The sequence below is a fragment of the Flavobacterium anseongense genome, from assembly GCF_021608185.1.
Taxonomy (GTDB): domain Bacteria; phylum Bacteroidota; class Bacteroidia; order Flavobacteriales; family Flavobacteriaceae; genus Flavobacterium; species Flavobacterium anseongense.
In genome coordinates this window covers 288,357-403,699 of sequence record NZ_JAKIHN010000002.1, presented here as the reverse complement: position 1 = coordinate 403,699, position 115,343 = coordinate 288,357, and the positions used below count along the sequence as shown (strand labels likewise).

The 115,343-nt window shown below is 35.0% G+C and carries 115 protein-coding genes (1 of these 115 only partly in view); 51 read left to right on the top strand and 64 right to left on the bottom strand.

The features are described 5' to 3' along the window. Positions 1-651 carry the 5' portion of an efflux RND transporter periplasmic adaptor subunit gene (locus tag L1S35_RS04920; RefSeq protein WP_236397218.1) on the bottom strand. 408 nt of this gene lie to the left of the window's left edge, so the window shows 651 of its 1,059 coding nt (coding positions 1-651); its start codon is at positions 649-651; the stop codon falls past the left edge of the window. 99 nt (positions 652-750) lie between these two features. Continuing rightward, positions 751-3,294: a DUF559 domain-containing protein gene (locus L1S35_RS04915; RefSeq protein ID WP_236397216.1), complete on the bottom strand. Its 2,544-nt coding sequence runs from the start codon at positions 3,292-3,294 to the stop codon at positions 751-753. A gap of 207 nt (positions 3,295-3,501) precedes the next feature. Here L1S35_RS04915 and L1S35_RS04910 point away from each other — a divergent pair, with 207 nt between their 5' ends. Then, a complete protein-coding gene (locus tag L1S35_RS04910; RefSeq protein WP_370641054.1) occupies positions 3,502-5,535 on the top strand; it encodes a M1 family metallopeptidase in 2,034 nt (677 codons plus the stop codon). Then, positions 5,532-6,434 carry a patatin-like phospholipase family protein gene (locus L1S35_RS04905; RefSeq protein WP_236397209.1) on the top strand — a complete coding sequence of 301 codons (903 nt, stop codon included), beginning with the start codon at positions 5,532-5,534 and terminating at the stop codon, positions 6,432-6,434. The genes L1S35_RS04910 and L1S35_RS04905 overlap by 4 nt, the downstream gene beginning before the upstream one ends. Here the strand turns inward: L1S35_RS04905 and L1S35_RS04900 are convergent, their stop codons facing one another. Together L1S35_RS04900 and L1S35_RS04895 are read right to left on the bottom strand one after the other, a co-directional pair. Further along, positions 6,435-6,635, bottom strand: coding sequence for a helix-turn-helix transcriptional regulator (locus tag L1S35_RS04900; RefSeq protein WP_236397205.1), 201 nt, complete (start codon positions 6,633-6,635; stop codon positions 6,435-6,437). Beyond that, complete coding sequence (locus L1S35_RS04895; RefSeq protein ID WP_236397203.1) at positions 6,625-7,104, bottom strand: hypothetical protein; 480 nt, start codon at positions 7,102-7,104, stop codon at positions 6,625-6,627. Before L1S35_RS04895 ends, L1S35_RS04900 begins: the two co-directional genes overlap by 11 nt. A 165-nt stretch (positions 7,105-7,269) precedes the next feature. Here L1S35_RS04895 and L1S35_RS04890 point away from each other — a divergent pair, with 165 nt between their 5' ends. Then, the gene (locus L1S35_RS04890; RefSeq protein WP_236397199.1) at positions 7,270-8,805 is read left to right on the top strand and encodes a YifB family Mg chelatase-like AAA ATPase; all 1,536 of its coding nucleotides are present in this window, start codon (positions 7,270-7,272) and stop codon (positions 8,803-8,805) included. 60 nt (positions 8,806-8,865) lie between these two features. Here the strand turns inward: L1S35_RS04890 and L1S35_RS04885 are convergent, their stop codons facing one another. The 7 genes from L1S35_RS04885 to panB form a co-directional block, all read right to left on the bottom strand. After that, positions 8,866-10,218: a hydroxymethylglutaryl-CoA synthase family protein gene (locus tag L1S35_RS04885; protein WP_236397196.1), complete on the bottom strand. Its 1,353-nt coding sequence runs from the start codon at positions 10,216-10,218 to the stop codon at positions 8,866-8,868. A gap of 156 nt (positions 10,219-10,374) precedes the next feature. Next, positions 10,375-11,232, bottom strand: coding sequence for a KPN_02809 family neutral zinc metallopeptidase (gene ypfJ / locus L1S35_RS04880; protein ID WP_236397193.1), 858 nt, complete (start codon positions 11,230-11,232; stop codon positions 10,375-10,377). An 11-nt stretch (positions 11,233-11,243) separates the two neighbouring features. Next, positions 11,244-15,197: a PAS domain S-box protein gene (locus L1S35_RS04875; RefSeq protein WP_236397190.1), complete on the bottom strand. Its 3,954-nt coding sequence runs from the start codon at positions 15,195-15,197 to the stop codon at positions 11,244-11,246. A gap of 53 nt (positions 15,198-15,250) precedes the next feature. Next, the gene (locus tag L1S35_RS04870; RefSeq protein ID WP_236397187.1) at positions 15,251-16,582 is read right to left on the bottom strand and encodes an aldehyde dehydrogenase; all 1,332 of its coding nucleotides are present in this window, start codon (positions 16,580-16,582) and stop codon (positions 15,251-15,253) included. 62 nt (positions 16,583-16,644) lie between these two features. Beyond that, positions 16,645-17,982: a hypothetical protein gene (locus tag L1S35_RS04865; protein ID WP_236397184.1), complete on the bottom strand. Its 1,338-nt coding sequence runs from the start codon at positions 17,980-17,982 to the stop codon at positions 16,645-16,647. Positions 17,983-18,048: 66 nt separating this feature from the next. Beyond that, entirely contained in the window at positions 18,049-18,744 is a 696-nt protein-coding gene (locus tag L1S35_RS04860; RefSeq protein ID WP_236397181.1) for an RluA family pseudouridine synthase, read from the bottom strand. Between the two features lie 5 nt (positions 18,745-18,749). Then, the gene (gene panB, locus L1S35_RS04855) at positions 18,750-19,568 is read right to left on the bottom strand and encodes a 3-methyl-2-oxobutanoate hydroxymethyltransferase (RefSeq protein ID WP_236397178.1); all 819 of its coding nucleotides are present in this window, start codon (positions 19,566-19,568) and stop codon (positions 18,750-18,752) included. 270 nt (positions 19,569-19,838) lie between these two features. On the opposite strand from panB, the gene L1S35_RS04850 reads away from it, so the two are divergent. From L1S35_RS04850 to L1S35_RS04835, 4 genes are all read left to right on the top strand, one after another. Further along, on the top strand, positions 19,839-21,002 hold the full coding sequence (locus tag L1S35_RS04850) for a sigma-54-dependent transcriptional regulator (protein WP_236397176.1): 1,164 nt from the start codon (positions 19,839-19,841) through the stop codon (positions 21,000-21,002). A 68-nt stretch (positions 21,003-21,070) separates the two neighbouring features. Continuing rightward, on the top strand, positions 21,071-21,685 hold the full coding sequence (locus L1S35_RS04845) for a DEAD/DEAH box helicase (RefSeq protein WP_236397173.1): 615 nt from the start codon (positions 21,071-21,073) through the stop codon (positions 21,683-21,685). Between the two features lie 41 nt (positions 21,686-21,726). Continuing rightward, positions 21,727-21,942, top strand: a complete 216-nt coding sequence (locus tag L1S35_RS04840; protein WP_236397170.1) for a putative signal transducing protein — start codon at positions 21,727-21,729, stop codon at positions 21,940-21,942. 1 nt (position 21,943) lies between these two features. Next, complete coding sequence (locus L1S35_RS04835; protein WP_236397166.1) at positions 21,944-22,246, top strand: hypothetical protein; 303 nt, start codon at positions 21,944-21,946, stop codon at positions 22,244-22,246. Here L1S35_RS04835 and L1S35_RS04830 read toward each other — a convergent pair. Beyond that, positions 22,243-23,469 (bottom strand): MFS transporter, encoded by a 1,227-nt coding sequence (locus L1S35_RS04830; protein WP_236397163.1) that lies wholly within the window; start codon positions 23,467-23,469, stop codon positions 22,243-22,245. The genes L1S35_RS04835 and L1S35_RS04830 overlap by 4 nt on opposite strands. A 223-nt stretch (positions 23,470-23,692) precedes the next feature. Between L1S35_RS04830 and L1S35_RS04825 the strand changes: the two genes are divergently transcribed. Then, on the top strand, positions 23,693-25,327 hold the full coding sequence (locus L1S35_RS04825; RefSeq protein WP_236397160.1) for an ABC-F family ATP-binding cassette domain-containing protein: 1,635 nt from the start codon (positions 23,693-23,695) through the stop codon (positions 25,325-25,327). Here L1S35_RS04825 and L1S35_RS04820 read toward each other — a convergent pair whose 3' ends face one another. Beyond that, positions 25,328-26,152, bottom strand: a complete 825-nt coding sequence (locus tag L1S35_RS04820; RefSeq protein WP_236397157.1) for a DUF6929 family protein — start codon at positions 26,150-26,152, stop codon at positions 25,328-25,330. Between the two features lie 27 nt (positions 26,153-26,179). On the opposite strand from L1S35_RS04820, the gene L1S35_RS04815 reads away from it, so the two are divergent. Continuing rightward, positions 26,180-27,055: a PPK2 family polyphosphate kinase gene (locus L1S35_RS04815; protein WP_236397154.1), complete on the top strand. Its 876-nt coding sequence runs from the start codon at positions 26,180-26,182 to the stop codon at positions 27,053-27,055. Between the two features lie 47 nt (positions 27,056-27,102). On the opposite strand, the gene L1S35_RS04810 is transcribed toward L1S35_RS04815, so the two are convergent. After that, positions 27,103-28,137: a T9SS type A sorting domain-containing protein gene (locus L1S35_RS04810; protein WP_236397151.1), complete on the bottom strand. Its 1,035-nt coding sequence runs from the start codon at positions 28,135-28,137 to the stop codon at positions 27,103-27,105. A gap of 116 nt (positions 28,138-28,253) precedes the next feature. On the opposite strand from L1S35_RS04810, the gene L1S35_RS04805 reads away from it, so the two are divergent. The 4 genes from L1S35_RS04805 (at position 28,254) to L1S35_RS04790 (ending at position 32,467) form a co-directional block, all read left to right on the top strand. Further along, complete coding sequence (locus L1S35_RS04805; RefSeq protein WP_236397147.1) at positions 28,254-29,636, top strand: MATE family efflux transporter; 1,383 nt, start codon at positions 28,254-28,256, stop codon at positions 29,634-29,636. Positions 29,637-29,694: 58 nt separating this feature from the next. Then, entirely contained in the window at positions 29,695-30,600 is a 906-nt protein-coding gene (locus tag L1S35_RS04800; RefSeq protein WP_236397144.1) for a prohibitin family protein, read from the top strand. Between the two features lie 90 nt (positions 30,601-30,690). Further along, positions 30,691-30,921 (top strand): DUF8828 family protein, encoded by a 231-nt coding sequence (locus tag L1S35_RS04795; RefSeq protein WP_236397142.1) that lies wholly within the window; start codon positions 30,691-30,693, stop codon positions 30,919-30,921. A 160-nt stretch (positions 30,922-31,081) separates the two neighbouring features. Further along, the gene (locus L1S35_RS04790) at positions 31,082-32,467 is read left to right on the top strand and encodes a hypothetical protein (RefSeq protein WP_236397140.1); all 1,386 of its coding nucleotides are present in this window, start codon (positions 31,082-31,084) and stop codon (positions 32,465-32,467) included. A 4-nt stretch (positions 32,468-32,471) separates the two neighbouring features. Here the strand turns inward: L1S35_RS04790 and meaB are convergent, their stop codons facing one another. Then, complete coding sequence (gene meaB, locus L1S35_RS04785) at positions 32,472-33,557, bottom strand: methylmalonyl Co-A mutase-associated GTPase MeaB (RefSeq protein ID WP_236397137.1); 1,086 nt, start codon at positions 33,555-33,557, stop codon at positions 32,472-32,474. A 97-nt stretch (positions 33,558-33,654) separates the two neighbouring features. Here meaB and L1S35_RS04780 point away from each other — a divergent pair, with 97 nt between their 5' ends. After that, positions 33,655-34,566, top strand: a complete 912-nt coding sequence (locus L1S35_RS04780; protein WP_236397134.1) for an AEC family transporter — start codon at positions 33,655-33,657, stop codon at positions 34,564-34,566. A 72-nt stretch (positions 34,567-34,638) separates the two neighbouring features. Next, positions 34,639-36,042 carry an FAD-binding oxidoreductase gene (locus tag L1S35_RS04775; RefSeq protein WP_236397131.1) on the top strand — a complete coding sequence of 468 codons (1,404 nt, stop codon included), beginning with the start codon at positions 34,639-34,641 and terminating at the stop codon, positions 36,040-36,042. Between the two features lie 204 nt (positions 36,043-36,246). On the opposite strand, the gene L1S35_RS04770 is transcribed toward L1S35_RS04775, so the two are convergent. From L1S35_RS04770 to L1S35_RS13310, 7 genes are all read right to left on the bottom strand, one after another. Continuing rightward, positions 36,247-36,825: a hypothetical protein gene (locus L1S35_RS04770; RefSeq protein WP_236397129.1), complete on the bottom strand. Its 579-nt coding sequence runs from the start codon at positions 36,823-36,825 to the stop codon at positions 36,247-36,249. A gap of 84 nt (positions 36,826-36,909) precedes the next feature. Beyond that, positions 36,910-37,473, bottom strand: coding sequence for a helix-turn-helix domain-containing protein (locus tag L1S35_RS04765; protein ID WP_236397127.1), 564 nt, complete (start codon positions 37,471-37,473; stop codon positions 36,910-36,912). A gap of 231 nt (positions 37,474-37,704) precedes the next feature. After that, positions 37,705-41,052 (bottom strand): preprotein translocase subunit SecA, encoded by a 3,348-nt coding sequence (gene secA, locus L1S35_RS04760; RefSeq protein WP_236397125.1) that lies wholly within the window; start codon positions 41,050-41,052, stop codon positions 37,705-37,707. A 117-nt stretch (positions 41,053-41,169) separates the two neighbouring features. Continuing rightward, complete coding sequence (locus L1S35_RS04755) at positions 41,170-41,391, bottom strand: DUF2795 domain-containing protein (RefSeq protein ID WP_002986941.1); 222 nt, start codon at positions 41,389-41,391, stop codon at positions 41,170-41,172. Positions 41,392-41,579: 188 nt separating this feature from the next. Next, positions 41,580-42,149: a cob(I)yrinic acid a,c-diamide adenosyltransferase gene (locus L1S35_RS04750; RefSeq protein ID WP_236397123.1), complete on the bottom strand. Its 570-nt coding sequence runs from the start codon at positions 42,147-42,149 to the stop codon at positions 41,580-41,582. 185 nt (positions 42,150-42,334) lie between these two features. After that, positions 42,335-43,033, bottom strand: a complete 699-nt coding sequence (locus tag L1S35_RS04745) for an ABC transporter ATP-binding protein (RefSeq protein WP_236397121.1) — start codon at positions 43,031-43,033, stop codon at positions 42,335-42,337. Positions 43,034-43,072: 39 nt separating this feature from the next. Next, a complete protein-coding gene (locus L1S35_RS13310) occupies positions 43,073-43,204 on the bottom strand; it encodes a hypothetical protein (protein WP_255700828.1) in 132 nt (43 codons plus the stop codon). Between the two features lie 191 nt (positions 43,205-43,395). Between L1S35_RS13310 and L1S35_RS04740 the strand changes: the two genes are divergently transcribed. Then, positions 43,396-44,064, top strand: coding sequence for a hypothetical protein (locus L1S35_RS04740; RefSeq protein ID WP_236397119.1), 669 nt, complete (start codon positions 43,396-43,398; stop codon positions 44,062-44,064). Positions 44,065-44,121: 57 nt separating this feature from the next. Here the strand turns inward: L1S35_RS04740 and L1S35_RS04735 are convergent, their stop codons facing one another. Both L1S35_RS04735 and L1S35_RS04730 read right to left on the bottom strand, forming a co-directional pair. Next, a complete protein-coding gene (locus L1S35_RS04735; RefSeq protein WP_236397117.1) occupies positions 44,122-44,925 on the bottom strand; it encodes an O-methyltransferase in 804 nt (267 codons plus the stop codon). A gap of 28 nt (positions 44,926-44,953) precedes the next feature. Further along, positions 44,954-46,816 carry an ABC-F family ATP-binding cassette domain-containing protein gene (locus L1S35_RS04730; protein WP_236397115.1) on the bottom strand — a complete coding sequence of 621 codons (1,863 nt, stop codon included), beginning with the start codon at positions 46,814-46,816 and terminating at the stop codon, positions 44,954-44,956. 156 nt (positions 46,817-46,972) lie between these two features. Between L1S35_RS04730 and L1S35_RS04725 the strand changes: the two genes are divergently transcribed. Together L1S35_RS04725 and L1S35_RS04720 are read left to right on the top strand one after the other, a co-directional pair. Then, positions 46,973-48,148: a glycosyltransferase family 2 protein gene (locus L1S35_RS04725; RefSeq protein ID WP_236397113.1), complete on the top strand. Its 1,176-nt coding sequence runs from the start codon at positions 46,973-46,975 to the stop codon at positions 48,146-48,148. A 99-nt stretch (positions 48,149-48,247) separates the two neighbouring features. Continuing rightward, positions 48,248-49,573 carry a dihydrolipoamide acetyltransferase family protein gene (locus L1S35_RS04720; RefSeq protein ID WP_236397111.1) on the top strand — a complete coding sequence of 442 codons (1,326 nt, stop codon included), beginning with the start codon at positions 48,248-48,250 and terminating at the stop codon, positions 49,571-49,573. 15 nt (positions 49,574-49,588) lie between these two features. Here the strand turns inward: L1S35_RS04720 and L1S35_RS04715 are convergent, their stop codons facing one another. Next, the gene (locus tag L1S35_RS04715) at positions 49,589-50,035 is read right to left on the bottom strand and encodes a hypothetical protein (RefSeq protein ID WP_236397109.1); all 447 of its coding nucleotides are present in this window, start codon (positions 50,033-50,035) and stop codon (positions 49,589-49,591) included. A gap of 259 nt (positions 50,036-50,294) precedes the next feature. Between L1S35_RS04715 and L1S35_RS04710 the strand changes: the two genes are divergently transcribed. From L1S35_RS04710 to ftsY, 10 genes are all read left to right on the top strand, one after another. Next, on the top strand, positions 50,295-50,630 hold the full coding sequence (locus L1S35_RS04710) for a helix-turn-helix domain-containing protein (protein WP_236397107.1): 336 nt from the start codon (positions 50,295-50,297) through the stop codon (positions 50,628-50,630). Between the two features lie 204 nt (positions 50,631-50,834). Beyond that, positions 50,835-51,359: a hypothetical protein gene (locus L1S35_RS04705; RefSeq protein ID WP_236397105.1), complete on the top strand. Its 525-nt coding sequence runs from the start codon at positions 50,835-50,837 to the stop codon at positions 51,357-51,359. Positions 51,360-51,619: 260 nt separating this feature from the next. Then, the gene (locus L1S35_RS04700) at positions 51,620-52,393 is read left to right on the top strand and encodes a 3'-5' exonuclease (protein ID WP_236397104.1); all 774 of its coding nucleotides are present in this window, start codon (positions 51,620-51,622) and stop codon (positions 52,391-52,393) included. Positions 52,394-52,461: 68 nt separating this feature from the next. Then, positions 52,462-53,073 (top strand): fumarylacetoacetate hydrolase family protein, encoded by a 612-nt coding sequence (locus tag L1S35_RS04695; RefSeq protein WP_236397103.1) that lies wholly within the window; start codon positions 52,462-52,464, stop codon positions 53,071-53,073. Further along, a complete protein-coding gene (locus L1S35_RS04690) occupies positions 53,073-53,417 on the top strand; it encodes an Hpt domain-containing protein (RefSeq protein ID WP_236397102.1) in 345 nt (114 codons plus the stop codon). The genes L1S35_RS04695 and L1S35_RS04690 overlap by 1 nt, the downstream gene beginning before the upstream one ends. Before the next feature lie 178 nt (positions 53,418-53,595). Next, positions 53,596-54,852: a CinA family nicotinamide mononucleotide deamidase-related protein gene (locus L1S35_RS04685; RefSeq protein WP_236397101.1), complete on the top strand. Its 1,257-nt coding sequence runs from the start codon at positions 53,596-53,598 to the stop codon at positions 54,850-54,852. Positions 54,853-55,011: 159 nt separating this feature from the next. Further along, positions 55,012-55,248 (top strand): 50S ribosomal protein L28, encoded by a 237-nt coding sequence (gene rpmB / locus L1S35_RS04680; RefSeq protein WP_121313180.1) that lies wholly within the window; start codon positions 55,012-55,014, stop codon positions 55,246-55,248. Positions 55,249-55,275: 27 nt separating this feature from the next. Beyond that, on the top strand, positions 55,276-55,458 hold the full coding sequence (gene rpmG / locus L1S35_RS04675) for a 50S ribosomal protein L33 (protein WP_035126304.1): 183 nt from the start codon (positions 55,276-55,278) through the stop codon (positions 55,456-55,458). Positions 55,459-55,473: 15 nt separating this feature from the next. Further along, positions 55,474-55,626, top strand: a complete 153-nt coding sequence (locus tag L1S35_RS04670) for a DUF4295 domain-containing protein (RefSeq protein ID WP_136152050.1) — start codon at positions 55,474-55,476, stop codon at positions 55,624-55,626. A gap of 87 nt (positions 55,627-55,713) precedes the next feature. Then, a complete protein-coding gene (ftsY, locus tag L1S35_RS04665; RefSeq protein ID WP_236397100.1) occupies positions 55,714-56,667 on the top strand; it encodes a signal recognition particle-docking protein FtsY in 954 nt (317 codons plus the stop codon). Positions 56,668-56,852: 185 nt separating this feature from the next. Here the strand turns inward: ftsY and L1S35_RS04660 are convergent, their stop codons facing one another. Then, positions 56,853-57,926 (bottom strand): serine hydrolase domain-containing protein, encoded by a 1,074-nt coding sequence (locus tag L1S35_RS04660; protein WP_236397099.1) that lies wholly within the window; start codon positions 57,924-57,926, stop codon positions 56,853-56,855. Between the two features lie 128 nt (positions 57,927-58,054). On the opposite strand from L1S35_RS04660, the gene L1S35_RS04655 reads away from it, so the two are divergent. Both L1S35_RS04655 and L1S35_RS04650 read left to right on the top strand, forming a co-directional pair. Beyond that, positions 58,055-58,471, top strand: coding sequence for a hypothetical protein (locus L1S35_RS04655; RefSeq protein ID WP_236397098.1), 417 nt, complete (start codon positions 58,055-58,057; stop codon positions 58,469-58,471). Between the two features lie 22 nt (positions 58,472-58,493). Next, a complete protein-coding gene (locus tag L1S35_RS04650) occupies positions 58,494-58,790 on the top strand; it encodes a DciA family protein (protein WP_236397097.1) in 297 nt (98 codons plus the stop codon). On the opposite strand, the gene L1S35_RS04645 is transcribed toward L1S35_RS04650, so the two are convergent. Further along, positions 58,787-59,230, bottom strand: coding sequence for a DUF4268 domain-containing protein (locus L1S35_RS04645; protein WP_236397096.1), 444 nt, complete (start codon positions 59,228-59,230; stop codon positions 58,787-58,789). The genes L1S35_RS04650 and L1S35_RS04645 overlap by 4 nt on opposite strands. A 67-nt stretch (positions 59,231-59,297) precedes the next feature. Between L1S35_RS04645 and L1S35_RS04640 the strand changes: the two genes are divergently transcribed. From L1S35_RS04640 to L1S35_RS04630, 3 genes are all read left to right on the top strand, one after another. Next, positions 59,298-59,936, top strand: a complete 639-nt coding sequence (locus L1S35_RS04640) for an NUDIX hydrolase (RefSeq protein WP_236397094.1) — start codon at positions 59,298-59,300, stop codon at positions 59,934-59,936. A gap of 43 nt (positions 59,937-59,979) precedes the next feature. Further along, positions 59,980-60,810, top strand: coding sequence for a lysophospholipid acyltransferase family protein (locus tag L1S35_RS04635; RefSeq protein WP_236397092.1), 831 nt, complete (start codon positions 59,980-59,982; stop codon positions 60,808-60,810). Between the two features lie 78 nt (positions 60,811-60,888). Further along, on the top strand, positions 60,889-61,908 hold the full coding sequence (locus L1S35_RS04630) for a fibrobacter succinogenes major paralogous domain-containing protein (protein ID WP_236397090.1): 1,020 nt from the start codon (positions 60,889-60,891) through the stop codon (positions 61,906-61,908). A gap of 54 nt (positions 61,909-61,962) precedes the next feature. Here L1S35_RS04630 and L1S35_RS04625 read toward each other — a convergent pair whose 3' ends face one another. Further along, the gene (locus tag L1S35_RS04625) at positions 61,963-62,601 is read right to left on the bottom strand and encodes a DUF8845 family protein (protein WP_236397088.1); all 639 of its coding nucleotides are present in this window, start codon (positions 62,599-62,601) and stop codon (positions 61,963-61,965) included. Between the two features lie 5 nt (positions 62,602-62,606). Next, positions 62,607-63,101 (bottom strand): RNA polymerase sigma factor, encoded by a 495-nt coding sequence (locus L1S35_RS04620; protein WP_136152061.1) that lies wholly within the window; start codon positions 63,099-63,101, stop codon positions 62,607-62,609. 119 nt (positions 63,102-63,220) lie between these two features. Here L1S35_RS04620 and L1S35_RS04615 point away from each other — a divergent pair, with 119 nt between their 5' ends. Beyond that, positions 63,221-64,051 (top strand): CvfB family protein, encoded by an 831-nt coding sequence (locus tag L1S35_RS04615; RefSeq protein ID WP_236397086.1) that lies wholly within the window; start codon positions 63,221-63,223, stop codon positions 64,049-64,051. Here the strand turns inward: L1S35_RS04615 and L1S35_RS04610 are convergent, their stop codons facing one another. From L1S35_RS04610 to recF, 11 genes are all read right to left on the bottom strand, one after another. Continuing rightward, positions 64,052-65,275, bottom strand: a complete 1,224-nt coding sequence (locus L1S35_RS04610) for a serine hydrolase domain-containing protein (RefSeq protein ID WP_236397084.1) — start codon at positions 65,273-65,275, stop codon at positions 64,052-64,054. A 144-nt stretch (positions 65,276-65,419) separates the two neighbouring features. Next, entirely contained in the window at positions 65,420-66,223 is an 804-nt protein-coding gene (locus L1S35_RS04605; RefSeq protein ID WP_236397082.1) for an energy transducer TonB, read from the bottom strand. A gap of 169 nt (positions 66,224-66,392) precedes the next feature. Beyond that, positions 66,393-66,944 carry an RNA polymerase sigma factor gene (locus tag L1S35_RS04600; RefSeq protein ID WP_236397080.1) on the bottom strand — a complete coding sequence of 184 codons (552 nt, stop codon included), beginning with the start codon at positions 66,942-66,944 and terminating at the stop codon, positions 66,393-66,395. Beyond that, a complete protein-coding gene (locus L1S35_RS04595; protein WP_236397077.1) occupies positions 66,935-68,041 on the bottom strand; it encodes a glycosyltransferase in 1,107 nt (368 codons plus the stop codon). Before L1S35_RS04595 ends, L1S35_RS04600 begins: the two co-directional genes overlap by 10 nt. A gap of 76 nt (positions 68,042-68,117) precedes the next feature. Further along, complete coding sequence (locus L1S35_RS04590; RefSeq protein ID WP_236397075.1) at positions 68,118-68,738, bottom strand: FMN-binding negative transcriptional regulator; 621 nt, start codon at positions 68,736-68,738, stop codon at positions 68,118-68,120. A 120-nt stretch (positions 68,739-68,858) separates the two neighbouring features. Next, positions 68,859-69,872 (bottom strand): UDP-N-acetylmuramate dehydrogenase, encoded by a 1,014-nt coding sequence (gene murB / locus L1S35_RS04585; protein ID WP_236397073.1) that lies wholly within the window; start codon positions 69,870-69,872, stop codon positions 68,859-68,861. 27 nt (positions 69,873-69,899) lie between these two features. Beyond that, positions 69,900-71,747, bottom strand: coding sequence for an asparagine synthase (glutamine-hydrolyzing) (gene asnB, locus L1S35_RS04580; protein WP_236397071.1), 1,848 nt, complete (start codon positions 71,745-71,747; stop codon positions 69,900-69,902). 4 nt (positions 71,748-71,751) lie between these two features. After that, positions 71,752-72,819: a glycosyltransferase gene (locus L1S35_RS04575; protein WP_236397069.1), complete on the bottom strand. Its 1,068-nt coding sequence runs from the start codon at positions 72,817-72,819 to the stop codon at positions 71,752-71,754. A gap of 7 nt (positions 72,820-72,826) precedes the next feature. Then, positions 72,827-73,501 (bottom strand): DUF2461 domain-containing protein, encoded by a 675-nt coding sequence (locus L1S35_RS04570; RefSeq protein WP_236397067.1) that lies wholly within the window; start codon positions 73,499-73,501, stop codon positions 72,827-72,829. Position 73,502: 1 nt separating this feature from the next. Then, positions 73,503-74,204, bottom strand: a complete 702-nt coding sequence (locus tag L1S35_RS04565; protein ID WP_236397066.1) for a rhodanese-like domain-containing protein — start codon at positions 74,202-74,204, stop codon at positions 73,503-73,505. A 40-nt stretch (positions 74,205-74,244) separates the two neighbouring features. Next, on the bottom strand, positions 74,245-75,324 hold the full coding sequence (gene recF / locus L1S35_RS04560) for a DNA replication/repair protein RecF (RefSeq protein WP_236397063.1): 1,080 nt from the start codon (positions 75,322-75,324) through the stop codon (positions 74,245-74,247). Between the two features lie 123 nt (positions 75,325-75,447). On the opposite strand from recF, the gene L1S35_RS04555 reads away from it, so the two are divergent. From L1S35_RS04555 to L1S35_RS04530, 6 genes are all read left to right on the top strand, one after another. Beyond that, positions 75,448-76,236 (top strand): tetratricopeptide repeat protein, encoded by a 789-nt coding sequence (locus L1S35_RS04555; protein ID WP_236397061.1) that lies wholly within the window; start codon positions 75,448-75,450, stop codon positions 76,234-76,236. A 73-nt stretch (positions 76,237-76,309) separates the two neighbouring features. Continuing rightward, the gene (ribH, locus tag L1S35_RS04550; RefSeq protein WP_236397059.1) at positions 76,310-76,804 is read left to right on the top strand and encodes a 6,7-dimethyl-8-ribityllumazine synthase; all 495 of its coding nucleotides are present in this window, start codon (positions 76,310-76,312) and stop codon (positions 76,802-76,804) included. 159 nt (positions 76,805-76,963) lie between these two features. Continuing rightward, positions 76,964-78,814: a DNA mismatch repair endonuclease MutL gene (mutL, locus tag L1S35_RS04545; RefSeq protein WP_236397057.1), complete on the top strand. Its 1,851-nt coding sequence runs from the start codon at positions 76,964-76,966 to the stop codon at positions 78,812-78,814. Beyond that, on the top strand, positions 78,811-79,623 hold the full coding sequence (locus L1S35_RS04540) for a rhomboid family intramembrane serine protease (protein ID WP_236397055.1): 813 nt from the start codon (positions 78,811-78,813) through the stop codon (positions 79,621-79,623). The genes mutL and L1S35_RS04540 overlap by 4 nt, the downstream gene beginning before the upstream one ends. A gap of 3 nt (positions 79,624-79,626) precedes the next feature. Then, the gene (locus L1S35_RS04535) at positions 79,627-80,493 is read left to right on the top strand and encodes a rhomboid family protein (RefSeq protein WP_236397052.1); all 867 of its coding nucleotides are present in this window, start codon (positions 79,627-79,629) and stop codon (positions 80,491-80,493) included. 95 nt (positions 80,494-80,588) lie between these two features. After that, on the top strand, positions 80,589-81,638 hold the full coding sequence (locus tag L1S35_RS04530; RefSeq protein WP_236397050.1) for an endonuclease/exonuclease/phosphatase family protein: 1,050 nt from the start codon (positions 80,589-80,591) through the stop codon (positions 81,636-81,638). On the opposite strand, the gene L1S35_RS04525 is transcribed toward L1S35_RS04530, so the two are convergent. The 13 genes from L1S35_RS04525 to L1S35_RS04465 all read right to left on the bottom strand — a co-directional run bounded on the left by L1S35_RS04525 (position 81,639) and on the right by L1S35_RS04465 (position 93,702). After that, the gene (locus tag L1S35_RS04525; protein ID WP_236397048.1) at positions 81,639-82,253 is read right to left on the bottom strand and encodes a WbqC family protein; all 615 of its coding nucleotides are present in this window, start codon (positions 82,251-82,253) and stop codon (positions 81,639-81,641) included. A gap of 53 nt (positions 82,254-82,306) precedes the next feature. After that, the gene (lepB, locus tag L1S35_RS04520; RefSeq protein WP_236397046.1) at positions 82,307-83,860 is read right to left on the bottom strand and encodes a signal peptidase I; all 1,554 of its coding nucleotides are present in this window, start codon (positions 83,858-83,860) and stop codon (positions 82,307-82,309) included. Between the two features lie 76 nt (positions 83,861-83,936). Next, positions 83,937-84,644 (bottom strand): 4-hydroxy-tetrahydrodipicolinate reductase, encoded by a 708-nt coding sequence (dapB, locus tag L1S35_RS04515; RefSeq protein ID WP_236397044.1) that lies wholly within the window; start codon positions 84,642-84,644, stop codon positions 83,937-83,939. After that, complete coding sequence (locus L1S35_RS04510) at positions 84,645-85,202, bottom strand: DUF5683 domain-containing protein (RefSeq protein WP_236397042.1); 558 nt, start codon at positions 85,200-85,202, stop codon at positions 84,645-84,647. Continuing rightward, positions 85,202-86,101 (bottom strand): ParB/RepB/Spo0J family partition protein, encoded by a 900-nt coding sequence (locus L1S35_RS04505; RefSeq protein ID WP_236397040.1) that lies wholly within the window; start codon positions 86,099-86,101, stop codon positions 85,202-85,204. The genes L1S35_RS04510 and L1S35_RS04505 overlap by 1 nt, the downstream gene beginning before the upstream one ends. A gap of 3 nt (positions 86,102-86,104) precedes the next feature. Then, a complete protein-coding gene (locus tag L1S35_RS04500; protein WP_236397038.1) occupies positions 86,105-86,872 on the bottom strand; it encodes a ParA family protein in 768 nt (255 codons plus the stop codon). Between the two features lie 180 nt (positions 86,873-87,052). Further along, positions 87,053-87,934 carry an SDR family oxidoreductase gene (locus L1S35_RS04495; RefSeq protein ID WP_236397037.1) on the bottom strand — a complete coding sequence of 294 codons (882 nt, stop codon included), beginning with the start codon at positions 87,932-87,934 and terminating at the stop codon, positions 87,053-87,055. Positions 87,935-88,044: 110 nt separating this feature from the next. After that, complete coding sequence (locus L1S35_RS04490) at positions 88,045-88,968, bottom strand: T9SS type A sorting domain-containing protein (RefSeq protein ID WP_236397034.1); 924 nt, start codon at positions 88,966-88,968, stop codon at positions 88,045-88,047. A 155-nt stretch (positions 88,969-89,123) separates the two neighbouring features. Further along, positions 89,124-90,734 (bottom strand): tetratricopeptide repeat protein, encoded by a 1,611-nt coding sequence (locus tag L1S35_RS04485; RefSeq protein WP_236397033.1) that lies wholly within the window; start codon positions 90,732-90,734, stop codon positions 89,124-89,126. 70 nt (positions 90,735-90,804) lie between these two features. Next, positions 90,805-91,932, bottom strand: a complete 1,128-nt coding sequence (locus tag L1S35_RS04480) for a methionine aminotransferase (protein ID WP_236397031.1) — start codon at positions 91,930-91,932, stop codon at positions 90,805-90,807. A 78-nt stretch (positions 91,933-92,010) separates the two neighbouring features. Further along, positions 92,011-92,514, bottom strand: a complete 504-nt coding sequence (locus L1S35_RS04475) for a YybH family protein (RefSeq protein WP_236397029.1) — start codon at positions 92,512-92,514, stop codon at positions 92,011-92,013. Positions 92,515-92,614: 100 nt separating this feature from the next. Beyond that, entirely contained in the window at positions 92,615-93,121 is a 507-nt protein-coding gene (locus L1S35_RS04470) for a YybH family protein (RefSeq protein WP_236397027.1), read from the bottom strand. Positions 93,122-93,243: 122 nt separating this feature from the next. After that, positions 93,244-93,702 carry an SRPBCC family protein gene (locus L1S35_RS04465; RefSeq protein WP_236397025.1) on the bottom strand — a complete coding sequence of 153 codons (459 nt, stop codon included), beginning with the start codon at positions 93,700-93,702 and terminating at the stop codon, positions 93,244-93,246. A gap of 143 nt (positions 93,703-93,845) precedes the next feature. On the opposite strand from L1S35_RS04465, the gene pyrR reads away from it, so the two are divergent. Further along, entirely contained in the window at positions 93,846-94,379 is a 534-nt protein-coding gene (gene pyrR / locus L1S35_RS04460) for a bifunctional pyr operon transcriptional regulator/uracil phosphoribosyltransferase PyrR (protein ID WP_236397023.1), read from the top strand. Positions 94,380-94,488: 109 nt separating this feature from the next. Next, positions 94,489-95,418: an aspartate carbamoyltransferase catalytic subunit gene (locus L1S35_RS04455; RefSeq protein WP_236397022.1), complete on the top strand. Its 930-nt coding sequence runs from the start codon at positions 94,489-94,491 to the stop codon at positions 95,416-95,418. A 31-nt stretch (positions 95,419-95,449) separates the two neighbouring features. Here the strand turns inward: L1S35_RS04455 and L1S35_RS04450 are convergent, their stop codons facing one another. The 3 genes from L1S35_RS04450 to L1S35_RS04440 all read right to left on the bottom strand — a co-directional run bounded on the left by L1S35_RS04450 (position 95,450) and on the right by L1S35_RS04440 (position 100,158). Next, positions 95,450-97,657 (bottom strand): DUF349 domain-containing protein, encoded by a 2,208-nt coding sequence (locus tag L1S35_RS04450; protein WP_236397019.1) that lies wholly within the window; start codon positions 97,655-97,657, stop codon positions 95,450-95,452. 172 nt (positions 97,658-97,829) lie between these two features. Beyond that, positions 97,830-98,930, bottom strand: a complete 1,101-nt coding sequence (locus tag L1S35_RS04445; protein ID WP_236397017.1) for an endonuclease — start codon at positions 98,928-98,930, stop codon at positions 97,830-97,832. 7 nt (positions 98,931-98,937) lie between these two features. Continuing rightward, the gene (locus tag L1S35_RS04440; RefSeq protein WP_236397016.1) at positions 98,938-100,158 is read right to left on the bottom strand and encodes an RsmB/NOP family class I SAM-dependent RNA methyltransferase; all 1,221 of its coding nucleotides are present in this window, start codon (positions 100,156-100,158) and stop codon (positions 98,938-98,940) included. Positions 100,159-100,280: 122 nt separating this feature from the next. Here L1S35_RS04440 and L1S35_RS04435 point away from each other — a divergent pair, with 122 nt between their 5' ends. Further along, positions 100,281-101,456, top strand: a complete 1,176-nt coding sequence (locus tag L1S35_RS04435) for a poly(ethylene terephthalate) hydrolase family protein (protein ID WP_236397015.1) — start codon at positions 100,281-100,283, stop codon at positions 101,454-101,456. A gap of 120 nt (positions 101,457-101,576) precedes the next feature. Here L1S35_RS04435 and L1S35_RS04430 read toward each other — a convergent pair whose 3' ends face one another. The 6 genes from L1S35_RS04430 to L1S35_RS04405 all read right to left on the bottom strand — a co-directional run bounded on the left by L1S35_RS04430 (position 101,577) and on the right by L1S35_RS04405 (position 107,793). Then, positions 101,577-103,556 carry a KUP/HAK/KT family potassium transporter gene (locus L1S35_RS04430; RefSeq protein ID WP_236397014.1) on the bottom strand — a complete coding sequence of 660 codons (1,980 nt, stop codon included), beginning with the start codon at positions 103,554-103,556 and terminating at the stop codon, positions 101,577-101,579. A gap of 132 nt (positions 103,557-103,688) precedes the next feature. Next, on the bottom strand, positions 103,689-105,029 hold the full coding sequence (locus L1S35_RS04425) for a hypothetical protein (RefSeq protein ID WP_236397012.1): 1,341 nt from the start codon (positions 105,027-105,029) through the stop codon (positions 103,689-103,691). Positions 105,030-105,175: 146 nt separating this feature from the next. Further along, positions 105,176-105,637 (bottom strand): sensor of ECF-type sigma factor, encoded by a 462-nt coding sequence (locus tag L1S35_RS04420; RefSeq protein WP_236397010.1) that lies wholly within the window; start codon positions 105,635-105,637, stop codon positions 105,176-105,178. Between the two features lie 4 nt (positions 105,638-105,641). Next, the gene (locus L1S35_RS04415; RefSeq protein ID WP_236397008.1) at positions 105,642-106,055 is read right to left on the bottom strand and encodes a hypothetical protein; all 414 of its coding nucleotides are present in this window, start codon (positions 106,053-106,055) and stop codon (positions 105,642-105,644) included. 30 nt (positions 106,056-106,085) lie between these two features. After that, positions 106,086-106,628 carry an RNA polymerase sigma factor gene (locus tag L1S35_RS04410; protein ID WP_236397006.1) on the bottom strand — a complete coding sequence of 181 codons (543 nt, stop codon included), beginning with the start codon at positions 106,626-106,628 and terminating at the stop codon, positions 106,086-106,088. A gap of 58 nt (positions 106,629-106,686) precedes the next feature. Next, entirely contained in the window at positions 106,687-107,793 is a 1,107-nt protein-coding gene (locus tag L1S35_RS04405; RefSeq protein ID WP_236397004.1) for a GyrI-like domain-containing protein, read from the bottom strand. Positions 107,794-107,878: 85 nt separating this feature from the next. Between L1S35_RS04405 and L1S35_RS04400 the strand changes: the two genes are divergently transcribed. Beyond that, complete coding sequence (locus L1S35_RS04400; RefSeq protein WP_236397001.1) at positions 107,879-109,486, top strand: class I SAM-dependent methyltransferase; 1,608 nt, start codon at positions 107,879-107,881, stop codon at positions 109,484-109,486. Positions 109,487-109,792: 306 nt separating this feature from the next. Continuing rightward, positions 109,793-110,176, top strand: a complete 384-nt coding sequence (locus tag L1S35_RS04390) for a pyrophosphohydrolase domain-containing protein (protein ID WP_236396997.1) — start codon at positions 109,793-109,795, stop codon at positions 110,174-110,176. Between the two features lie 45 nt (positions 110,177-110,221). On the opposite strand, the gene L1S35_RS04385 is transcribed toward L1S35_RS04390, so the two are convergent. After that, positions 110,222-111,217: a Gfo/Idh/MocA family protein gene (locus L1S35_RS04385; RefSeq protein WP_236396994.1), complete on the bottom strand. Its 996-nt coding sequence runs from the start codon at positions 111,215-111,217 to the stop codon at positions 110,222-110,224. A 116-nt stretch (positions 111,218-111,333) separates the two neighbouring features. Beyond that, the gene (locus L1S35_RS04380; protein ID WP_236396992.1) at positions 111,334-112,401 is read right to left on the bottom strand and encodes a branched-chain amino acid aminotransferase; all 1,068 of its coding nucleotides are present in this window, start codon (positions 112,399-112,401) and stop codon (positions 111,334-111,336) included. Positions 112,402-112,680: 279 nt separating this feature from the next. On the opposite strand from L1S35_RS04380, the gene L1S35_RS04375 reads away from it, so the two are divergent. The 6 genes from L1S35_RS04375 to L1S35_RS04350 all read left to right on the top strand — a co-directional run bounded on the left by L1S35_RS04375 (position 112,681) and on the right by L1S35_RS04350 (position 115,310). After that, a complete protein-coding gene (locus tag L1S35_RS04375) occupies positions 112,681-113,175 on the top strand; it encodes a DUF4920 domain-containing protein (protein WP_236396990.1) in 495 nt (164 codons plus the stop codon). A 12-nt stretch (positions 113,176-113,187) separates the two neighbouring features. After that, complete coding sequence (locus L1S35_RS04370) at positions 113,188-113,655, top strand: hypothetical protein (protein ID WP_236396988.1); 468 nt, start codon at positions 113,188-113,190, stop codon at positions 113,653-113,655. Between the two features lie 2 nt (positions 113,656-113,657). Next, entirely contained in the window at positions 113,658-114,320 is a 663-nt protein-coding gene (gene mnmC2, locus L1S35_RS04365) for a tRNA (5-methylaminomethyl-2-thiouridine)(34)-methyltransferase MnmC2 (RefSeq protein WP_236396986.1), read from the top strand. 127 nt (positions 114,321-114,447) lie between these two features. Continuing rightward, complete coding sequence (locus L1S35_RS04360; RefSeq protein ID WP_236396984.1) at positions 114,448-114,648, top strand: hypothetical protein; 201 nt, start codon at positions 114,448-114,450, stop codon at positions 114,646-114,648. Positions 114,649-114,750: 102 nt separating this feature from the next. After that, complete coding sequence (locus L1S35_RS04355) at positions 114,751-114,966, top strand: hypothetical protein (RefSeq protein ID WP_236396982.1); 216 nt, start codon at positions 114,751-114,753, stop codon at positions 114,964-114,966. 149 nt (positions 114,967-115,115) lie between these two features. Next, a complete protein-coding gene (locus tag L1S35_RS04350) occupies positions 115,116-115,310 on the top strand; it encodes a hypothetical protein (protein ID WP_236396980.1) in 195 nt (64 codons plus the stop codon). Positions 115,311-115,343 lie beyond the last annotated feature (33 nt).

Sequence of the window (115,343 nt, the reverse complement as noted above, 5' to 3'; positions counted from 1 at the left end):
TTTGGTAATTTCAGAAGCATATTTTTCAGGAATTGAAAATGTGATTTTTAGTGGATTGGTGTTCACTAAATTAGCAATCAAAGTTGTTGGAGTAACATAAGTTCCGGGAGAAATATTTCGCAATCCAATCTTTCCCGAAAATGGAGCTCTTATTGAGGTCTTTCCAATTTGTGCATTAATTAATTGCGTTTGCGATTTTGCAGTTCGATAATCAGCGCTGGCAATATCATATTCTTCCTGACTGATGGCTTCTTTTTGTAATAGCAGTTTGGCTCTTCGTTCGTTTTCGGAAGCTAAACTTTCTTTGGTCTTGGCTTGTGCTAATTGTGCTCTGAGTTCGATATCGTCCACTTTTAGCAAAACCTGTCCTTTACTAACTTGACTTCCTTCTGAAAAGGAAATACTTTTTACAAGACCGGAAACTTCGCTGTGGATTTCTATTTGTTCGTTGGCTTCAATAGAACCTGAAAGTGAAATTACATTCGAGAAATTTTGAGGTTCAACAACGATAGCACTAACACTAATAGCTGGTTTCTTGCCATTTTTATCGTTCCCTTTTTCGTTTTCGGATTTGTTTTTTGTGATTCTGTAAACAATCATTCCACCAAGAGCAAGGGCAATGATGGTTATGACAAGATATTTTATTTTCATTTAGAAATGTATTGTAGAGATTTCTCTACAAAGCTACTTCTTACGGATGGAAATGGCTGTACGGTTAATTTTTATTTAACATTTGTAGCAAGAGCTTTTTTAGCTGATGTAATTCCATATGTTTTTCTTTTTCGAGAGTTCTATAAAAACACTTCTCAAAGTTTGGTGTTCGGGCAAAGTCATTGACGGATCTTTTTTCAAAAGTTTCAAAGCTTCATTTCGGGCAACCATCAAAATATCTCTGTCTTTTACCAAATCAGCAATCTGAAGTTGTAAAACACCGCTTTGTTGTTTGCCCATAATATCGCCCGGACCACGAAGTTTTAAATCGACTTCGGCAATTTCGAAACCATCATTGGTTTTACACATAGTTTCCAAACGTATTTTACTATCGCTCGATAATTTAAATGAAGTCATCAAAATACAATAACTCTGTTCAGCACCACGACCTACACGACCACGCAATTGGTGAAGTTGCGACAAGCCAAAACGTTCGGCACTTTCAATAATCATTACACTTGCATTTGGGATATTTACGCCGACTTCAATTACAGTCGTTGCAACCATTATATTGGTTTTTCCTTCAGCAAAGCGTTTCATTTCAGCATCTTTATCGGCAGGTTTCATTTTGCCGTGAACTATAGAAATGCTGTATTGCGGCAACGGAAAATCTCTCGAAATACTTTCGTAACCATCCATCAAATCTTTATAATCCATCGTTTCACTTTCCTTTATCAATGGATAAACGATATAGATTTGTCTGCCTTTGGCGATTTCATCTTTAATGAATTTCCAAACCTTTAGTCGGTTGCTGTCATAACGATGAACGGTCTGAATTGGTTTTCTTCCAGGTGGCAATTCGTCAATCACCGAAATATCTAAATCGCCATACAAACTCATAGCTAATGTTCTTGGAATTGGAGTAGCAGTCATCACTAATATGTGAGGCGGAATAGAAGCCCCACCAACCTCCCCAGCGGGGAGGCTTTCCAATATTGCGCTGATTTTTTTTAGTACTTCAGAGTTATTTGCGATTACTTCTTCATTGGTAAACCTAATAACTTTGAAACCCAATTCATTTAAGATTTGTGTTCGCATTTCATCCGCTTCTTTTTGTTCGATAGTGTTATGATAGCCGCCATCAACTTCCACGATGAGTTTCTTTTCGATACAAACAAAGTCAACAATGAACATGTCAATTATGTGTTGTCTTCTGAATTTATAAGCCAAATTTCTATTTTGCAAACATTCCCATAAAATGGTTTCAGCTTGTGTGCTGTTCTTTTTATTTTGATTTTTAAGTTCCTTTAATAGATTATATGTTGATGGTCTGGCAGTTTTATATTTTTGAATCACCTTTTCAACTTCCCTCCTTTGGAGGGACAGAGGGAGGCTTCCTTTCTGCCAAAGTTTAGAGCGTTGTTCTACACCAAAACGATGTTGCTCGTCAATGATGGCTAAACCCAAATTATGAAACTGTACTTTGTCTTCGAGTAGCGCATGTGTGCCGATGAGAATATGTAAGCTTCCGTTTTCTAACTCTTCGTGAATGATTTTTCTATCGGCAGTTTTGGTTGAGCCAGTTAATATTTTTATGTTGATATTTAAGTGTTTAGCTAATTCTGTTAAACCATTAAAATGTTGATTAGCCAAAATTTCTGTTGGTGCCATCAGACAACTTTGGAAGCCATTATCTAAAGCGATCAGCATTGCCATCAGCGCCACAATAGTTTTTCCCGAACCAACATCGCCTTGTAAAAGTCGGTTCATTTGAGCATTCGTGCCCATGTCATTTCTGATTTCCTTTAGCACTTTTTTTTGTGCATTGGTCAGCTCGAAAGGCAAATGATTCTGAAAGAAATTATTAAAATTTTCACCAACAACAGTAAACGGATGTCCTTTGATTTTGTGTTTCCGAACCAGATTTTTGGTAATCAATTGCAATTGAATAAAAAACAATTCTTCAAACTTTAATCGGAATTGTGCTTTGGATAAAAGTTCCTGGCTTTTTGGAAAATGAATATTAAACAAAGCTGCATTTTTCGGAATCAATTTTAATTCGTCCAAAAGATAAGCCGGCAAGGTTTCTACGAACTTAGCTTGGGTTTCCAAGAATAATTGCTGCATCATTTTATTGATGACGCGATTCGAAATGCCACGATTGGTAAGTGTTTCCGTCGATGGATAAACAGGTTGCATAGCAGAACGCAGACTTTGCTCATGCTCAGCAAACAACTCCATTTCGGGATGCGCCATATTAAAAGTGTTTCCAAATGAAGTGACTTTTCCAAAAATCACATATGGAACATTGAGCTTCAAACTATCACGAATCCATTTGTGACCTTGAAACCAAACGAGTTCAATTTCGCCGGTTTCATCCACGTAAGTGGCAACCAATCGCTTTTTGGCTTTGCCAAATTCAACCGTTTTGATGTGAATGATTTTGCCAATGATTTGAACTTCGCTGTCGTTTTTTTGCAATTCGTTGATTTTGTAATAACGGGTTCTATCAATATATCGATTCGGATAAAAATTGACTAGATCCTCATAGCGATGAATCCCCAATTCCTTGCGCAGTAACTCACCACGTTGAGGTCCAACGCCTTTTAAGTATTCAATGGGAGTTTGCAAAAGATTATTCATTTTTAAGCCACGAATTCACGAATGATTTTTAGGTTTAGCGAAGATAGTTTTTTACGGAAAATTATAGTACACTTTTTATATACAAATTCATTTAGCTATATAGCTACTCGACTATTCATTTACTCCAAAGAGAAAAATGATTATATTCGTATCAGATATTGTATTTCAATGCGACATTTATTTTTGCTCCTTTTTACTGTTTTTTCTTTGGCTCAACAAACCCAAAAGGTAGATTTTAAAACTGCTTATGGGAACATCTCGATTAATCCTATTGAGAAGAAAGTTTCGGGTTCAGTTCGCTATGTTTTTGATGTTAAGCAAACTATCGATACCATTAAAATTGATGCCCAGAAGATGGGTATAACCAATGTAAAAATCAACAATAAAGCGGTAAAATCCACCAATACAGGAAAAACACTAAATCTTTTTGAAGGTTTTAGTACCGGGAAAAATACAGTCACTTTTAACTACGAAGCGACTCCAAAACAAACCATGTATTTTAATGGTGATTTTAGTAACGAAATCATCAGAAATCAGCAAGTTTGGACTCAAGGCCAGGGGAAATATACCAGCCATTGGTTTCCGAGTTTTGATGATGTGAATGAAAAAGTGGTCTTTAATATGAACATTAGTTTCGACAAAAAATATCAGGTTTTGTCAAATGGTGTTTTGCTCGATGAATTGCCCAATAAAAATGAAATGATTTGGAAGTATGAAATGAAAAGTCCAATGAGTTCTTATTTGTTGGCGGTTGCAATTGGCGATTTCAGACATCAGGTTGTGGCATCGAAATCGGGAATTCCGATTCAGCTTTTTATTCAGCCAAGAGACACTGCCAAATTTGAAGCAACCTATCGTTATTCAAAAAAAATATTTGATTATCTCGAAGAAGAAATTGGTGTGAAGTATCCGTGGAAAATCTACAAACAAATTCCGGTAGAAGATTTCCTCTATGCCGGAATGGAAAATACATCAGCGACAATTTTCTCAGAAGATTATGTTGTGGATGACATTGGATTTAACGACAGAAATTATGTCAATGTCAATGCGCATGAGCTGGCGCATCAATGGTTTGGCGATTTGGTTACAGCAAAATCCGGCAAGCATCACTGGTTGCAGGAAGGTTTTGCAACTTATTATGCTTTGTTAGCGGAACGACAAGTTTTTGGTGATGATTATTTTTACCATCAATTATACAGAACTTCTTTGCAACTTCGAAATGCTGCGAGAACGGATACAATTCCGGTGATGAATGAAAAAGCGAGCTCGTTCTCATTTTACCAAAAAGGCGCATGGTCACTGCACTTAATAAGGGAAACAATTGGACCAAAATTGTTTCAGAAAGCTGTAATCAATTATTTAAAAAAGTACCAATATCAAAGCGCTGAGACTAATGATTTCCTTGCTGAAGTTAGAAAAGTATCCGACTTTGATACCGAAACATTTAAGAAAGTTTGGTTAGAAGATTATCGTTTCCGAAGTGATGAAGCCAATGCATTGTTGAAGAAGAATGAGTTCATACGAACACTTTTTGAAACCCAAAAAATGCGTTTAAAACCATTTGTTGAGAATAAAGAAAGATTTGCGACATTATTGCAATCCAATGTTTTTTATCCCGTAAAAACCGAAATTTTGTATCAGATAAAAGACATTCCTTTTGAAGATAAAAGGGAATTACTGCTTTTGGCATTGCAAACAAATCACATCAAAGTGCGTCAGTCTGTGGCTGAGTTTACCGATGATATTCCGGTAGAATTCAAAGCTAATTATGAAACATTATTAGATGATGCTTCTTATGATACGAGAGAGATTGCCTTTATGAATTTGTGGAAAAACTTCCCGGAAAGTCGAAGTGCTTATCTCGCGAAAGCCCAGAATTGGATTGGCGGTAATGATAAAAGTTTACGATCTTTATTCCTAACTTTTTCAATCGAAAATCAAAGCCCTGAAAAGGATAAGTTTTACAATGAATTGGTTGATTATACTTCACCAAAGTATGAAAGTTCTGTTCGTCAAAATGCGATTATTAATGCCTTGGCCATCAATGAAAATGATCCAACAGTTTTGAAAAATTTGGTGAATGCAACGACTCATTACAAATGGCAGTTTACAAAATTTGCCCGGGATAAAATCAGAGAATTGTTGATTGGCGGAGCAAAGCCTCAGTTTCAGGCTATATATCAAAGCCTTTCTGAAAAGGAAAAATCGCAACTTGACAGACTTTTAGAAGAAAAAAAATGAGAGCATTAGTAATTTCCGGTGGAGGCAGTAAAGGTGCTTTTGGTGGCGGAGTTGCACAGTATTTACTTCAGGAAAAATACTGTAAATATGACATTCTTATCGGAAGCTCAACAGGAAGTTTGTTAATTCCGCATTTGGCTTTGGGTGAAGTAGACAAGATTCATGGCATTTATACGAATGTAGACATGAGCAAAATTTTCGACATCAATCCTTTTGTGGTAAAGCATAAGAATGATGTTGATGTGGTTTCTATCAATCATTTTAATGTGCTGCTACAATTTTTAAAAAGAAAAAGAACTTTTGGAGAAAGCCATAAACTTCGAAAATATATCAAGAAGAATTTTACTTTAAAAGAGTTTACCCAATTGAAATCTTCCGGTTGTGATATAGTTGTTACAGTTACTAATTTGTCTAAAAACGAAGTTGAATATAAGTCGATTCAAGATTTTGAATATGAAGCCTTTTGCGATTGGATTTGGATTTCCTGTAATTATATTCCGTTTATGAGTTTGGTGCAAAAGAATAATTTCGAATATGGCGATGGCGGATTTTCGAGTTTGGTTCCCATAAGAGAAGCGATTAATCGCGGTGCCACTGAAATAGATGTCGTGATACTAGAAACTGAGGTGCAAATTTCTCCCAGAAACATTGGAAAAAATCCATTTTCACTGATGATTGATTTGTTTCAGATACTTTTAAATCAAGTGGAAAAGCATGATATTACCATTGGAAAATTGGCGGCCAAAAATAAAAATGTAAAACTCAATTTATACTATACGCCGACACAACTGACCAGCAACGCTTTGATTTTTAACAAAGAAAAAATGAGACTTTGGTGGCAGCAAGGTTATGACTATGCTAAAAACAAAAGTGAATTAATGAGTGATAATTTGCAGTAATCAATCCTCGTTTTCCAAACTAAAAATTTCTTCTACCGGTTTTTCAAAAAACTTTGCCAGCTTGAGAGCTAGAACAGTTGAAGGCACGTATTTTCCTTTTTCCATAGCGTTTATGGTTTGTCTGCTGACGCTGATTTGTTTGGCCAATTCTTCTTGAGAAATATTCTTAATAGCTCTCAAAACTTTTAGATTATTCGTCATCGTTAGAAGTTTTATTGAGTTTGTAAATCAAATAATGAAAGCGTATGATAAAGAAAAGTAGCAATGTAAAAGTATTGAAAAACAATATGTTGAGATAAGAAAGCCCATAAACGAATATCGTAAAAAACAAAATCAATCCATAGTTTAAATAGGTTGCCCAAACCAGACTTTCGTATCTTATTTTGGAAGTAAATTCATCTTCAATTTTTAATTTGGAAAAGCCTATTAATAGACCACCAATAATCAAACTAAACAATAATACTTCATCAACTATACTATTCTTAATCACAATAAAACAATTATTTTCCCCTAAAATATCACCATCAGTAAATGAAAAAACGTTAACAATCCAATAATTGTCAATAGTAAGATCTGCAATAGAAATAATTAGCGAAGCAATAAAGGATGGAACAAACAATAACCAGCCTAACTTCTTGAATTTGTTCGGAAATAAAAAATGTGTTTTCATGTTATGAGTTTTTAAATTCATTTCAAAAGTAAATTATATTTTACTAATAGACAAATAAACTTTACAAAAAGTTTATTTTATTTTACATTTAGTTGGAAAAATGTACACTTTTTGCCTACTTTTTATTGACAGCTTTCCATTATTTTTAGTTTATAAATTGTAGAAATGTTAGTTAAAGTTTTTGGAAGTGCCGTTTTTGGAGTGGAAGCCACCACAATTACTGTAGAAGTTAATATAGATAAAGGTATTGGTTATCATTTGGTTGGTTTACCCGATAATGCTGTCAAGGAAAGCAGTTATCGTATAGCTGCTGCGTTAAAAAATAATGGTTACTATTTACCGGGAAAGAAAATTACGATAAACATGGCGCCAGCTGATTTACGTAAAGAAGGTTCTGCCTATGATTTGACTTTAGCCATTGGAATTCTGGCAGCATCCGGACAAATAAAAGCCGATGAAGTCGACAAGTATTTAATTATGGGTGAATTATCGCTCGATGGCGGTTTGCAGCCAATAAAAGGTGCACTTTCCATCGCCATCAAAGCCAAAGAAGAAGGTTTTAAAGGTTTTTTTCTCCCAATCCAAAACGTAAAAGAAGCCGCGATAGTTGTGGATTTGGATGTTTATGGTGTTGAAAATGTGCTACAGGTCATTGATTTTTTTGAAGGAAATAGAACATTAGAGCCTACGATAATAGATACCAGAGAAGAGTTTAATAAAACATTAGATTTCCCTGAGTTTGATTTTTCAGATGTCAAAGGACAGGAAAGTATCAAACGCTGTATGGAAATTGCGGCTGCGGGTGGGCACAATATTATTCTGATTGGTCCGCCAGGTTCAGGAAAAACTATGCTTGCCAAACGATTGCCGAGTATTTTACCACCAATGACAATGAACGAAGCATTAGAAACTACCAAAATTCACAGCGTTGCCGGAAAAGTAAAAGACAGTGGATTGATGAATCAGCGACCTTTTAGGAGTCCACACCATACTGCTTCATCTGTTTCCTTAGTTGGCGGCGGAAGTTATCCTCAACCCGGAGAAATTTCATTAGCACACAATGGTGTTTTGTTTCTGGATGAATTACCCGAGTTTAAGCGGGAAGTTCTCGAAGTAATGCGTCAACCTTTAGAAGATAGAGAAGTCACCATTTCTAGAGCAAAATTTACCATTACGTATCCATCATCTTTTATGTTGGTGGCGAGTATGAATCCGAGTCCGAGTGGTTTTTTTAATGATGTTGATTCGCCGTTAAATTCATCATCTGCAGAAATGCAGCGCTATTTGAGTAAAATTTCCGGACCATTGTTAGACCGAATTGACATTCACATCGAAGTTACTCCGGTTCCATTTGATAAACTTACCGAAACGCGAAAAGCGGAAAACAGCACTGAGATTAGAAAACGGGTAACAGCAGCCAGAGAAATTCAATCAAAACGTTTTTCCAACTTTGATAACATTCATTACAATGCGCAAATGAGCACTAAACAAATTAGGGAGTTTTGTGATTTGGATGAAAATTCATTACAACTTTTAAAAACTGCAATGGAGCGTTTAAATCTTTCGGCAAGAGCTTTTGACCGAATCCTGAAGGTGTCGAGAACAATTGCCGATTTAGAAGATTCCGAAATTGTGAATTCCAATCACATTGCTGAAGCTATTCAATATCGAAGTTTGGATAGAGATGGATGGTTGGGATGATCTAGTTTCAGTCACAGTCATAGTTGACAGAAAAAAACTGTAAACAGAATGCCGCGACTGTTAACTATACTTATAATATCTCGCACCAACCAATACCGGATTTTCCTTTTCAATACTATCCAAATAAAATTCATTTTTTGGAGTAATGACTGATTGCTTTACTTCTTTTTTATGCAATTTTTCATAAGTAATGAAATCAATGGCAATGCAGTTTTTCAAGGTTTCGAAGAGATTTACTTTTGCTATAGCAGCTTCCCAGTTTTCTGAAACTTCGGCTTCAAAAACTTTTGATTTGGAACCACTTCCATAAGCAATAAAACCAAACTTGGCATTGGTTAAATCCGATTTTTGTTGAAAATGATAACACAAAGTTGATAACAATCCCAAGAAAATGGATCCAGTATAAATGTTGCCAATTTGTCCTGAAGCGATTTCAGAAGGATATATTTTTTTATTCACAAGTGCTAAATATTCCGGGCTTTTGGCTAGCGCTTTGATTTTATCTTTGATAGTCTCACCAACTTGAGTTTCTAAAAGTTCTGAGTTTTCTTTGGCAAAAATCTCTATGAAAGTGCGTCGTCCCTGAAAGCAATAGGGAAGGTGCATTAGTATGTTTGTCCAATTTTCATAGGGTTTTCCGGTTTGATTGCTTTCCGATTTAAAATGTTCGTAAGCGGCGGTAATTCTATTGATATAACACTGATTAGAATACTGTCCGTCAAAAACAGGCTGCTCTTTATAAATAGCGATTTCGTTTTCTAAGACGCCATTCCATTCCGGATTATTTTCTAATTGTAGTGCTTCTTCTTTGGAGAAATATCGTCTCGGTTTAAAGAAGTCAAAAACGCCTTGAGTGGAAACACCAACTTCGTTTGAAAAACTTAGAATTCTTGGATTAGCTGTAATCAACATCGCAATCGAACCTGCGCCTTGCGTATATTCGCCAGTAGAATTTAAATCGTATTTGGCGTTGTCGGAAGCAATTACAATGGCTTTTTTTGTTGGGTTCAATCGAATATAATCCAAACAATTTTGCAATGCATCAATTGCACCAATGCAGGCAAAAGTCAAATCGACTACATCACAATTTCTGAAACTTGCTTCGCCAAAAATCATTTCCAAATTCGACAAAACATAGGAAGCAACAGGTTTAGAGCTATCGACACCGCTTTCTGTTCCGACATAAATTCTGTTGATTTCTGCCGGATTTAAATTTTCCTGTTGAATCAATTTTAGAGCAGCATTCGAAGCCATTGTCACGACATCCTGATGCACATCGAGAAAACTCATTTTGTGCAAACCCAAACCTTTGATAAGCTTGTCGGCTTCGATGTTTCGGTTTTCTGCTAAAGTTGTTATGGGTAAATATAGTTGTGGAATATCGAATGCTATACTATCAATGCCTACTTTCATTTTCTTAATTTTTGCTTGGCAAAATTATAAAAGGCAATTTCAATTTGTATTGAAATTACCTTTAAAATTAGACTGTTGAACACGATTTATGATAAATTCAACAAATGCTTTATAATTTTTTTGAATTATGATTTTTACTAAAATTTACTGCGATTTTTAATCCAAAAGTGCTGAAAAAGTATCTCCTTGTTTAATGTCGCCCGAGTTGTATCCTTTTTTAAACCATTCAATACGTTGTTTTGATGAGCCGTGCGTAAACGATTCCTGATTCACATGACCTTGCATTTTACTTTGAATAGCATCATCGCCAACCGCATTGGCAGCACTTAATGCTTCTTCTATGTCGCCTTCTTCGAGTAGATCTTTGTTATAGTGTGCCCAAACACCGGCATAAAAATCGGCTTGAAGTTCTAAACAAACAGATAGTTTATTAGCTTCGGCTTCACTTCTTCCTGACTGTAATTGACGCACTTTATCTGACGTTCCCATCAATTTTTGTATATGATGTCCTATCTCGTGTGCAATCACATAAGCAATCGCAAAGTCACCACCTTGTGCACCAAAGCGTGATTTTAGTTCTTCAAAAAAGCGCAAATCCATATATACTTTTTTATCAGCGGGACAATAAAAAGGTCCGGAAGCAGAAGACGCACTCCCGCAAGCTGTTTCTACACCATCATCAAATAAAACCATTCCGGGTTCTTCAAACGCCATATTGTTTTCATCAAAAATACTAGTCCATGTTTTGGTATTGTATACAAAACAAGATTCTGCAAAATCACCTAATTCTTTTTCTTCGGCTGATAATTCTCTTGTTTGCGTTTCTTCGGTTTGGGTTTGTGTTCCTTGTGTCTGCTCTATTATATTGCCAATAGTTTGACCGGTTTCACCTCCAAACATGTTAAGCAATAATACTATAATTCCAATAGCACCTCCGCCAAGTATGGCTTTTTTTCCGCCTGACATTCCTCTGCGGTCTTCAAACGAATCGCTTTCCTGTTTATTCCATTTCATGATTGTAAATTTTAATTAGTAGTTATCCATTGGGTTATGATTTTAATTAAAAAATCTTTATCAATTGGTTTCGGGATGTAATCGTTCATTCCGTGTTGTATGCATTTTTCTTTTTCACCAACGATGGTTCCGGCTGTCAGCGCAATTATCGGAATTTTTTCAGCTTCGGGAATTTTTCTAATTTCTACCGTAGCGTCATAGCCGTTCATAATAGGCATTTGTATGTCCATTAAAATCAAATCAGGAATTACGGTCTGTATTTTTTCTAGTGATTCTTTTCCGTTTTCTAATTCAAAAATTTGGGCATTTGGCAGGATTTGTTTCATTAAGGTTTTTGCCAAAAGCATGTTTATCTTGTTATCTTCTACTATAAAAATTATTTTCTCTTCATTGGTAACTATTGTTTCAGATGAAGTTGTTTTAGAAACAGTTTTCGAATTTTTATCATTTGATTGTTGATTTGAAAAGTCGACTTCGAGCACGAAACTAAATTCACTTCCTTCTCCGTATTCGCTTCCGAGTTCTAATTTGCTATCCATCAAATTTAAAAGCTGGTTTGAAATCGAAAGTCCTAAACCGGTTCCGCCAAATCGTTTGGTAGTTGAATTATCTTCCTGAGAAAACGCTTCAAAAATTCGCAATTGGTTCTTCTTTTTGATTCCGATTCCGGTATCTTTTACTGAAAATTTTAATTTGATTTTATGGTCATTTATGTATTCGGAAACAGAAACAGATAAATCAACGCTTCCTTTTTCGGTAAATTTTACTGCGTTGCTTAGCAGATTAATTAGAACTTGTTTCAGTCTGATATAATCAACGAATATACTTTTTGGAACATTTTGGTCAATAGCTAAATTAATTTTGAGCTTTTTTAGATCGGCTTCATATTTAACCAAATCAACAACCTGATTCGTAATTTCTGAAAGGGCAACTTTTTCAATGTTGAGTTCTAATTTACCTGATTCAATTTTGGAGAAATCCAGAATATTATTAATGACTTCCATCAATGAATTGGCCGACTGATTAATCGTATCCATATATTTTTTCTGAATATCTTCGAGATTTGAATTCATTAAAAGTTCAGTAAAACCAATGATACCGTTTAATGGTGTTCGAATTTCGTGACTCATATTTGCCAAAAATTCTGATTTTGCTTTGTTGGCAGCTTGTGCATAATTTTTTTCTTTGATGGCTTCTTCGGCTTCCATTCGTTGGGTAATATCGATAAAGATACCAACGATAAATTCTATTTTCCCGTCTTTAAAAATTGGTTCTCCAAATTCTTCTACCCAAATATAATGTCCGTCCTTATGAATTATTCTGTAGATTAAATGAACTTTTTGTTTTTCATTAAATAATTCTTCGGCTTTGTTTCTAATGATTTTCAAGTCATCAGGATGAACCAAATTGATGTAGTAAATTTTATTTTGTAAAAAATCTTCTTTTGGATAACCGGTTAACTTTTCAATTTCGTCATTCAAATATATTTTTGACCATTTTTCATCATATTTTGATAGGTGAACTGAACCGGGAATATTATTTGCTAAAAGTTGAAACCTTTCCTCGCTCTCCTTAATCATTGCCTCGTTAAGATTCCGCTCTATTGCATAGGAGATATTATTGGCTAATGTTTGCAGCGTTGAGATTTCATCACTGGTCCATTCTCTTTCATTTTGAGTTACTATAAATACAATGAAACCGTATAGATTTTCTTTGACAAAAATCGGCAGGAATAGTATTGACTTGGTGTTTAATGAAATAAAGAATTCTTTGGTTTCTTCGTTTTTTATCTTTCGTGTTACTGAATAATAAGGCTTGTTTTGCAGCATATTTTCCATTACATCTGAAAATTTAGTGTATGGAACGTTTAGAATCAGTGGATTTAGCTCAGTTAATGATTTTGTTTCGCTTGACCATCTGTATTTTTGAATGACAGATTTTGTTTCTGCATTATTTTCAAAAAATGATAATAAATCAACTTGAGTAACATCTCCAATATTTTCTAAAATGCCATTAAAGATTTCGTCATTGTTTTTAGACATTAAAAAGCGTTGTGTGTTTTTGCTGATAACAGTCAAAATATCACTCTTGTAAGACAGTTTTTTATCGGATTCTAAGAGTAACTGTGATTCTATGGCAATGGCTATTAAATCTGCAACAGAGCGTGAAAAGTTGATATCTTCGCTATCCCAATCTATTGGTTTTTCTATTTTTTCAAAACATAATATTCCGATAATTTTACCATTTATTACTATTGGAGTATCCAATAGAGATTTGATGTCATGTTTTGGGAAATAGTTATAGCAAAGTTCCTGAGTAATATTATTGTCATATACATTGGAAGCTACAATCTGCATTCCGGTTTCTATATTCGCAAAGTAAATAGGATGTGATGCCTTATCTATAAAGAAGTTTTTTTCATAGCGATCACTTTCTAAATAATACATGCTTTCACAACGAATACCATCGGGAATATAAGCCCAATAACTAACTCGGTCCAGGCTACAATTTGTGCTGGCCACTTTTAGAATGTTTTTGAGAATTCCGTTAAAAGTGTCTTTGTTAGAGTAACTTTGAGACGTTAATTTTTTTAATGTTTCGTTGTGTACTCTAACTTTTTTGCTTCTGTTATAATGTTCTATTTCAAGATTTTTCACCAGCGTAACATCTCTTGCAATAGCTGAAAAACCTACAATGTCATCATTTTGATTTCTCTTCATGGTTACTTTTTGAGAAACCCAGATGGTATCTCCGTCTTTTTTAACCAACGGAAAAACCAGGTCAACATATTGATTGCTTTCTTTTGGAATGTCTTTATAGAAATCGACAACAAAGTCTATATAATCGTTTCTGATAAATTTAGAAAACGGCATATCAATAATTTCATCTTTTGAATAACCTGTTGTCTTTTCTGTATATTGATTGACATAAGTAACATTTGAATTTAAATCAATTTCATATATCAAGTCGGCTGCCGATTCGATTAGGCTTCTGTATTGGTTCTCGATGTTAATTTGCTCTGTTACATCCTGACCAATTCCGATAACAATATCATCGGAGTATTTTTTGTCTTTCCACTGAATGTATTTGTAGTCGCCATTTTTGCATTTTAGTTTTCTCACATACAATCGTTCATCAACATAACTGTCGTGATATGATTCACCAATAAACTCGGGATCTTCGGTTAATTTCCAGTATCCCATACCCATAATTTCTTCCGTGCTATAGCCTAATATAGATTTGACAGATTCGCTGCAAAATGATACTTCTCCCTTTTTGTTGGTAGTCATAATCAATGAATTTCCATTATTTACTATAATGTTTGCAAAAAGGAATTTATTCTTGGTTTCGATTAACGCTAAATGTCGGGCTGTATGAATTGTGGTTATCAAAATAAAAGCACATATCAGTATGATAGTGTAGTCATGCGGAATTAATTCAAAACCATAAGAACTAATTAGAAGTAGTAAGCAAGTAATGACAAACAGCCAATAGTGCAAAATATTCTTTAAGACAAAAAAGGAAAGAAAATAAACGAGTATGATACCAACAAAATTAATCAACTCAAATTCATTGAAGAAAAGATAATATACATCAATCCCAAAATATAAAATATAGCAAACCAGGAATACTGAATTGATGTTCCGGGCAAAAAACCTTGTTCGCGTGCAAAGCAGATAAAGGCCTAATAATGTTATCCCAATTAAGACATTAGGAACGAGGAAACTTTTGGTACGAACCTGAAATATTTCGAGAATTGATTCTACTAGTGGAATTGTAATTCCAAAAAAGAGAAAGTACAATTCGTATTGTTGTTCTTTGGGTTCAAACTCTGAATGATTGCGAAGATTTAACTTTTTTTTCAAAGAATTGCTTGTCGCAAAATAGGCACCATAAAGCAGCAACAGCAAAACGGCTATTATTATTAAATTATCGGTGTTTGAAAGAGTAATAAATTCGGTCAACGCTATTCAGATTTATGGTTCTTTTGGTTTGGTTTTATCAAAAATAAATAAATTTAGGAAAGCCATTTTAGTATTTTCTTTAAAATATTTATTTTTATGTTATATGGCGCATACCTTATCGGGATATCGAGCCAATTTGCTTTTTTGACAATGGCTTTGCGATGCGTAAAAGTATTAAAACTAAATTGACCGTGATAAGAACCAATGCCGCTATGACCAACTCCACCAAAAGGCAATCTTTTGTTAGAAAAATAAACAACACTATCATTGATGCAGCCACCGCCAAAAGCATGATTTTGAATAATTCTTTTTGCAAAAGACTTGTCATTGCTAAAAATATAAAGAGACAAAGGCTTTTCGTATCTTGAAATAACGGAAGCCAAATCAGCCTCGTTTTCAAAAGATAAAACCGGAAGAATTGGCCCAAAAATTTCTTCCTTCATAATCTCACTGTCCAGAGCAGGCTCGTTAATAAGTGTTGGTGCTATGTAAAAATCGGTTTCATTGATTTGACCACCGGCAATTACATTTTCGTCTTTTAACATTAAAGCCAGTCTTTTCCAGTTTTTTCCATTGATGATTCTGGCAAAATCAGGAGAAGTTTCAGGATTTTCACCATAAGCAGCGGTGATTTCGGTTTTTAATGCTTCGATAAACGCATTCTTTATTTTATTCGAAACCAACAAATAATCAGGTGCAATACAGGTTTGACCGGCATTAAAGAATTTGCCCCAAACAATTCTTTTAGCTGCCAATTTTATATTTGCCGTTGCATCAATAATACACGGATTTTTTCCGCCAAGTTCTAATGTTACCGGAGTTAAGTTTTCTGCTGCAACTTTGGCTACTATTTTGCCAACGGCAACACTTCCTGTAAAGAAAATATAATCCCAGCATTGCGCTAGTAATTGTTGTGCAGTTTCGACACCGCCTTCAACACATTTTACATGATTTTCATCAAAGGTTTCGCGTATTATTTTGGCAACAATTTTAGAGGTATTTGGAGTTAGTTCAGAAGGTTTTACAACTACTTGATTTCCGGCTGCAACGGCAGAAATTAATGGACATAATGCCAATTGATACGGATAATTCCATGGCGCAATAATTAGTACTTTGCCGTAAGGTTCTTTATAGATATAATCGGTTGATGGGAAATTTAAAAGCGAAGGCAAAACCAGTTGTGGTTTTGCCCATTTATTTATGTTCTTAATAGTGTGATTAAGTTCGGACAGAATATAGCTAGTTTCACTCGCAACTGCTTCAAAAGCCGGTTTTTTGAAATCATCGTGTAATGCTTGTATGATTTCCTGCTCATGTAACTGAACACAATTCAATAACTTAAGTAGCGATTGTTTTCGGTAACTTATATCGGTTTTAAAATTCATAAACTTGGCTGAATAGGTTCAGCAAGTTACATTTTTAACAAATACAATTCAACTTTATTATTTTATAAAAATGCCCAACGAAATCCGGTGTAAATATCAGCTTGTTTACTGTCATTAGCGAGTGCTGTTATAATAGAACCAGAACCAAGATAAAAGCCTCTGAATCGGAATCCGATGCCGACATTCGTTCCTGAAACTTCATTGTTGTTTATTGGTAAATAGGCTTCAAAAAAACCTATGTTAAATCGCGGAGTAACAGTAAATGTATTGATAGATGTAATTTGGTCGTTTCCGTCATCATCCTGCATTTTTTGCTGTAAAAAACCGGAAACATAGACTTTAGGTACAATTTTAAAATCGGCATATAAATTAATCATGGCAGGTAATTTAACTTTGAAATCCTTTTGTCCTGATATTTTGGTTAAATAGCCGTTGTCTAATAATATTTGCTCGACTTCTCTTAAATTATCTACATCATCAAATTGACTCAAATCCAAAGGATCAGTAGTTGGAATATTTAGCGTGTAATTGGTTGATTGGTTATTTTCGTCTTTTAAAGTCATGCTGCCGAGGTTTTTCAATGCTAAACCACCTTTAATTTTATAGCCTTTACTTCCGTCTTTATATTGATAATTAAAACCAATATCTACAGCAGTTCCGTTTAAACCTCCGAAAATCGATTTTCCATAATCACTAAAATTCGTAAAACTATCAGCCAAATTTCCGGAATAAGCAATGTTTAAAGTAGCAGGAGAATTTGTGGTCAGATAAGCATTGCCTAAACTTTCAGTAATTTCTCCGTTTAAGTTTTTCAAACCAAAGTTAGAATACGAACCCGGAAACAAAAATTTTAATGTGACACCACCGCTAAAGCTGTGCTTTTCATTTTCAAATAAAGTTCTGGCAGCAGATAGCCCGACTTCTCCATAGGCAACTCCATTTAAACGCTGATTGTTATTGCTGTTGAGTAATGTAGTGTTGAGTATTAAATTATCATTGGCAATAGCATCTCCAATGGCAGTGTCTACATCAATAATATTAAAATTTGCATGTGCTTTGGTGGTAATACCAAATCCCCATTTTTTCCATTTCATGGCAAAACCGGGACCTAATATCTGCGCATCGATACGCATGTCTACAGGTTCGTTTCCCTGAAAAAGCAAATCTTCAAAATTGGCATCCGAGTTGATGTCGCTGAATCCTATTTTGTTATTGGCTAAATTAAAACTAAATCCGTAAATGTTGACTTCAAATCTTTTAGAAAGGTTGGAAAACTCCGCTGGGTTTTCGGTTCCGTTTAAAATTCCAACTCGGTTGGAAGTACTGATTCCTGAAAAATGGTCTTGTGCCAAAGCACTAAAACCAACCAGCAAACTAAAGGTTAAAACTATTTTCTTCATAGTAGGAATATTTATTTGGGTTAAATTATACTATAGTTACTAAACGTAAAAATACACTTTTTAGTATTAAATCGAATTCCAAATCACATCTTTCGGCGTTTGCGCAATAATTTCCAACGGTTCTTTCGAAACGGGATGAATAAAAACAAGCTTGCGTGCATGAAGATGAATGCCGCCATCTGGATTACTGCGGTCAAAGCCATATTTTAAATCACCTTTAATTGGGCAACCAATGGCAGCCAGTTGAGCTCTAATTTGATGATGTCTTCCCGTATGCAGATTGATTTCGAGCGCAAAATAATTGTCGAGTTTTTTGATGATTTTATAATCTAAACTCGCTTTTTTGCTTTCGGGAACTTCTTTTAAGTGTGCTTTAGAAGTATTGTTTTTTTCATTTCTTTTCAGATAATGAACTAAAGTATCGTTGTCTTTTTCGGGTTTGTTTTTTACAACAGCCCAATAGGTTTTTTGTGTTTCCCGATTGGCAAATAGTTCATTCAATCGTGCTAATGCTTTTGATGTTCGGGCAAAAACTACAATTCCGGTTGTTGGTCGGTCAAGTCTGTGAACCACGCCAAGGAAGACCTCGCCTGGTTTATTGTATTTGTCTTTGATGTATTCTTTAACCACATCCGACAAAGGTTTGTCTCCGGTTTTATCGCCTTGCACTATATCGCCAACGCGTTTGTTTACCACGATAATGTGATTGTCTTCGTGAAGAATTTGGAGATTGTCTTTATTTGAGACTATTTTCTCTGCCATGCAGATTAGTATTGTTCTGATTTATTTGGAAAATCTTTAGACTTCACATCAGTAACATAATTCCCAATTGCAGTAGTCATTAGTTCGTATAAATTCAGGTAGCGTCTAAGGAAACGTGGACTGAATTCGTTGTTCATTCCCAACATATCGTGAATAACCAGCACTTGTCCGTCAACGCCGCCACCGGCACCAATTCCGATTACAGGAATAGAAATTGTTTTGGCTACTTGTTCAGCTAAACTGGCCGGAATTTTCTCCAAAACCAAAGCAAAACAACCTAGTTTTTCTAACAATTTAGCGTCTTCAAGTAGTTGTTCTGCTTCGGCTTCTTCTTTGGCACGAACAGTATATGTTCCGAATTTGTAGATTGATTGTGGAGTTAAACCCAAATGTCCCATTACCGGAATTCCGGCATTCAAAATACGTTTGATACTTTCTTTAATTTCGCTTCCGCCTTCCAGTTTTACAGCATGTCCGCCGCTTTCTTTCATAATTCTGATAGCTGAGCGCAACGCTTCTTTCGGATCCGATTGATAACTTCCAAAAGGTAAATCAACTACAACTAAAGCACGTTCAATAGCACGAACAACACCCGAAGCATGATAAATCATCTGGTCTAAAGTAATAGGCAAAGTCGTTTCGTGACCCGCCATAACATTACTGGCAGAATCGCCAACCAAAATCACATCAACACCGGCAGTATCAACAATTTTTGCCATCGAAAAGTCATATGCCGTAAGCATCGATATTTTTTCGCCATTGGCTTTCATTTCAAATAATGACTTGGTGGTAATTCTTTTGTAATCTTTTTTTGCTGTAGACATAGTAGTTCGTTTGAAATGCAAAAGTATTAAATCTATTTTTGATGCAACAAAAGTTAGTTGCTTAATGTGAAATTATACTACTTTTGTCAAAACTGATTAGGAGCGAAAGGCTCGGTCTGCAGCATAAACCATTTTCCTGCTTTCCGAGTTACATGGTAACTTCTCCAATCAGGGCTAGTTAGCCAACCATAAGAGAATTATAAATGATCGAGTTAGCAGTTATGAGTTAGGATTTTAACTTACAACTTACAACTTACAACTTACAACTGTATGCCCAAAATATTAATCATCGAAGACGAAGTATCTATCCGTAGAGTATTAACTAAAATACTTTTAGAGGAAAGTGACTCCTATATTGTTGAAGAAGCAGAAGACGGAAAACTTGGTTTTGAAAAAATAAAAAACGAAGACTATGATTTGGTTTTATGCGACATCAAAATGCCAAAAATGAACGGTGAAGAATTACTCGAAGCCGTAAAAAAAATCAAGCCCGAAATTCCGATGGTGATGATTTCCGGTCACGGTGATTTGGAAACGGCCGTGAATACAATGCGTCTAGGAGCATTTGACTACATCTCAAAACCACCAGACTTGAATCGATTATTAAATACCGTTCGTAATGCTTTAGACAAAAAGCAATTGGTGGTTGAAAATAAAATCCTGAAGAAAAAAGTTTCCAAAAACTACGAAATCATAGGCGAAAGCGAACCAATCAATCAAATAAAATTAATGATTGAAAAAGTGGCTATGACCGATGCCAGAGTTTTGATTACAGGTCCAAACGGAACCGGAAAAGAATTAGTAGCACATCAATTACACGAAAAAAGCGAAAGAGCTGATGCACCAATGATTGAAGTAAATTGCGCCGCAATTCCATCTGAATTAATCGAAAGCGAATTATTCGGACACGTAAAAGGTGCGTTTACTTCGGCCGTAAAAGACCGCGCCGGAAAATTCGAAGCTGCCGATGGCGGAACAATTTTCCTGGACGAAATTGGCGACATGAGTTTATCGGCGCAAGCCAAAGTATTACGCGCTTTGCAGGAAAGTTTAATACAAAGAGTTGGTGCCGACAAAGACATCAAAATCAACGTGCGTGTTGTTGCTGCAACCAACAAAGATTTGAAAAAGGAAATAGCTGAAGGAAGATTCAGAGAAGATTTGTATCATCGTTTGGCTGTAATTTTAATCAAAGTACCATCCTTAAATGACAGACGAAGTGATATTCCGTTATTGATTGAACATTTCGCATCTAAAATAGCTGAAGAACAAGGAAATGCTACAAAATCGTTTTCTAAACAAGCCATTAAATTGTTACAGGAATACGATTGGACAGGAAACATACGAGAACTTCGAAATGTTGTTGAGCGTTTGATTATCCTTGGCGGAAATGAAATTTCAGAAACTGATGTGAAGTTGTTTGCGTCTAAATAAAAGTTTTCTGTTGTCTGTTCTCGGAATTTAACCGACAACTGACAACTGACAACCGACAACTAAGAAATATGAACCTAAAAAAAATAAACCCAAACCTCCAAAAAGCACTCGTCGAAAACGGATTAACCGAAGCCAATGAAATGCAGAAGGAAACATTTTCTACCATCAAAAGTGGTGCAGATGCTGTAATTCAATCGGCTGGAGGAACAGGAAAAACAACAACAATAGTTTTAAACGTAATCCAAAAATTAGGAAAAACTTTAGGTGAAAGTACCCGAGCTTTAATTATTGTTGAAAACAAAGAAAAAGTGTTGGAAATGGAAGAACTGTTTCTAAAATATGGTACTTACACCGATTTGAGTATTTTGGGTGTTCATGACAAAGGCGATATCGATTACGATAAAAATGTGGTTTCTATGGGATTGGATATTTTAATCGGAACGCCAAATAAAATCAACACCATGTTTTCATCGGCCGGATTTAACAGCAATACCATTAAACTAATGATTGTTGATGACGCCGATGTATTATTCAGAAGCAGAATGGACGCAGTTGTTCTTCGTCTGTCAAACAGTATTGAAAAAACACAACGTTTATTCTTTTGTTCACAAATCACCGAAAGAGTAGAATCGCTGGCAGATAAAATCATGATTGAACCGCTTTTCTTCGAAATGGAAGAATAGTTTCAACTCATAACTCATAATTTATAATTCATAACTCAAAAATGGGCTTAATAAAAATATTTTCAGGCGAAGAAATTCTGGCAGTTAGTTTGAAGGAAAAACTCGAAGAAGCTGATATTAATGTTGTCATTAGAAATAACAATCAGGCTAATGTTTTGCCAAGTATTCAAACTGCAAAAGCAGTAGAATTATTTATTCAGGAAATCGATTATGGTAAAGCACATCCTGTGATAGAGGAATTTAGATTGAGTATTTAAGGTGAAAAAGATAATCAGAATACTGCCTTTTTTTCTGTTTATATTACTTCTTGATCGCTTTTTCTTTTTGCCCGGCAGAATGGATGCAACTTGGCAGTATGAAAAAGGGATTAATTTGGGAGATCCAATTACCTTCGACAATATAGAAATTATCAATAATTTTGAAGTTATGGTTCGAAAGTCAGGAGAATTTAATTCGTGTTATCTTTTAGGATGTTATTTCGGCAACTTGTATTTACTCGATTCAAAAGCATTGAAATACACAAAATATACCGAGATAGAAGAATTTGATTTTCTGTATTAACTCTGAAAAGTCTTCAATCGACTAACCAAAACTGAAATAAACACTCCAAAAATTCCGATAATTGCAAAAGAGTATTGCAGACTTGTCAGCTCTGCTATAAAACCAATCAAAGGCGGACCAATTAAAAATCCAAGGAAACTAATACTTGATACAATCGTCAAGGCAATACCTGTAGGTACATTCTCGTTGTTTCCTGCAATACTAATCACAGTCGGAATAACATTGGAAACACCAAAACCAACCAGCATAAAAGCAAAGGTACACGGAATGAGATAGGGAAGTAATACCGCCATATATAATCCGGTAGATATTACAATTCCGCTAGCGATGAGTACTTTCTTAACGCCATATTTCGCAACAAAGATATCGCTTAAAAAACGTCCGGAAGCCATGCTAATCATAAACGAAGTATACCCCAAAACTACTAAAGCACCGGGAGCTTTGACAATCTCTTTAAAATAAACACCGCTCCAGTCGAACATGATACCTTCGCTGGCCATACAGCAAAAAGCAATAATGCCCAGCCAAATCAAACTGGTATCAGGGTTTTTTAGGAAAGAATAACTTTCTTTTTTTTCGGTTTGTTTGACTTTAGTAGCAATAATGAATTTATAATTGGTTAGAATAATGATAATGACCAACGCAAATGCTACCAGGAAATGATTATACGGAGTAAAATTTAAACTCAACAGAAGTAAACTAATTAGCGCTCCACAAAAACCAGCCAAACTCCACGAACCGTGAAATGAACCCATGATAGGTTTATCAAATAATTGTTGCGTATGCACACCTTGTGTATTCACGGCAATATTGCAAAAGTTACCACAAACGCCAAACAAATACAATCCGACAGCCAATTGCCATTTTACAGATGCCAAGCCCAACAAAGTAAGGCAAAATGCATACAGTAAAAGCGCAATAATCATAACTTTTCGACTACCATATTTAGTGACAGTTCTACCCGAAAAAGGCATGGCGGAAAGCTGACCTGCAGGCAATGCAAAGAGTAAAGTTCCCAATCCGGCTTCGCTTAATTGCAGCATCGATTTTATATCCGGAATTCGGCTTGCCCAAGTCGCAAAACAAAATCCCATTCCGAAAAAGAAAAATGAAGTAGCGATTCGAACCCTAACTAGATAGGAATGCTTTCTATTCTGAAACCTTTTTTTAATCTTGGCTTTGGGTAAAACTTTGGATAAAAAGCTATAATCAATTAAAGGCATAATCTGAATCTTTGGTTACACCATGCAAAAGTAAGGCTTTCAAAATTGTGATGCTTCGTTTTAAATAAATTACAACGTTATTGTTATTAAATTATTTCATTTTCAAATTGGGTATTTAAACTATCTTTGCACCTTCAAAAAAAAAATTGGTTTTCAAATAACCAAATAACCGACCCGAAGCGAAGCCGAACAGTATGGAGCGCAGCGGAATAAATCCACAAATATGATTACTGTAAATGACATAGCCGTTGAATTTGGCGGCACCACACTTTTCAGCGAGGTAACTTTCGCCATCAACGAAACCGATAAAATTGCCCTTATGGGTAAAAACGGCGCCGGAAAATCAACCTTACTTAAAATTGTAGCCGGAGAAAACAGACCTTCCCGTGGTTCGATTTCGGCTCCAAAAGAAGCGGTGATTGCCTATTTGCCTCAGCATTTATTGGCTTCGGATAATTGTACTGTAATGGAAGAAGCTTCAAAAGCATTTGCTGAGGTTTTTAAAATGAGAGATGAAATAGATGAAATCAACGAGCAACTGACCATTCGTACCGATTATGAAAGTGATGATTATATGAAGTTGATTGAACGTGTTTCGGAATTGAGTGAGAAATACTATTCAATAGAAGAAGTCAACTACGAAGCCGAAGTTGAGAAGGTTTTGAAAGGATTAGGATTTGTTCGTGAAGATTTCAATCGTTCTACTTCTGAATTTTCCGGTGGATGGAGAATGCGTATTGAATTGGCTAAAATTCTTTTAAAGCAACCCGATTTAATTTTGCTTGATGAACCGACAAATCACTTGGATATGGATAGTATTCAGTGGTTGGAAGATTTTTTACTAAATCAGGCGAAAGCCGTAATGGTGATTTCACACGATAGAGCGTTTGTTGATAATATTACCAATCGTACGATAGAAGTTACGATGGGAAGAATTTATGATTACAAAGCCAAGTATTCTCATTATTTAGAGTTGCGAAAAGATAGAAGAGTTCATCAACAAAAAGCGTATGATGAACAACAGAAATTCATCGCAGATAATCAGGCTTTTATTGATAGATTTCGTGGTACTTTTTCTAAAACCGATGCGGTTCAGTCACGTGTTAGAATGTTGGAAAAAATTGTTCCGATTGAAGTGGATGAAATCGATAATTCGGCATTGAAGTTGAAATTTCCACCATCAGTTCGTTCGGGTCAATATCCTGTAATTGTTCGTGATTTGGAAAAATCATACGGAGATAATTTGATTTTTAAAGATGCCAATATGGTAATCGAGCGTGGTCAGAAAGTAGCTTTCGTTGGAAAAAACGGGGAAGGTAAATCGACTATGATTAAAGCCATCATGAAAGAAATCGAAATCAACAGCGGTAATGTTGAAGTTGGACACAATTGCCAGATTGGTTATTTTGCGCAAAATCAGGCTGCATTATTGGATGGCGATGCTACCATTTTTGAAACGATTGATAACATTGCCGTTGGAGATGTCAGAACGCAAATCAAGAATATTTTAGGAGCTTTTATGTTCCATGGCGATGATATTCAGAAGAAAGTGAAAGTGCTTTCCGGTGGAGAAAAAACACGTTTGGCAATGATAAAACTATTGCTTGAACCTGTTAACTTATTGATTCTGGATGAGCCTTCTAACCATTTGGACATGAAGACAAAAGACATTATAAAAGAAGCATTAAAAGACTTTGACGGAACGCTGATTTTAGTTTCGCACGACAGAGATTTCCTTGACGGATTAGCGACCAAAGTTTTCGAATTTGGAAACAAAAGAGTAAAAGAACATTTTGAAGATATCAAAGGTTTCTTAGCACATAAAAAGATGGAAAGTCTGAAGGAGATTGAGAAATAATTACAGTTCAATAATAAGCTTATAAATAACTGATGCTAATTTATCAGTATCATTATCCTCACAAAGCAGCAATTCGATTTGAGTTGCTGTTTTTTTGTATAAAGTCAATCCTTCGAATTTATGTTTGTCACTGATTTGGATTGAATTTGTCAGCTTCATGGTTTTCAAATCAATCGTTCCAATAATGCTTCCCAAAACTTCTCCATCTTCGTATGTCGATCTGGTGTCTTCGGCTGCAGCCAAAAAATAAATGGTTTCATCAACCAAAATGGCATCAGTAAAAGTGGTTGGAACGTTTTTAATTTTAGGTAAATCAAAAGGGATGAATTTAGATTCAAGATTTTCTCCATCGTCATTAGCGTAAATAATACCATTCTTTGCGGTATAGCCATTACCGCGTTGAAAAAGCAAAATGGATTCACCATTAAGTATTACACCTTCAATATTCAGTTCGTCAGCGGCAATGTTGTATAATTTTTTAATTTTTAAATAGATGTCGGAAATGTCTTTTTCTTTGATTTTTCCTGATTTTAGATTGTATTTAAAAATGCGATTTCGGTTTACTGTCGAACCCGAACCGAATAGATGTAAATTTTTTCCTTTTAGTGCTATCGCTTCAAAATCGGGTTTGTCTTTTTTTGCAATATTTTCTTGGGCAGAGTCAACTATAGCAATTTTATTTAAATTTTCTTTCTCAATATTATATTCATAAAGATAAGTGCTGCTGTCAGAAATAATATAAAGCAAATCATTATGATAGAGAAGTCCCGAAGCCGAGCCAATTCCGATGATTTTAAAAAGTACGCTGAGTTGAAATTTTTCCATAGTTTTACAAATATAAATACTTACGTTATGAAAAGCATAAATCCGGATGATTTTAGAGTTATAGATAAAATTGAATTGGCAAAAATTCCGACCGAGCTAAACATTGATGCCGACAATGACGAGAAAGAAGAAGAATTATTAAAGATTCAACAAAAGCTGAGTAAGCGGCAGGATGCGATGTATGCACACAATCGATATGGTGTTTTGATTTGTCTGCAGGGAATGGACACCAGCGGAAAAGACAGCTTGATTCGCGAAGTATTTAAAGAGTTTAATCCGCGTGGCGTTGTAGTGCATAGTTTTAAAACACCCAATTCAACTGAGTTAGAGCACGATTATTTATGGCGTCATTATTTGGCTTTGCCCGAAAAAGGAAAGTTTGCAGTTTTTAACAGAACACACTACGAAAATGTTTTGGTAACGCGCGTTCATCCCGAATATATCATGTTTGAAAACTTACCCGGCATTGAAAAAGTAGAAGACATTACACCAAAATTCTGGGAAAACAGAATGGAACAAATCAATAATTTTGAAAAACATATTACTCAAAATGGAACCATTGTTTTGAAGTTTTATTTCCACATGAGTAAAGAAGAACAGCGCAAGCGATTGCTGAAACGATTAGAAAATCCTGAGGACAATTGGAAGTTTTCGACAGGTGATTTAAAAGAGCGCGAACGTTGGGACGATTATATGAAATACTACGAAGAAGCTATCAACTATACCTCTAAAGAGCACGCACCTTGGTTTGTAATTCCGGCTGATGACAAAGAAATGGCACGTGTTATTGTGGCCAAAATCATTTGGGAAGAAATGCAAAAACTTACTGATATTCAGGAACCTGAATTAGATCCAAAAGTAAAAGCCAATATTGATTTGTATAAGCAACAATTAAGCAAATAAAAAAAGGCACTGAAAACTCAGTGCCTTTTTTTGTGAGGTATTCAAAACTATTTTACTACTATTTTTTGAGTAAATCTTTGATTATTTGCACCAGTTATTTCAACTATATAAACTCCAGAGTTATGAATAGGATTGATAGCAACATCGTTAATGTTTTCTGCTAATGAAATTATTTTATTCTCGATTTTTCTTCCTTGAATATCATAAATACTTAATAAAGCATTTTCTAATGCTATAGCAGATTTAATATTTAAAACACCATTAGTTACTTCATTACCAGAAATTACAAAAGTGTTTCTATTAAATTCATTGTTAGATAAGTTAAATGTCAAACCATCCCAAGTTGTAGCTACACTCACAAGACTTACTATTCCTGTTGGCATTCCTGCTGGTCCTGCATTTTGTCTGAAAGACATTCTATCAATATTTCCTGATTGATCATTACCTGCAAAGTTTGTTGCAGATACAGTATTTCCAGCTTCTCCAGCTGAATAATTTGCATTAGCATACAATGTAATAGTATCATCATTTACGCCCACTGCTTGAGTGTATTTGAAAACTAACAAATAATCAGTACCATAATTATAGGAGTTTGCAGTATATACAGTTGGATTGGTAGTGTCTCCTTTTCTAATTCCGATACTATAAGTTGAACCACTTGTAGGCTGAACTAACATTCGGAAAGTAGTTGTGAAATTACCACCACTTAAAACTCTGAAAAAGTCTGTTGGAGAAGATTGGGCATTAGTAATATTGATTACCATACCAACATATAAATCTCCGTTGTCTGTGAAAGGAGTAAAAGCTCTTCCACATCCATCTGTATTTGGAGTTAAACTAAATGCTTTAGTTGATGAACCATAACCTGTGGAACTAATGTTTTGATCTACAACAAATGCATTCAAACATCCGCCTCCTACACATGTTCCTAAACCACCCGGTAGAGAAGAGTTATTTGTCCAAGCGCCCTGCCCACTTAATTGAGCGTTAGAATTGTAAGTTGCAAATGAGTCTTGAAATATATTTTGCGAATAGATTAAAGATGTTGTTAATGTTAAAATAAATAGTAATATTTTTTTCATAAGTGTTTTGTTTACAAGATTAATATTTTTTGCAAAGGTAATTTTTTTTGTTTTAAGAATTATTTAGCTCTATTTAAATTGTTTGAATAGTTTACTTTTGCGTAAATTTTGAAAAAATGAATTTATCCCAATACACCAAAGAGTTCTCTTATAATATGCAACTGGCGTATCCTGTAATTATTGGGATGCTTGGTCATACGTTAATTGGTATTGTCGATAATATTATGGTTGGAAAATTGGGCAGCACCGAATTAGCCGCTGTTTCTTTGGGCAACAGTATGATCTTTGTTGCGATGTCACTTGGCATTGGATTCTCAACTGCTATTACTCCAATCGTTGCCGAAGCTGATGCAGAAAATGATACTTCCAAAATCCGTTCGGCTTTTCATCACGGCTTGTTTTTATGTGTTATTTTAGGATTTTCGCTATTTGGATTGGTAGTTTTGGCAAAGCCGATAATGGAATTATTGCACCAACCAAAAGAAGTAATCGCTTTGGCAAAACCTTTTGTTGATTGGGTTGCTTTTTCGTTAGTTCCGCTTATCATTTATCAGGGATACAAACAGTTTGCTGATGGAATGTCGATGACCAAAGTTTCGATGTATGCCATTATCATGGCAAATATTTTGCACGTAATCATTAATTATTGTTTGATTTATGGTGTTTGGATTTTTCCAAAAATGGGAATCATTGGTGCAGCTTTAGGAACTGTCATTTCGAGGATTGCAATGGTAGTTTTTATGCATATGATTTTATCCCGACGAGAACGATTAAAACAATATTTTCAAGATTTTAGTTTTGATGAAATCAAGAAAGAAATGATTAAAAAAATCGTTAATCTTGGTTTGCCTTCGGCGATGCAAATGCTTTTTGAAGTTGTCCTTTTTACAGCCGGAATTTGGCTTTGCGGCAACATAGGAAAAACCAGTCAGGCTGCGAATCAGATTGCGTTGAGCTTGGCTTCGATGACGTTTATGTTTGCCATGGGTTTGAGCGTCGTTTCTATGATTCGAATCAGTAACCAAAAAGGATTGAATGATTATAAGCAATTGGTTGTTGTGGCGCGTTCCATATTTTTATTGGCTATACTTATCGAAATTTTATTTGCGATCATGTTTGTGGCCTTGCATCAAATCTTGCCGTATTTGTTTTTAAATATGGAAAATCAATCCCAGCTAATCGACAATCAGGAAGTAATTGCAATTGCAGCCAAATTGCTTTTGGTGGCTGCTGTTTTTCAGATTTCTGACGGAATTCAGGTTGTTGTTTTGGGTGCATTGCGAGGTTTGCAGGATGTTAAGATTCCAATGTATATTACTTTCGTGGCGTATTGGATTGTTGGTTTTCCGATTTCGTTTTATCTCGGACAATATACTTCATTAAAAGCCGTTGGTGTTTGGATAGGATTATTGGCCGGATTGACTGCTGCTGCGGTTTTCCTATACATTCGATTCCATTATTTGACTAAGAAAATGATTTCAGAAAATACTTCACAATAATTTGTAACTTACTTTTAACAGTTGCGTATAATCACCGTATAATTTAAAAACTCAAAAAATGATACTTTCACTTATTATTGGTGTTATCTTAATTATTGTCAGCTTTACATTAAAAAACAACGAAAGTCCGCTTTCGAAATTCGCAAACTTTTTTAGAATTTTTGGATTCGTTGTAATTGTTATCGGTTTATTATCTTCAGCATTCAAACAAATTGACGCAGGAAAAGTGGGCGTAAAATCGCTTTACGGAAACGTGCAGCCTGATATTTTAGAAAGCGGTTTGCATATTGTAAATCCACTTTTAGATATCACCGTTTTTGACATTCAAACCCAAAACTATACAATGTCGGCTATTCATGAGGAAGGTGCTCAGGAAGGAGATGATGCTATCAGAGTTTTATCAAATGATGGTTTGGAAGTTATTATAGATTTAACCGTTTTATATAAAGTTTTGCCAACAGAAGCGCCTAAAATTTTAAAAGGAATTGGTCAGGATTACACCGATAAAATTGTGCGTCCGGTGACAAGAACACGTATTCGTGACAACGCTGTTTATTATGATGCAGTAGCTTTATATTCGACAAAAAGAGAAGAATTTCAACAACGAATTTTCAAATCGATTGAAGATGATTTCAAAAAAAGAGGTTTGGTTTTAGAGCAGCTTTTAATTAGAAATATCAATCTTCCAAGTTCAGTAAAAGCTTCTATCGAAAGTAAAATTAATGCCGAACAGGATGCTCAAAAAATGACCTTCGTTTTGCAAAAAGAAAAACAGGAAGCCGAACGTAAAAGAGTAGAAGCACAAGGTATTGCCGATTATCAAAGAATTATTTCATCCGGCTTGACCGATAAACAATTGCAATACGAACAAATCAAAGCACAAAAAGAAATCGCGACTTCATCTAATGCCAAAATTATTTTTATGGGCAAAGGAAGTGCGCCTGTAATTTTGTCTGATAAATAAAATAGGGTTGTAAGTTATAGGTTGTGTGTTTTATTTATTTTTACATCGTGAACCTTATAACTTACAACCTATAACTTATAACTTTTAAAAATGGAATTACCAAAATTTTTACTAGCCGACAACTCTGATTTACCCGAAGATGATATTTTTATCATTCATCTTGATTTTCCACGTTTTATTATCAATTTGAAAGATGACGAGGTAGAGTTTTTGGAAGATTTAGAAGGAGAAGACGAAACCGAATTAGAAAGCGAAATGGAACATTTAATCACTTTGGCGGGAGAATTCTACGACAGAGAAATGGAACGTTACGGAGAATAGTTAAAATATTTTTATAAAAACTTAAGCAGCTGCAAAGATGAAATTTCATCAATTGCAGCTGTTTTTTTTGTTTTTTGTTCTGAACAGTGGAGTTAGAAACTTTTAATATATTAGCAGAAATTTCGGTATTATATATTCATCCTAAAAACAATACAACCAGATGCTGTTTAAAAAAATATTGTTTTATCTATTAGCTGCACTAACACTTCTTATTCCAGCTTTTTATAACGGTTATCCACTTGTTTATTCTGATACAGGTTCTTATATTTTTAGTGGAATGGATTTACTGATTCCTGAGCATCGAACGATAATGTATGGGCTATTTATTCGTTTCTTTAGTCTTAATTTTTCTTTGTGGCTGGTTGTTTTCACACAATCACTAATCGTTGCTTATGTGCTTTGGCATATTATAAAAGTAGTAAAAAAAACAGTGTCCAAAAGATTGTTTTTAATCATAATAGCACTATTATCCGGCTTTACCGGTTTGGGTTGGTATTCTAGTCAAATTATGCCCGACATATTTACAGTAACTGCTGTGGGTGCTTTGTTCTTATTGGCTTTGAAAAATGATTATAAAGTTTATCAAAAAATAATTTTTTCAGCGCTTTTAATATTTTCGGTAAACGCACATTTTTCCAATTACCTGATTTCCATTTTGACACTTTTGGGGCTTTTTGTAATTACTCGAACTAAATTTATTCCGAAAGCAAAACAAGAGTTATCTTTTTTGTTGCCGACAGTTATCATAGCAGTTTCTATTGTAACCGGTTCTTTGGTTAACTATGCTGTCGGAAGCACATTTAAATTGAATCAGAGCAGTCATGTTTTTTTAATGGGAAAAATGCTCGATAGCGGTGTGCTGAAATCTTTTTTAGATGACGAATGTAAAGGCGATAATTATGTTTTGTGTTCATGTAAAGATTCGCTTCCAAACACAAGTCGTGAACTGCTTTGGGATCCAAAAAGCCCTTTATATCAAAATGGAGGATGGCAAGGTTCCCAAGAATCATTTAACAAAATAGTATTTGACATTTTCACAAGTCCAAAACACCTTGCCTTGTTTACTTATAATGCCACACTTTCTTCCATAACGCAGTTGTTTCAAAATGATGTTGGTTCCGGGCTTGCTTCTAACTGGTACAAAGACCCAACCAGTCCGCCTTATGTTGCCATTTCAAAGCATTTCCCTTTTGAGCTAAAACAATACAAACAATCCAGACAAAATGGAAATTTGTGGGATCAAGGACTGGATTTTACCTTTATTAATTATATCAATCACATACTTTTAGTACTTTCTTCTGTCTTTTTGTTTTTCACTTTTGCTTCTAAATCAAAGAGAAAAAGTATTGATGTTCATGTACAGTTAATCGTTGTTACCTTGTTATTGGGAGTTTTAGTAAATGCGATTGTTGCCGGTTCGTTGGCAAATGTGTATGACAGACTTCAATGTAGAATTAGTTGGACGATTATTTTTTGCGTTGTACTTATTCTTTTGTCTAAAAAAGAATATCTGAAGAAGATAGAATCATATCTATCAAAAAAATAGACAATTATCTAAAATACTTTTTCAACAAAATCTGAGCCGCTGCAAATGGTGAAATTTCATTATTGGCTACTGCTTTTTTATTTGTTTCCAATAGTTTTATAATGTCTGCATGATTGTAGAAATTGGATTTTAATTGCTCATTGATGGTTTCCATCATCCAATATTGATTTTGCTCTTTGCGTTTTTCTTCAAAATAATGATTGGCTTTGACCAGTTCAAAATAATTGGAAATCGTTTCCCAAACGCTGTCAATTCCTTCTCTGGTAATGGAACTGCAAGTCGCCGCAGTTGGAATCCAACCTGATTTTTTAGCAGGAAATAAATGCAACGCACGGTTGAATTCGGTTTTGGTTAGTTTAGCTTTATTGATATTATCGCCATCGGCTTTGTTGATGACAACTGCATCAGCCATTTCCATAATACCACGTTTGATGCCTTGCAATTCATCTCCGGCACCTGAAATTTTTAGCAACAAAAAGAAATCAACCATCGAGTGAACTGCGGTTTCACTTTGTCCAACACCAACGGTTTCAATAATGATAGTATCAAATCCTGCAGCTTCACAAAGGATAATAGTTTCACGAGTTTTTCGAGCCACACCACCCAAAGTTTCTCCCGAAGCTGATGGTCGGATATAGGCGTTTTCGTCTTTTACCAATTCTTCCATTCGGGTTTTGTCGCCCAAAATACTTCCGTGTGAAATCGTACTGCTTGGATCAATCGCTAAGACCGCCACTTTTTTTCCCAACGAAGTCAGGTATTTTCCAAAAGCTTCTATAAATGTTGACTTTCCAACACCGGGAACACCTGTAATTCCAATTCGTACTGATTTATTAGCATAAGGCAAACAGCCACTAATTATTTCGTTGGCTTTCGCCAAATGAGCAACATTGGTGCTTTCAACCAAAGTAATCCCACGACTCAACGCCACTTTATCATGCGCTAAAATGCCGGTAATCAATTCAGTTGCTGAAGGCTGTATTTTTCTGCTTTTGGAAATTTTTTCCAATGAAGAAGCACTGAAACTTTCCGGTTGCGGAATACCTTCTTTTTCGTGTAGTGCTGATTTTTTGTTTTGCTTTTCGTTCAAAGGAAAATCATTTGGGTAAATTTAGTAAAATATTGTTTGCCAATAATTCTTTTCCAAATTTTTGCCTTTCCTTTGCACAATAAATTTTTTACTTCGAATGGATAACATTCTGTTGATTTTTCTCTGTTTACTCATGGGTTTGGGTATGCAACGAGTAGCAGCTTTCCCCAAGAGCGGTCACTTAGCTCTTAACCAATTTATAATTTATATTGCTTTGCCTGCCATGGCTTTGTACTATATTCCTAAAGTTTCGATTTCTACGGATTTGTTATATCCATTAGGCGTTGCCTGGATTGGGTTTCTCTCATCTTTTGCTTTTTTCTACGTTATCGGAAAAAAATTAGGCTGGCCCAATCGACTTATCGGTTGTTTGATAATTACTGCTGGTTTGGGCAATACATCCTTTGTTGGTTTTCCAATAATCCAGGCTCTTTATGGTGACGAAGGTTTAAAAACTGCCATCATTGTTGACCAACCGGGAACGTTTGTTGTCATGGCAACACTTGGAATTATTACAGCCGGAATTTTTGCCAAAGGCAATTCAAATTCAAGTGATATTATTAGAAAAATTTTATTATTTCCGCCATTTATTTGCTTTGTCATTGCGTTAACTATGAATTTTTTCAAAGTCGATTTTAACGAACATTTTGATACGGTTTTTCAAAAATTAGGAGCAACGGTAACGCCATTAGCTTTGGTTTCTGTCGGATTGCAATTAAAAGTCGATAAAAGAAGCCAGCATTGGAAATTTCTTAGACTAGGATTGCTTTTCAAATTAATTATTACACCAGCGATTTTCTTTTTACTCTACAAAATTTTATTAGGAGGCAAAGGGTTAGCAGTTGATGTTTCCGTAATGGAATCGGCAATGGCACCAATGATTACCGGAGCTATTTTAGCATCGAATTACGGTTTGAAACCAAAATTGAGCAGTATGATGGTCGGCATCGGAATTCCGCTGTCATTTGCCACGCTAGCCATTTGGTATTTTATTTTAAACGCTTTTTAAATAGAAAGCGGGGCTAAAAGTATTTGTCTTTTTCTTTTGTTATCGTTACTTTTACTTTTCAAATTATAGCACATGTCATTATCTCCCGAAATACTTCAAAAATTATCTGATATAGTTGGTGATTCTTTCCTTTTCACTGATAAAGAAATTTTAAATCATTACGGTCACGACGAAACGGAAGATTATGTTTTTCCGCCAAACGTAGTTCTAAAACCGGCTAATGCTCAGGAAATTTCAGCCATACTAAAAGTGGCCAACGAATATAAAATTCCAACAACGCCAATTGGAGCCAGAACGGGTTTGAGTGGCGGTGCTTTATCGGTTTATGAAGGTATTGGTTTGTCAATGGAGCGTTTGAATAAAATTCTGGAAATTGATGAGCAAAATCTGCAGGTCACCGTTGAACCGGCCGTTATCAATCAGGTATTGCGAGAAGCTGTTGCCGAAAAAGGTTTGTTCTATCCTGTTGATCCAAGTAGTATGGGAAGTTGTTGGATAGGTGGCAATATAGCCGAAAATGCAGGCGGTGCAAGAGCTGTTAAATATGGTGTGACCAAAGATTATGTACTCAATTTAGAAGTGGTTTTGCCCAACGGAGAAATCATTTGGACCGGAGCAAATACACTCAAAAATTCAACCGGTTATAACTTAACACAATTGATGGTTGGTAGCGAAGGAACGCTTGGTGTAATTACAAAAGCGGTTTTAAAATTGTTGCCAAAAAACAATCACAATGTGTTAATGTTGGTTCCGTTCTATGATGCAGCCCAAGCTTGCGAAGCTGTTTCTGCGATTTTTAGAGCTGGAGTTGTTCCAAGTGCTTTAGAGTTTATGGAGCGCGAAGCGATTGATTGGACGTTGCGTTTGGTAGAAGGTATCAGCGTAATGGTAAAACCCGAGCATCAGGCGCATTTGTTGATTGAAGTCGATGGAAATTATCCTGAAATTTTGATGCTTGAAGCCGAAAAAATAATGACGGTTGTAGAACAGTTCGATATCGATGAGGTTTTGTTCGCCGATACCGAAGACCAGAAAGCGGCGTTGTGGAAAATGCGTCGTTCAGTAGCCGAAGCCGTGAAATCGAATTCAATTTATAAAGAAGAAGACACCGTTGTGCCAAGATATATGCTTCCTGAGTTATTATCCGGAATCAAAAAAATAGGAGAGAAGTATGGTTTCAAATCGGTTTGTTATGGTCATGCCGGAGATGGAAATCTGCATGTCAATATAATCAAAGGCGATATGACTGATGATAATTGGGAAACACAAGTACCATTGGGAATTCGTCAGATATTTGAACTAACGGTTTCCTTAAAAGGAACACTTTCGGGTGAACACGGCATTGGTTATGTTCAAAAGAATTTTATGGACATTGCCTTTTCGAAAGCTCATTTGGAGTTGATGGAAAGTATAAAGCGCGTCTTTGACCATAATAATATTTTAAATCCCGGGAAGATTTTCCCTGATGAATTATAAAAATAAAATCCTCTCGTTTTGGAACGAGAGGATTTTTATTAATCTCTTTTCGGATTATTTTTCTTTTCGCGTTTTTCAGCTTTCTTTTCTTTTGCCGTCTTCAGAGGTTCTTTTTTTACGGCTTTCTGAACGTCTTTTCCTTTTGCCATGGTATAAATATTTTTGAATGGTTAGTAATAGTCAGCTAAAGGTAAATACTATTTTTTATAAACCCAATTGTTTTTTTATGCTTTCGCTAAAAATCGCCTGAAAAGAAGCTGACTGATTGGCATCATCCAAGTTAAAAAACTTCCATTCATTGTTGGTCGTTTCATCTATGACAGCTAGATAAGTTGACGTTCTTCTTACGTTAAAGCTGTTTCTTTTGGGTTCAAAAGTCACGTCTTTACTTTTGGTAATTTGCTTTAACCAGGTGGCTTTTTCTATAGCAGTATCATCAGTTAATTTGGTTTCAAAAAAGTAACGCATCGGATTTCTGAAAGTAATCACGCAAAACGATTTCCCTTCTATTTTCTTAATTGCTCCATATTGAAAAGGCAAAGTTTCCAATTGTTCGCGCAAACGGTATTCATCGTTTCCATAATATTTATCGAGCTTTTCGAGCATCAAATCTTTGCCAATAGTCTTTACTGTTTCCGGATGTAATAATGAGACTATAGTCTCAAAATCCATTAGATAATTGGCTTCGTAAAATTTTTTGGAAGCTACTTTCAAACTTTCGGTAGATTGGGAGAAAGTAGAAATACTTAGGAAAAGGAAGAATAATGGTATTAGTTTTTTCATTTTCATTTTAATTAGATATTCAAATATAAAAAAATCTCCAACAGTTTGTACTATTGGAGATTAGTTATAGTTAATGGCATTAATTTACAATTCTTCAAGTTGAATACGCTTTTTGAATTGTTTAATTTGTTTAAAATAAGTAGGTGTCAGTCCGGTCACTTTTTTAAACTGATGTGATAAATGGGCTACACTACTATATTCCATCAGGAAACTAATCTCAGTTAGCGATAATTCATCATACAAAAGCAATTCTTTAACACGTTCAATCTTGTTCAGAATGATATAATTGACAATGGTCGTTCCTGTAACTTCTGAAAAAAGATTAGCAAGATGTGTATAATTATAGTCTAATTCTTTACTCAAATATTCTGAAATATTTATTTTAGGATATTTTTCGGAGTAATGAATCAATTCTATAATGGCAGTTTTGGTTCTCTCGATGAGCATTGATTTTTTATCATCCATCAATTCCAACCCTTTTTTCAATAGGGCTTTCCGTAGTAATTCTCTATCCTCGCCATGAATAGTTTTTTTTAGCGTGACTTCGCCTAAATCTATTGTAGTATGTGCTAATTTTAATTTGTCTAATTCCTCTTTCACTGCCATTTTGCAACGAAGCGAAACCATATATTTAATGTGTATTTTCAAGGTAAATGAGAATTGCGTTATAAAAGGAAGTAACTTTTGAAATCCAATAGTTTTTCTGTTTCCGATTCCAGTAAAGGTAGTCTATTTGACGGCGCAAATCTAACTTACTTTGCACCATTACTTTTGTATAATTCTTGTTTAAATTTATATAATTCACAGTTTTTGATATGAGAAAAAAAATCCCCAACAGTATGAATGTTGAGGATTCTATTTGTAATTATGTTCTAAAATTTATTCGTGAACCAAAACCCATTCGCCTGATGCAATCATGCTTTCGGCCTTTTTGAATTTCATGGTTTCGGTTTTACCGCTCATCACATGTTTGATGGTAACAGTGTCGTTGCGGTTAATTTTTGGAGTTTCACGAACTATTGTTTCAGTTACTTGTGGTCGTTGAGAAGCTGCTTGGCTTGCCTGACGATTAGCATTTTCACTGCTTTCAATTTCGTCTTTACTTTCAGTGTAATTTTGTTTTTCACGTACTTGACGCGCTTCCTGAATATTTTGGTTTTGCTGAGGCAAATCGCCTTTAAACAAGAATGAAATCACTTCTTTATTAACACCGTCCAACATCGTACTAAACAATTTAAACGCTTCTAATTTGTATATCAATAACGGATCTTTTTGCTCATGAACCGCTAATTGTACTGATTGCTTCAACTCGTCCATTTTGCGTAAATGTTTTTTCCAAGCTTCATCTACGATGGCTAATGTGATATTTTTTTCAAAGTCGGCTACTAATTGTGCACCTTGCGTTTCGTATGCTTTTTTCAAATCGGTAACTACATTCAGCGTTTTGATTCCGTCTGAGAACGGAACGATGATGCGCTCAAAAGTGTTGCCTTCTTTTTTGTAAACCTCAGTAATAATTGGCAAGGCTTCACGAGCACTTCTTTCTGTTTTTTCAGTGTAATAAGCCAGTGCTGCTTTATATACTTTACCTGTAATTTCCATTTCAGATAATTTCTCAAAATCACTTTGAGATACCGGAGATGTTATAGAGAAGTAACGGATTAATTCGAATTCGAAGTTTTTGAAATCGTTTTGAACTTTGTTATCACCTACAATCAATTCGCAGGTATCATACATCATATTGGCAATATCCAGTTTCAAACGCTCACCAAATAAGGCATGACGACGACGTTTGTAAACTACTTCACGTTGTGCGTTCATTACATCATCATATTCAAGTAAACGCTTACGTGTTCCGAAGTTGTTTTCTTCTACTTTTTTCTGTGCACGTTCAATAGACTTTGTCATCATCGAATGTTGAATCACTTCACCTTCTTTCAATCCCATTCTGTCCATTATTTTGGCAACTCTGTCCGAACCAAATAAACGCATCAGGTTATCTTCTAAAGACACATAAAACTGTGAACTTCCCGGGTCACCCTGACGACCCGCACGACCACGTAACTGACGGTCAACACGACGCGAATCGTGACGTTCTGTACCAATAATTGCTAAACCTCCGGCAGCTTTTACTTCGGGTGTTAACTTAATATCGGTTCCACGACCAGCCATATTGGTTGCGATGGTTACAACTCCGGGTTTACCTGCTTCGGCAACAATTTCGGCTTCTTTTTTGTGCATTTTCGCATTTAATACATTGTGATTTACACCACGTATTTTTAGCATTCGGCTTAATAATTCTGAAATCTCTACAGAAGTTGTTCCGATAAGAACCGGTCTTCCTGCCTGAGATAATTGAGTTACATCTTCGATAACCGCATTGAATTTTTCACGAACCGAACGGTAAATTAAATCTTCTTTATCAATTCTCGAAATACCGCGATTCGTTGGAATTTCAACAACATCTAATTTGTAGATTTCCCAAAGTTCACCAGCTTCTGTTACGGCTGTTCCCGTCATACCAGCCAATTTACTGTACATACGGAAATAGTTCTGTAACGTAATTGTAGCAAAGGTTTGTGTTGCTGCTTCAATTGTAACTTGTTCTTTGGCTTCGATGGCTTGGTGCAATCCGTCAGAATAACGACGGCCATCCATAATACGACCGGTTTGCTCATCGACAATCAAAATTTTGTTGTCCATGATTACATATTCTACATCTTTTTCAAACAGCGTATAAGCTTTTAATAGCTGAGTAAGTGTATGAATTCTTTCAGATTTGATGCTGAAATCCTGGAACAATTTTTCTTTGGCCTCGGCTTCTTTGTCTTTTTCAAGATTTTGTTTCTCGATGTTGGCAATTTCAGTTCCGATATCCGGTAAAACGAAGAAGTTTTCATCAGTATCTTTTGAAAGGAACTTGATTCCATTATCTGATAATTCAACCTGATTGTTTTTTTCCTCGATTACAAAATATAGTGCTTCGTCAACTTCCGGCATTTTGCGGTTGTTGTCTGCCATGTATTCATTTTCTGTTTTTTGAAGCAATTGTTTAACTCCTTCTTCACTTAAAAATTTGATAAGTGCTTTGTTTTTTGGCAATGCTCTATACGCTCTCAATAACTGAAAACCGGCATCTTTCATGTTTCCTTCTTTGAACAAACGTTTGGCTTCGGTCAGGAAACCATTTGCCAACTGACGCTGTAAATTATAAAGGTTTTCGATTTTTGGTTTTAATTCGTTGAATTCGTGACGGTCACCATCCGGAACCGGACCGGAAATGATTAATGGTGTACGAGCATCATCAATCAATACCGAATCGACCTCGTCGACAATAGCGTAGTTGTGTTTTCTTTGCACCAAATCCTCAGGTGAATGTGCCATATTATCACGCAAGTAATCGAAACCAAACTCGTTATTGGTTCCATAAGTAATATCCGCTTCGTATGCTTTTCTACGTGCATCAGAGTTTGGTGAGTGATTATCAATACAATCAACAGTCAGTCCGTGGAATTCGAATAATGGTGCTTTCCAGGTACTATCACGTTTTGCCAAGTAGTCATTCACAGTTACTAAGTGAACGCCATTTCCTGTCAACGCATTTAAATAGAGTGGAAGTGTAGCTACCAATGTTTTTCCTTCACCCGTTTGCATTTCCGAAATCTTACCTTGATGAAGCACGATACCACCAATCAACTGAACGTCATAGTGAATCATGTCCCAAGTGATTTCTTTTCCGGCAGCATTCCATTGGTTTGACCAATTGGTTTGGTCGCCAACTAAAGTAATATAAGGTTTTGTAGCCGAAAGTTCTCTGTCTTTTTCGGTTGAGGTAACCGTAATGGTTGTGTTTTCTTTAAAACGACGTGCTGTTTCTTTGATTACTGCAAAAGCTTCAGGAAGAATTTCCATCAATACTTTTTCTGAAATTTCGTAAGCTTCTTTTTCTAAAGCATCGATAGCGTTGTAGATATCTTCTCTTAAGTCGATATCAGCTGTGTTTTCTGCCTCCAGTTTTTTGGCTTCAATATCTGCATCTTGTTTGGCACGAGCCTGTTTTATTTTTTCTTTGAATTCTGTAGTCTTGGCTCTTAACTCATCATGAGAAAGTGCTGCTAATACAGGTTCTAAAGCTTTTATTTTGTTTATGTATGGTTGTGTAGCTTTGACATCTTTTTGAGATTTGTCTCCTACAAAAGCTTTAATAATGCTATTTATGAAACTCATAATTGGGTTGGTATTATATATTTTTAATGCCTAATTCCGAATCCTCGGAACGGGTGTGCAAATTTAAACAAAAAAAAAGCCCAAAATGGACTTTTCTCTTTGTTGTGTTTTTATTTTTTAATATTCATCCTCATTCCAAAGATAATCTTCGTCGGTTGGATAATCGGGCCAAATTTCTTCCATAGATTCATAGATTTCACCTTCGTCTTCTATAGATTGTAAATTCTCAACTACTTCAAGAGGTGCACCGGTTCTGATGGCGTAATCTATAAGTTCGTCTTTTGTTGCTGGCCAAGGTGCATCGCTTAAATACGATGCTAATTCTAATGTCCAATACATCTTCTATCGATTTTAATTTAATGCAAAAATAAATTTATTACTGAAAAAGTCAAGTTTTTTTTGATTTATTTTTTAATATGTTAAAGAACGTCTTTTTTTTAAATCCCAAAAAGAAAATTCCAAATTCCAAAGACCTCATTTTGACTCTTTGGGTTTTGGAATTTTAGTATTGAAATTTTCCGAAAATTTTACTTTCGGGGTATCCATTGTACTTCATCCGCGCTCAGGTCTTTGGACAACTTCCGTGCCAAGACAAAAAGGTAGTCAGAAAGTCGGTTTAAGTACTTTATTACAAGTTCATCTGTTGGTTCAATTTCATGTAAATGCGTAGCTAAACGCTCTGCTCTGCGGCAAACGCAACGTGCAATGTGACAATATGACACAGTAGTATGTCCGCCAGGCAGCACAAAGTGTGTCATTTGCGGTAAAGCCTCATCCATAGTATCAATTTCCTTTTCGAGAAACTCGATGTCACTTTCTACAATTCCCAGATTTTGCAATCTTGGTTGTCCGTTTTTTAAGGTTTCTTTTTCAGGTGGTGTTGCTAAAATTGCGCCAACGGTAAACAGACGGTCTTGTACTTCAATCAGCACATTTTTATATAACGGATTGATTTCCTGATCCCGGATTAAACCAATGTAAGAGTTGAGTTCATCAACAGTTCCGTAACTTTCTATTCGGTTATGATGTTTTGGGACACGAGTTCCGCCAAAAAGTGCTGTGGTTCCGGTGTCGCCGGTTTTGGTATAGACTTTCATTTTTTTTGAGTTGCTGAGTAACTAAGTGGCTAAGTTACTAAGTTTTTATGTGGTTGGCAAGAAATCAAATGGATTGCTGTCTAGCCCTGATGGCAATGGCGCCGTGCATAATGGACAGCAGGAATATGGATTACTGATAAAGCCCGAACCTTTCGCTCCTCACTTCGACAAGCTCAGTGTGACAATTACAAATGATCTTTATTCGGACTATCACTTTCTATCATTCCGTCTTTTAGGCGAATGACTCTGTGCGCGTATTTGGCGATATCTTCTTCGTGGGTAACGACGATTACCGTATTACCGTTTTTATGAATTTCGTTGAAAAGATTCATGATTTCTATCGAAGTTTTGCTGTCGAGATTTCCGGTTGGTTCATCGGCCAAAATGATAGAAGGTTTGTTGACCAAAGCTCGGGCAATGGCTACACGCTGACGTTGTCCACCCGAAAGTTGGTTAGGTTGGTGATCCATTCTGTCCGAAAGATTTACCTGTGCCAGTACTTCGGTAGCGCGTTCGTTTCTTTCGGATTTTGGATAACCGGCGTAAATCATTGGCAAAGCCACGTTATCCAAAGCGGTTGTTCTTGGTAAAAGGTTGAAAGTCTGAAAAACAAAACCAATTTCTTTGTTACGGATTTCGGCTAAATCGTCATCATGCATTTGGCTGACATCATTTCCATTGAGAATATAAGTTCCCGATGTCGGTGTATCTAAACAGCCTAAAAGGTTCATCAACGTAGATTTTCCGGAACCTGATGGCCCCATTAATGCTACATATTCGCCTTTGTTGATTTGTAAATCGATGCCTTTTAAAACGTTGATGGTTTCATTTCCGAGTTGGAAATCGCGTTTTAATTTTTTGATGTTGATTAATGGATTTGCCATTTTTTACTGCTGAATTTTGATAAAAGTAAGAAAAGAAAATTAATTTGTTGTCTGATAAAACCATTGTCCAAAATCATAACCGGCTTTCGCTATAATTATTATTCCTAAAACAATTGCAAGACCCAACAGCATTTTAAATTGTTTTGATTTTAAGAAGTTGTGAGTTTCCATAGATTTAAATTTTGGTTTGGCTATTTGTAGGCTAAAAGATTTAATTGTTACAACTGCAGGACTAAATGCAGATTGGTAAAACAATAATGTAGCAATTGTGTAAATCCTTTACAGAAATGTATAACAAGTCGGTATTGAAAAGGAAGTAGTTTTACATCTAACTAATAATAACAAATAATAATAATAGTATTATGAAAAAAAGTGTTCATACATTCGGAATTCTGGCAATGGTAGTTTTAGGCTTTACATCTTGTAAAGATGAAAAGCAAGCTCAAGCCGAGAAAACAGTCAATAATTATGTAGTATATGTTGACTCATTAGATAATGTATCCGCTGATGATGCCAAATCAAATTGGGAGGCAATTGATGCTAGCTATCAAGTTAGAATTTCTGAAGCAGAAGCATCATTAGCAGAATCTGATAACGAAGCCTTGAGAGAAAAACTAGCGGTTAGCAAAGTAAAATATGAAGCATTAAAAGCAAAGTATCAAGTAGAAGTTGCAGCAGAAACCTCAGTTACCAGAAACCCAAATCAATTGTTGAGAGACCGATTTTTTGGAGAAGGTAAAGTTGGAGAAGACATGAACTTTTCTTGGGTAAATAAAGACAATATTTTGCAAGTATATCAAGACTTTTTAGATTCATATGAAAAAAACAAGGATGATTTCAGCAGAGAAGATTATGATGAAGTGAAATTGATATATGAAGCACTTGACAGTAGAAAAAATACTGTTGAGAAAGAAGGATTATCTTCAGAAGACAATAATAAAATTGCCTCAATTAAATTCAGATTTTCACCGATGTTCAAAATGAATCGTATTGGAGCCAAAGCAAGAGAAAATGAAGAAGCAAAAGAATAAATAATTAATTGGTTTTGTTTAATTCGGGAAATGGCAATCAGGGATGGTTGCCATTTTTCATGCTCTAATCACAAAATGTTCCTTTGGTTGTTCTTTTCTAAAGAAAACAATTCCCCATAGAAAAGTATCAATAGTGACCGTAACTTCTGGATGTTTTTGAATAATTTTCCAAGCTTCTTCCATATCTGTTGACCAATGAATATCGTCAAAAATCCAAACACTTTCGTTGGTGATTGTTGGTAATAATAATTCGAAATATTCTAAAGTGGCGGTTTTTGAATGGTTGCCGTCGAAGTAAATAAGTTGGAAGTAAATAAGTTGGAAGTTTTTGAGATAATTTGAGAATTCCGTATTAATACATTCAACATTATTGATATTGAATTTTTGTAATTGATATTGACATTGAATAAGTGTATTTGGGCAACCTTCAAGCGTTATGATTTTTCCTTTTGGATTACCTAACGATAAAGCTGAAGTCGCCAAACCTAATGAAGTTCCGATTTCTAAAATGTTTTCTGGTTGAAAATAATTCGTGATTCTGAAAAGCATTTCAGCTCGTTTCTCAGTGATTCCAGCCGTTGTAGCTATCTTTGCAATGGGTCTTGTATTACTTTTGAAAACCTTTGAACCAGCACCAAAATCGGTTACTTCAATGGTTTCGTAGTTTTCTAAAAGCGATTTTCTGTAGTTTTTGAGACTGGAATATTCAGGATAGTTTTTCTTGTCATAAAAGCATTTAGTAACCAAATTAAATACAAATGGCGAATGTACTCCGTGTTCGTTTTTGGAGTTCCAATAAAAGCCCCCTAGCCCCCAAAGGGGGAATACAAATTTTGCATAAATTTTTTTTAAGTAATTCATATTAATTCCCCCTTCGGGGGTAAGGGGGCTATTCCATTTTTGAAGAAAGCTCAAACCAACGTTCTTCTTTTTCTTCCATTTTTTTGATGATGACTTCCAGTTCTTTGGCTTTAGCCGTAATGTCAGCATCAGCCACTTTGCCTTCTGAAAATAAGTTTTCGATTTGCTTTTTCTCGTATTCCAAGTCCTTGATTTCACGCTCAATTTTGTTGAACTCTTTTTGTTCATTGAAATTTAAGCCTGAAGTAGTTGTGTTATTTTGTTTCCAATTCACTTTTTCTGTACTAACATTCGATAAACCTTTTGGCTCAGCCGAATCTTCATACGCTCTGAAATCGGAATAATTTCCGGGGAAATCTTCAATTTGTCCTTCGCCTCTAAAGATGAATAAGTGATCCACAATCTTATCCATAAAATAACGGTCGTGTGAAACTACTAACAAACATCCGGGATAATCCAATAAGAAACTTTCCAAAACGTTCAACGTCACAATATCCAAGTCATTTGTTGGTTCATCCAGAATTAAGAAATTTGGATTCTGAATCAAAACCGTGCATAAGTACAATCTTTTTAATTCACCACCACTTAGTTTTTCAACAAAGTCATATTGTTTTTTTGCATCGAATAAAAATCGTTCCAACAACTGTGAAGCTGAAATAATTTTTCCTTTCGTGAGCGGAATGTATTCACCGTATTCCTTAATAATATCAATAACTTTTTGTCCCGGTTTCGGATTGATACCGCTTTGCGTATAATAACCAACTTTAATCGTGTCGCCAATGACTACTTTTCCGGCATCGGGAACTATAGTTTTGGTCAGAATATTTAAGAACGTTGATTTCCCGGTTCCGTTTTTACCAATAATTCCGATGCGTTCGCCACGTTGAAAATCATAGCTAAAGTTGTCAAGTATAACGCAATCTTTGAATTTTTTATACAATTTGTGAAGCTCAATAATCTTGCTTCCCATGCGTTCCATGTTGATTTCGAGCTCGACTACATTTTCTTTTCTGCGGCTTTCGGCAACTTGCTTGATTTTGTAAAAATCATCCTGACGCGATTTCGATTTGGTTGTTCTCGCTTTTGGCTGACGGCGCATCCAAGCTAATTCTTTTACGAAAAGGTTTTGCGCTTTGTCAATCGTGGAGTTTTCCATGGCAATGCGTTCTTCTTTCTTTTGCAGGTAATACGAATAATTGCCTTTGTATTGGTATAATTTCCCGTTGTCTAATTCGATGATTTCATTACAAACACGTTCCAAAAAGAAACGGTCGTGCGTTACCATAAACAAAGTGATATTTTCTTTGGCGAAATAACTTTCTAACCATTCAATCATCTCTAAATCCAAGTGATTCGTAGGTTCATCCAAAATCAATAAGTCAGGACGGTTAATCAGAATAATAGCCAATGACAAACGTTTCTTTTGTCCGCCGGAAAGACTTTTCACTTTCAGTTTTAAGTCGTCTAGTTTTAATTTAGATAAGATTTGCTTGAATTGAGTTTCAAAATCCCAAGCATTGTGACTGTCCATTTCATCGAAAGCCAGTTGGTATTTTTCTTCATCTTCGGGGTTTTCTAACGCTTTTTCGTAACGCTCGATTATATGCAAAATATCATTATCCGAAGCAAAAATACTTTCCTCAATAGTCAGTTCTTCCTGAAGTTGATTGGTTTGGGAAAGAAACGCCATTTTGATACCTTTACGAATGATGATTTGACCGGTATCAGGTTCATCATCACCATTAATCATCTTCATAATTTGGGTTTTTCCTGAACCATTTTTGGCAATGAAGGCAATTTTCTGATCTTTATTGATCCCAAAAGAAATGTCTTTAAACAAATTTCTTTCGCCAAAGGATTTCGATATATTTTCTACTGAAAGGTAATTCATGGATTAATTTGAAAATTTGAAAATGGGTCAATTTGAAAATTGATAGTGTGCAAAAGTAAGCTATTTAAACAGCAATCAAAATCTTGAAATTATATTTAAACAAATCCATCATTTTCAAATCTTCAAATTTCCAAATTTTCAAATTATATTTGTCAAATGCAACTATCGGTTATCATCCTTAATTACAATGTGCGCTACTTTTTAGAGTTGTGTGTTTTGAGTACACAAAAAGCCATTCAGAATCTGGATGCCGAAATCATTGTCATCGATAACAATTCTTCTGATGACAGTTGCGAGATGATGAAACAGCGTTTCCCAAGCATCAGACTCATTGAAAACAAAGAAAACTCAGGTTTTCCAAAAGGAAATAACATTGCGGTTAAGGAAGCTAAAGGCGAATACATCTGTATTTTAAATCCCGATACGGTTGTTGCAGAGGATACGTTTGAAAAAGTACTGGCTTTCGCCAAAAGTCAGAATGATTTAGGAATCGTTGGTTGCAAACTTATCGACGGAACAGGCAATTTTCTTCCCGAAAGTAAGCGTGGTATTCCAACACCTTGGGTGGCTTTTACCAAAATTTTTGGTCTGTATAAGCTGTTTCCGAAATCGACACTTTTTAATAAATACTACGCCCAACATTTTGGCGAAAATCAAACAGGGAAAGTCGATATTCTCGTTGGAGCTTTTATGGTTATGAAACGCGAATTGTATAATCAGTTAGAAGGTTTTGATGAAAACTGTTTCATGTATGCCGACGATATTGATTTGTCTTATCGTGCGTTGTTATTGCAAAAGCAGAATTACTATTTTCACGAAACGACTGTGATTCACTACAAAGGAGAAAGCACGGTAAAAGATGCAACTTACATGAAGCATTTTAGAGAGTTCATGAATTTCTTCTACAAAAAGCACTTCAAGCAATCGCTGTTTTTTAATCTGATGGCGCGATTTGGCGCTTTTTATTTTTCGATGGTTAAACTTTTTCAGGGAAAATCAAAAGCTACAATTCCACCAAGCCACTACGTCTTAGTTTCTGATAATGAAACAACAAGAGAAAAATTAGAAAATAAACTTCAAAAAAAGGTAGATAGAACGACTTCGGAAAGCGGAAAAATAGTATTTTCGCAATCGATTTCGGAGAAGAAAAACACACAAGTAATTTTGGACACAAACTATCTGAATTTTAAAGATGCAATTACTTTTTTCGAAACCAGCAAAAACAAGTCGGTTACTTTTAAACTGTTACCAATGCAAAGCAATTTCATCATTGGAAGCAACAGCAGTAACGATAGAGGCGAAGTGATTGTGTTCAGTGAGCAGTCGCAGTAAGCAGTCTCAAAGAACAGTTTTAAATGAAAAACATTCGTGGCTATGCAGAAGATTTAGTACTTTTGCAACGAATTAAAAACACAACTTTAGTTTACACATATGGCAAAGTTTGAATTGAAATTACCAAAAATGGGTGAAAGTGTTGCGGAAGCAACCATTACAAATTGGTTAAAAAACGTAGGTGAAAAAATTGATGCCGATGAAGCTGTTTTAGAAATCGCTACTGATAAAGTTGATAGTGAAGTGCCAAGCGAAGTTTCAGGAACTTTAACCGAAATTTTATTTCAGGTAAATGATGTTGTAAAAGTTGGGCAAACCATTGCTATTATTGAAACAGAAGGTGGAAGTGCTAGTGAAGCTCCGGCACCAGAAGTAAAAGTGGAAGGCACGCCAGTTTCAGAAGCTGCGCCAACTCCAGTAGCAATTACCGATGTTGTAAAAACCGTAGAAGCTGCTCAAGCTGCCGTTGCACCAGCCGATTTTAAATCATCAGACAAATTCTATTCTCCTTTAGTAAAAAACATCGCAACGGCAGAAGGAATTTCTGTAGCTGAATTGGAAACAATTTCAGGTTCGGGTAAAGATGGCAGAGTTACTAAAGAAGACATTTTAAATTATATCAAAAATAGAGGAAACCAACCTCTAGTTGCTGCTCCGGCTGTTTCTCAACCAACAGTTTCTCAATCAACTCAAACTGCCCCAGTTTCAGTAAACGGCGGTGACGAGATTATTGAAATGGACAGAATGCGTAAGCTGATATCTGGTTATATGGTCGCTTCGGTGCAAACATCTGCACACGTACAATCGTTTATTGAAGTTGATGTTACAAATATTGTAAAATGGAGAGACCGCGTTAAAGATGCATTCGAAAAACGCGAAGGTGAAAAACTAACGTTCACACCAATCTTTATGGAAGCCGTGGCGAAAGCGTTGAAAGATTTTCCTGGAATGAATATTTCTGTTGATGGTGACTTTATCATCAAAAGAAAAAATATAAACCTTGGTATGGCAGCAGCTTTACCAAACGGAAACTTAATTGTTCCTGTAATTAAAAATGCGGATCAATTAAACTTAGTCGGAATGGCAAAAGCCGTAAACGATTTAGGAAACCGCGCAAAAGCCGGAAAACTAAAGCCGGACGACACGCAAGGCGGAACATATACAGTAACTAATGTTGGAACTTTCGGTTCGGTATTCGGAACTCCGATTATCAATCAACCACAAGTTGGAATCTTAGCGCTTGGCGCAATTAGAAAAGTGCCGGCTGTAATAGAAACTCCGGAAGGTGATTTTATCGGAATCCGACAAAAAATGTTCTTATCACACTCATACGATCATAGAGTTGTAGATGGTGCATTAGGCGGAAGCTTTGTAAAACGCGTAGCCGAATATCTGGAAGCATTTGATACAAACAGAGAATATTAAAATGTAAAACCCTGACTACTCGTCAGGGTTTTTTACTATATCACCATCTACAATCATTGTCGATTTATCATCAAACCGGTATTCACCTTTCTTAAAAGTGCTATTGTTGGTCAAGACCACTTCGTAAGTATAAACACCTTTTGGCAATTCATAGAAATATTCCTTACCACCTTTTTGAATCACCAATTCTTTTCTGATTTCATCACCATCTTCGGTTTGACGTGTTATGATGAAAGTAATTTTGCCTTCGAGCTTGTTTTTAATGCAAACGCTTTCCACGACAGTGCTATTAACATTTTTAGGTTTAGACGATTTGAAAATGGTAATCAAACCACCAAACAGGAGTTCACCACCTCTTATTAGGTTTACAGTGTCTGATTGTGAGAATGCCAACACAGGACATACTAACAATAACATTACTACAGATTTAAATTTAGCTTTACTTTTTGTGATTGGTTTCATGATAAAAAAAGTTTTGAGATTAAGTAAAGCTGTCCATAGAAGTATATTTTTTTAAAGATTATTAAGTAAAGTTGCAACCCATTTATAAGATATCCTAAAGGAGAACTTTTAAAATCCATAATGATTCTTTTAAACTTCAAAAGAAAACTGTTGAATAAAAAAATAACACTATTTATCACACAATAAAGTATTAAAAATCACGTTATTAGTTTAAGTGTTTCTGTTGACACGAATGCCTCTAACCAACTTTTATTTACTAATGACAACCGGAACCAAAATTCGCCTCTTCAGAGAGAAAAAAAGATTGTCTCAGGAAGAATTGGCTCACCTTGTAGGTGTTAGTCAAGTCACTATCGGAAATTGGGAACAAGGAAAAAGCATCAAGCACGAGTTTATCCGAAAATTGGCAATCGCACTTGAAGTTTCTACCGATTTTTTATTGGAAGATGTCCAAAATGCAAACCTGCTGGCAAATCCAAATAGGGAAACTTTTGGTAACAATTTCGAAATCACCATAAAAGCACCCAATCATTTGTTTGACGATTTAAACAAAAAAATGGATTTTATCATCAATCGTTTTGGTGATACAAAATAGATTTATAAACATAGTTTGCAATTCAATCCCGCTGAAAATAGACGGGATTTTTTTATGTAAAAGTTGCAGGAATCGACCAGAGGTAAGTTCATTATTCAAATTATTAAACAAAAACCGTTAAATATGTAAATCGGAATGGATTTTATGTAATAATTTAAATTATAGTAAATATACATTTGGTAGTAAAAATAAATCTAAATTATTATGAAAAAACTAACTACCTGTGTATTTTCTTTATTTGCTTTTTGCATTTCATTTGCACAAGAAATAAAGACTACAATTGTTGTAGATTCTGCTCAAGTAAAAATCGAATCGAGTAAAGCTACCATCGATGAGAAAAAATCTCAACTTAAATCGGACATTCGAGATCAAAAGGAAATCAGTAGAGAACAGAAAAAAACAGATAACAGAGCAACCGACGAGCGAAGAGAATTAGCAAAAACTCAAAGAAAACTTAAAAAAGAGCAAAAGCAAGCTCAAAAAGAAAACAGAGTGATTTCCGATAATAATGACAAACGAAACGATGCCAAAAAAAGGGAAATTAAGTTAAATCAAAGATTAATTAAAGCCAATAAAGATTTAGTTAAACTTCAGGAAAAATTTGAAAAGAAAAAAAATAAGGGGAATTTGTCTTCAGTAGACCATAGCAAGTTTGAAGTTAAAATCACAAAAAAACAACTTGAAGTCAGAAAAATTGAAGAAGACATTTCAAATTTAAAAAAGTATTGATTGATATCGTATAACGAAATTACATAAGCCCGAAAATTTAAATCGGGCTTTTTCTATAGCATCCTTAATGCTAATAATTGTAAGGATTTGGACAAAACGAGGGATTTTCTGATTAATAAATTGAGAAGCCTAAAATAGTCTAAAGTCAAATATTTACAAATCAATTATTTCCTAAACCATCCTTAAAAAAGTGCAAAACTTTTTATAAATTCGACCAACGGTAACTACAATATTTTATATTTGTCGACTAACTTTTTAAAATGGAATTAAAACTCACGCGTCCTATTTGTTTTTTTGATTTGGAAACCACAGGTATTGAAGTTGCCAAAGATAGAATTGTGGAAATCTCCATTTTTAAAGTATTTCCCAACGGAAATAAAGAAAGCAAAACATGGCTGGTAAATCCAACTATTCCAATTCCACCACAAGCAACAGCCGTTCACGGAATCTCAAATGAAAAAGTAGCCAATGAACCAACTTTCAAAGAACTGGCTTCTCAAGTGCATGCAATGATTAAGGATTCTGATTTGGCCGGGTTTAATTCCGACCGATTTGATATTCCACTTCTAGCCGAAGAATTATTGCGCGCCGAAGTAGATTTTGATATGAAAAACCGTGTTTCAGTTGATGTGCAGACAATCTTCCACAAAAAAGAAGAGAGAACACTAAGTGCAGCTTATAAATTTTATTGCAATCAAAGTCTGGAAAACGCACATAGTGCCGAAGCTGATACAATGGCAACTTATGAAATTCTGAAAGCACAATTAGACAGATACGAAGATTTAGAAAATGATATGAAATCACTTTCTGAATTTACTACCCGAAAAAAATCGGTTGATTTTGCCGGATTCATCGCATTGAATAATGAAGGTCAGGAGATTTTTACCTTCGGAAAACACAAAGGCGCTTTGGTTGATGAAGTTTTAGACAAAGAACCAGGTTATTTTGGCTGGATACAAAACGCGGAATTTCCGTTATATACGAAGAAAGTTTTAACCGGAATCAAATTAAGAAAATTAAATACAAAAAGCTAGAAGCTGGAAGTCAGAAGCCGGAAGATTTTACTTCCAACTTCCATCTCCCATCTTCCAACTAAAGAAATATGAAGATCATCTGTATCGGAAGGAATTACGTCAATCACATAGCCGAGCTCAACAATGAGCGGCCGGATGAGCCCGTGATTTTCATGAAACCTGATACCGCAATTCTGCCAAAGAAAACACCTTTTACGATTCCGGAGTTCAGTAACGATGTGCATCACGAAGTAGAAATCCTGGTAAAAATCTCAAAAGTGGGGAAATATATCGATACCAAATTCGCACACAAATATTATGATGAGATAGGTTTAGGAATCGATTTTACGGCAAGAGATGTTCAGAACAAACTGAAAGATAAAGGTTTGCCATGGGAAAAAGCAAAAGCTTTTGACGGTTCAGCGATGATTGGTGACTTTCATCCGATAAATCAATTTATTTCAACAGAAAATATTAATTTTGAGTTGCAAAAAAACGGAAAAACCGTTCAAAAAGGGAATACAAGTCATATGCTGTGGAAAATTGACGAAATTATTTCACACATTTCACAGTTTTTTACACTCAAAAAAGGCGACATCATTTTCACAGGAACACCCGAAGGCGTTGCCAAAGTAGAACCAAACGACATCCTCGAAGGATTTATAGAAAACAAAAAAGTACTAAGATTACACATTAAATAATGGCAATAAACTACAACCTCTCAAAAGTTTACGCTCTTTCAGACAATGACCCTGAATTCGTAATGCAAATTATCACACTGTTTGTTACAGAAGTCCCGGAAGATTTGAAGCAAATCGAGTTAGGAATCAAAACAAAAGATCATAAACTGGCATACAGCTATGCCCACAAAATTAAACCTTCATTAGATTTAATCGGGATGACGGTTGCTCACCAGGAAATTCTTGAAGTCGAAGCTTGGGGAAAAAGGGAAGGGAAGCGCAAAGAAATTAATGACACTTTCGCTAGCGTCCAAAGTCAAATAGAAAAAGCGGTAAAAGAAATCAAAAAAGATTTCGAATTGTAAATAAGAAGCGATTGGCTCGGGAATTATCGGTGATGGTAATTCCCGCTTTCCGCTCTATCTCGTCCCAAAAGACGAGATGCCACTCCAATCGGGGCTAATTAGTAATCGATTTGTATTCTTGTAAACCAAATCAAAACCTCTGTACCTTAGCCACTCAAAACCCTAGAACCTTAAAAGAATGAAAGCAACCATAGTAACCATTGGCGACGAAATTCTAATCGGCCAAATAGTTGATACCAATTCGGGTTACATAGCAAAAGCTTTAGATAAAATCGGAGTTCAAACTACCGAAATGCTTTCCATTTCCGATGACAAGCAACATATTCTAAACACTTTTTCATCGCTACAAAACAAAGTCGATTTGGTTATTATCACCGGAGGTCTCGGACCAACAAAAGATGATATTACCAAGCACACCTTTTGCGAATACTTTGATGATGTTTTAGTCGTAAATCAAAAAGTCTTGACTCACGTTACCGAAATGATTGAAGGCTTTTACAAAAGACCAATCACACAATTGAACAAAGACCAGGCTTTGGTTCCGTCAAAATGTGAAGTGCTTTTCAACAAAATGGGAACAGCACCGGGAATGTGGATGAAAAAAGGAAAGACCGTTTATATTTCATTACCCGGAGTTCCATACGAAATGAAATATATAGTCGATAACGAAATCATTCCAAAAGTTGTTACAGAATACAAGCGACCGTACATCATTCACAAAACCATACTAACATATGGTCAAGGCGAAAGCTTAGTAGCTGAACGCATAGAAAACTGGGAAAACAATTTACCCGAATTTATCAAGTTAGCTTATCTGCCAAGCCCGGGAAGAGTGCGTTTGCGTTTGACCGCTCGCGGAGAAAATCAGGAAGTCTTAGAAAAAGCGATTCAGGAGAATGTACAATCATTAACCAAAATCATCGGAGATATAATCGTTGGTTTTGATGAAGACGAAACCATAGAAGTTATTATTGGAAGATTACTTCAGCAACAAGGCAAAACAGTAGCCACAGCCGAAAGTTGTACCGGTGGAAAAATTGCTCAAATGTTGACTTCCGTTGCCGGAGCTTCAAATTATTTCCGTGGAAGCGTTGTAAGTTATGCTACCGATACAAAAGTTTCGGTGCTTGGTGTTGATGCAAAGACTATTGAAAAACATACTGTAGTAAGTAAAGAAGTCGCATCTGAAATGGCAATCGGAATTCAAAAAGTAATGAAACCAGATTACGCAATTGCTACAACAGGCAACGCCGGACCAACAAAAGGTGACGCCGATGCCGAAGTTGGAACCGTATTTATTGCATTGGCAACACCTAAAGCTGTTTTTGTCGAAAAATTTAACTTTGGGCAACCACGTGAAAAAGTGATAGACAGAACAGCAAACAAAGCCCTGGAAATACTGCAGAAAGAAATTTTAAAGAATGCTTTTGACTAAATTAGGCTGTTGATAAACTTGTTCAAAAAAAGCAATCTTTTAATCTTGCAAAAAACAAATAAAAAAAAAGAATAAAAACTGCCATATTTTTTTTGCTACAATGATTTATTTTGTGTAAGTTTGCACCCTGATTTTGAATAACGATAAAAGATAAGCATAATGTCAAGAGTTTGTGACCTTACAGGTAAAAGAGCGATGGTAGGAAATAACGTTTCTCACGCTATGAACAAAACTAAGAGAAAATTTTCTGTTAACTTAGTTAAAAAACGTTTCTATCTTGCTGAAGAAGACAGATGGATTACTCTAAGAGTAGCTGCGTCTACAATTAAAACAATCAATAAAAATGGATTGGCTGCTGTTTTGAAAAAAGCAAAAGTTGAAGGTTTTATTAAATAATCCCTAATCCAATAAAAATAAAGTAAGATGGCAAAGAAAGGTAATAGAATACAAGTTATTTTAGAGTGTACTGAGCACAAAGGAACAGGTCTTCCTGGAACTTCTCGTTACATTACAAACAAAAACAAAAAAAATACTCCGGACAGATTAGAGATTAAAAAATTTAATCCAATCTTGAAGAGAATGACTGTTCACAAAGAAATTAAATAATAAAGATATTTAGTCATGGCAAAGAAAACCGTAGCAACGCTTCAAACAGCTTCTAAAAGATTATCAAAAGCTATCAAAATGGTAAAATCTCCAAAAACAGGAGCTTACACTTTTGTTGAAAGCATTATGACACCAGAAGAAGTGGATAGTTTCTTAGCAAAGAAATAATTCCAATAAAAATTTTATATCAAAGCTACTTTCACTAGAAAGTAGCTTTTTTATTTTTATATTTACGCAAATTTTTTCCCTAAAAAAATGAGTTTTTTCAAAAGAATATTTTCCTCCGAAAAAAAGGAAACCTTAGATAAAGGACTAGAACAAACTAAAACTACTTTCTTTTCCAAACTAACCAAAGCCGTTGCCGGAAAATCAAAAGTCGATGATGAGGTTCTGGATAATCTGGAGGAAGTTTTAGTGACTTCTGATGTTGGTGTTAATACCACACTAAAAATAATCAAGCGAATCGAAGAGCGCGTTTCCAATGATAAATACATGGGAACCGAGGAACTGAATTTAATTCTTCGCGAAGAGATCGCCGGACTTTTGTCGGAAACCAAATCGGGAGAAGAAAGTGAGTTTACTATACCGGCTAACAAGAAACCATACGTAATTATGGTTGTTGGCGTTAACGGAGTTGGAAAAACTACGACTATCGGAAAGTTAGCTTATCAATTTAAAAAAGCAGGTTATAAAGTCGTTCTTGGTGCTGCCGATACGTTTCGTGCTGCGGCGATTGACCAATTACAGATTTGGGCTGACAGAGTTGGTGTTCCAATCGTAAAACAACAAATGGGAAGCGATCCTGCTTCGGTTGCTTTTGATACCTTGCAAAGTGCAGTTACTCAAAACGCTGATGTTGTTATCATTGATACTGCAGGTCGTTTGCACAATAAAGTTAATTTAATGAATGAGTTAACCAAAGTAAAACGAGTAATGCAGAAAGTGGTAGAAGACGCACCACACGATGTATTATTAGTTTTGGATGGTTCAACAGGACAAAATGCTTTTGAACAAGCAACACAATTTACGGCAGCGACCGAAGTTTCTTGTCTTGCAGTCACTAAATTGGACGGAACAGCTAAAGGCGGTGTTGTTATCGGAATTTCAGACCAATTTCAAATTCCGGTAAAATATATCGGAGTAGGTGAAGGCATTGAAGATTTGCAGGTTTTTAATAAATTTGAATTCGTAGATTCGTTTTTTAAATAAAAAATTATGAATAAAGTTTTATCTTTTTTTAGGGAATCATCCTCGTTAAAATTAATAGCAGTCAGTATTGGAATAGTAGTGCTTAGCTATTTTATAGAAAAACCATTGCCAAGTATTTTTCTTGGTTTGAGATTATTTGCTTTTATATTATTTGTTTACGCTATAATCAGATTTAGAAAGTAATTTTACTGATACAAAGCACTAATTTTTGTCCAAAGCGTTTCGTCAAAATCAGATAGCGCCAAGTTTACGGCATCTGCTGCATCGCCCATTCTGATGACTACCATTTTCTTACTCGGAATGACATAGATTTTCTGATCATTTTTTCCTAAGGCCATAAACATATCATTAGGAGCAGTTGGAATAATACTTCCGTTAAGTTGCAACTGACTTTGTGGTAAATGATAACTAGCTTTACCATTCAGCCACCATAAATAACCATAAGCAAGATTTATGCTTTGTGAAGTCGAGGTCGCTTGATTAAAATAAGTTTCGTTGACAATTTGTACACCATTCCACTTTCCTTTGTTTAATGCCATCAAACCAAAACGCGCCATGTTTCTTGTTGTGCTCCAATAAACGCTTAAACCATCTCCGCTATTAACCCAAGCTCCGCCAGTCATTCCGAGTTTATCTCTTAATTTTGTATTGAAATAATTTGTCCAGGTTTGTCCACTAGCTTGTACCACTACATCTTGTAGTTTTACATATACATTATGATAAGCCCAGCGATCTCCGGCATCGGCAACATACTGAAGATTGGCAGGTGAAACATCATCTCCCAAAGCATCATTTAAACCTGAATTCATCGATAATAAATTTTTGCAGGTAATCAGATTTTCTTTTGCTAATGGTGCACTTGTCCATCCTGTTCCCAAATAATCGGAAACTTTATTATTGATATTTAATAAACCTTCCTGTTCCGCAATTCCCGTTACTGTTGAAGTTAATGTTTTTCCCGCACTTGCCCAATACCACGGACTTGCAGCAGTATGTCCGTTGAAATAATTTTCCATTACAATTCTTCCGTTTACCAAAATGATAAAAGATTTGGAATGTTTCAATTCTAAATAATCTAATAAAGGCTGCACGGCACTTTGATTCCAACCTAAATCTGCTATTGATTTTGTGGTCCAGGTTGTAGTTCCGTCGTTGGGAGGAAAATACATTTGCTCTTCCACTACCGGATTTGAAGAAGAATCAGAGCTGCAACTAAAAAGAAAAAGTAGTAGAAAAGGAAGAAGGTATGGGTTTTTCATATTCGGACAAATTTGCCTTTGGACTTTAAAGATATAAAATAGTTTAATGTTCATAATATTAATTTACAATTCCTATGAGTTTGTAAATTTTAAAATTAAATTTGTCATTCATCAATTCGATTTAATCAATGAAAAAAATAGGTTTGCTACTTTTTGCTTTGCTGCTGATTTCTTGTCATCCTAATGTAAAGGAGGAAAATATTAAAAAACTCAATGGTTACTGGGAAATCAAACAGGTTAAGTTCTCAACCGGTAAAACAAAAGATTATAAAGTGAATGAAACTATCGATTATTTTCAGTTAAAAGATAATGAAGGCTTTCGGCAAAAAGTAATGCCACAGTTTGATGGAAAATTTCAAACTAACGACATTAAAGAAAATATAAAAATTCTAGCAGAAGGCAGTTCTTTCTTCATCGAATACAATACAAAATTTGGTAAATGGAAAGAAGAGATAATTAGTATTGAAGACTCAATATTAGTCTTAAAAAACAAAGAAGATTTAGAATACACCTATAAAAAATTTAAACCATTTTCACTTAAATAATACTGAACTAAATTCAGCATAAATGGCAAGACGAATAAGCAACGAAGGTTCTATTGGCGATGTATTAAAACAGTTTATTGAAACGAATAAACTTCAAACCGGCATGGATAAAATTGACGTGGAAGCGGCTTGGAAATCATTAATGGGAAATGGTGTCAACAGTTATACTAAGGAAGTAATTCTAAAAGGAACTACACTTTATGTTTCGCTAACTTCGGCAGTGCTGCGCGAAGAACTGAGTTATGGCAAACAGAAGATTATCAAAATGATAAACGAAGAGATTGGTAAAGAAGTAATAAAAGACGTAATCCTGCGTTAAGTATTGATTTCTAAATCTTTAATGTAGTCTTCGTATTCAAAATAGAAATACTCAAACTGTGTCATTGTTTCATTAAAAAAATCAAAAATTGTCACCCAATTATTTTTATTGTTCAAACTAACACCTAACTTTTCAACCCAAATCCGGCTGATAACTTTACCGCTTTCAAGATAAAAATTACGCTCTAAAATGGCTTCAGGAAGATAGTCTTCGAGCAAAATGGTTTTTAAAGATTCTATTTTTTCGAAGTAAATTTTGCGCTTTTCTTCGTCTTTAGGTTCGATATCCAAAAGCACTTGAGCCTTTTTATTATCAATAAAAAACTTAAAGGTCACATCCTTTATTTTTGTATCATACAACAACCACTTTCTGGGATATGCAGCGGCAAATGCGGTCCAAAATTCTTTTTTTATCAGTAATGCTTCTTCTTTGCTATACATTTTATTGGACTAAAAATTTGAGTGCTTTGTTTTTTTAAGGTAAATTTATATTCCTAAACTAATCAAGATGCGTTTCGACGAGTTCATAAAGCATGCACCAAAAGTACTAAATGTTGAGCTTCCGGCAAGGCATGCGCATATAAAAATGGTTCCTCCAAATCGCGAAGAATTGATACGGAATACCGATTTTACCAAAGTAACTCCAAAAAAAGCAGCAGTAATGATGCTTTTTTATCCAAAAGAAACAGAAACTCATTTGGCATTGATTCTTCGAACTTCCTATAACGGCGTTCATTCTTCCCAAATTGCATTTCCCGGTGGGAAAGTGGAAGTGGAAGATTTTAATTTAAAGCAAACTGCATTACGCGAAACCCACGAAGAAATTGGAGTTCATCCCAATATGATAAATGTAGTTCGGGCTTTTACCGAAGTCTATATTCCGCCAAGTAATTATATGGTTTATCCTTTTTTTGGTTACAGCTGTGATGAACTGTCATTCGAATTGCAGGAAGACGAAGTAGCCGGCATTGTAGAATTACCGTTAAAAGATTTTTTAGATGATAAAATTATCGTCACTAATGTGATGAAAACATCGTATGCCGGAAGTATTGAAGTTCCCGGTTTTCAGGTTGAAGAGCACTTTATTTGGGGTGCAACTGCCATGATGTTGAGTGAATTAAAAGAAACATTAAAATTGGTTTTATAAAGTTTTACTTTTTGTAGATTTGCCTTCCTAATAGAAATGAATTATGGGTTTATTTAAAAGAAATCCTTTTGGTCATATACTTTTCATCAAAAAATGGTTAATCCGAATTTTTGGTGTCATCACGCACAGAAGATATAGAGGTTTCAACGAATTGCAAATTGACGGTTCCGAAATTATCGCTGCTTTACCAGATAAAAATGTGCTTTTTATTTCTAATCACCAGACTTATTTTGCCGATGTCGTGGCGATGTTTCATGTTTTTAATGCCAGCCTTTCAGGAAGACAAGACAGTATTAAAAACGTGGGCTATCTGTGGCAACCCAAAATGAATATCTACTACGTTGCTGCAAGCGAAACAATGAAATCAGGTCTATTGCCACGTATTTTATCTTATGTCGGTTCTATTTCGGTAGAAAGAACATGGCGTTCCGGTGGAAAAGACGTAACAGAAAAGCGTGAAGTAAATCCAAATGACACTGAGAACATCAGAATCGCACTCGAAGACGGTTGGGTAATTACATTTCCGCAAGGCACAACCAAATCATTTAAACCGGTTCGAAAAGGAACAGCGCACATTATAAAACAATACAAACCTGTTGTAGTTCCAATTGTGATCGATGGCTTCCGTCGTTCGTTTGACAAGAAAGGTTTGCGTTTGAAAAAGAAAAACATACTGCAGTCATTCATTATCAAAGAACCATTGGTTATCGATTATGAAAACGAAACCATAGAGCAAATTGTAGAAAAAATAGAATACGCCATCGAGCAGCATCCATCATTTCTAAAAGTAATTCCGGCCGAAGAAATTGAAGAACAGGAACGTCTGAATAAACTAAGAGAATGGCATGTGGAAAAAGACGCGAGTAATGCTTAACTTATCTTAAGAGTTTTTTTTAATTTTTATTTGGTTACAGTGTTTTCATTATATTTGCTTTCGATAAATTTGAATAATATGAAAAAAATCCTAATTTTTTGTTTGGTTTCAGTGCTATTGGTAAGCTGTGCAAGCGATAGTGAAACTGGTGGTGAAGTAATTATTGATCCGGTTTTTAGCGTACAAACAAAATCGGTAGCTACTATTGGTCATGAGTCGGCTAATGTTTTTGGTGCTATTAGTCCATCATTTGTTACTGCAACCAGTGAATATGGAATATGTTATGGTTTATCACCAAATCCAACTATTGAAGGTTCATTCGCTGTTGGTGCTGGAATTAATCCGGCAACAGGAGGTTTTTCATGCAACTTATTGTCGCTTATGCCTCTTAGATTTTATTATGTTAGAGCTTATGCAACAACTTCTGAAGGAACTGTTTATGGAAATCAACTTACTTTTTCTACTCTAAACAAGCTATACATTAATGGAAGTGCGGTTATCGATGTTGATGGAAATAATTATCAGAGTATCGTTATTAACGGAAAACAATGGATGAAAGGGAATCTAAACGTTAGTAAATACAGAAATGGCGATGTTATACCCGAAGTAACTGATATGGCAGAATGGGATGCTTTGACAACCGGAGCATGGTGTTATTTTGAAAATGTTACCGCAAATGGAACTACTTATGGTAAGTTATACAATTGGTATGCAATTAATGATCCAAGAGGTTTAGCGCCAACCGGATGGCATATACCAAGTGATGCCGAATGGACATCATTAACTAATTTCTTAGGAGGTACAAGTGTAGCCGGAATGAAAATGAGAGACTTGGGAGATACATGGTCAACCTCAGCTGTTTTGGCGACAAATCAAGCCGGATTTAGCGCACTTCCTGGCGGATATGGTTATTTAACACATGCCTATGACCCGGTAGATGAACCATTCAACAGTATGGGTGATGTTGCCTTTTGGTGGAGCTCAACTGCATCAAATCCAACTACAGCTTATAGTTTAAATGTGAATCTGAACAATTCAGTAACCAGAGGTTCTATTCTAAAGAAAGCGGCACTTTCTGTTCGTTGTGTTAGAAATTAACTAACAAAAAATATAAAAAAAATCCCGTCTTGTTTTGAACCAGACGGGATTTTTTTATAAATCTATTTTCTTTAATTCTTTATAATTGGCATTTAGTTTTCGGAGTAAGATACCGTATAATAATCGGTAAAATAACCAGAACAAACCAACGAAGACTACAATAGTCAATAACATAATACCAAGCGTGATGCACAAAGTATAGTAACTGGATTCATGGGCAATTTTGTCTTTTAGCATTTCCATTTTTGGGTTGTAGGCAAAAGCAATAATAAAACCGGCTATAAGACTTAAGACTATCATTCCCAAGTTATACCAAACATAGTATTTCACGGTTTTGCGGGTTTTTAAGATGTCCTGCATCAATTGTTTGGTCGAGGCTGTGGTCGAAATCTTGATATAGTTTTTATAAAAATTGAAGATAAACAACAATATCACGGCATAGTTGACAAAATTCAACACTTTGAAATACACTATCATATTTTCGGCATGAAGTTTTTTCATGTACTCATCGGTGTTATATCCAATGCTTATCGCAGTCCAAAACAAGACTTCAATAATACTGATAATCAAAATCCATTTTACAATAGAGGATGATTTTTTATGCAGCATTTTATAAATCTCTACTTCCGAAATTTGCTCGTAAGAATGGCTGTCTTTTTGCCACGCTTTTTTTAATAAATCCAACTCTTCCATAATCCTTAGGGATTTAATATTTTTTTTAATTTACCTTTAATTCTGTTCATTTTTACGCGGGCATTTACCTCACTAATACCAAGTGTTTCTGATATTTCAGTATAATCTTTGTCTTCTAAATAAAGAAATACTAGTGCTTTTTCGATATCATTCAACTGCTGCACCGCTTGATACATCAACTTAATTTGTTCTTCTTCTTCAAAGTTGTATTCTTCTTGCGATAAAAAGTGTTTTTGCGATTCATAAGGTGTAGTCGCAACTGCTCGTGTACTTTTTCTATAGAGCGTTATGGCTGTGTTTAATGCCACACGATAAGCCCAAGTTGAGAATTTAGATTCACCTCTAAATTTTGGGAACGCTTTCCATAGCTGAATGGTGATTTCCTGAAACAAATCCTTGTGTGCATCTTCATCATTGGTATACAATCGACATATCTTATGGATAATGTTCTGATTGTCCTTTAATTGTTTTACAAATAATTGTTCTAAGTTGTCACTCATAGTCTCGTTAGTACAAAAAGCATTGGTTTTGTTACAACTGTAAAACTACATATTTTAAAATGCAATTTCAAGTTTCTAATTTATGTATCTTTGCACTGCAAAATTGACAAGCATACACCATGAATATAGGGCATTATAATACACTTACCATAGCACGTGAAACCAAAGTTGGACTTTTTTTAACCGATGGAAAAGAGGATGTTTTGCTACCTTTAAAGTATGTTCCAAAAGAATATGAAGTAGGAGATGAGTTAATTGTTTTTGTCTATCTCGACCATGAAGAAAGACCGGTGGCAACAACATTGGAGCCTTATATTTTGATCGATGAATTTGGATTGCTTCGTGTCAATTTCGTCAACAAATTTGGTGCTTTCCTTGATTGGGGTTTGGAGAAAGATATTTTTGTTCCGTTCAAAGAACAAGCGCGACCAATGGAAAAAGGAAAACGCTATTTGGTCTTTGCATACATCGATGAAAAAACTAACCGAATTGTAGCTTCAAGCAAAACCAATCAGTTTTTGAACAATGAAAATCTAACCGTTGCTGTTGGTGATGAAGTCGATTTAATCATCTCTCATATCACCGAAGTCGGCATTAATGTCATTATCAACGACCAACATAAAGGACTTTTATACAAAGACCAAGTGTATGAAGATATCCGGACCGGAGATAGAATGACAGGTTACATCAAAGCAATTCGTCCGGATAATAAAATTGATGTTTCGCTGCAAAAATTAGGCTATCAAAATATTGAACCAAATGCAGAAAAAATACTTGATGAACTAAAAGCCAGCAGAGGTTTTCTGAGATTGAACGACAACAGTCATCCCGAAGATATCAAAACGGTGTTGAAGATGAGCAAAAAAACATTCAAAAAAGCTATCGGTTCACTTTACAAAGACAAACTTATCGAGATTAAAGACGACGGGATTTATTTGGTTAAAGAATAATTATTCACTGAGCTCCAGTTCAGTTGGAACCGGAGTTTCAATTTCTGTTTTCTTTTTATAAAAAAGACTGCTTACCATACTCAAAGTCGAATAAGGTCGGTTTGAATATTTATTTCCCAAACACACCACAGTAACGGTATCTTTTTTCACTGGCACAAATGAAGTATTGTTTCCATGCCACCAACCGTTGTGATAGATCATTTTTTCATTGTTTGGAGGTAAAAAACGCATACGCATTCCCAATCCATAATCTTTAATTGGTTTTGCCACATGACCGGCACTATAACCAAAATAGGCTTCTTGTAAAAGTTCCGGTTTGATGAAATCAGGTGAATACGTCCCTAAGTCGAACTTTACCAAATCTCTTGGCGTCGAATATATATTTTTATCGCCATACAAATCATCAAACTGATCCCAAGGAAATATAGTACTTCCTCTATATGATTTACATGCTGTTTCTCTATCGGTATCATAATTAAAAACAAAGCTATTTGTCATTCCCAATGGTTTGAAAACCAATTCCTGCATCGCTTGACGATAGTTTAAACCAGTAGCTTTTTCGATAATTAAGGCTAAGATGATATAATTGGTATTGCAATAATCAAAATGGGTATTATTTGGAGTTCGTAATCTGAATTTATTTTGCACCAACAAATCCAAAACATCCTGATTGGACAGGATTTTCTTTTTATTCCATCTTTTTTTCATCATACCCGGAAAGTTGGCATAATGTGGCAAACCGCTTCTGTGATTGAGCAATATTCTGATAGTTGTTTCTTTATAAGGAAATTTGGGAAGCCAATCGGTTACCTTTTGGTCCAACATAATATTGTCTTGCTGTACCAATCTCAAAATAGCGGTACAAGTTAAAACTTTACTCACCGATGCTAAGTGAATAGGTGTATTTTTATCAATCTTTTGACCGGTTCTCGCATTGGAATACCCTCTGTAATCTTCATAAAGTACACGACCATTTTTGACCACAATAAAAGCACCGCTGTAAAAAGGAGAATTGATATTTTTGTTATAAAAAGAATCAATAAAATGTCTTTTTTCGGCAATATAAGCTTCAGAAACAGTTCCCATTTTAATAGGGAAAGGCGATGATATATGTAAACTGTCATTTGGATTTCCCTTATCAGAATCAACAGAACTCCAATCTTTTTTTGGACTGGAAAAGTAGAATAGAGTTGATAAAAGAAAGGTGATTAAAGAAATCTTCATAATTGCAATAATACCGATATTAGCCAAAATAAAAACCCTTAGTTTCTAAAAGTTTTAAACGAGTTATTAAAAATAATAAACCTGACAAGTTTTTAAACACTGGCCAGGTTCAAGGGCAAAAAGCAACAAATACTAACTTAAATTTTAAAGCGTAATTCTTATTGGAAGCGTGTAAAGCGTTCTCATTTTATCACCGTTTTTATAACCCGGCGACCATTTCACTTTTAGTGATTTCAGCACACGAATAGCCTCTGTTTCCAGTTTTCGGTCTGGACTTCTTAATACTCTGATATTACTCATTTCACCATCTTTTTCAATAACGAAAGACATAATGATTCGGATAGATTCCAAATTTTCATCAACTTCAGGTTTTTCAAAATTAGTCCCTACATATTCGTAGAATTTTTTAATACCACCAGGATATTCCGGAAGTCGGTCTAATTCAGCAGTAGTTACTGGCCCTTTGTCAGGAATAGTAACTGTTATCGCTGTTCCTCCACCATCTGTTGGAGAAGTAACTGCTGGTCCAGTTTCGGTGCCATTACCTGAAGCTGTTGGAGTCTCATTTGGTGTCGTTGTTTTCGGAACTTCAACTTCAACAGGAGTTTTAGACGGTGCATATTTCTTGAATTTATTTGCTGTAGTTGGAGTTGCAGTTTCAACATGAGGAACCTTAGGTTTGAGAGGTTCAACTTTAGGCCTTAGCTCTATTGGTCTGATTGATGGAACTATTGGAACATTCTCAATTGGTTTTTCGGGTTTATTACCAAAAGAAGAAAATAGAAACCAAGTGCCAAGCATCAATAAAATTAATAATATGCCACCAAAAAAGGCAAATAATGTGGTTATGGGATTTTCCTGGCGTAACTGATACGCACCATAAGCTTTGTTTTTGTCTTCGAAAACTAGATCAATCCAGTTTTTTTCATAAATACTAACGTTTGACATGGTTATTTGTTTTTGAGTTAAGTATCTATGTTACATAAGCTAGAGATTTTATTGTATAACGCAGGAAATTATAAAATAGTATCTAATCTGATAAAAAAAATAAAGCACAAATCAGCAAACCCTTTTAAATATTAGGTTTTTAGTAGAGTCTGTAACAAAAAAGAAAAGACTATTTTTTGTTTTCGATGATTTCAGCCAGCAGTTTTTTGGCTCGAAGTAATTTGATTTTTACGTTGCTCAAAGGTTCATTGAGTTGTTCTGCAATTTCCTGATAACTCATTTCCTGAAAATAGCGAAGCTGAATTACTTCCTGATAATGTGGTTTTAACTCTTTGATGAATTGCAATAAGCGGGATAAATTTTGTTCGGTTATTAAGGCATCTTCAATGGATGGCGTAGTATCGGCGACATTATAAGCCAGTTGATCTTCCTCATCAGTGATTTCAACGAAAACGGTCGATTTCTTTTTGCGAAGCATATCAATATGTACATTTTTGGCAATGGCAATCAACCAAGTGTTGAACTGAAATTCAGGATTGTAAGTCGCTATTTTGTCAAAAGCTTTAGAGAAAGTTTCAATGGTAATATCTTCAGCATCTGTTTCGTTTTCCGTGCGTTTAAGCATAAAACCGTATACTTCATTCCAATAATGGTCGAGTAAATAAGTAAAGGCAACTTGGTCTCCGGTCTTAGCTTTTTCTATGTATGGATTTATCTCCAATGCACTGGTTTTGAGAAAGTATTAGTAACAAAAATATTTAATTGTGTAAAAATCAAAACGATTTCGATGATTGGAAACCAATACATTACATCTTTTTCTTTTAGTTTTCCTGCTGCAAATCCCATCGTAATCCAAGCAAAAATATAACGGAAACCAATGATACTTACCACAGCAATCCATTGAAATTGAAAAGCTAATAAAATGATTGGCAAAATAAGAAACAACAATTGCGAAATATAAAACAAGCCTAACTGATTTCTGTCAAACAGTTTATAATGTTTGGCTGTCGAAACATGACGGCGTTTTTGGGTAAACCATTCTTTAAAAGAGGTTTTTGGCTTGGAGTAGGTGAAACTATCCGGTAAATAACAAACCGTTGTGTTCGTTTTCTCCGCTGCCTGATTGATGAATAAATCATCATCCCCGGAACGTATTTTCATATGATCCATAAAGCCACGAACCTTGAAAAACTCTTCACGTTTGTAGGCTAAATTTCGACCAACTCCCATATAAGGTTTGCCTAGTTTTGCCCAGGAAAAATATTGTGTAGCCGTTAATAAGGTTTCAAATCGGATGATTTTATTTAAGAACGAACCGCCAATTTTTTCATAAGCACCATAACCCAAAACAATAGTTTTCTCGACCGTAAACTGTGAACTCATATTAGCAATCCAGTCTTTGGAAGAAGGAACACAATCGGCATCGGTAAACAATAAATACTCGTGTTTTGCTGCTTTTATTCCTAAAGTCAACGCATATTTTTTGTTACCCCAAAAGGCTTCATTGTTTTCTACTTTAACTAACTTGATGTTGGAATATAGCTTTTCAAATTCCTCAAAAATTTCTAACGTATTATCACTTGATGCATCGTCAATCAAAACAATTTCAAATTGCGGATAATTTTGTTCAACAAGCAACGGAATTAAATTCCTAACATTATCTTCTTCGTTTTTGGCACATACAATTACAGAAATCGGAATTCTTTTTGGTGTTGCAGTTTGTGGTTTAGCAAATGAGAATTTACCAAAAATCACAATATAATAAAGGAATTGAATAACTACAACAGCAATAAATAAACAGAGTAAAGATAATAACATAGTGCTTTTTCGACTTTTAAAAAGGTCTGCAAATGTACAAAATTGAATTATTAATTAGGAGTTATGAGTAGAATTTTTACTCTGATAACTTTCGATTCTTTTTCATTTCTTCTGCTATTGCAATCGCTTGATTATCATTAGATTTTTCTAGTTTTGAAATAATGGTTTTATAGTTTTTATCATCTCGGTTTTGAGACAACTTTTTCTTGGCTTCGATAGCTGTGATTTCAATTTCAAACGAAACAATTCCACGTGCCTCAAGCATTGTTTTTTTTGATAAATCTTCGACACGAACAGGTTTCTCAGATTTTGCTTCGTATTTATTAACCAATCTTTTTAATGCTTCAATACTTTCTTCCAGCGAATGAAGCTTGATTTTTCCGTAAACATGAACTGCCAGATAATTCCATGTAGGAACATTTTCATGGTCGTACCAAGAGGAGGAAATATAGGTATGCGCACCCAAAAAAATAGCTAAAACTTCATCATTGGTTTTAAAACTTTCGGCTTGTGGATTTTCTTTAGAAACATGTCCAACCAAAAACTGCTTTCCGTTTTTCTCTTCTAAAAGTAACGGAATGTGCGTTGCCCATGGTTTTCCATAGGTTTGATTAACCAAAATCCCAAACCCATTCTGATGGATGAAGTTTTGGATGTCTTCCTGATTTTCGTTTTTATAAAGTTCTGGGATGTACATTTTTGAGAGATAAGTTAAGAGGGATAAGGCATAAGTTCTATATAGTTATTAGTGGACTTATCCCTTTTCCCACCCGAGCAGAAGGCGAACGGAGCGAAGCTAAATCCCTTTTTACTATTTCTAAATCACATTTACTTCAGCTTCTATTGCAATTCCGAATTCCTTTAGAATTGTTGCCTGAATATCTTTAGAAACATTTAAAATTTCTTGTCCGGTTGCATTACCATAATTTACTAAAACCAGTGCCTGATTTTTATGAATTCCGGCATCTCCAAAACGCTTTCCTTTAAAACCGGCTCTTTCAATCAACCAGCCAGCCGGAACTTTAACTTCGCTTTCAGAAACTACATAATGCGGCATTTCAGGATGCAAAGCTTTTGCTTTTTCGTATTGTTCTTTTGGAATAATCGGGTTTTTGAAAAAGCTTCCACTGTTGCCCAATTCTTTAGGATCAGGTAGTTTAGTTTGTCGAATTGCAATCACAGCATTGGAAACATCTTTTAAAGTTGGAATTACAACGCCTTGCTTTTCTAATTCTTTGGTAATATCTCCATACGAAGTATTGATTTTATGATTGCGTTTGGTTAGTTTAAAAACAACTGAAGTAATGATAAACTGGTCTTTGGCTTCATGCTTAAAAATACTTTCTCTGTAACCAAAATGGCATTCTTCTTTAGTGAAGGTCTTCATTCCCTGTGTAGCAATATTCATAGCATCACACGAAACAAAAGTATCTTTGATTTCTGTGCCGTATGCACCAATATTCTGCACTGGAGTTGTACCAACATTTCCCGGAATAAGCGACATGTTTTCTAAACCACCAAAATTTTGATCTATGGTCCAAAGCACAAATTCGTGCCAGTTTTCGCCGGCCTGACTTTCAACCCAAACGTAATCGTCATCTTCTTTAAGGACCTTTTTTCCTTTCAAATCAATATGAATGACCAAAGCCTGAATGTCTTGTGTTAATAACATATTGCTTCCGCCACCTAGAATGAATTTTGGTTGCGATTGGTATTCCTGCAAAACAGTTTTTAAATCTTCTACAGAATGAACAGCAACAAAATGCTTGGCTTTGGCTTCAATACCAAAAGTGTTGTACTTTTTTAAGGAGAAATTATTTTGTATAGTCATGCTTACAAAAGTAACTCAAAAGAATTTTTAAGCAAACTTGTTATAGTAGTTTTTTTGCCATTTGTGAAGCATAAATATCGGCATAAAATAAGGCAGGATTTTGGTGTTTCCTTTTCTGATTTCGGCTACTAACTTATTGCCGTCAATGTTTTCAAGGAATGGCATATCAAATATAGGACTTTTAGCAAAATGGTCTAACTCATCAACAAATCGCGGGAAACTCAACAAATAACTTCCCCAAGGTGCGCTGAGTCCAATTTTTCTAAAATCAACAATTTCTTTCGGAAGTTTATCTTCCATGGTCGATTTTAAAATGAACTTCCCTTTTTTTCCGGTAAACATCCATTTGTCATCTAAAGTTCCCAAACCAGCAATTAAGCGTTGGTCTAAGAAAGGTTCGCGACATTCGATTGAAGTTCCCATAGTACAACGATCGTTTCTGTCAAGCAGCGAACACATGTAAGTGTGTTGATCAAAATATAATGCTTGTCTTTGCAGACTTTTTGGATATAATTCCTGTGCTTCTTTTAATATTTGATAGCGGTATTCGTTTGCCGGTTTTTGCTTATTTCCGTAAAACGCATTGATGTCTTCCGGATATACATTGGAACCATTGAAAATTACTAAATCAGAATCATTATTAATTTTTGAATAGCGTAGTAATTTATCATATCGTGGACTTTTATTAAAAGTTTCAAACTTACTAAGCTGTGAAATTACTTTTAATAAAGAGGGATTTTTTAGTGCTTTGTATCGAACATATCCGCCCATTAATTCATCGGCGCCTTCGCCCGAAAGTAATACTTTTACTTTTGGCTTCGCCAATTTTGCAATAGCCAATAAATGTGGTTCGTTAAGATGCATCAGCGGTTCATCCTGAAAATAGGAGGTTTCTATCAGATTTTGATACAGACTTTCATCCTCAAGCTTGGTATGGTTAAAAGTGTACCCGTAATCATCTGTTATTTTTTTTGCCAGATGATACTCATTGTGCTCTTCTTCGGAAAAACTGATATTGAAGGTTTCGATTTTTTCAAATTTTTGATCGTGAAGTGATGATAATATCGAACAGGAATCCAATCCGCCCGAAAGCAAAACACCAACAGCCACATCGCTTACCATCCTTAGTTTTACCGATTCGAAGAAGGTTTCCTCAAACCATTTTTTCGGATTCAGAATTTGAGCATGATTTTGAATTTGTTGTTTTAAATTCCACCAACGTGTTGTTCTGCTTATCCCACTTTCATCGATAATCATATAATGTCCGGGCAAAAGTTTTTTGACGTGTGAAAATAAAGTGTTTTCGCCTGCTACAAATCGGTTGAAGAAATATTCTTCCATACCATCTTCAGAAACTTCTAACGGAACGCCAGCCGCGAAAAGTGCTTTTTGCTCAGAGGCAAAATATAAAGTGTTTTGATGAATACAGTAATAAAGCGGTTTTACACCCATTCGGTCACGACAAAGCGTCAACTTTTTTTTCTGTGTGTCCCAAATGGCAAAAGCAAACATTCCGTTGAGTTTCTGAAGCATTTCCATGCCATACAACTCATAAAGCTTTAATAAAACTTCGGTATCAGAACCTGATTTTAGTATAATTCCTTTGGCTTTTAATTCGGGATAAAACGATTGATAATTATAAATTTCACCGTTAAATACAATTACATATCTACCATCATCAGAAAAAAATGGTTGATGTCCTGCAGATGAAGTATCAATGATTGATAAACGTCTGTGACCTAAACCAATATTATTGTTGATATAAATTCCTTTATCATCCGGACCACGATGCTCCAGTATGTCGCGCATTTTTATCAGCTGATTCTGATCTACTTGCTTAAAATTTAAATGGAAAATTCCATTGATACCACACATAAAGCTATAGAGTAGTTGACTTATTATTAATTAAACCGTGATATGTTAACGCAATTTTTTTCATATTTACTTTGTAGTCGGCATTTTCTTCTACAAATTTTCGATTTTGGGATATCGCTTTTTTTGTAAAGTCACTATTGTTAAATGCCCACTCCAATTCTTGGGCTAAATTAAACTCATTTTCGATACTAACAAGTATTCCGTTAACTTTTTGTTGTATCCAGCTTCTATTTCCGGGTAAATCACTTACAATTGGAAAGCAACCGCAAGCCATAGCTTCAAAAAGCGAGGCAGAAACCCCTTCAGTTATCGGTGTGCTGATATAAAAATTAGCTTGTTGTAAAAACTTTGGGATATCATTATTGTTAATTCTTCCCATAAAATCTACTTCATTTTCTATTTTCAATTCTTTTGCCAAAGTTTTTAATTTTTTTAATTCTGTTCCGTCACCAATAATGGTCAATTTAAAAGGAATGTCATGTTGTTTGATAATTGAAAATGCTTTCAAAATCAAATCATGTCTGTATTCGGGTTCTAAAGTACGAGTCACTACTGCATTTATCATTTTATTATCTGAAGCATCATAAAACTGAAAGAAATCCAAATTAATTCCTTTAGGCATAATCATTACTTTGTTCATATCAACATTACTTTTCCTCATATGTTCTGCCATCGAATTTCCCCAGGCATGAATTAAATCAGCTTTTTCGAAAGCATAATTTTGCAATCGCTTTTTAAAAATATATAAAGGAGAATTATCAGGCCATAAATCGGTAATGCCCTGTTGCGCAATTGCTATTGGTCTCAAACCTGAAGTCGCTGCCAAATAGCCATAACTCGTCGTTCGTTCTGCAATTACCATATCGGGATTGAATTTTTTGACGATGCTTCTTATAGTCAGAATCGCTTTGGCTAATTCGAAAAGCCTTTTAATTCTGTTGACACCGTTACTACTAGTGTGAAGTTCCCATGTTACGATTTCAAAGTCGCCAAATTCCTTTAGACCGTTCATCCAGGTAATAGCATCAGCGCGATAGGTTTCACCAAGAAATAAAATTCTTTTTTTTGACATAAATGATTTATTCTTCTGTTTCTAACGCACGGCTTAAAAAGTCATTCAATGGTTTTAAAACAATTAATTTTTCGGCTATGATTTTACTGAAATTTGGGTCTGAAAATAATTTGTCATCAATTTTTTCGGAAGCAGTAAAGCTTTTTAATTTTAAAAATTCAATTGCCGGATGATTTGGCTCGAAATCTTTAGGTGCTTTTTTTAGTGTATTATTTTCATCACGAGTCATCGCGCCAAATTCTGATTTGAATTTTTTATCATTGACGATTGCTTCCAAATCTTCGTTAAAAAAAGCAATCTCTTTTCTGATTTGCCTTAGTTCATTTGGTTCGGGACACCAACAGCCACCTGCGATAAAGGAATTTCCTTTTTCGAAATGAATGTAATAGCCTGGAGCATTTTTTCTGTTTTTATTTTGTGACATCCAAACGCCGATATTGGTTTTGTAAGGCGATTTGTCTTTAGAAAAACGAATATCACGATTGATTCTGAACGTACAGTTTTTTACTTCCAATGGTTCTAATGATTTGTCCAAAGGTTTTAGTGCTGTCAATATAGCCGCGATATAATTATGATAATCTTTCTTGTAGTTGTCATACCTTTTTTTGTTGGCATGCATCCAGTCTGTATTGTTATTGGCAACTAAATCTTCAAGGAATTGAATAGCTTCTTTGGTTATCATATTACAAATGCTTTTTTAAATCTTCTTCCGAAATAAATCCAACGTTTCGCCAAACTTCTTTCCCTTTTTCATATACGATTATCGTTGGCAAACTGTCTAATTTCATTTGTTCTATGATAGTTTTGTTTTCATCGGCATCCAATTGTACAATCTTAATCCTGTTCTTCATTTCAGTTTGAAACTTCAAAATATAGGGATTCATTTTTTTACAAGGTGCGCACCATTTGGCATTAAAATCAATCATTACTCTGTCGCTAGACTTTATTAATTCACCGTATTCCTGATCACACATTCCAATGATTCTGCTGCTTGGTTGTGTATCGGCATTACCTTGTGCTTTCCATTTCATGATGCCGCCATCAAGATTGTAGATTTCTTTGAAACCTAACTCGGCTAATTTATCGGCTGCTTTTTCACTTCTTCCACCAATTTTGCAATACACAAAAATGGGTTTGGATTTGTCATAAGTCGAAGCAGTAGTAACAAAATTATCATCATTCCAATTCACATTTTTAGCATCGCCGATATGTCCAGTGCTATATTCTTCCGGAGTTCTAACATCTAACAATTGTGGATTTTCATTTGCTTTTAGTTTTTCGGCAAAAGATTTTGCATCAATTGTATGAATGGCTTTGGATTCTTGTCCGTGGCAACTTATAAAAAGAAAACTCAATAATAAAAAGGAAATGAATTTTGATTGCATGTTCTAAAAATTTTACACAAAATTACAAATTTGAGCAATACTAAAGATTAAAAATTTTATAAGTCTGATGTGTTGTTTTTACTATGTTTTCGGTGCGTTCAGCATGTGTGTCCGAAATAAATAATTGACCGAATTCTTCGTTATTTACCATTTCTATTATTTTGCTTACGCGAAATTCATCAAGCTTATCAAAGATATCGTCAAACAGTAAAATAGGTTTTTCGCCGCTTTGTTTTTTGACAAAATCAAACTGAGCCAATTTCAATGCGATGAGAAATGATTTTTGCTGCCCTTGAGAACCAAACTTTTTAATCGGATGATTATCAATTTCAAATGACAAATCGTCTTTGTGAACGCCAACCGAAGTATAGTGCAAAGCTCTGTCTTTATTGATGTTTTCTTCCAATAAAGTCAAAGTATCTTTTTCAAACAAATCACTTTGATAAACCAATTGAACCGTTTCAGCCGAGTTGGTAATGTCACGATGATAGTTATTAAAAATCGGAATAAAATCGGCTAAAAACTTCTTTCGCTTCTCAAAAATAAACTGCCCAAGGGTGTTAAGCTGTTCATTATATATTGACAAAGTATCGGTTTCAAAAACATGATTCAGCGCAAAATATTTCAGCAAAGCATTGCGCTGACTGATGATTTTTTGGTATTGAATTAGCTGTTGTAAATAGGAACTGTCCAATTGCGAAATAACAGTATCAATAAATTTTCTGCGGGTTTCGCTGCCTTCAATAATCAAATCGCTATCGGCAGGCGAAATAATAACCAACGGAATAAAACCAATATGATCGGAGAATTTTTCATAGACTTTACCGTTTCGTTTGAGGATTTTTTTTTGTCCTTTTTTCAGACTGCATAAAATCTGCTCAGTTCTTTCATTTTTTTCGAATTCGCCATCAACCACAAAAAAGTCTTCTCCGTGTTTTATATTTTGCACCGCTAGCGGATTGAAATAACTTTTTCCGTTTGCCAAATGATAAACAGCATCAAGAATATTGGTTTTTCCAATGCCGTTTTTACCCACGAAACAATTGATTTTGGTATCTAATTCGAAGGCGATTTCCGAAAAATTTTTGTAATTGAGTAATGAAATTCGCTTTAAAAACAATTTAGTTTTTGTTTAAAATTAATGCTCTAAACTTAAGAGGTGCAAATTATTCAAAAATATCCATAAAAATAGCTTTTAAATATGAATTAATTTTTATTTTTGCGCACACTAAATTAAAAATAAATGGCAACTTTTAACAAAAGAGGATATAAAGCACCAAAAGAAAAAGCAGAGAAATTAGACAATAACTATATTGAAGATGTAAATGTTGATGAAAAAGACAGCGCAACAGCAAAAGCATTTGATACTTTAGATCAATCGGCTTCGAGAGCTGAAGATTTTGTAGCCAAAAACCAAAAATATATTTTAGGATTTCTTACGGTCGTAGCCTTAGCTACTGTATCTTATTTATTATATCAAAAATTTATTGCTGAACCAAGTCAGGAAGAAGCGGCTAACGAATTATTTGTAGCACAACAAAACTTCCAAAAAGCAGTTGATGCTACCGGAACAAAATCGGACTCTTTATATAATTTAGTTTTAAAAGGTTCTGAAGGAAAATTTGGAGTAGTACAAATTGCTGACGAATATTCAGGGACAGATGCCGGGAATTTAGCAAATTACTACGCTGGAATTTCGTATTTGAATACTAAAAAATATGCTGAGGCGATTACTAGTTTAGAGAAATTCAAATCGGATGATATTATGTTAAGCACCATCGCCATTGGAGCAATAGGTGATGCTTATGCACAACAAAACAAGCAAAAAGAGGCTTTAGAGTATTATATCAAAGCGGCTGATGCTAACAAAAACGAATTAACAAGACCAAGATATTTATTGAAAGCTGGTAAAACGGCATTGGTTTTAGGAAATAAAGCTGATGCTTTAAAATATTTCAATGATATCAAAGATAATTACGATACAGCTCCTGAATCACAAGCTGTTGACGCTTTAATTGGTTTAGCACAATAATTCAAAGAAAAAAGTTAGAAAAAGGATTAAGGATTGTATCTTTAATCCTTTTTTATTTTTAAAAATAAATTTTATGGCAACCGCAAATAAGAATTTATCCAATTATGATAAAAATAACCTTCCAAACGCGAAGGACTTTCGGTTTGGGATTGTAGTTTCAGAATGGAACGATCATATCACAAATGGTTTATATAAAGGGGCAGAAGCTGCCTTATTAGATTGTGGCGCCCAACCTGAAAATATTATCCGTTGGAATGTTCCGGGAAGTTTTGAACTTGTTTATGGTGCACAGCGAATGATTGTAACGCAGGAAGTTGATGTGGTGATTACCATTGGCTGCGTGATAAAAGGAGAAACGATGCATTTCGAATTTGTTTGTGAAGGTGTAACCCAAGGCATTAAAGATTTGAATGTGCAAACCGATGTTCCTGTTATCTTTTGTTTGTTGACCGATAACAACGAACAACAATCCATAGACAGAAGTGGTGGAAAGCACGGAAATAAAGGAACAGAAGCCGCGATAGCCGCGATAAAAATGGCTGAGTTAAGAAGGAAAACAAGTTTATAATATTTCTTTTTCAATATAAAATAGAAGCCTATTCCGTTGTGAATAGGTTTTTTATTTTTAGCTAATTATTAAGTTTAAATCCCAATAGATTTTCATTAAATTTGCTAACTTCGGTTACCAAATTACTTAACAATTAAACATAACACTGAACCACAAAGAATGTCAAGCATAATTCAATTACTTCCCGATCATGTTGCCAACCAAATTGCCGCTGGCGAAGTGGTACAAAGACCGGCTTCTGTAGTTAAAGAATTATTGGAAAATGCTGTTGATGCCAAAGCAACCGACATAAAGCTTATCATTAAAGACGCCGGGAAATCACTGATTCAGGTTATTGATAACGGAGTTGGAATGAGTATCACCGATTCCCGTTTGTGTTTTGAGCGTCATGCTACATCCAAAATCCGTCATGCCGAAGATTTATTTTCTTTACACACCAAAGGGTTTCGTGGCGAAGCATTAGCTTCAATTGCTGCGATTGCTCATGTAGAAATGAAGACCAAGCAGGAACAGGATGAGTTAGGAACACACATAATCATAGAAGGCAGTAAGTTTGTTTCGCAGGAACCGGCAGTGTTGCCAAAAGGAACTTCATTTTCGGTTAAAAATTTATTTTTCAATATTCCGGCGCGACGCAATTTCTTAAAATCAGATACTGTTGAACAACGTTATATTGTTGATGAATTTCAACGTGTCGCGATGGCGCATCCGAATATTCATTTTACGATGTATCACAATGGCAGCGAAATGTTTAACCTGCCAATTTCGAATTTCAGACAAAGAATTGTCAATATTTTTTCGGGGAAAACCAATGAAAAATTAGTTCCCGCAAAAGAAGAAACCGAAATCGTAAACCTTCACGGTTTTATTGGCAAACCCGAATTTGCTAAGAAGAATAGAGGAGAGCAATTCTTTTTTGTCAACAACCGATTTATCAAAAGCGGTTATCTGCATCACGCTGTTATGGCAGCTTATGAGGGTTTATTAAAAGATGGTGCACAGCCGAGTTATTTTCTATATTTAGATGTGCCGCCACATTCGATAGATATCAACATTCATCCAACAAAAACCGAGATTAAATTTGATGATGAACATGCTTTGTATGCTATTTTGCGTTCGTCAATCAAGCACAGTTTGGGTCAATTTAATGTAGCTCCGGTTTTAGATTTTGATCGCGATCCAAATTTAGACACGCCTTATCAATATCAAAACAGAGAAGCCGAATATCCAACGATTCAGGTTGATCGTGCCTATAATCCATTTTCAGAGGAAAAGCCGAGCAAATCTTTTGCATCGTCTTCCAATTATAAAAAGCCTGAAGCGCAACCGAGTTGGGAAAGTTTATATGTAGGTTTAAAACAAGCCGGACAAGAGATAGCCGAAATGACTTTTGAAAACGATGCCGTTACTTCTTCGTTATTTGAAGAGAATGAAGTGGAGCAGGAAGTTAAGCGTACCTATCAAATTCAAAAGAAATATATTGTCAGCCCAATCAAATCAGGTATGGTTATTATCAATCAAAAGCGGGCGCACGAACGCGTTTTGTATGAATCCTTTTTGACCAGCATGACGGTGCATCAGGCATCGAGTCAGCAAATGTTATTTCCGTTGCAGTTGTATTATTCGTCTGCCGAAATCGAATTGATAGCCGAATTAAAATCCTCTTTGGAAAGCACCGGATTTGTTTTTGAAACGATTAACGAAGACAATGTGGTAATTTCGGGTTTGCCTGTCAATGTGACCGAAAGTGAAATTTCTATCGTTTTGGAAGAGTTATTGAGTGACCTGCAGGATGGAATTCCGGATAACAGTTTTAGTCAAAATGATACGATCGCGAAATCGATGGCAAAAAGTCTGGCAGTAAAAACCGGAACCTATTTAACCGAAAAAGAACAGGAAAATTTGGTGCACAATCTTTTTGCTTGTAAAGAGCCAAATGTTTCCCCATTTCAAAAACCAACATTCATCACGATGAGTGTCGAAGATTTAGATAAAAAATTCAGCGTATGATGCGAATGACCGATACTGTTAAGCAGTTACTGATTATAAATATTATATTTTTTATAGGGTCACAATTTGTAGCCAATGCTTATCCGGTGTTGTCTTTGTATTACCCTGAAAACCCAAATTTTAGAGTGTGGCAACCGTTGACCAGTATGTTTATGCATGCACCAATGCCCAATTTGATGCATATTGTTTTCAATATGTTCGCTTTGGTTTCTTTTGGAGCTGCTTTAGAGCATTTTTGGGGTGCTAAGAAATTCATTTTCTTCTATATTTCCTGCGGATTAGGTGCAGCAGCTTTGCATACAGCCGTAAATTATTTTCAAATTCAGTATGCTTTAGACCAACTTTCGAGTTTGAATTTTTCGGAAAGAGATATTCATATTCTTTTAAGTGCCGATTATAGCAGTGTTTTTGATGAAAAAGGACAAATGATAGCGAGCAAAGTAAAAACTATTTTAGAGAATGCGAATTGCACACAGGAACAGTTTAATGTTCTGGCATCGGCAGTTCAGGATTTTCAATCGACTTCACTCGGAGCCTCCGGAGCTATTTACGGATTACTAACGGCATTTGCTTTTATGTTTCCATCTGCAGAATTGGGGATTATGTTTATTCCAATTCCGATTAAAGCGAAATATTTTGTACCTGGAATAATTGCAATCGATTTGTTTTTAGGTTTCAGAGGAAGTTCTCTTTTTGGTGCCGGCGGAACCGGAATTGCCCATTTTGCACATGTTGGTGGAGCCATTACAGGTTTCCTAATGATGTGGTATTGGAAACGAAATCAGTTTAATAAAAACCGTTGGGATTAGACTATGAACAGTATTATTGATGATTTAAAGTTTCAGTATAAAATAGGCGGCATTGCCAATAAGATGATTTATTGGAATGTGGGTATTTTCCTTTTATCAATACTCTTGTTTTATCAATTCAAATCAGGCGGTTTTGATTATCCCAATTGGCTACAGCTTGTCTCAGAACCAACAGTGGTTTTACATTACCCATGGACTTTATTGACCTATGCTTTTCTGCATGGTGGTTTTTGGCATTTGTTTTTCAATATGATGGTTCTCAACTTTGCCAGTCGTTTGTTTCTGACTTTTTTTACGCAAAAGCAATATTTAGGATTATACCTCCTAAGTGCTGTTTTCTCAGGTTTATGTTTTGTTTTGAGTTATTATTTTTTGAATAAGATTTCACCAATGGTTGGAGCATCGGGAGCAATTATGGCGCTTTTGGTCGGAGCTACGACTTATCAGCCTCTGATGAATGTTCGATTGTTGTTACTTGGTAATGTAAAGCTTTGGCATATCACAGCCGTTCTTCTTTTATTGGATTTATTGCAAATTCAACTGGATAACACCGGCGGTCATATTGCGCATCTGAGCGGAGCTTTTTTTGGTTATATTTACATCAGACTGTTACAAAACGGAACCGATTTGAGTCGGATTGTAAATGCTGTAATTGATTTTTTTGCTAATTTATTTGGCCCCAAAAAAGCAACTCCTTTTAAAAAAGTGCATGTTAACCCCAAAAAACCTGCCGTTAAAAGAGAGAGTAAAATTGTTGTCAAAGACAAAACACAACAACAATTAGACGAAATTTTAGATAAAATCAGCCAATCAGGTTATGATAGCCTGACAGTCGAAGAGAAAGAGTTTCTGTTTAAAGCAGGGAAATAAGTGTTCAGTATTCAGTTTTTAGTGTTCAGTTTTCAAAGTTTATATTTTCATAAACCTTTTAAACTTAATAAACCTAATAAACCTTAAAATTATAAATGAAAAAACTTTCGTGGTTTAATAAAGTAGTATTTGCATTCAATATAGTTGTTACTGTATTGACTTTTGTTGCTTATGTTTTACCATTTCTGGCACCAAAAATGTTTCCGCTGCTTTCGGTTTTAACCTTGATTCTGCCATTGTTTCTAATTTTAAATGCCTTGTTTTTTATTTATTGGCTGTTGCAATTAAAACGGCAGGTTATCCTTTCCGGATTGGTATTGCTCCTCGGAATTACATTCATTAATAAATTCTATAAATTTTCTTCCCACAATAGTGACAAAGAAGAAAAGGATTTTACGGTAATGAGTTATAATGTTCGCTTGTTTAACTTGTTTGACTGGATTGATAATGATAATGTTGGCAATACTATTTTGAGTTTTATTAATGAACAAAACCCTGATATTTTGTGTATTCAGGAATATTCGGAAAATGCTAAAGTTGACTTACGGGTTTATAAGTACAAAGCCATTTTTATGGAAGGCAAAAAAATCAAAACAGGACAAGCAATTTTTTCTAAATTTCCAATTTTTAATCAGGGCGATTTTAAAATTCCAACGGCGGGAAACAATATTATTTATGCCGATATTAAAAGGGGACAAGATACGATTAGAGTGTATAATATTCATTTGCAATCCATCAAAATTTCTCCTGATGTGAATGAGATTTCAGAACACGTTGATGCTATTAATAAAAGCAAATCTCAGCAGCTTTTTAGCAGAATTCGGGATGCCTTTAAAAAGCAGGAACAGCAGGCCGAGATTTTAGTAAAGCACAAAAGCGAGTGTAATTATCCTGTTATTATTTGTGGCGATATGAATAATAGTCCTTTTTCGTATGTATATCGCAATATAAAATCCGATTTAAATGATTGCTTTGAAGAAGCCGGAAATGGTTTTGGGCAAACTTATAAATTCAAATATTATCCTGCCCGAATTGACTATATTTTTGCCAGTAAAAAGATGAAAGTCAAAAGTTTTACTACATTTACCAAGTTTGAAAAATCCGATCACTTTCCGATAATGACGAGGCTTTCTTTTATTGAATAATTAAAGTTGTTGCTTCTTCAAATAATCTAACGCATATCTTCCTTCGTTGAAAAGCAAATCCAAAATAGAAAGATTATTTAAATAACCGTGTTTATCTCCGAAAACCTGAGTGTACGATTCAAAAACAGCAGTGTCTTTTTTGCCGTTGATTAGATTTCTGAAATCGGTTTTGTCATTTACTTCGTGGAAATATTCAGTAGTTTCATCATAATCAAATTCCAAACGGAGACATTTAGAAACAATAGACATCGTTTCCAAATTTAAATCCATTAAAAAGGTATGTTTCTTTTGAAAAATAGGAGCAATATCATCTTCAAAATACTCAAAGAAAGGTGAGGTTCTATAAGCAGCTTCCAGCGATTTGAAGTGTTGCTTTTGCCAATCAAAATCATTCTCAATTTTGACTTCCTTAATGCGTTGATGTCTTTCTTTGTTATGCTTAACCGGAACATTTAACAGTTGGATTCCGTTTGGACTGTAAACGTACATTCGGTTTCTGTTGGTTTGCTTCTGAAAATTATCTTCCATTTCAAACGTTACAATATCCGCTTTTGCAATCGCCACAAAATGACTGATTGAAGGGAAATAGCTTGGATGGATGATAAGGTTGTTCATGGTTTATGGTTTGTTGTTTATGGTTAAAACTATAAACCATAAACTATAAACATTTAAACGTTTTTCGCTTTTCTTTTCTTCCAGAAATAATCACCCACAAAATACAAGGCTAACAAACCAAGAAAATATTTGAAATAAGATTGTGGTTGTCCATCGCCACCAACGGTTGTGAATAATCTTTCCCAACGAATTTTGTTAAGACCTTTTCCGTTGCTGTCCCAACTCATCCATATAAAAACAGGTTTTCCGACAATATGATCTTCGGGAACATAACCCCAATAACGGCTGTCTTCAGAGTTGTGACGGTTGTCTCCCATCATCCAATAGTAGTTTTGTTGGAACGTATAGCTTGTTACTTTTTTGTCATCTATATAAATATCATCGCCAACCACTTTTAAATCGTGTTTTTCGTAAACGGTAATTAATCTTTTATAGAAAGGAAGCGTTTTGAGATTTAATGCTACAGTTTTTCCTGCCTCCGGAATGTATATCGGACCAAAATTGTCTCCATTCCAATTTGGATTGTGTGTAAAAATATTTGGTTCACCTTCTTTAGCAACTATTTGCGTAACCGATTTAATTCCGGGAACACTTTTCAGAGTCGCAGCACCGGTTTTGGTTAATGCTCTTAAATATAAAGTATCTCTGGTTTCGCTTTTAAAACCTGCACCATCAGTAGAACCAACTTGATTTAATAAATACTCAAAATCAAGATCCGAATTATTCATGTCATAAGTTACTGCATAAGAATACTGAGGCTTGGCTCTTTCCGGTAAGATCAATTCTTTACCATTGATATAAACGGTTCCGTTTTTTATTTGCAACGAATCGCCAGGTGTGCCTTGGCAACGCTTTACATAGTTTGATTTTTTGTCAACAGGTTTTGCAATACTTCTTCCTGAAGTGTCAAAGAATTTATAAACGGTATCTGCCGGCCAGTTGAAAACAACAATGTCATTTTTTTCTATTTTTTCAAAACCCGGAAATCTGAAGTAAGGCAATTGTGGCCAGCTTAAATATGATTTTGTTCTTATCAAAGGCAATGTGTCGTGAACCATTGGCGCAGCTACAGCTGTCATTGGAGTTCTGGCACCATAATGAAATTTACTCACAAAAAGGAAATCACCAATGAGCAATGATTTCTCCAAAGAAGATGTCGGAATCGTATAGGGCTGCATCACGTAAGTATGTACCAAAGTTGCCACAACCACCGCAAAAATTAAAGAGCTAATTGTATCACCGGTTTTGGTAGGAGCAACCAAACTTCTATCAGTAATATATTTAACATCCTGTGTGTAATTGATGTAATAAATATAAAGTCCACAAGTTAGAACAGCTAACCAAGTATCAGCTGTTGTGTTTTTTCCAAAGCTTCTCAAGGTTTCTACCCAAACGACAGGAAACATTATCAGGTTGATAATCGGAATGAATAGGAGTAATGTCCACCAGGTTGGTCTGTTGATGATTTTCATCAAAACAATGGAATTATATACAGGGATAAAAGCTTCCCAAGATTTTCTTCCTGCTTTTTCGTATAATTTCCAGGTTCCCAAACCATGAATGATTTGAACTAAAAGGAAAAATATAAACCAATGGAATAGAGACATGATGTTAAGTTTAAAAGTTTACGAGGTATAAGTTCACTTATTTTGAGATTTGTTACAATTTGGAATTTGTCTTTTGTTATTTGGAGTTTAAATCAAGTACGTCTTTCATAGAGAAAATACCTTTTTTTCCAATTATCCATTCGGAAGCAATTACGGCACCAAGTGCGAAACCTTCGCGGTTGTGAGCGACATGCTTTATTTCGATAAAATCAACATCAGAACTGTAAAAAACACTGTGTGTTCCCGGAACATCATCGATTCGTTTTACATCGATAAAGACTTCATCTTCTTTTGGGTTTTCGATACTCCAATTATTTTTATCCGTGTGATTGATGACAGCGTTTGCCAATGAAATTGCAGTTCCGCTTGGTTTATCTAGTTTGTGAATGTGATGAATTTCTTCCATTGAAACCTTGTAATCCTTAAACTTAGCCATCATCTTTGCCAGATAATCATTGAGTTCAAAGAATAAATTTACGCCCAAACTAAAATTGGAACCATAAAGAAAAGCTGCGTTTTTTTCGTTGCAAAGTCTTTCTATTTGATGGTAATTTTCGAGCCAACCTGTTGTTCCTGAGATTACAGGAACTCCAAGGTTAATAGCAGTAGAAATATTTTCGACGGCAACATTTGGCGCACTAAAATCGATAGCAACATCGGCTTTTTCTAAACCGTCAAAAGTATTGAACTCTTCTTTTTTCAAGACAATTTCGTGACCTCTTTCCAAAGCAATTCTTTCGATTACTTTGCCCATTTTGCCATATCCTAATAATGCTATTTTCATTTAGAATTTATAATTAAAGCTTAAACCTAAATTGGGTTTAAAGTTGATTTCGTTTGGATAAACTTCAGGTTGAAAAGACAATTTATCGTTTACGTTAAACTGTATTAAATGCGCATCGACATTGGCATCTACAATATTTAAAACATAAAGGCCAACAGAAATCAACAACGATAAATCTCTGTTTCGCTGGTAAAAACGTTGGGCTTGCACCAATCGACTATTGTCAAGATATTGGAATTCGTCATCGTTAAAACCCAATAATCTTCGTTTGTAAGCATCACGAACTTTATGGTATTTTTTATTGTTGTCGATATAAAAATAAAGACTACTTCCGATTGCACCATATACTATTGGAATTTTCCAGTATTTTTTATTGTAAGCTTGTCCTAAACCAGGCAAAATGGCAGAATAAAAAGCCGCTTTTGTAGGTCGAAGCGGATCAATTTCTCTTAATTTCACTGAATCTTTTGCTTTTAAAGCTTCGCCAATTTGCTGTGAAAAGGCAGATTGATTTCCAAATAGAAAAAGGAATGCAACTATGTAGAAGATCTTATTCACTAAACTTTTATTAGTTTGATAATGCGGTTAAAATCTTCTTCAGAGTGAAACGGAATCGTAATTTTTCCTTTCCCGTTTCCGGTCACTTTTACATCTATTTTTGAACCAAAGAAATTTATGAATGCTTTTTTCTGGTCGTCGTCAACTTTAAATGAAGCTACTTTTTTAGCTTTAGCTACTGTTGGTTTGATGCTGTCCTGATAGTTTTTTACCAGTGCTTCCGTCTCACGAACCGAAAGATTCTGACTTACAATCTTTTGATAAATATCAGTTTGAACGTCCTGATCTTCGATGTTGATAATTGCGCGACCATGTCCCATACTTATAAATCCATCGCGAATTCCGGTTTGGATAATTGGGTCTAACTTTAACAAACGCAAGTAGTTAGCGATTGTAGAACGTTTTTTTCCAACGCGCTCACTCATTTGCTCTTGTGTCAATTGAATTTCATCAATCAATCTTTGATACGAAAGTGCAATCTCGATTGGATCTAAATCGTGACGCTGAATATTTTCTACCAAAGCCATTAACAACGATTCATTGTCATTAGCAATTCGGATGTAAGCCGGAACTGTAGTCAAACCTACTATTTTGGAAGCACGTAAACGACGTTCACCCGAAATCAATTGGTATTTGTTGAAGTCTAATTTCCGAACAGTAATTGGTTGGATTAATCCCAATTCTTTGATAGAAGCGGCTAATTCCTGAAGTGAATCTTCATTGAAATTACTTCTCGGTTGAAATGGATTTATGGTAATTGATTCAATATCTAACTCGATGATATTACCCACCAATTTGTCAGCATTTTTATCCCCAATCGATTTTATATCATTTTCAGGATCTTTCAGTAAAGCTGATAATCCTCTTCCTAATGCTTGTTTTTTTATAGCTTTTGCCATGGCTTAATTGCTGTTTTTCTTGATAATTTCCTGTGCCAAACTTAGATAATTCGTGGCGCCTCTGCTGGTAGCATCAAAGTTAATAATACTTTCGCCGAAACTTGGTGCTTCACTTAATTTTACATTTCGTTGAATAATTGTTTTGAAAACCATATCGCTAAAATGTTTTTGTACTTCTTCAACTACTTGATTTGACAATCGCAAACGGGAATCAAACATGGTTAATAAAAGTCCTTCGATATCTAAATTGGCGTTGTGTATTTTTTGAACACTTTTTATCGTGTTTAACAATTTTCCTAAACCTTCTAAGGCAAAATATTCACACTGAATTGGAATCACAACACTATCGGCAGCAGTTAAGGCATTTAATGTTAATAAGCCTAATGATGGTGCGCAGTCAATTAAGATATAATCATACTCGTCTTTTACACTTTCTAATGCTTGCTTTAGCATGTATTCACGGTTTTCTTTGTCAACCAATTCAATTTCAATGGCAACCAAATCGATATGTGCCGGAATTACCGAAACATTCGGAGCGCTGCACGAAATAATTGCTTCTTTTGGCGTATTACTGTGTTCCAGAATTTGATAAGTACCAATAGCAACATTTTCCACATCAATGCCCAAACCTGAACTGGCGTTGGCTTGTGGATCGGCGTCAATCAGTAACACTTTTTTTTCTAAAACTCCCAGTGATGCTGCAAGATTTACAGAAGTTGTTGTTTTTCCAACACCACCTTTTTGATTGGCAATAGCAATGATTTTACCCATTTAATTTTTAAAAATTTAGAGCCGTAAAAATACAATTATTTATGGCTTTGCCAACGGAATTTTGTTAACATTCTTGTAAAGTTATTAGGAGCTCTTTCCCGCTTTCCGCGCTACATGGTAGCTTGCTGCAATCGGGGCTAGGGCAGAAGCAGTTATCTTGAAATTTGTGCATTGAAAAGACTACTTATTTCCTTTATTCTTTATCATCATCTCCAACATATCCCACATTTCCTGTGGAATTTTTTCCAAAATATTGAATTGTCCCGCGCCTTGTAACCATTCGCCACCATCAATCGTTACGACTTCGCCATTGATATACGCAGAGAAATCAGAAACTAAATAGGCAGCTAAATTGGCTAATTCCTGATGGTCTCCAACGCGTTTCAATGGAACTTTCTTAGCCATATCAAATTTTTCTGCTAAATCGCCAGGCAATAATCTGTCCCAGGCGCCTTTTGTTGGAAATGGTCCGGGAGCAATAGCGTTCATTCGGATGCCATATTTTGCCCATTCAACAGCCAAACTCCTGGTCATTGCTAAAACTCCGGCTTTTGCAGTAGCACTTGGCACCACATAACCCGAACCTGTCCAGGCATAAGTTGTTACGATATTCAGAACATTGCAGTTGGTCTGTTTTTCGGCAATCCAATGTTTCCCAAAAGCGAGTGTGCAGTTTTTAGAACCTTTTAAAACGATGTCAATAATCGTATCAAATGCGTTGGCAGAAAGTCTTTCGGTAGGAGAGATGAAGTTTCCCGCTGCATTGTTGAGCAATACGTCAACTTTGCCAAAAGCTTCTAATGTCTGAGCAAGCATGCCTTCTACTTGGTCATAATGACGCACATCGCACTGAATAGGCAGGCATTTTCCACCGGTTTCTTTTTCTAATTCGGCTGCTGTGGTTTTTAGTTTTTCTAAATCGCGTGAAGAAATGGCAACTTTGGCACCTAATTCTAAAAAGTATTTGGTCATGGCTTTGCCTAAACCGCTTCCTCCACCTGTTACAACTATTACTTTATCGGATAAGGCATTGTCGCGAAGCATTTTTGCTGAGAAATTCATAAGGTTTAATTTTCAGTAAATATAGATAAAACCTTTGAAAAAAATATGCCGAATTGTAGCATTCACTAACAATTCGGCATAAGCAATTAACTTATTTAACAACCAATTTTTTATTTTTTGATGAACTTTTTAGTACTGTTTTTGGTTTCATCCTGAATGTTTAAGAAATATATTCCGGCACTTAGGTCGCTAACATCCATTGTATAAACATAATTTGAGTTCTGATTCACCGTATTTTGCTTTATAATTTTGCCTTCGGAATTAATTATTTTATACGAAACCGATTCAGAGAAACCATTTGGAACAATGTTTAATTCATTGTCAGCCAGCGTTGGATAAACTTTAGCGCCTTGCGAATGTTCATCAACTATCAGAGCACTAAAATTTACAACTACATTGTCAACAAGTAAACGAGTTCCAAAAGTTGGTGTGGAACCTGCTTTAGCCATATTGAATGAAATATACATAAATGCCGGTGTTCCGGCCTGAGTAACAGCTATAGGCGTATAAACATAAGTGTAGGTGTTGTGTACTCCACTAATATCAAGCGATGCTTTTCCTAATTCATTTCCGTTAGCGTCAACTACTTGTAGTGTTGCTTCCGCAACATCATTGCCAACAGGTAGAAATTTGTAATCAAATCCGAGTAAAATTATAGAACTGTTTGGGTCAACCGGTATTCCCGGATTCCATCCCGGACTGTCTTCTTCAGAATTTTCGAATAATGTTGCCATTCCCGGAATGACAACATTTTGAGTAAGATTAAAAGCGTTAGAAACTTCCATGGCATATTGCCCGCTTTTGGATTCGAATGAAGCATAAACCATCGATGGAAAACACCAGGTAAACTGAATTTGGTCGCCAATCGGATTTCCGTTTTCATCGAAACCGAATTGTTGCAGGAAATTCATTCCCCAATTACTTGGCAGAAAATTGGGTTTTACATTTTCAAAGTTGCCATTCACAACTTGTGCTTGAGAGCAAAAAGGGGCAATTAAAAGTGCCAGACTTAAAATAAAATAGTTCTTTTTCATAGCAATATTTATTTTGATTAATAGAAAGAAATTTTTGGAAATTCTTTTCACAGCAATTTTCCAATTCAAAGATATTTTTAAATTTCTGTGCAAACTAAAATAGTAGGTTGACAATAGGTAAACATCGTGAAAAAGCGCGTTATTATTGACTTTATTTACACAGAAAGAATAAAATCGGTAAGATTTTCTTCAGTATTTAACTGCAGTTTTTTGCGTAGACGATGGCGTGCGGTTTTTACGCTGTCGGGAGAAATGTTTAGGATGGAAGCCATTTCCTTAATCGATAAATTCAATTTGATTAGGGCGCAAATTTTTAAATCATTGGAACTGATATCAGGATACTTTTGTTTTAAACGTGTGTAGAAATTCTTGTTGACGCTTTCAAAATAATTGTCAAAATCTTTCCAGTTGTTGTCCTGAATCGTGTATTTGCTAACCAGTTTTTTAATATCTTTTTCAGATGTTGGCTCTTTTCTGTTGAGAATGGTTTTTATTTCATCTAACAATTCGTTTTTTTCGAGCATTTGAATGGTAACTGCACTCAACTGACTTTCCTTAAATTCAATATCGTTCTGGAATTGCTGTTCTTTGAGTTGTTTTTGCTCTTCCATCAGATTTACCAATTCTTCTTTGGTTTTGAGTAATTGTTTGTCGCGTTTGTTAATTCGTTTCAGGAAGAAATACAAAATGGAAAAGACAACAATCAATACACCTAAAAGTGTTATCAAAAGATAGTTGGTTAGTTTGGAAACTTCTTTTTCTGCAGAGATTAATTTGAGCTTTCTGTTTTTCTCAGAAACATCAAATTGCACTTCTAAACTTTTGACAATCTGTTCTCTTTCGAAAGAGTAAAAACTGTCTTTGATAGCAATGACTTCATCTTGCAACTGACTTACTTCCATGAAATTTCCTTCTTTCCTTTTCAGTTCAATTAACGCTTCTATTGTTTTGATTTCAAATGTTTTATCTGAAAGCAATAAAGAAATTACTCTGGCTTTGTTGAAAAGAGATTCAGCCTGAAGGTAATTATCATCAAAATCAATATACCATTTTCCAATGGCAACATAAGCATTAACTTGGGCTTGCTTATTTTCAGAAGTTATGGCAAGAGTCAGTGCTTTTTTATAATAATCTAAACTGATTTCTTTCTGTTTTTTGGCTGAAGCGATTTCCCCTAATTTGCAATACGAAGTTGGGAGATAGGCAATGTTATTTCCTTTTTCAAATTCTTTTAATGCCAAAATATAATTCTTTTCGGCTTCGGCTTTTTCACCTTTCAAATCATACAAAAAACCTAAACTAGTATAAGCCAATCCCAATGTTCCTGAAGTATCGTTTTTGCCTTTAAGTTCGGCAACAACTTCACTGCTTAAGCGCATGGCTTCGTCATATTTTTTTTGACGAACATAAATGGTGCTGATAAGTTGCAGGCATTTATAGCGGCCAATCAACGCTTTTTCGGGATTTATTTTCTCCAGAAGCTTGTATTCATTAAGCGATTTAGTTACAAACTGCAAGCCTTTTTCCAAACTTGCGCCATAGGAACAAATTCCTAAATAGAGCAAGGATTCTGCATTGTCGGCGGTATTTTTATCCTTCTTAGCTTTTTCATGAGCTTCCCAAAAATAGCGAAAGGCTTTATTCTCGTTATCTTTTACCAATGCTGCCCATCCTTTTTGCAACAACGGATTTTCAGATGGCGAGGCATAGCCACTTAGCGAAAGCAATACAGTCAGTAAAAGGAAAAATGTTCGGATGAAATTCATAATCCAAAATTAGATTTTTTTATTGGCAATTCTAAAATTAGAGGTGTACAATGAGTAAACAGTCATTTATTTATAATTTCATCAGGCGTTCTGCGGCTTGGATAAGTGTTGCATCATCTTTAGCAAAGCAAAAACGAATGCATTTAGTATCTTTTTCATTGGCATAGAAAATAGAAATCGGAATGGTTGCCACACCAAATTCGGTTACCAGTCGCTTGGTAAACGTCAAATCATCTTCGTTTGAAATGTTGGCATACGAAGCAACCTGGAAATAAGTTCCTTCGCAAGGTAAGAGTTGGAGTTTGGTTTCTTTCAATAGATTGCGGAAGAAATCTCTTTTTTGTTGATAGAAATTCCCCAAACTATACACATCAACAATTTCTAAATATTCTGAAATCGCGATCTGCGAAATGCTATTCACACTAAAAACCAGGAACTGATGTACTTTTTTGATTTCTCTCATCAAATGTTCCGGCGCAATGACGTAGCCAATTTTCCAGCCGGTAATATGAAATGATTTTCCAAAAGAAGAAACGGTGATGCTGCGATTCCACAATTTTGGACGATGGTGTATTGAAATGTGAGGTTGTTCAAAAGTGATATATTCATAAACTTCATCCGAAAGAACTATTAGGTTAGGGAAGGAGTCAAGCAGTTTTTCCAATTGAAAAAAATCGCTTTCCATCCATGTTTTTCCAGTTGGATTATGCGGATTATTTATGATGATGAGTTTAGTTTTTTCGCTTGTCGAAGCACTTATTGTTTCCCAATTGGGAGTGAAATCTTCGTTGAGGGAAATGCGAATTGGTTTGGCATTGCTCAATAAAATTGGTGCTTCGTAGCAATCATAACTTGGGTCAAGAATAATAACTTCATCTTTTGCATTGACTAAAGCCTGAATTGTGGCAAATATTCCTTCGGTTGCGCCGGCAGTGATTAGGATTTCATCTTTTGGATTAACCGTTCTGTGATAGGATTGTTGGGTAAGCTTTGCAACTTTTTCTAAAAGTGACGGAAAGCCACTCATTGGAGTATACTGATGTACGTTTTGAGTTGCCAACTTAGCGACTATATCCGTTAATTGTTTATCTACAGGAAAGTTTGGAAAGCCTTGTGAGAGATTAATGGCATTGTGTTCGGTTGCCATTTGTGTCATGACAGAAAAGATGCTCGTGCCAATATGCGGAAGTTTGGACATATATTATATTTTGGATTTTAAAAATACAAAAAAAGCACCTCCAATTGGAAGTGCTTCTCAAAATAAACTGTGGTAGAATTATTTTTTTTCTTCTTTAGGCATATCTGACGCGCCCATATCGCGAATGCAGATATATTTGCCATCTCTTTTTTCAAACAGCGCCATGTAATTTCCACTTGCTTTTGCTGTTCCAGTTGAATCAACTAATTTGTAACTACCTAATTCTACTACTTGGTTACCATCACTTGAAGGAAAAACTTCGTTAGCCGTGTAGGAGATTTTGTTGCCTTTTCCCATACTTTTTGCTTGGTCAGCCAACTTGGCATCAACCGCTTTTTTACCTTTAAGCGGTGCGGCATTCTGATCATAGCTAATAACATCATCAGAGTAATAGACAATTTTTTCCGGTGTTCCGGCGTTCATGGCATCAGCAAATGCGGATTCCATCGTTTGCAATTCGGCTTTGATAGCTTCTTTGTCTACAACTGGTGCTGCAGCAGCTTCTTCTTTTTTTGGTTGACAGGCAATAACTACCGCTGTAATTACAGCTAATGCAATCCCTTTTAACATCTTGTTTTTCATAAATCGGTTGATTAAAAATTAATAAAATTTTAGGTTAACAAGATTTAGGGCTGATAAGTCAGTAAAAAAGCACTTCATAATTGAAGTGCTTTTTATAATTTTATTTTGTATCTTTTTTAGGCATATCTGAAGCTCCCATGTCTCTAATACAAACATATTTGCCATCTTTTTTAACAAAAAGACTCATATAGTTTCCGGTAAATTTAACAGCTCCTTTGCCATCTACTACTTTATAGCTTCCAATTTCTACAACTTGTTCGCCATCATTAGAAGGGAATATTTCATTTACAGAGAAAGAAATTACATCTCCTTCGGGAAAACTTGCCAAGTCTTCTTTTATTGATTTGTCAATGGCAAACTTACCAACCAAGGGTGGTCTGTTTTGGGAGAAACTGGTAGCATTTTCATCATAATATTCTTCAGAAGCAGCACTTCTCATATTGTACATGTCTGCCATTACGGTTTCCATAGCAACGATTTCGGCTTTGATTTTTTCTTTATCAACTGCAGGTGCAGCATCTTTTGGTTCTTCTTTTTTAGGTTGACAGGCAATAGCGAATGCTATCATAACGCCCAAAGCAATACTTTTAAGTACTTTGTTTTTCATAAATTGATTTGTTTAAGCTATTAATACTACAGGTAACATCTCAAGATTTAGGTATATAAAGATAATGATATTTTATATACTGTCAGATATTTATTCAGAAAAATAAAAATTCCTCAAAAAAATTAAGGTATTTTTGCTAATACTACTTCGAGCTTATCAAAGTTTTCTTCGTTTTTATCGACTACATACGGTCTTAGTTTGTTGCATTCTTCAACCGTATTAAAAAGCATTTTAAAAACAATTTTTGTGCTATTGTTTGACAGTTCTTCAAAGGTTGTTAAAATCTGAAACAATGGTTTTGAATGACGCTTCCAGGCGATGAGATTTGGTTTTTCTATTTTGATAAACTCACATTCGTTGGCATAATTTCCTTTATCGGGACCGTGCATGATGAAGCTCCATTTCCCGCCTACTCTAAAGTCGAATTCGTTAAACGTATTGGTAAACCCTTTTGGTCCCCACCAGTTTTTTAAATGATTGGGTTCTGACCAGGCTTTGAAAACAAGTTCTATTGGGAAGTTTACAGTTCGGGTGCTTACAATTTCGCTTTCGGGTGTGGTTTGGATTATTTCGGATGTCATTTATATGAATTAATCTGAGAGTTGATAATATTAATAAAATTAGCAAAAAAGGGTATAAAACATTTAACTATAAACTTAAAATTTATTCACCAGTTGACACACTCAATAAAAAATACTACTTTTACCACCCAAACAACACTATCATGAGTCAAAAAGTATTGCTCACTTCCAAAGAAGTCAATATCATACTCCATCGTTTGGCTTGTCAGTTAATCGAAAATCACCTCGATTTTTCCAACTCAGTACTTATAGGCATTCAACCTCGAGGCGTTTCACTGGCAGAACGATTGAAGACCATTTTAGAGACCGAATACAATATCAAAAATATATCGCTTGGCTTTTTAGACATCACTTTTTTTCGCGATGATTTCCGTCGTGGCGAAAAACAATTAGAGGCCAATAAAACACAAATCGATTTCCTGGTAGAAGATAAAAAAGTAGTCTTTATTGACGATGTGCTTTTTACAGGAAGAAGCATTCGAGCTGCGTTGACCGCTATACAGTCTTTCGGAAGACCATCAGAGATAGAGTTATTAGTATTAATAGACAGACGATTTAGTCGTCACTTACCAATACAACCCGATTATCGCGGCCGTCAGGTAGATGTGATTAACGATGAAAAAGTAAAAGTCTGCTGGAAAGAAAAGGATGGGGAAGATGCGGTTTATTTGAGTTAAGTCAAGAGGGAAAAGGGATAAGGGATAAGAAGAAAGAAAAAGATAATAGAGAAAAGCCCTTCGACAGGCTCAGGGTGACACAATAACATACAACACAACATACAACAAAATGTCCGAACTATCAGTCAACCATTTATTAGGGATAAAATATCTGAATAAGCAGGATATCGATTTGATATTTGATACAGCTGACCATTTCAAGGAAGTCATTAATCGGCCAATCAAAAAAGTGCCTTCGCTGCGTGACATTACCATTGCCAACATTTTTTTCGAAAACAGTACACGAACCAAACTCTCTTTCGAATTAGCTCAAAAAAGATTATCTGCCGATGTGATTAGTTTTTCAACAGCACAATCTTCCGTAAAAAAAGGAGAAACGCTGATTGACACAGTGAACAATATTCTTTCGATGAAAGTCGATATGGTGGTTATGCGACATGCAAATCCGGGTGCGGCTTACTTCTTATCACAAAATGTAAAAGCCAGTATCATCAACGCAGGAGACGGAGCACATGAACATCCAACACAAGCTTTATTGGATAGTTATTCTATCAAAGAGCGATTAGGAGAAGTAGGAGGAAAGAAGGTGGTCATCGTAGGTGATATATTGCATTCGCGAGTAGCATTGTCAAACATCTATGCTTTACAAATGCAAGGTGCCGAAGTTAAAGTTTGTGGGCCAAAAACCTTGATTCCAAAACACATTGAAAGTCTTGGTGTAACGGTCGAGCCAAACTTGCGAAAAGCACTCGAGTGGTGCGATGTAGCAAATATGCTTCGCGTGCAGAATGAAAGAATGGATGTGAATTACTTTCCTTCAACAAGAGAATATGCCCAACAATATGGCGTTGACAAGCAACTTTTAGATTCTTTATCAAAAGAAATCGTAATCATGCATCCGGGACCAATAAATAGAGGTGTTGAAATCACTTCAGATGTCGCCGACTCTAAGCAATCCGTCATATTAGACCAAGTCGAAAATGGTGTGGCAATACGAATGGCAGTAATTTATCTTTTGGCTTCTAAAATACAACCATAAAAAAATCCTCTCAAAACGAGAGGATTTTTATTTATTCTGATTTGATACTTCTAAGTTGTTTTAGCTTTTCTTTCCAAGTAGCTAATTCTTCTTTTTGTTTCTCAATATTGTTCATTACTTCTTTTACTAATGGATTATCTTTTTTAGCATTGGCAAAAAACTGAATATTATTCTCCAATTGGAAAAGATTGCTTTGAACTTCTTCAATCTTGCGCATGATGAATACTTTTTCATTATCCAATTTTCTGGTGTTTTCTGCACCTGAAAGATTGTCTAAACGATTTGCATAACGCGCCATTTCGTTGTCTTTTTTGCTTGAGCTCAATTTTTCGAACAAAGCATCTAAGATTTTATTGAATTTACCTTCGATATGTCTGCGTGCAAAAGGAACTTTTCCAAAGCTTTTCCATGTTTCGATATGTGCCTTGATAGCATCCAAATCGGCTTTGTGTTCGCCAATAAGTTCAAATGATTTTATGGTTTCTAAATAAGCTTTTTTCTTTTCGAATGCTTCTATTTCTTCGGCATTGGCTTCAGATTTTTGCTCTTTTAACTTTTCGAAATATTCGTTACAAGCACCTCTGAATTCAGCCCAAAGTTTATCCGAAAATTTTCTTGGCACATGACCAATCGTTTTCCATTCTTCCTGAATTTGTTTGAATAGTGGTGTAGTGGCAGCAAAATCTGTATTGTCTTTTAATTCGATTGCTTTGGCAACTAAAGCTTGTTTTTTAGAAAGGTTATCGTTTTGGTCTTTCTTAATGTCTTTGTAGAATGAGTTTTTCAAAACGTTGAAACTTCTTACTGCATTTTTAAATTCGGTCCAAGTTTGGTCAGTAACTTCAGCCGGAACTTTTCCTGCGCCGAAGAACTGATTGCGCAAGGCTTCTACTTTTTCGATTTGACCTAACCAAGCCGCATGAGAGTTTACTTTCTCTTGTGCTAAAACTTCGATTTGGGCAATGATTTCTTTTTTCTTCTCCAGATTTGCCTTTTCAACTTCACGAAGTTTTTCAAATAAACCTTCGCGTTTGTCGTGCATTTGTTTGGTTAATTCACTGAATTTATTCCAAATTTCTTCACGATTTTCTCTTGAAACCGGACCAATATCTTCTTTCCAGATTCGGTGTAAATCCTGTAATTCACGGAAAGCTTTGTTGATATCTTCTTCTTTTACCAATTCTTCAACACGCTCAATGATTTTAAGCTTTTGAACTAGATTGTGTTTGAAATCCAAATCGCGAATTTCTCTGTCTAAGTGAAGCACATCGTAGAAATTCTCTAAATGAAAGTGATAGTTATTCCAAACGTGATTGTATTTGTCTTTCGGAATTGGACCAGCCACTTTCCATCGGTCTCTGATATCGTTAAATTTCTTTAAAGTAACCGGAATGCTGTCTTGGCTGTGGATTAGGTTTTTCAATTCCTCTACAATCGCCAATCTATTTTCTAAATTTGCTTTTAGATTGTTTTGCAGGCTTTGGAAATGGCTATTTTTTTTGTCTCTGTATTGAGAATATAATTGGTCAAATTTTACTTTTAATGGGAAATGATAATGAAAATCTTCGGTTGTATCCGGATTTTCAGCATGAAATTCCTCTTTCTTTTCATCAATAAAATGATGGTATTTTGATAAGAATGATTTTTTTAGTTCTTCAACATGGTCTTTAACTGACATTAGTTTTTCGACAACAACTAACTCGCCTAATTCATCAACCAATTGCTCCATTGATAAAGCATCGTAATCGAGCATTGGAATATCATGACGGTCTTTTAATGTTTCGTCTTCGCTTTCTTCTGCGTTTACTTCTTCGATGGCATTGATTACCGATTGGCTGTCACTCTCGATTACCGGAGAGTCATCAGCAACTTGTTCGTCAGTCAATTCAACTGTCTCTTCTACTACTTCAGTTGTAGCTTTTGATTTAGCTTTCTTTACTTTAGGCTCAACAGTTTCTTCAACAAGTGCTTCTCTTTCGGCAGCAACTTCGAGTTCATCTTCTGTAAGGGCTTCGGTTAAAATGGCAGCTTTTAGATCAACCACTTCTTCAACGGCTTCTACATCAGCAACAGCTTGCTCCGTCGGTTCGCTAACGCTAGTTTCTTCTTCTGATATAGCTTCTGCTTCTTCTTGATTTTCAACAAGAATCTCTTGATTTTCAGCGATGGTCACTTCTTGAGATTCATCGGTTACGTTTCCATCTGCTTCAAGCAGGTTATCATTCTTTTCTTCTAACATTTTGAAAATGTTTTAAGGGTTACACATTTTGAGGGCGAAAGATACTAAAGAAGCACCGAAAATTCAAAGAAAATCAACGTTTTCTCGTTTAAAGGAATGCTAATGGTGTACTAAAAACAAAAAAAAGCTATTGAATTTCAATAGCTTTTTTCTATAAATTGGAGTTATAAATCTAGTTTATCAACACTTTTTTGGTAACAGAATTAGTTGCAGAAGATAATTTCACGAAATAAAAACCTTTAGGCAAATTGCCAATTGTATAGGTGTTATTCTGAATGACAGGATTTTTTATTTGCTGTAAAACCTGACCGTTTATGGTGATAATATCAATTTCATCGAGAACAACATCAGTAGTAATATTTACAACATCAGAAGCTGGATTTGGATAAATTGAAACTGAATCTGCCAAATCAAAAGTTGGGTTTGCTAAGAAAATAGTAGGCCATCTGTTTTGAGCTGTTGGTCCGCCCCAAATTACTGTAGCTAAATAAGGATTGTCAATGAATGGGTTTCTATTTCCTTGTCCGTAAGTGTTTGAAGCGTTTCCTAAATAGGTGTTTCGGTTGTCTTCAAATTGGGAAACAGGGTCTTCTGCATTCCATTGCAAAAATAAATCTATCATATTTGCATCGGATGCTACTGGTGTTCCTACTCCAACATTTATCGGAAGGCATTGATCACCATATCTCAAATACATATACATCATCATTCGTGCTATATCACCTTTCCATTCATCGCCGGGATACCAGTTCGTTCCACTTTCAAATGAATTCCCCGATCCATTAAAAAATTTATCATTATCCCTATCAGCGTTTCTTTTTTTGTCTGCTGCTCTTAAGTGATGTAAATCCGCACCAGGTCCGGATGTTCCCAAATCAGGAACTCCCAACGCTTTAGGGAAAGTGTGTTCTCTATTATAAAGACAAGGATTTGCAGATCCGTCATCTTGCATGCTGGCATCTCTTCTTCTATGATCTTTGTCATCGCTCGAAGCTGCTGGACATAGGTTGCTGCTAAATCCATAAACAAGTAATACATTGGTGTTAGTAGCATCTGCAGGATCCAGATCTAAAATAGCTAGTGCATTATCTGTTTGTGAATAAACTAATTCATGTGTATGCGTAGTTATGATTTTTGTTGCTAATGCATTTTTCAAGTTGCTTCCTGTTAGAGTCCAGTTGAATCCGTTATAATATGGACTGGCAGGAGCTCCATTTTGTGAAAAAGCTATGGCAATGTTTAATAATAATAAAAGTGAGGTAATTTTTTTCATTTGTTTTTTATATTTCTTTTTTTCTTTCTAAGAGTGCCATGTAAAATCCATCAAATCCGGTTTCCTGGGCAAGGATTTTTGTTTCTTTAACAAAATTAAATGTTTTTCCGGTTTCAGTTGTTAAGAAACGCTTAATTTGTTCCTGATTTTCAGAAGGTAAGACAGAGCAGGTTGCATAAACTAACTTACCGCCGGGCTTTACTATTTTAGAATAATTTTCTAAAACTTCGGCCTGTACTTTTTTGATATTATCGATAAATTCAGGTTGCAATTTCCATTTGGCATCTGGATTTCTTTTTAAAACTCCCAAGCCGCTACATGGTGCGTCAATTAAGACTCTGTCTGCTTTTTCGTGTAATTTCTTGATCACTTTAGTAGTGTCAATTATACGATATTCTATATTGAAAGCGCCATTTCTTTTGGCTCTTAATTTTAATTGTTTTAGTTTACTTTCATACAAATCCATTGCAATTAATTGCCCTTTGTTTTGCATTAATGAAGCCATGTGTAATGTTTTTCCACCGGCACCGGCACAAGTATCAACAACTCTCATTCCGGGTTGAACATCCAGGAAAGCAGCTACTAATTGTGAAGATGCATCCTGAACTTCAAACATTCCTTCTTTGAATGCATCGGTCAAAAAGACATTTGCTCTTTCTTTTAAGACTAGTGCATCGGGTTGGTCTTTCAAAAATTCGGTTTCGATGTTTAAATCCATCAAAAGTGAACGCAGATTTTCCTTTGTAGTTTTTAAGGTATTTACGCGAAGGATAACTTTTGCAGGTTGGTTTTGTGCTGCAATTTCTTTGGTCCAAACAGATTCTCCTAATTCTTTTACGCCTAATTCATCCATCCAATCCGGAATAGATTCGCGCATTTTTCTAATTTTAGAAAGTTCATCAAATCTTCCTTTTATTTTCCTTTCCGGAGTTCCTTCTAATTGTCTCCAATCCGGAATTGGATAACCTCTTAAAACAGCCCAAACAGCAAACATTCTCCATAAATCTTCACGGTTGAAAGGTTCTTTTACTTCGGCAATTTCGGCATATAGTCTTTTCCAGCGAACTACTTCGTAGATAGTTTCGGCAACAAATTTTCTATCGGAACTTCCCCAACGTTTGTCTTTTTTTAAAGCACGGGCAACTACTTTATCGGCGTATTCTCCTTCGTTGAAGATAGCGTTTAAAGAGTCAATCGTGGTGTAAACTAAATTTCGATGTAATCGCATAGTGTAAAAAAATCAGCGGGCAAAGATATTGCTTTTTTGTTATCTTAACTCAAATTTAACTAGCTAAATATTGAATAGATTTTTTATTCGATATATTTGATATTACAAATAAAATCTTCAGGATGAAAACAACGAAATTTATAATTACCATTTTATTACTTTTTGTTATTCATTTTAGTTTTTCCCAGCCATTTCAAATAGGACATACAACTATTAATTTTACAGATTCTTCAAGAGGTAATCGAGTTATTGCAACAGAAATATATTATCCATCTGATGTAACAGGCGATAATGTTGCCATGACTACTTCAACTAGTGCTACTTTTCCGGTTTTAAGTTTTGGTCATGGATTTCTAATGACTTGGGATGCTTATCAAAATTATTGGAATTTTTTAGTTCCCAATGGTTATATTATGATTTTTCCAAAAACAGAAGGCACATTTTCTCCATCTCATCTTGATTTTGGAAAGGATTTGTCATTTGTTTTAGATCAAATGACAGTTTTAGGGAATAATTCTTCTTCTCTTTTTTACAATAGAATAAGCGTCATGAATGCTGTTATGGGGCATAGTATGGGAGGCGGTGCTTCTTTTTTAGCTGCTCAATTAAATCCAAATATTAAAACATTAGTAAATTTTGCTGCAGCAGAAACAACACCTTCAGCAGTTCAGGCGGCAGCTTCTGTAACAATTCCATCATTAATTTTTGCCGGAGTTAATGATTGCGTAACACCACCAATATCAAATCAAATCCTTATGTATGATGATTTGGTTAGTTCATGTAAAACGCTTATAAATATTATTGGAGGAAGTCATTGCCAAATGGCAAACAGTAATTTATTTTGTGGAATTGGAGAATCATCCTGTTCGCCACAGCCGACAATAACCAGAATAGTGCAGCAAAATATAATTAACAGCTATATTTTGCCATGGTTAGAGTATCAACTAAAAGGAAATTGTGATCAAGGAAATTTGTTTGATAATCAAATTGTGGTCGATAATTCAATTACATTTCAAAAAAACTGCATTCAATGTAATAGCTTAAATAATGAGAATTTGATTTTGACAAATCAAATTATTTTGTCTCCAAATCCGTCAAAAGATTTTATAAAAATTTCAGGTAAAGTTGGTGTAATCTACCTGATTTCTGTTTTTGATATGTCTGCGAAACTTATTTTGACTAAAAAATTTGAAAATGAAACTTTAATTAATATTTCAGAACTTCCTAAAGGACTTTATACTTATTCAGTAAAAAGTAGTGGTAATAATTTGAGTAATGGAAAATTTATAAAAGAATAAAAATTTAATTAATGCTTACCGTTTTAAATTTCTTTGATGATCTTTAATTATTCATTTAAATAGTCAATTATGAAGCAAAAAATAGCAGTAAAATTCTTTTAGATAAAGCCTTTCATTGATTTATTCATACACTTTTTCTATTCGCTTCATTTCGATTTTTTCGGGTGCGTGAAGTACAAGGGGAAACTGTTCAATTTTTACGGAACTGCTATCCAATCCAAATCCTTTTTCTTCAGACAAACTTAATTTTTTCATCATGAAATAGGTATTCATGACAACTTTCTCAAAGAAAGATAAATCACTGTCATTTGAAAGGAATTTTTCAGATAATACAAATTTAAAGTCACCGATGATATTATTTTTGTTTAATGACTCATAACGACTCGTAATATCAACCTCACCACGTTCCACCATTTCCTTGATTACTTGTTTGAACATCAAATTAATTTTGGTAGGTTCTCTAAAGCCAAGATAGAAATCTATACGATAGATGTCGTCTTTAATTATTTCGGTAACACGGTATTCTTTTTTATATGGTTCGCTTAATACATTTACGTGGATAAACCAATACAAGTCAGCACGTTTTGGGCGTTTTTGAAGTATAGAATACATTACTTTTTCTTCAATTTCATCACTGCGATTGGAGTTGGTCATATATACCAAATGCGTGGCATATTTTGGAATTGAAAGGTCAACACTTAATTCGGCCAAGACCTTTTTATAATCATCAATTTTAACAATTTTGGTGTAATTTTTACTGATTTGTTTGGCCAAATACCAGGTTGCCATAACGCCAATTAAAGCAGAGGCAATGATTAAAGTTACAAATCCTCCGTGTATAAATTTTGGTAGAATTGCTGCCAAGAAACTGGACTCTATAACAAGATAAGCGGTAATGATTGCTCCAATGATATACCATTTCACTCTTCTCATTATCAAATAAAAATTCAATAAAATGGTGGTCATAATCATACAAAGAACGATGGCTAAACCATAAGCATGTTCCATGGCACTTGATTTTTCAAAATACCAAACGATACCAATACAACCTAAAAGCAATAACCAGTTGATGGATGGAATGTATAATTGTCCTTTTAACTCTGTAGGGTATTTGATTTTTACTTTTGGCCAAAAATTCAAACGCATTGCTTCATTAATCAAAGTAAATGAACCACTGATTAAAGCTTGAGAAGCAATAACAGCTGCCAATGTCGCTATTACAACTCCAATAGGTTGGAACCAATCGGCCATAATCAGGTAGAATGGATTCCCGTCTTTTCCACCTAATTGCTCCAATGTTTTTCCTTCATGACTTATCAAATATGCACCTTGCCCAAAGTAATTAAGCAAAAGCATAACTTTTACAAAAATCCAACTGATACGGATGTTTTTTCTTCCGCAATGTCCCATATCTGAATACAAAGCTTCGGCTCCGGTTGTACATAGAAAGACGGCTCCCAGAACAAAGAATCCTTCAGGGTGAATCAATAATAATTCGTAGGCATAATAAGGGTTGATTGCATTAAAAACAGATAAATCGCTCATAATTTGCAGTGATCCTAGAACTCCTAACATCGTAAACCAAATTAACATCATTGGTGCAAAAAACTTCCCTACCAATTTAGACCCAAATTGTTGAATGGTAAATAATACAAACAGAATACAAATTACTATAATTTGTATAGTTCGGGTTTCCATGTCATAGAAGGTGTTAATCCCTTCAACTGCTGCCGAAACCGAAATAGGAGGTGTAATAATTCCGTCTGCTAATAAGGCACTACCACCAATTATAGCAGGCACAATTAGCCATTTTATTTTGGTTCGTTTGACTAAGGCAAATAAAGCAAAGATTCCACCTTCACCATGATTATCGGCGCTTAGTGTTATAATTACGTATTTGATAGTTGTTTGTAGAGTAAGTGTCCAAAAAACGCATGATATTCCGCCAAGAACAATATCTCTCGAAATTTCATGAACACCAAGAATGGCTTTCATTACATAGAGCGGTGAAGTACCAATATCTCCATAAATTATTCCTAATGCTACTAATAATCCACCAACGGATAATTTGCTATGAAGACTATGATTATGCGAACTCATAATGAAAAGTTAAAGAGTGCAAATTTATATCTTTTTGAAATATCTCATTATGTAAAGGTCAATTATTTTTAAAAACAAAAAGACATTGCCAAAGCAATGTCTTTACCTAACAACTTAACTTATTTATTCAAACTAACTTCTTCTATTTCCATTACCATTACCTCTTGAATTTCCTTCACTTCTTTGTGAATTTCCTCTTTGTTGTGAAAAATCTCTTGGATTTGAATTTCTTTGAGGTTCAGCACTTCTCTGAGTTCCATAATTTCTTTGAGATTCCGAATTTCTGTTATTTCCAACATTACCGTATGTTCTCGCTGATTCTTGGTTTCTCACATTTCCATAACTTCTTGGAGTTTCAGCTCTCTCATTTCTCGAATTGCTTTCAACTGTCACATTTCTCGTTGATTCTTGGTTTCTCACATTTCCATAACTTCTTGGAGTTTCAGCTCTCTCGTTTCTCGAATTGCTTTCAACTGTTACATTTCTCGTTGATTCTTGGTTTCTCACATTTCCATAGCTTCTTGGATTTTCGGCTCTCTCGTTTCTCGAATTGCTTTCAACTGTCACATTTCTGGTTGATTCTTGATTTCTCACGTTTCCGTATGTTCTTGATGGCGATTCACTGCTTACTTCTCGAGTGCTATTTTGAGTTCTAACATTTCTTGTAGAATTTGTAACGTAAGAATTGTTTCTGGTGTTATTATAAGCAACCTGATTTCTATTGTTTCTGTTATTCTCTAATTCATATCGGTTTGTATAACCGGTATTTCTGCGTTCAAATGAGCGATTTGGATATTGTCTCTCATAACCATTTCCTCTTCTTCCGTAATAGTAATAATTGTTATAAGCAACACTACATCTTCTGTAATTTACATAATTATAATGATGGTAATTATTTATACAGATATTGATGTGACTTCTGTAAGTATATATAGGAAATGGTGTCCATGCAATATAAAAGCTAGGATAGTATCCCCAATACCATGAAGAATAGTATGGACGGTAATTAGAAACCCAAAATGAAGTATAAATCACCGGAGTATAAGCATAAACAGGCTCATAAATATAATTGTCACCATACATATAAACGTCGCCAACAACTTGAACCTGAACTCTGTTATTTCTGTCTCGTTCAACTTCAACGGTAGCGATATCCTGGAAAGTATCGCGACCAAGCACAGATTGAATAACGATTAAATGTACATTACCTTCAACAGTTTCAATGACACGTAAATAATCCACTTTATTGTCTCCGTTTAAATCTAAGTTAGAGATTTGAATTTTTGGATCATTCAGACGTCTTTCGAAATCATCTAAATTTTTAGAATCACCAAAAATAGAAGCAACAGCCCGCAAATCTAAATTATCACTAATTTCAGAATTGTTTGCCGTAACCGTAGTTCTGTCCTGAGCAAAAACACTTGTAATACTCAATATAGACAGCATCATGAGGGATAAAATCTTTGTTTTCATAATTATATTTTTTAGCATTGAATACTTTTTTTTGAATCAACCAATTACTGTGCCACAAGAATTTTTGAATAAATTTTAACCTAATCTTAACTTAATCAAACCCTGAATTGAATTCAAAAAAAAGAGAGCATTTAGCTCTCTTATTCTTATTTTCCTAATTTCTTATCTCTGTATTGTTGCAATAATTTACGGTTGAAGTTTTCTTCTGCTTTTTTGAGTTTCAGAATTTTTATTGGAGAAATGACTCCTTTTAAACTGTTCACAAATTTCTTTTTCAACTGATATAATTCGTCTTCGGTACTTTCCATTTGAGTTAACATTGTTGCGGCATCTTTTTCAGATAATTTATCAAACGATTCATCATCCATTCTGTTTAAATAACCTTTCAGTTTTTGCTTTTTAATTTCTTGTTGCTTCTCTTCAAAAGCATTGAACAAAGGCCAAAATTTGGTGGCTTCATCAGGAGTTAATGACAATTCATCTGTTATGAAGGCCACTTTTAATGCTTTAATTTGTTCTTTCTTTTTGCGGGCAAACGGACCGTCTTGCGCAATAGCATTCAAAGAAATGAAAGCTATGAGTAGTGGAAATATTTTTGAAATTTTCATAGTATTAATCTATTATGTATTGTTCTAAATTTGAATTTGAGTTTAATGCGTCTTCGATGGCTGAGTCATCAATATTGAATTCCACTTTCATTTTGTCTAAATCTTCCTGTTGCAATAAATCTACAATTTCTTCTTCGGAAATGTTGGATTGATACGCAAGATAATTTTCTAAAGTAGCCGAATCAATTTCTTCCTGTTGGGTTGAATATTTAGTATATATTGGAACAGACAGCATCAAAACAAGAACTGCTGCCGCAGCAAAATACCAAGTCTTTCTCGAACTAAAAATAGAAATAACCTTTGGTTCCTGTTTTGGTAATTGTGCGAAAACTTTCTCTGAGAATGTATCAAAATAGCCATCAGGCGTTGTAAATCCTGAGGTTATTTTAGGTTCGTTATCTAGTTTAAAATCTTTCATGGGCTTTTGACAAAGGTAATGTTAAATGGTTTAATTGCTTTTCACAAAATCTTCAATTTTCTTAACAGCGTGATGATATGACGCTTTCAACGCACCAACTGATGTTCCGAGAATTTCAGACAACTCTTCATATTTCAGTTCTTCGTAATATTTCATTTTAAAAACCAACTGTTGTTTTTCAGGAAGCTGTGCAATCGCTTTTTGTAACTTGATTTGCATTTCATTTCCATCAAAATAAATATCTGCTTTGAGGTTATCTACAATTTTGGTCTGCAATGCTTCGCTGGTCATACCATTTCGCTTGGCTTTTTGATTGATGAATGTAATGGCTTCATTGGTAGCTATCCGATACATCCAGGAAAATAATTTGCTTTCACCTTTGAAATTTTTTAAATGTTGAAAGACTTTGACAAATGTATTTTGCAAAACATCATCAGCATCATCGTGATTTAAAACAATATTCCGAATATGATTATACAACGGCCGTTGATAATCCCGCAAGAGTTTTTGAAACGCAGCATTCTGCGTTTTCGGGTTTAATAATTCCTGAATAAAATCCTTTTCGTCTTGCAAAGTGAAAATTTAGCTAATTGGAATAAAGATAGCAGAAAAGGTTTAATCTACTGAAAAATTATGGGTTTTCAGTTGGAGTAGTGGTTGTTTGTGGAGTCTCAACAGCAGGATTTACAGGAGCAACAATAGGATTTGGTAACTCTATTGCTTTTGGAAAAACCGGAATATAAATCTCCGTAATCCATTTTGAAGGCTGCTTGATATCATCAATAGTTTTGACATAAACTTCGGTATAGCTTCCGGCGAAGTTTTCTTTTAAACCATTATCGGCTATGTATTTTTTGGCTTTTGCCCAAGCTTCTTTGGTATGCGAATAATCACCGGTCAGAGTAGTTTTTAAACAAGTAAAAGCAATGATTTCTCCCGAAGCTACATCACTTCCGTCTGTGATTGAAATTTGTTGTCTAACCGGAATGCAAATAGAAATAGTAGCAAAATCATTGGCAACATCATATCTGTCGTAATTCACAAATGGTTTTCCGGCCATAGGAATTTTATTCTTTTTGAAAAAGTGAACCATTCGTGCCATCAGGATTTTGGTGTTCTTACCCACACTTTTAATACGACAGGAAACAGTTTGTTTTAAACAAAAACCAGACGGTCGTTGTACAATTCCATTTACTTTAATGGAATAGGTTTTCATTTCGTAGTGCAATGTTTTATCAAGATTACGTAGGCTTTTTTCATAAACATCTCCCAAAATTGAACTTATGCCACCTTTGAAAAAGGTGGTGATTTTGGTCATAATGTCCATTTTACCTTTACTGTAAACCGTTATTTTAGTTCCGCCAACAGTATCTTTAAATTTCCATGAAATGGTAGCTGTTGTTCCGTTGAAGTTTGCTTTTTGAGCAAGACTGTCATTTTCTTTTACAAAATACGTTTTAATATCACCACTATCTGAACCGCTTTCAAAAGCACATTTTGCTCCGGCACCTATGGTTTTTGCATCATAATTGAATTTGATATCAGTATCTTTCTGCATCCAGGAACCAAAGGTTTCCCAATTTTTATAATCATTAACATAATCAAAAACAGTACTTCTTGGTGTTTTGATGACACTACTTTTAGTAACCTCAAAATCTCCTTTTTGTGTGGCTACATAAACTGTAATTCCAACCAGCGCTAAAAGGATAAGCAAGAAGATATATTTTAAGATTCTCATGAAACTATGTTTGTAAAGTGTCACAAAGTTATGAATTTTATAGTACCAATATTGATTATATTTGTGTCCATTCAAATTTAAATTGATGAAGACAAAAAGCGAACTTCGAGGTATTTTATTCAGGCATTTAGATGGTATAGTAACAATTCCAACGGCATTTTCCCTACACAAGAAAGGTGTTTTAGAGTATATACTGCAACAGCAAAAGGTGTCACTTCAGGAACTTACAGAAAAGTTTAATGCCAATGAAGGTTATCTTAATGTAGCACTTCGCGTTTTGGCTTCTCAGGGTTGGCTTATTCAACAAATTGATAATCATAAAGATGAAGTAGCTTTCATTACAAATGATAAAAGCGAAACGGCTTTTTCATTGATTCCGCTATATAATGATGTTTTTAATTTGATGCAGTTTTCAGAGCATTTTCATCCGCGGAAATTTGAAGTAGAACCTTTTGAATTACTCAATGAATTGTTTTCGAAATACAAATCAAACTTCGGAATTCAGTTTTCTGATGATGATAAAATCAAAGCTATTCAGGAACAGGTTTTATACCATATCGAAGGCGTTTTGGTTGGGCCAACAATTGTGATGCTTGGTATGACCGGAATGTTTCATAAGTATTTTATGGAAACCTCTTTTCGCCCGGAAGAGTTTCACAAGAACCCGGAATGCTTTAAAGAAATCCTCGACTTCTTGTCACATCTAAATTGGTTTACAAAGAAAAATGGCAATTACCAATTTACCGAAACCGGTTTGTTTTATGCCAAAAGAGCTGCTGCTTACGGTGTTACAGTTTCTTATATTCCAACACTTAGAAAAATGGATGACTTGCTTTTTGGTAATCCGTCTATACTTAGAAATATTGGTGAACACGAAGAAGAACTGCATGTTGACAGAAAAATGAATGTTTGGGGAAGCGGTGGCGCACATGCTGAATATTTCAAAATTGTAGATCAGATAATTATCGAACTGTTCAATCGTCCGATTGCGGAACAACCAATTGGAATTCTGGATATGGGTTGTGGCAATGGTGCTTTTTTGGAACATATGTTTGATGTGATTGAACGCCAAACTGCTAGAGGCAGAATGCTCGATGAACATCCGTTGTTTTTAGTTGGTGTCGATTATAACGAAGCCGCGATAAAAGTTACCCGTGCTAATTTAATCAAAGCCGATATTTGGGCGAAAGTAATTTGGGGTGACATTGGGAAACCACAATTATTAGCCGAAACATTAAAGGAAGATTACAATATTGACTTGAAAGAATTACTCAACGTAAGAACCTTTTTAGACCACAACCGAATTTGGGAAACACCAACCGCGAAAACACCAAACAGAATAAGTTCTTCAACCGGAGCTTTTGCACATCGTGGACAAAGAATCAGTAATACTGAAGTGGAAGACAACTTACTGGAACATTTAAAAAAATGGTCGCCGTTTGTAGATAAATTTGGGTTACTATTGATAGAGCTACACACTATTGCTCCCGAATTAACAGCCAATAATCTTGGAAGAACTGCAGCAACAGCTTATGATGCTACACATGGTTTTTCCGATCAGTATATTGTAGAGATTGATGTCTTGCATAAAATTGCCGCCGAAGCCGGACTGTTTTCAAATGCAAATGTTTTTACCAAATTTCCAAATTCTGATATAGCAACAGTAAGTGTTAATCTTTTGAAAGGAAAATAACCGCCGCTTGCCATTCCCGCTAAGGCGGGAATCCACATCCTAATGTTTGGTCACAATCTTAATAACAAACAGTAAAGCGATAAAAAGCAGAAAAGCAATTAGTATTTTATAGCTCCCTTTATATACTTTTTGGTGGAGTGATTTGTCTTTTCCGTAAGCGATATAAGCTGCGATTACAAAACAAACAAAAAATATTGCGGCGAAAGTCCATTGACCAGTTGTGAACATTTATTTCAAATTTTCAACAAATTTACTCAAATGTATCGGAAAGTTGTAATTTGCATCAACAATAAATTTCACTACAAAATGCAAAAGCAAATCAACGCAGTAAAAGAATTCCACACCGCATTCGGATTGGGCGTAAGCCACGAAATGAAAGGAGATTTAGGCGAACAAAAAAACATGCTTCGTTTTAATTTAATGAAAGAAGAAAACGAAGAATATCTGGAAGCGGTTCAGAATAATGATTTGATTGAAATAGCTGATGCGCTTGGCGATATGTTATACATACTTTGCGGAACGATTTTAGAACACGGACTACAACACAAAATAGAAGAAGTGTTTGATGAAATTCAACGTTCAAACATGAGTAAACTCGGCGAAGACGGAAATCCAATTTATCGCGAAGACGGCAAAGTGATGAAAGGCCCAAATTACTTTAAGCCAAGTTTTGAGGAGATACTGAGATAGTCACAGTTTTTACTTTGTTTGGATTGTAAATCCATATCATCAGGTTTATAAAACCCCAAGAATTTTATCCATCACCCAACTCGTATGTGTGGCTGTAGTGCCATTAGAAGGATGATAAAATTCTTTTTCAAATAACTCTCTTTTCATGTTTTCTACGTGGGGTAATTGTACTGTTTGAGGATTATCAATATAAACATCCTCGAGCAAACCATTGATTTCCAGCAGTAGCGGATTTTCTTCAAAAACAGAGAAGGTGATTTTTCCTTTGCTTCCATAGAGTTCCACTTTATCTTCTGTACGTTCGCAACCAAAGTTCCAAAATCCTGTCCCGGTTATATTGGTCTCATGAATCCAGCAGGCGGTTATAGCGTCTTTGGCCAAATACAATTGTTGTTGGTTTTCACTAATACCATAAACTTCTTTAACATCTCCCAACAGATAAGTGAATAAATCCAAACCGTGACTGGCTAAATCATCAAAATAGCCACCCGGAGCTACTTTTGCATCTGTTCGCCAGTTATAAGTTCCCGACAAATCGTTGGCATTTGGAGCTTTACTAAATTTCCAACTTATATGTCTTAGGTCACCAATAGCGTTGTTGTCTAACCATGTTTTTACCTGTTGGAATCGAGGTAAAGAACGACGGTAATACGCAACAAATAAAGGAATCTCTTTATTTTTAAAAGCCTCATATATTGCAAGGCTATCCTGATAACAAGGTGCCAAAGGTTTTTCTATACAACAAGGTTTTCCTGCAGTAGCCACTTTAAGCGCATAGTACTTATGCGAATCGGGTGGCGTAGCGATATAAACCGCATCTATATCAGGATCATTAATCAATTCTTCTGCTGACGAATAGTATTTGGCAATATTGTGCCTTTGCGCATAGTCTTTCAGTTTGTCTATATCTCGTCTCATGACAGCGGCTAATTGAAATCCGTCTACCTGTTTATAGGCTGGACCACTTTTAACTTCGGTTACGTTTCCACATCCTATAATGCCCCAACGAATGTCGGTAGTATATATCTTTTTAGTTGTCATGTGTTTGTTTTTGTAAGAGACAAGTTTTTGCTAAAGGTAAAAGATTTAAATAAAATTCACGCAAAAAAAACTCCGGGTTTCCCCGAAGTTCTATAGCTGTAAAGTGTAACTAAAAACTAAACCTTAACTGTCCATCCAAAGGTGTCTTCTGCTTGTTTGCATTGAATTTTTGTTAATTTTTCCTTGATGTCAAGAGCAACTGAATTTTCAATCTTTGGTAATTCATAATACACATCTTGACAAGAAAATCCAACAATCGGACTTACCACAGCAGCGGTACCGGCACCAAAAAGCTCTTTCAGACTTCCATTTTTTGCAGCGGTTAATAATTCGTCTACTAAAACAGAACGTTCTTCTACTTTAATACCATCTCGTTTAGCTATATCAATTAAACTTTTTCGTGTAATACCATCTAGAATCCTATCGCTTATAGGCGCTGTTATTAAGGTATCGTTTATTCTAACAAAAACATTCATAGTACCGGCTTCTTCCAGTTTGGTATGCGTAGCATCATCGGTCCAAATTACTTGTTGGTAACCTTTTTCATTTGCCAATTTTGTTGGATAAAATTGCCCTGCATAATTGCCAGCTGCTTTTGCTGCTCCTATTCCGCCATTGGCTGCACGGCTGAAATGATCTGCTATAATTACTTTTACTTCGCCTGCAAAATAAGAGCGAGCTGGTGAAAGAATAATCATGAATCGATACTGTGTTGAAGGATTAGCAATGACTCCAGAGCCAATGGCTATCATAAATGGTCTGATGTATAGTGAATCTCCATCTCCTTTTCGTACCCAATCACTTTCTAAATCTATAATAGTTTTTAAACCGCCTATGAAGATTTCTTCAGGAATTTCGGGCATTGCCATTCTTATAGCTGATTTATTGAAACGATGGAAATTTTCATCAGGTCTGAAAAGCCATACATCATCGTTTTCATCTTTATACGCTTTCATACCTTCAAAAATAGCTTGACCATAGTGAAAAACTTTGGCTGAAGGATCAATTAAGAATGGTTCGTAAGGTTTGATTACAGGTTTTCCCCATTTACCATCTTTGAAATCACAAACCAACATATGGTCTGTAAATACACTTCCGAAGGTAAGATTTTCGAAATCGACATCATTTATTTTAGTAGAATTCGCTCTAACTATATCGATTTCGTTGGTAGTTTTTAAAGTCATTTAATGATGGATTTACTTCAGAAAACATTTCAAATAATTGGCAATTAACTCTTTGTAATTTACTTTCTGAAAATTATAATTGTGCTGTTAGTTTTTGTAAAACTAATAAAAATATGATTGTTTTTTGCATCGCAAAAAAAAATTGAATACTTTTTTCAAAATGATGTTCTTTTCCCTATTTCAGGGATTGATTTCACAATAAAAGCTCAAAATAATTGTTAATTTTGTAATTGGTTTTCCCAAACTGTTTATATTCGCAATTCATTAAAAATAATTCGTATGAGAAAAATTAATGTTATCCTAATTATGCTGTTATTATGTTTAGGAACAGCAGTGATGGCTCAGCAAAAAGCTAAATCTTTTGATGCTAAAGAATACGCTTCGTTTGGCGATAAATTCAAAGTAACTAAAGTTTATACTAAAGAACAAATGTTGAAGAAGTATAAAACACTAAAAAAAGGAGATACAATTACGGTTCAGTTTCAATCGAATATTAAAGCAGTTTGCAAAAAGAAAGGTTGTTGGATGAAAATGAATTTGGCAGGTAATGATGAATCATTTGTAAAATTTAAAGATTATGGTTTCTTTGTTCCGCTAAATGCAGATAACAGCGAAGCAATCATAAGCGGAAAGGCGTTTGTTGATGTAGAATCGGTTGAATCGTTAAGACATTATGCAAAAGACGGCGGAAAATCGGCAGCAGAAATTGCTAAAATCACCAAGCCCGAAGTTACTTATTCGTTTTTGGCGGATGGTGTTTACATCAAAAAATAATTTTCCATTCGGATGAAAAAAATAATTGCACTTGTTTTAATTTTTGGTTTGTTTTGTTTCGTCAGTTCGCTTACGCTCGTGTCATGTCAAAAGAAAGAGGAGAAAGTAGAAGAGGAAAAATGTGCTCCGGGCAAAGAAAAGAAACTGGAAATGTATCAAATGTCTGAAATGGCGGCTTTGATGGAGCAAATGTATGTTGACAATAAACGATTGAAAGAACGCATTCAAAAGGGCGATACTCTTGGTGTATTTCCAAAACACTTTTTAAAAATTTATACCGCAAAATTTACTGATGAAACGGATAATGATTTATTCTTTAAACAAAAAGCAAAAGACTATATAACAGCACAACAGTTGATTTACAGTGATCCGAAAAATGCAAAGGAACATTTCAATGCCGGAGTTGATGCTTGTTTAAAATGTCACGAGAGTAAATGTGGCGGACCAATTCCGAGAATAAAGAAATTGTATATCAAATAATTTTGAAACGCGAAATTATCCAAACCAAAGATGGTTCTACTACCATTCATTTGCCGGAATGGGATGAAAGTTATCACTCAAAACACGGCGCGATTCAGGAAGCTTATCATGTATTCATAAAAAATGGGTTGTCACTCTCTGAAGGACAACCCATTGCTATTTTAGAGATTGGTTTCGGAACTGGCTTAAATTGTTTTATAACGTATTTAGAATCAAAAAAAAATAATCAGGCTATTGATTATGTTGGAGTAGAAGCTTATCCTGTTGCGATGGATGAAGCCATGCAAATGAATTACCCAAAAGAAATTAATATAAGAGAAATTAATGTGTTTAAACAAATTCATGAATGTCATTGGGAACAAAAGAACACGCTTTCGGATAAATTTACACTGACCAAGCGCAAACAGTTTTTTCAGGATATTCAGGATGTAGCCGCTTTTGATTTGATTTATTTTGATGCATTTGGTTTTAGAGTGCAACCTGAGCTTTGGTCAGAAGCAATATTTGCTTCTATGTTCCGAGCTTTAAAACCAAATGGTGTTTTGGTGACCTATGCTTGTCGGACTTCAATAAAAAATGCGATGATATCGGCAGGTTTTTCTGTAGAAAAATTGCCAGGTGCTCCGGGCAAAAGAGAGATGTTACGCGCCAATAAAGCGCTTTGAAATTTTAACATTTTTAAACCGTTAAATTTTACGTAAAATTTAATAAGCGGAAAATTAAATTTTTTACATTTGAAATACCTAAACCCGTTCTTACCTTATTATATTAACTTAATCCAAGTAATTTTCTATGTCTAAATCAATGTTAGACCACACTAAGAATGTGCTGAAAAGAGTCAGCTTTGATGTCTCACTTTTCAGTAAAGAACTTGAAAAAGCATGTAAAGTTTTGTTGCCTTTTGAATTAGAAGAATTAGCATCATGGCTTTCAAAATTCATTAAGGAAAAACCAGAACTGCAGCATTGTATGTTGCTTATTAATAATAAATAAAACTAAAAGGAACTTAAACGGTTCCTTTTTTTATTTTGAGTTAGGGAAACTTTCAACCTAATTGTTTCGTATATAAAGTGTATTATTTTAAACTATACTATTATGGGACAACTGATGTATGATTATACAAAATCTTCAATCGTAAAAGTTAGTAAAAACAAAGAGCTGTTTGTAAAAGAGTTGATTAAGGCATCCAAAACGCTGCTACCTCATGAAAGAGAAAATCTAATCAACTGGTTATTTTATTTTACTGCTGATAAACCTGAAATGCAAAAATGGCTTTATGAGCTTCTTGATAAAAACATTTTAGTAAGTTAAAACTTTAAAAAAATGTTAATAATTGCATTTCATCGACTAAAATAGTGTTTAAACGATATTTTTTAGCATATTTTTTTGTACGGAAACTTTTTTTAATATACTTTTACTAAACGTTCTTACAATAAGATAACCCCAAATCTTAACCAAATATGCCTAGAATGATCTATGATTACACAAAATCGGTACTCGAAAGAGTGAGCTTCGATCCTGTTCTTTTTACAAAAGAACTAAAAAAGGCGATTAAAAATTTATTGCCTTACGAGGTTGAACAATTAAAAAAATGGCTGCAATTCTTTACGAGTGAGCATCCTGAATTAAAGCAATGTTTGTCTGTAGTTAGTTAGCAGAAAGAAAATAAGGAGTTTGTGCAAAAGCTC

Bases quoted from the DNA above. Each gene is read 5' to 3' on its own strand.
- L1S35_RS04635 (WP_236397092.1), top strand. From the start codon at position 59,980: ATGGGTTTATTTAAAAGAAATCCTTTTGGTCATATACTTTTCATCAAA.
- L1S35_RS04790 (WP_236397140.1), top strand. From the start codon at position 31,082: ATGCTGTTTAAAAAAATATTGTTTTATCTATTAGCTGCACTAACACTT.
- L1S35_RS04375 (WP_236396990.1), top strand. From the start codon at position 112,681: ATGAGAAAAATTAATGTTATCCTAATTATGCTGTTATTATGTTTAGGA.
- L1S35_RS04770 (WP_236397129.1), bottom strand. From the start codon at position 36,825: ATGAAAAAACTAATACCATTATTCTTCCTTTTCCTAAGTATTTCTACT.
- dapB (WP_236397044.1), bottom strand. From the start codon at position 84,644: ATGAAAATAGCATTATTAGGATATGGCAAAATGGGCAAAGTAATCGAA.
- L1S35_RS04810 (WP_236397151.1), bottom strand. From the start codon at position 28,137: ATGAAAAAAATATTACTATTTATTTTAACATTAACAACATCTTTAATC.
- L1S35_RS04595 (WP_236397077.1), bottom strand. From the start codon at position 68,041: ATGTTATTATCTTTACTCTGTTTATTTATTGCTGTTGTAGTTATTCAA.
- L1S35_RS04655 (WP_236397098.1), top strand. From the start codon at position 58,055: ATGAAAAAAATAGGTTTGCTACTTTTTGCTTTGCTGCTGATTTCTTGT.
- L1S35_RS04525 (WP_236397048.1), bottom strand. From the start codon at position 82,253: ATGAACAACCTTATCATCCATCCAAGCTATTTCCCTTCAATCAGTCAT.
- L1S35_RS04820 (WP_236397157.1), bottom strand. From the start codon at position 26,152: ATGGAAAAATTTCAACTCAGCGTACTTTTTAAAATCATCGGAATTGGC.
- L1S35_RS04370 (WP_236396988.1), top strand. From the start codon at position 113,188: ATGAAAAAAATAATTGCACTTGTTTTAATTTTTGGTTTGTTTTGTTTC.
- L1S35_RS04870 (WP_236397187.1), bottom strand. From the start codon at position 16,582: ATGAATTTTAAAACCGATATAAGTTACCGAAAACAATCGCTACTTAAG.
- ribH (WP_236397059.1), top strand. From the start codon at position 76,310: ATGGCAACCGCAAATAAGAATTTATCCAATTATGATAAAAATAACCTT.
- L1S35_RS04775 (WP_236397131.1), top strand. From the start codon at position 34,639: ATGTCATTATCTCCCGAAATACTTCAAAAATTATCTGATATAGTTGGT.
- L1S35_RS04845 (WP_236397173.1), top strand. From the start codon at position 21,071: ATGAACCTAAAAAAAATAAACCCAAACCTCCAAAAAGCACTCGTCGAA.
- murB (WP_236397073.1), bottom strand. From the start codon at position 69,872: ATGACTATACAAAATAATTTCTCCTTAAAAAAGTACAACACTTTTGGT.
- L1S35_RS04435 (WP_236397015.1), top strand. From the start codon at position 100,281: ATGAAAACAACGAAATTTATAATTACCATTTTATTACTTTTTGTTATT.
- L1S35_RS04605 (WP_236397082.1), bottom strand. From the start codon at position 66,223: ATGTCAAACGTTAGTATTTATGAAAAAAACTGGATTGATCTAGTTTTC.
- L1S35_RS04725 (WP_236397113.1), top strand. From the start codon at position 46,973: ATGCAACTATCGGTTATCATCCTTAATTACAATGTGCGCTACTTTTTA.
- L1S35_RS04900 (WP_236397205.1), bottom strand. From the start codon at position 6,635: ATGACGAATAATCTAAAAGTTTTGAGAGCTATTAAGAATATTTCTCAA.
- L1S35_RS04780 (WP_236397134.1), top strand. From the start codon at position 33,655: ATGGATAACATTCTGTTGATTTTTCTCTGTTTACTCATGGGTTTGGGT.
- L1S35_RS04890 (WP_236397199.1), top strand. From the start codon at position 7,270: ATGTTAGTTAAAGTTTTTGGAAGTGCCGTTTTTGGAGTGGAAGCCACC.
- L1S35_RS04650 (WP_236397097.1), top strand. From the start codon at position 58,494: ATGGCAAGACGAATAAGCAACGAAGGTTCTATTGGCGATGTATTAAAA.
- L1S35_RS04705 (WP_236397105.1), top strand. From the start codon at position 50,835: ATGAAAAAACTAACTACCTGTGTATTTTCTTTATTTGCTTTTTGCATT.
- lepB (WP_236397046.1), bottom strand. From the start codon at position 83,860: ATGTCTCTATTCCATTGGTTTATATTTTTCCTTTTAGTTCAAATCATT.
- L1S35_RS04575 (WP_236397069.1), bottom strand. From the start codon at position 72,819: ATGTCAAAAAAAAGAATTTTATTTCTTGGTGAAACCTATCGCGCTGAT.
- L1S35_RS04380 (WP_236396992.1), bottom strand. From the start codon at position 112,401: ATGACTTTAAAAACTACCAACGAAATCGATATAGTTAGAGCGAATTCT.
- L1S35_RS04670 (WP_136152050.1), top strand. From the start codon at position 55,474: ATGGCAAAGAAAACCGTAGCAACGCTTCAAACAGCTTCTAAAAGATTA.
- L1S35_RS04465 (WP_236397025.1), bottom strand. From the start codon at position 93,702: ATGACATCCGAAATAATCCAAACCACACCCGAAAGCGAAATTGTAAGC.
- L1S35_RS04850 (WP_236397176.1), top strand. From the start codon at position 19,839: ATGCCCAAAATATTAATCATCGAAGACGAAGTATCTATCCGTAGAGTA.
- L1S35_RS04860 (WP_236397181.1), bottom strand. From the start codon at position 18,744: ATGGCAGAGAAAATAGTCTCAAATAAAGACAATCTCCAAATTCTTCAC.
- L1S35_RS04905 (WP_236397209.1), top strand. From the start codon at position 5,532: ATGAGAGCATTAGTAATTTCCGGTGGAGGCAGTAAAGGTGCTTTTGGT.
- rpmB (WP_121313180.1), top strand. From the start codon at position 55,012: ATGTCAAGAGTTTGTGACCTTACAGGTAAAAGAGCGATGGTAGGAAAT.
- L1S35_RS04440 (WP_236397016.1), bottom strand. From the start codon at position 100,158: ATGCGATTACATCGAAATTTAGTTTACACCACGATTGACTCTTTAAAC.
- L1S35_RS04450 (WP_236397019.1), bottom strand. From the start codon at position 97,657: ATGTTAGAAGAAAAGAATGATAACCTGCTTGAAGCAGATGGAAACGTA.
- L1S35_RS04425 (WP_236397012.1), bottom strand. From the start codon at position 105,029: ATGAAAACAAAGATTTTATCCCTCATGATGCTGTCTATATTGAGTATT.
- L1S35_RS04645 (WP_236397096.1), bottom strand. From the start codon at position 59,230: ATGTATAGCAAAGAAGAAGCATTACTGATAAAAAAAGAATTTTGGACC.
- L1S35_RS04730 (WP_236397115.1), bottom strand. From the start codon at position 46,816: ATGAATTACCTTTCAGTAGAAAATATATCGAAATCCTTTGGCGAAAGA.
- asnB (WP_236397071.1), bottom strand. From the start codon at position 71,747: ATGTGTGGTATCAATGGAATTTTCCATTTAAATTTTAAGCAAGTAGAT.
- L1S35_RS04740 (WP_236397119.1), top strand. From the start codon at position 43,396: ATGAAAAAAAGTGTTCATACATTCGGAATTCTGGCAATGGTAGTTTTA.
- L1S35_RS04745 (WP_236397121.1), bottom strand. From the start codon at position 43,033: ATGGCAAATCCATTAATCAACATCAAAAAATTAAAACGCGATTTCCAA.
- L1S35_RS04500 (WP_236397038.1), bottom strand. From the start codon at position 86,872: ATGGGTAAAATCATTGCTATTGCCAATCAAAAAGGTGGTGTTGGAAAA.
- L1S35_RS04400 (WP_236397001.1), top strand. From the start codon at position 107,879: ATGAAGACAAAAAGCGAACTTCGAGGTATTTTATTCAGGCATTTAGAT.
- L1S35_RS04735 (WP_236397117.1), bottom strand. From the start codon at position 44,925: ATGAATTACTTAAAAAAAATTTATGCAAAATTTGTATTCCCCCTTTGG.
- L1S35_RS04390 (WP_236396997.1), top strand. From the start codon at position 109,793: ATGCAAAAGCAAATCAACGCAGTAAAAGAATTCCACACCGCATTCGGA.
- L1S35_RS04895 (WP_236397203.1), bottom strand. From the start codon at position 7,104: ATGAAAACACATTTTTTATTTCCGAACAAATTCAAGAAGTTAGGCTGG.
- L1S35_RS04445 (WP_236397017.1), bottom strand. From the start codon at position 98,930: ATGAAAAAAATTACCTCACTTTTATTATTATTAAACATTGCCATAGCT.
- L1S35_RS04630 (WP_236397090.1), top strand. From the start codon at position 60,889: ATGAAAAAAATCCTAATTTTTTGTTTGGTTTCAGTGCTATTGGTAAGC.
- L1S35_RS04840 (WP_236397170.1), top strand. From the start codon at position 21,727: ATGGGCTTAATAAAAATATTTTCAGGCGAAGAAATTCTGGCAGTTAGT.
- L1S35_RS04505 (WP_236397040.1), bottom strand. From the start codon at position 86,101: ATGGCAAAAGCTATAAAAAAACAAGCATTAGGAAGAGGATTATCAGCT.
- L1S35_RS04405 (WP_236397004.1), bottom strand. From the start codon at position 107,793: ATGAGAATCTTAAAATATATCTTCTTGCTTATCCTTTTAGCGCTGGTT.
- L1S35_RS04625 (WP_236397088.1), bottom strand. From the start codon at position 62,601: ATGGAAGAGTTGGATTTATTAAAAAAAGCGTGGCAAAAAGACAGCCAT.
- L1S35_RS04360 (WP_236396984.1), top strand. From the start codon at position 114,448: ATGTCTAAATCAATGTTAGACCACACTAAGAATGTGCTGAAAAGAGTC.
- L1S35_RS04490 (WP_236397034.1), bottom strand. From the start codon at position 88,968: ATGAAAAAGAACTATTTTATTTTAAGTCTGGCACTTTTAATTGCCCCT.
- ypfJ (WP_236397193.1), bottom strand. From the start codon at position 11,232: ATGAAATGGAATAAACAGGAAAGCGATTCGTTTGAAGACCGCAGAGGA.
- L1S35_RS04420 (WP_236397010.1), bottom strand. From the start codon at position 105,637: ATGAAAATTTCAAAAATATTTCCACTACTCATAGCTTTCATTTCTTTG.
- L1S35_RS04455 (WP_236397022.1), top strand. From the start codon at position 94,489: ATGTCCGAACTATCAGTCAACCATTTATTAGGGATAAAATATCTGAAT.
- L1S35_RS04815 (WP_236397154.1), top strand. From the start codon at position 26,180: ATGAAAAGCATAAATCCGGATGATTTTAGAGTTATAGATAAAATTGAA.
- L1S35_RS04755 (WP_002986941.1), bottom strand. From the start codon at position 41,391: ATGTATTGGACATTAGAATTAGCATCGTATTTAAGCGATGCACCTTGG.
- L1S35_RS13310 (WP_255700828.1), bottom strand. From the start codon at position 43,204: ATGGAAACTCACAACTTCTTAAAATCAAAACAATTTAAAATGCTGTTG.
- L1S35_RS04430 (WP_236397014.1), bottom strand. From the start codon at position 103,556: ATGAGTTCGCATAATCATAGTCTTCATAGCAAATTATCCGTTGGTGGA.
- panB (WP_236397178.1), bottom strand. From the start codon at position 19,568: ATGTCTACAGCAAAAAAAGATTACAAAAGAATTACCACCAAGTCATTA.
- L1S35_RS04805 (WP_236397147.1), top strand. From the start codon at position 28,254: ATGAATTTATCCCAATACACCAAAGAGTTCTCTTATAATATGCAACTG.
- pyrR (WP_236397023.1), top strand. From the start codon at position 93,846: ATGAGTCAAAAAGTATTGCTCACTTCCAAAGAAGTCAATATCATACTC.
- L1S35_RS04715 (WP_236397109.1), bottom strand. From the start codon at position 50,035: ATGAAACCAATCACAAAAAGTAAAGCTAAATTTAAATCTGTAGTAATG.
- L1S35_RS04720 (WP_236397111.1), top strand. From the start codon at position 48,248: ATGGCAAAGTTTGAATTGAAATTACCAAAAATGGGTGAAAGTGTTGCG.
- L1S35_RS04475 (WP_236397029.1), bottom strand. From the start codon at position 92,514: ATGAAAAACAAGATGTTAAAAGGGATTGCATTAGCTGTAATTACAGCG.
- L1S35_RS04695 (WP_236397103.1), top strand. From the start codon at position 52,462: ATGAAGATCATCTGTATCGGAAGGAATTACGTCAATCACATAGCCGAG.
- L1S35_RS04830 (WP_236397163.1), bottom strand. From the start codon at position 23,469: ATGCCTTTAATTGATTATAGCTTTTTATCCAAAGTTTTACCCAAAGCC.
- secA (WP_236397125.1), bottom strand. From the start codon at position 41,052: ATGAGTTTCATAAATAGCATTATTAAAGCTTTTGTAGGAGACAAATCT.
- L1S35_RS04690 (WP_236397102.1), top strand. From the start codon at position 53,073: ATGGCAATAAACTACAACCTCTCAAAAGTTTACGCTCTTTCAGACAAT.
- L1S35_RS04565 (WP_236397066.1), bottom strand. From the start codon at position 74,204: ATGCAATCAAAATTCATTTCCTTTTTATTATTGAGTTTTCTTTTTATA.
- L1S35_RS04470 (WP_236397027.1), bottom strand. From the start codon at position 93,121: ATGAAAAACAAAGTACTTAAAAGTATTGCTTTGGGCGTTATGATAGCA.
- L1S35_RS04480 (WP_236397031.1), bottom strand. From the start codon at position 91,932: ATGTCCAAACTTCCGCATATTGGCACGAGCATCTTTTCTGTCATGACA.
- L1S35_RS04485 (WP_236397033.1), bottom strand. From the start codon at position 90,734: ATGAATTTCATCCGAACATTTTTCCTTTTACTGACTGTATTGCTTTCG.
- L1S35_RS04640 (WP_236397094.1), top strand. From the start codon at position 59,298: ATGCGTTTCGACGAGTTCATAAAGCATGCACCAAAAGTACTAAATGTT.
- L1S35_RS04555 (WP_236397061.1), top strand. From the start codon at position 75,448: ATGGCAACTTTTAACAAAAGAGGATATAAAGCACCAAAAGAAAAAGCA.
- L1S35_RS04685 (WP_236397101.1), top strand. From the start codon at position 53,596: ATGAAAGCAACCATAGTAACCATTGGCGACGAAATTCTAATCGGCCAA.
- L1S35_RS04660 (WP_236397099.1), bottom strand. From the start codon at position 57,926: ATGAAAAACCCATACCTTCTTCCTTTTCTACTACTTTTTCTTTTTAGT.
- L1S35_RS04530 (WP_236397050.1), top strand. From the start codon at position 80,589: ATGAAAAAACTTTCGTGGTTTAATAAAGTAGTATTTGCATTCAATATA.
- mutL (WP_236397057.1), top strand. From the start codon at position 76,964: ATGTCAAGCATAATTCAATTACTTCCCGATCATGTTGCCAACCAAATT.
- L1S35_RS04710 (WP_236397107.1), top strand. From the start codon at position 50,295: ATGACAACCGGAACCAAAATTCGCCTCTTCAGAGAGAAAAAAAGATTG.
- L1S35_RS04700 (WP_236397104.1), top strand. From the start codon at position 51,620: ATGGAATTAAAACTCACGCGTCCTATTTGTTTTTTTGATTTGGAAACC.
- L1S35_RS04885 (WP_236397196.1), bottom strand. From the start codon at position 10,218: ATGAAAGTAGGCATTGATAGTATAGCATTCGATATTCCACAACTATAT.
- L1S35_RS04540 (WP_236397055.1), top strand. From the start codon at position 78,811: ATGATGCGAATGACCGATACTGTTAAGCAGTTACTGATTATAAATATT.
- L1S35_RS04750 (WP_236397123.1), bottom strand. From the start codon at position 42,149: ATGAAAGTCTATACCAAAACCGGCGACACCGGAACCACAGCACTTTTT.
- L1S35_RS04535 (WP_236397052.1), top strand. From the start codon at position 79,627: ATGAACAGTATTATTGATGATTTAAAGTTTCAGTATAAAATAGGCGGC.
- L1S35_RS04620 (WP_136152061.1), bottom strand. From the start codon at position 63,101: ATGAGTGACAACTTAGAACAATTATTTGTAAAACAATTAAAGGACAAT.
- L1S35_RS04795 (WP_236397142.1), top strand. From the start codon at position 30,691: ATGGAATTACCAAAATTTTTACTAGCCGACAACTCTGATTTACCCGAA.
- rpmG (WP_035126304.1), top strand. From the start codon at position 55,276: ATGGCAAAGAAAGGTAATAGAATACAAGTTATTTTAGAGTGTACTGAG.
- L1S35_RS04590 (WP_236397075.1), bottom strand. From the start codon at position 68,738: ATGTACATCCCAGAACTTTATAAAAACGAAAATCAGGAAGACATCCAA.
- L1S35_RS04355 (WP_236396982.1), top strand. From the start codon at position 114,751: ATGGGACAACTGATGTATGATTATACAAAATCTTCAATCGTAAAAGTT.
- L1S35_RS04570 (WP_236397067.1), bottom strand. From the start codon at position 73,501: ATGATAACCAAAGAAGCTATTCAATTCCTTGAAGATTTAGTTGCCAAT.
- L1S35_RS04610 (WP_236397084.1), bottom strand. From the start codon at position 65,275: ATGAAGATTTCTTTAATCACCTTTCTTTTATCAACTCTATTCTACTTT.
- ftsY (WP_236397100.1), top strand. From the start codon at position 55,714: ATGAGTTTTTTCAAAAGAATATTTTCCTCCGAAAAAAAGGAAACCTTA.
- L1S35_RS04415 (WP_236397008.1), bottom strand. From the start codon at position 106,055: ATGAAAGATTTTAAACTAGATAACGAACCTAAAATAACCTCAGGATTT.
- L1S35_RS04825 (WP_236397160.1), top strand. From the start codon at position 23,693: ATGATTACTGTAAATGACATAGCCGTTGAATTTGGCGGCACCACACTT.
- L1S35_RS04865 (WP_236397184.1), bottom strand. From the start codon at position 17,982: ATGAAGAAAATAGTTTTAACCTTTAGTTTGCTGGTTGGTTTTAGTGCT.
- L1S35_RS04495 (WP_236397037.1), bottom strand. From the start codon at position 87,934: ATGAATTTCTCAGCAAAAATGCTTCGCGACAATGCCTTATCCGATAAA.
- L1S35_RS04350 (WP_236396980.1), top strand. From the start codon at position 115,116: ATGCCTAGAATGATCTATGATTACACAAAATCGGTACTCGAAAGAGTG.
- L1S35_RS04385 (WP_236396994.1), bottom strand. From the start codon at position 111,217: ATGACAACTAAAAAGATATATACTACCGACATTCGTTGGGGCATTATA.
- L1S35_RS04615 (WP_236397086.1), top strand. From the start codon at position 63,221: ATGAATATAGGGCATTATAATACACTTACCATAGCACGTGAAACCAAA.
- L1S35_RS04915 (WP_236397216.1), bottom strand. From the start codon at position 3,294: ATGAATAATCTTTTGCAAACTCCCATTGAATACTTAAAAGGCGTTGGA.
- L1S35_RS04800 (WP_236397144.1), top strand. From the start codon at position 29,695: ATGATACTTTCACTTATTATTGGTGTTATCTTAATTATTGTCAGCTTT.